The sequence below is a fragment of the Nitrospira sp. genome (assembly GCA_015709715.1).
Lineage (GTDB): Bacteria > Nitrospirota > Nitrospiria > Nitrospirales > Nitrospiraceae > Nitrospira_A.
The window spans coordinates 2,856,028-2,968,682 of record CP054184.1; the positions used below are offsets into that span (position 1 = coordinate 2,856,028).

Sequence of the window (112,655 nt, forward strand, 5' to 3'; positions counted from 1 at the left end):
CATGTCGGTGCCGGTGGCGGACGAGCGCAACCGGTTCGTGGGCGTCGTGTCCCGGCGGGACGTCGTCAAGGCAGCGTTGAAGGCGGGGGCGGCGAAACGGGGCTCGCGCCCGTAACCAGTCCGGGCGCGGGCTCCTGAGCGGTCCTGGGGAGGAGGACACTTCATGCGACAGATCGACAACCTTACGCAGGCCTGCGACCCCAAGGGCCTGACAGTTGCTCAGCTCATGCAAGACGCGCCCTTCACCTGCACGGCGAAGACGGATGCCCTCACCATCGGGCGGCTCATGACGAAGCAGAATTTCGGCGGGCTCCCGGTGGTGGCGGAGGATGGGACGCTGGTCGGGTTGGTCACCGAATATGACCTACTTCAGGCCATGATCGAAGGGCGCGACCTCCGCAAGGTGTCGGCGGCGGACATCATGACTACTCAGCCCTTGGCGGTGCGGGAAACCATGACCTTGGAGGAAGTCGCGAACCTCTTCCAGGATCGCTACGTGACGCGCTTGCCCGTGGTGCGAGAGCGCAAACTCGTCGGCATCGTGGCGCGGCGTGACCTGCTGCATGGGTATATGAAGGCTTCGCAATATTGGTCCTAATCGCATGCGGCGTCTGAGCGGGCCGTCCGTGGCGGCCCTTGGTTTCTGGGCCTTGTGGTGCCTGCATGGCGCGGAGCGGCCCGTTCTCGCGGCGGACCGTATCTCTCCCTGCGCCATCCACTACCCGAGCGACCGGCGGATTGCTTGGCAATGTCGTCGACTCCAACGGGGGGAGACGCTCGAATCGCTGTTCGGCTCGCGATGGCAGGATGTCGCGCGCTTCAACCGTATCGATCGGCGCCACGTACAGCCGGGACGAGAGATCAAAGTGCCGCTGAGGCCCGAGGAGGTCGCGCAGTTTCATCCCCTTCCCTCGCGATATCCGCTCGGCGAGCAAGAGGACAAACTGATTCTCGTCGATTTGTCGGAGCAATTCCTGGGAGCCTACGAGCGAGGGATCTTGCGATTCGCCCTTCCCATCGCGACGGGCGGCCCGGACCATCCGACACCGATCGGAGACTTTCGCATCACGGCGGCCCACCGCACGCACCGCTCCTGCCTCTACACGGTGGAAGGGACGGATGTGCCCTATCCCATGCACTATGCGTTGCGGTTCCATGTCGACGGGCAGGGAAGTTACTGGATGCATGGCCGTGACCTCCCCGGCTATCCCGCTTCGCATGGCTGCATCGGCCTGTCGGACGAACAGATGCAACAGCGGTATTACGGCGCGCCGGCGCAGCCCGCGCTTGCCGATGCCAAGCGGCTATATGAGTGGGTGGTCGGCGAGCATGCGGAGGAAGAGGCGTGGAGGCCGATCCCGAACGGGCCGCGGGTCGTGATCTCCGGCCAGGCTCCGCGGGGGTATGTGAGCGGCGTGACTGGTTTCTAATGGGCAGGCCGACGGTCGGAGAGGGGAAAGAAGGTTGCCATGATCCAGTGCTGTTGCAGGGCGAGGACCACATCGGCGGCGATCAAGCCCATGAGCGATGAAGTTCATGGCGACCATGACGAGCGGAATGAAGGCGAGGGCAATGCCGCTCTGCTGGGCGCGCAACAGGAGAAAGGCTTCGCTGGATCGCGCCAGCGTGAAGACTGCGCCGATTCCCACCACCCACCAATAACCTGCCCCTAAGCGCGCGAGACTGTTCCAACTGAATCAGCCCGGTGGCCAAGAGGGGCCCGACAAGCGCGCCCACCGTATCCAGCGATTGTCACAACCCGAAGGCTGCGCCCCGCGGGGCCGGCGGAGCAATGCCCGCCACCAGCGCATCACGGGGCGCACCGCGGGTCCCTAAACAGCGAAAGCAGGCTAGTGGATCATCTCCGAAGAGACGTCCATCACTAGGCTGACAAAGCCCAGCATTCAGATGGCGGAAGGCATTCGCTGAGAGCCACGGTCCACACCAATGCTTACCAGGTCTTGAAGAACGTGAGTAAGTCTTCTCCCTGCCTCCAGTCGTAAGGCTCCGCGTGCGCCAATCGTCCTTCTCCCTCGCGATCCACGGCAACACCTCCCTTTTCCAGATAAGACGTTCGAGCGCCGGAAAGATACACTGTGGAAGGAGGGCGGGCTACTGGCGGTCTCTGACCTGATGTTGCGGGCAGGGGTTCGGCATCTGGAGTCCAGGAGGCAGTGTGGTCCGTTCGTCTACGCAGGCCACATCCAGTTGTGTCTGAACGAGGCCCAGCGCGCCGCTCAGGTTGGCGCCGCGTAAATCACTCTGGCGGAGGTCGGCGCTCTGCAGTTGCGCGCCGGTCAAATCCGATTCGCTGAGGTTGGCTTCGCGCAGATCGGCTTCCTGCAGGTTCGTCTGGATCAGCGTGGCGTGGCTCAGATCGGCGTGACTCAAATCCGCCGCCACCAGGTTGGCCGATTCCAGCGTCGCCTCCCGCAGCTTCGCGCGCGACAAACGGGCCCTGGGCGCATAGACCTCGGTGAGGTCGGCCTTCCGTAGATCGGCCTGGGTCAGGTGGGTGCCGATCAACACGGCCTGGTGGAGTCGTGCGCCGTGAAGATCGGCGTGAGACAGATTGGCCTTGTAGAAGACGGCCATGGTCAGGCCTGCGGAGTCCAGGCGGGCCTTGGTGAGGTTCGCACCCTCCAGGTTTGCGCTCTCGACATTTGCCCGCTGCAGCGTGGCACCCATGAGCTGCGCATATCGCAGATCGGCGCCACGGAGGCTGGCTTCGCGGAGATCGGTCTTCACGAGAGAAGCGCCGTCCAGATAGGCACTGTCCAACTCCGCCTCGGCCAGGGTCGCGCCGTCCAGGGAGGCGCTGTCCAGTAGGGCTCCTTGCAGATCGGCCCGACGCAGGTTTGCCTGTTGGATGTTGGCGCGGCGGAGGTCCGTCCCGGCCAAGTCGGCGTCGGCCAGGGTGGCTTTGAAGAGGTTGGCGCCGTAGAAGTAGCCGTCCGTGACGGTGGCGCTGCTCAGGTCGGCCAGCTGCAAATCGGCATCTTCGAAATGGGCCCGCTCCAAGACCGCCTCCCGCAAGATCGCCCCCTGGAGGGTAGCGCCGTAGAACGCCGCTTCCTCCGCGACTGTCCGGCTGAGCCGCGCCTTGACCAACAGCGCCTTGCGCAGGTCGGCTCCGACCAGTGTGGCATCTTCCAGCATGGCCTGGGACAGGTCGGCGCCTTTCAAGTGCGCCTGCACGAGGCTTGCGTTGCGCAGGTTGGCGCCCTTCAAGGACGCGCCTTCCAGGTCGATGCGTTCGAGGTTCGCGCCGACCAACCTCAATCCCCGCAGGTTGGTTTGGCATAGGGTGGCGCGCCGCCCGTCCGGCGACTCGCGGTTCTCCAACCATTGGGCATGGGCCTGCAAGATCGGCTCAAGGACTTTCGGCGCCGGCTGCTTCTGCTTGAGCGGGTGGTCGCAGATCTCGCTGCTCTGGGCCTTGGGGATGGGTTTGGGGCGGGACTTGGCGTCCGCCTGGGTGGTCAGCAGCGAGGTCGCGATCCAACCGATGACGATCGCGATCCAGAGGAAACGTGGGTTCATCGAAGGACCTCCTTGAGGATGACAGAGTCGTGCGTCATGTCTGCCGATCGACCCGTTGTGCCAGCTCGGTCAAGGCTGGGGTTACGCACACTTGATAGGATGCCGCGGTTTCCAATGTACGCCACGCATCAGGCAGTTGCGCGAGCGAGGCGGAGGCCTGCCGTCGGATCTCCTCCAGCGCCGGTGCGGTCACGAGACGGCGTCCCCCGCGCATCACGGGCAGCAACAGGGGCAGGCCCTCCTGTGCATCGCCCTCGACCGTGAGAATGTCGCCGGCCATCCGTCCGTCCGGGCCGATGGAGCGATAGACCTGCTTGCGTCCTGGCCAGGTGGCCTTGCCCTCGGAGCGTTTGCGGCAGGGGCGACCGGCATATTCCTGCAGCTTGTAGGCGCAATCGAGATAGGGCGCATCGGCGGAGGTGGTCATGGCGGTGCCGACGGCGAAACCGTCGATGGGCGCGCGGCTTGCGACCAAAGCCTGCAAGCGGTATTCGTCGAGATTGCCGCTGGCCAGGATCTCGGTGTCTGTGAGGCCGCCTCGGTCCAAGATGCTTCGCACCCGTCGCGCATGGTCGGCGAGGTCGCCGCTGTCCAGCCGCACGCCGTGGATGGTGATCTTGCGCGCCTTGAGCCGCCCCGCCAAGGCCACCACCTTCTCTGCGGCCGCTTCGGTGTCGTAGGTATCGATCAGCAGCACGACATGGCCGGGCTGCGCCATGGCGATGTGTTCGAAGGCCTCGGCTTCGTCGCGATGGGCTTGAATGAAGGAATGGGCGATCGTGCCGTAGGTCGGGATGCCGAAGCGGGCGCCCGCCAAGACATTCGAGGTGCCGGCGAAGCCTGCGAGGTAGGAGGCGCGCGCGGCCAGCAACCCCGCCTCCGCCCCATGCGCACGACGCAACCCGAAGTCGATCAAGGGGGCGCCCCCGGCCGCCAGGACGGACCGGCAGGCCTTGGAGGCAACCATGGTTTGGAAGTTCAGCAGGTTCATGATGCGGGTCTCGACAAGCTGGGCTTGGGGGAGCGGCGCGGTGATGCGCAGGATCGGCTCGTTCGCAAAAAAGATGCTCCCTTCCGGCAGGGCATGGACGTCCCCCGTGAATCTCATCGTCCGGAGGCCGTCCAGAAAGGCAGGGGTAAACCCGCCTCTGCCTGCGAGCCACTCCAAGTCGCTCTCCGTGAAGTGAAACTCTTCCAGATAGGTCAGGACCTGCTCCAGCCCCGCCGCCAGGAAGAAGTTCCGACAGGGCGGCAGCTTACGGACGAAGAACTCGAAGACCGCCTCGTCGGTCATGCCTTGGGCCACGTAGGCCTGCGCCATGGTGAGTTCGTAGAGGTCCGTGAGGAGGGCATCCGAGACATCACTCATGCGACAAGTTGCTCCACCCGGAGGGGGACTGCGCCGGCCAGGACCATGGTTTCTTCGGCTTGCCGGCCGTCGTCGGGCCGAACGTTCACCGCCTGGATGGCGTCGATCAAGAGATACACGGCATAACCCAGTTGCCGGGCGTCGCGGACGGTTTCCAACACACAGTAGTCCGTGGCCAGGCCGCCGACGTACAGACGGGTGACGCCGCAGGACTGAAGCCGGTCGTGGAGCAGCGTATCTTGAAAGCCGGAATAGGCCTCACGATTGGGATCGGTGCCTTTGGAGATGACGATGGCGTGAGTCGGCAGTTGAAGGGCCTCAGGGAACCCTGCGCCGGGGCTATAGGCGAGACAGTGCGGAGGCCAGGGACCGCCTTGGGGGCGGAAGGAACAATGGTTGGGTGGATGCCAATCCCGCGTGGCAAACACCGGCAGGGCGTGCTCAACAAAAAGGAGCACATATTGTCGCAACACGGGCACGATCCCGTCGCTCCCCGGCACGGCCAACGCTCCGCCGGGCAGGAAATCATTCTGCATGTCCACCAAGAGCAGGCCGTCACCTCGCGTCAGTTGTTTCACGAAAGGTCCTTCGCGCCTGGCCGCCCGGTTGTCACTTGCCCTGTTGCACGAGCAGCCGGATGTACGCCAATGCGTCCTGCATTTCTGTTTCCGTCAATTGCCCCAGCCAGGAGTGCATCGGGCTGAAGACGACCCCATGTTCGATGGTGCGAAGCAATTCTTCGTCGGACTTGAGAAAGGATTTGAAACGATGGAAGTTCGCCGGCGGAACCCGTAACTCCGCCGCGCCGGGGCCGTCCCCCCATCCGCCGGTGCCGTGGCAGGTGAGACAGTGTCGTTCGTAGACACCTTTGCCGCGGGTGACATCGGCAGGAAAGTCTTGCGCCGAGGCGGGGGACGCGGCCAGGCTTACGAACCACAGGGCGGAAACGACCAACAGACTGTCGGTCCGACAGGAGCGCGAAGCGTGCGGCATGGCCAATCGTCCTCAACTCTTCTTCGTCGTGTGGGCGATGAAGGGCGAAAAGTGCTGTTGTAGTTTGGTGCTGCCGCATTTCGGGCATTGCACCTCGCCCTTTTCATGTTGTTTGAGCGTGACGACGATCAACGACTCTTTGCCGCAATCCAAACAGGTATAGTCGTACATGGGCATGGGGTCTCGCGCCTCCTACCGGTTGACCTTCTCCGTATCCCCTTCACCCTCTCCCCAGCAGGCGACGATTTGGGCCATCTCCGCGAGCCGCGCCGCCGTCCGGCCGTAGACACTGTCGTGCGGATACAGGCCGTCGGGGCCTCGTTCGCCGGCGGGGACGCCGGTCAGGAGTTCGAGGGCATCTTCGATGGTATCCACCGCGTAGACGGTGAACAGGCCGGCCTCCACCGCCTCCACGACCTTCCGATTCAGGGCCAGGTGTTTGATGTTGCGAGAGGGGATGATCACTCCCTGCGAGCCCGTCAACCCGCGGCGCCGGCAGGATTCGAAAAAGCCCTCGATCTTTTCGTTCACGCCGCCGATGGGTTGGATTTCTCCCAGCTGGTTGACCGAGCCCGTGACGGCCAGCGCTTGGCGGATGGGAAGATTCGCCAGGCTGGAGAGCACGGCGGTCAGCTCCGCGACGGCGGCGCTGTCGCCTTCGACCTCGGAATAAGTCTGTTCGAACGTCAGGGTCGCACTCAACGCGAAGGGCTGAGTCCCGGCGAACTTCCCTGCCAGGAATCCCGCCAGCGTCATGACCCCCTTACTGTGGATCTCTCCGGCCAACTCGACTTCACGTTGAATGTCGATGAGGCCCTTCGTGCCGACATAGGTGCGCGCCGTGATTCTGGTGGGGCGGCCGAACGCATAGTCGCCCAGTTGATAGACGGAAAGCCCGTTGACCTGGCCGACCACTTCGCCCTGCAGGTCGACCATCAGGGTGCCCTCGCGGATTTCGTCCTGGATCCACTGTTCCGGCAGATCGGCTCGATGGCGCTGGTGGTCCAAGGCCGATTCGACATCCGCGCGTGTCACGAAGGAATGGCCGTCCTTCTTGGCCCAATAGCCGGCTTCGCGGATCAAGTCGCTGACCAGGCTGAAGCGCAGGGACAGCCGGTCGTGGCGGTCGGCAAAGCGGAACCCTTGCCGGATGACTTCCGCCACCGCGTCGGCGCCGAAATGCGGGAGCGACTCCTCCCGGCACAGTTTGGCGATGAAGCGGGCATATTGTCGCTCCTGCCGCTCGTCATGCGGCACCTCGACGTCGAAATCGGCCTTCACCTTGAAGAGTTTCGAAAAGTCTTCCTCGTAGGCCTGCAGGAGGTGGTAGATCATCGACGTGCCCACCAGAATCACCTTGACCGACACCGGGATCGGTTCCGGCCTAAGCCCTGCCGTGGCGAAGCCGTAGAACTCGCCGGGGTCCTCGATCGTGACGGCGCCGGTTTTGATGACCCGCTTCAATGCATCCCAGGTAAAGGGTTGACGCAACACGTCGAGGGCCTGCAGGATCAGGTACCCGCCGTTGGCCTGCAGCATGGCGCCGGCCTTGATCTCGGTGAAGTCCGTATACATGACCCCCAAGTGCGCCCGCCGCTCGATCTTGCCGATGAGATTGCCGTAGGTCGGGTGGGGTTCTTCTACCACCGGCGCGCCGGCCGTCGCATCATGAGACACGATGAGATTCACGGCGAAGCGCGTCATGTCGGGGCGACGCACCTGTTCCAACCCTGGGATCGGAAGGATCGGGCCGCTGTGGGGGAGGAAGTCTTTGTATTGGTGAATGATGTCGTGGTGGACCCGCTGCAAGTGCGTGGTGACGGGTTTGAGCGCTTGATAGGTTCGCTGCAACGTCTCGTAGGCCCCTTGCATGACGTTGGCCACGATTTGGCGATCCAGGTGATGCAGGCCCTGTTCGGCCTCGCGTTCCAGCGCGTGCATGCGCACGTGAAACTCGCGCAGGTCGCTCTCCAGCGACTTCCGGCGTTCGGTCAGGCTCTCCTGCGCTTGCTCGGACAGCTCCTCCATGTCCTTTTCGCTCATGGGCCGATCGTTCTTCAGGGGCACGAGCCCGAAGCCGACCGGCGTTTCCTCGAACCCGAAGCCGCGTTCGCGACAGAGCTTGGTCAGCTCATGAAACAGGGCCTTCTTTCGGCCTTCGGTCTCTTCGATGATCTTGGCCTTGGCATCCAGATACTTCTTGCCTTCGAACGCGGCGGGAATGTCGTGCCGGAGGCCCTCGATGAAGGTGCCCATTTCGCGTTTGAACGCGGCGCCCTGTCCGGCGGGGAAGGCCAGGCAGATGGGCCGTGACGCGTCCTGAAAGTTGTGGACGTAGCAGAGGTCCGACGGCGGCGGCGCGGACTGCGCCATCCGCTTGACCATCTGCCGCACGAGCGTTCCCTTCCCCGTGCCGACCGGGCCGGACACGAAGATATTGAAGCCGACGCTCTTCATCTGCAGGCCGAACTCCAGCGCCTCGACCGCCCGCTCCTGTCCGATGGTTTCATCGAGCGGTTCGATCTCGCTGGTGTCCTCGAAACCCAACCGGCCTGGGTCGATGGTGGGGGCCAGCAGGCTGGCGGGGAGCTTGTGTTTGTCCGACATCACGTCTGGTCCTACAGTTTCAGCGTCGGGGGTGGTTGAACGATTGTGGCATGCAGGCCCTTTTCACCTGGTTCCTCTTCAAAGACCACCTCTTGACCATCTTCCAGCTTCTCGAACGAGAGGCCCTTGAGGGAGTTTTTGTGAAAATACACTTCTCCGCCGCCGTCCTTCAGGATGAAGCCGTAGCCCTCATCCGGGAAGAGTTTGCTCACCACGCCATGCAGTGGCGGCAGGGGTTCCGTGCGAACGACTTTGTTGGCGCGCTTCTCACGGAATTTGCGCAATTCGATCGCCACCGCGTCGAAGGCGGCCCGAATGGCTTCCTCGAAGGTCTTGTCTTCCTTGCGGGCGGTCATGGTGTGGCGGGTCGGGACCGTGACCAGCACCAAGGCTTCCGCGACATTGTCCAGCTTCTTGTGGTGGCGGTTCTTGGTGAGGGTGACGCGTCCATGGATGATATCGTCATGGCCTCGTTGCAGGTCGGCCATGCGGGCTTCGATTTCGGTTTTCCATCGGGGGGTCATGGCGACATTGCGGCTCTCGATTTCTAGGTTCATTCTGCCTCCTCTCTGCAGGGTGGTACGGGACCCACTCCCGGACTCAGCAAGGCACATGCCTTTCCCTGGCCGGACCGGGTTGCTCCTCGCGATGACCGAATCGGCTAAAAGTGAAGCATTTGCCGGTCCTGCCGATCGGACGGATCGGTTCGACGGGAAAGCACTGGCGCATTATTCCTCAGTACAGGATCGGTCGCTGAAGCCCAATGCACCAGCGGCAGCGGAGAATCGTGCTAAATGGCCGCCCTCTGCGGGAATGTGTCTTGCGTAAGGGGCAGGTATGGCGGTGCTGAAGAAGTCTGCGCTGGAACGCTACCTTCGGGACCGGTTCGGTCCTTCCACGGAGGTGCTGGCTTATGGTCCGATCGGGAAAGAAACCAGCGGCGCCCAATACAAACAATATGGCTATGGCGCGCCGGTCCGCCTGACCTTTCGGGTGGAGGGGCAGGTGCGACAGGCCGTCTTGGGGACGATGAGTCCGGGCCCCTTCGGCCACGAACATCCGGCCGACCGGGCACAGGCAATGCTCTGGGACTATGCCTGTTATAGCCGCCTGCCGAAACACATCGCAGCGCTGGATGTCGGGGCCTTTACCGCCCGCAACGACTTGATGTCGGTGGCGGCGGCAAAGGAATTTTTCCTGCTCACCCAGTGGTCGGAAGGGGAGACCTACAACAAGGATCTCGAACGGTTGGCGCAGGCGGCCAAGCCGACCGCCATGGATCGGAAGCGAGTGACGGCGCTCGCCGACTATCTGGCCACGATTCACCGGGTGAAACATCGTGACCCGCAGCTCTACCGGCGGCGGCTGCGGGAATTGCTCGGTCACGGCGAATGCATCATGGGCCTGACCGACAGTTACCCCGACCGGTTTGCGTTCATTTCCCAAGAGCTGCTCGAATCGATCGAAACCGCCTGCAACCGCTGGCGCTGGCGATTGCGGGCGAAACATGCGCGTCTCTCGCAAGTGCACGGTGACTTCCATCCCTGGAACGTGCTCTTTCGGCGCGGCACCGATTTCTCGGTGCTCGACCGTTCGCGTGGCGAATGGGGTGAACCAGCCGACGACGTCACCTCGATGTCGATCAACTATCTGTTTTTCTCGCTCTGCCGCCATGGCACGTTGACAGGGTCGCTGGAAACGCTTTTTCAGAGCTTCTGGGAGCGGTACTTGACCCAGAGCGGTGACCGCGCCGTGCTGGAGACCACCGCGCCGTTCTTTGCCTTTCGCGGCCTCGTGCTCGCCAGCCCGCTCTGGTATCCGAAACTCTCGGTCGGCATCCGGCGGAAGATCTTCCGCTTCATCGAAAACGTTTTGGCAGCGGACCGGTTCGATCCGGCCGATGTGAAGCGGTATTACGCGTGAGCAGCCCATGAAGCCATCGCCCTTCGCGCTCTGGCTCACGGGCCTTCCGGCCTCGGGCAAGAGTTCGATCGTCGCGAGTCTGACACCGAGACTGCAGGCCTTGGGGCTGGACGCCGAGGTGTTGGAGTCGGACGAACTCCGCCGGATCCTGACGCCGACGGCCAGTTACTCTCAGGAGGAGCGCGATGTGTTTTATCGCGCCATGACCTTCATGGGGTCGCGGTTGTTGGCGCATGGGGTGAACGTGATCTTCGATGCCACCGCCAGCCGCCAGGTCTATCGGGACTTTGCCCGGTCGTTGATTCCGCAGCTGCTGGAGGTGTCGATCGATTGTCCGCTGGAGGTGTGCATGGCCCGTGACAAAAAAGGCACCTACCAGCGAGGCCTCGCGGGCGAATCGTCCACCGTGCCGGGTCTGCAGGTGCCCTATGAAAAGCCAGCCAAGCCGGATCTCACGATCGATACGACGGTGCTCTCGTCCGACGGGGCCGCGGAGCAGATCCTGGCGTTGATTCAAGCTCGTCGTCCTGCTTGAGGAGGATGTCGATCCATGCCTGCCTCACTCAACCACATCCATGCTGATACGCCGATGGGGGCGAACCTCGTGGCCGACGGGGCCACCTTCCGGGTCTGGGCACCGCAGGCCAAGGCGGTCTACGTCCTGGGAGACTTCAATCGACGCCGGCGCAACGACGCCTCGCTGCTGACGCGCGACGGACAGGGCCATTGGCGGGGGTTCGTCCGAGGCGTCAAGGATCGGCAGCGCTACATGTTCTACGTCGTGGGCGAAGGAGGCGAGGGGCTGAAGCGCGACCCCTATGCCCGTGAGTTGGAATCACCCTTCCCCGCCGAATGCATCATCCGCCGGACGGATTTCCCGTGGCATGAGAGCGGCTACGTCACCCCGCCGTTCCATGAATTCGTCATCTACCAACTCCATGTCGGCACCTTCTTCACGCCGAACCTGCCGCGCAAGGGCGGCACGTTTCTCGACGTGGCGCGCAAGGTACCGTATCTGGCCGAGTTGGGCGTGACGGCGTTGCAACTCATGCCCATCCAGGAATTTCAGACCAGCTTCAGCCTCGGTTACAACGGCACTGATTACTTTTCGCCGGAGATGGACTTTGCCGTTCCTGATGCGGAGCTGACGCCCTACGTCACGGCGTTGAATCGCCTGCTGACGGCACGGGGCCTGCGCCGCTACCAGGCCAAAGATTTACGCGGCGAAATGAATCAGCTGAAGGCGCTGGTCGATCTCTGTCATCTACACGGGTTGGCGGTGCTGCTCGACGTGGTCTACAACCATGCGGGCGGCGACTTCGGCGACCAGAGCCTCTATTTCTTCGATCGTCAGCCCGTCGAGGGTGGGCAGCGGCACTCCCTGTATTTCACCGAGAAGGGCCATGCGGGTGGGCTGGTCTTCGATTTCGAAAAACCGGAGGTACGGGACTTTCTGATCCAAAACGCCAAGTTCTTCCTCCGCGAATATCGCGTGGACGGCTTCCGCTACGACCAGGTCAGCGTGATCGACCACGACGGTGCGCCGCAGGGCTGGCGGTTTTGCCAAGACCTCACCGATACGCTCCATGCGCAGCGGCCGCAGGCCCTGAACCTGGCGGAGTATTGGAATGTGAATCCCTATGTCGTGAAACCGACCCCGGAGGGCGCCGGATTCGACACGACCCTGACCGACGGGTTGCGCTTAGCCATTCGGGATGTCATCGGTAACGCCGCTGCGCCAGACGAACGTCCGCTGAACATGAGCGGCCTGGCCCGCAGCCTCTGGCCGGAGGGCTTCACGGAGCCCTGGCGGTTCGTTCAGGGGCCGGAGAACCACGACATCGTGTATCGTGGCCGGGAGTTGCGCATTGCGCGACTTGGCGATCCGGACCATCCGCGCTCGTGGTTCGCCCGCAGCCGGGCGCGTGTCGCCACGGGACTGAGCCTCACCGCGCCCGGCATTCCGATGCTCTTTATGGGGCAGGAATTCTTGGAGGACAAGCAATGGGCGGACGACTTCGTCGCCCACGCCGACCTCCTGCTCTATTGGGAAGGGCTCGACCGAGGCGACAAGCAGATGCAGGACCATCTACGGTTCACCCGCGAGTTGCTGGCCTTGCGGCGCCGCTTGCCGGCTCTGCGAGGCGGCGGCGTCCGCGTGCTGCACGTACATGATGCCAATCGCGTCCTGGCCTTTCACCGGTGGGTGGAAGGGGAAGGGCGGGATGTGATCGTGGCGGTGAGTCTCGCCAATTTTACCCGCGTCGGGTACCGCATCGGATTTCCCGTCGGCGGCCCCTGGCGCGAGGTCTTCAACAGCGACGTCTACGAAGGGTGGGTCAACGCCGGCGTGATGGGTAACGGTGGATTGGTGACGGCCGAGCCGCAACCGCTGCATGGCTACGGTTTTTCCGCCGCCGTCGTGCTCCCCGCCAACAGCCTCATGGTCTTTGCGCGGTAGGCCGCGAGCAAGTCGAGCAGGGCGTGAAGCGGATCAGCGGGGCCGCGCGATCCGCAGCAGGCTTTCTCCCGCCGCGAGCCGCGCGAATTGCCGCTTCATGGTGTTGACGCGGTCGAGGTAGCCACGGACGTCATGGGCGCCGCAACGTTGGTGCGGTGCCGGCCTGAGGCCGCGCGCGACGTAGGCCTGTCCGGCGCCGAGCCCGCAGAGATGGATGATCGCGGCCAAGTCTTGCTTCTGCCTGAGGCTCACCGGTCGATGGCGCGCGAGGCTCTCGGTGATGCCACGGTCCAGCAGGGCGGAGGTCAGTTCGATGGCGTGGCTCGGCAGGATGCGGCTGTAGAGGCTGTTGAACCAGCAGGCGTTCACGTCCTGGAGCGCTCCCCGCTCCACCACGCGATGGTTGTGGACGCAATAGCGTTTCGCCTGTTCGAAGGTCGCGTCGGTGATTTGAAACATGCCCACCGCGCTCGACGCCGGTCGGTACAGTTCGAGCGGATTCCAACTCGGCTGCCAGCGCCAATAGGTGCGCGCTACGGGATTACCCGCGCCTTCCACCTGGGCCAGCGCCGCCAACAGCTCCGGCGTGATGACGGCGGTGGCATGTTTGCGGAACAGCGGGCCGTACTCCCGCCAGGTTTCAAAGGGGCGTTTGTCCAGCGCCTCGTCCAACGCAAAGAACACTTCGGTCGGCTTGTGGGCCGCATGGTAGGCCCAGTTCACCCCCGCGCCGAACACGACGAGCAAGGCCGCGACGACTCCGAGCCGGATCGTCAAGGGCAGGGTCCGCAACGCGGCTCGCAAGAACGTCCCCCAGCCCCGCCGCGATTTCGAACGGCGGCCCCGCCGGTGGCGACCCTGCGATTCGCTGGACGAAAAATCCGACGCCATGGGGGTACTATAACGCAAAGCTCGCCTCTTGTTTAGCACTAACCTCGTCCGTATCCTACTGAGTCCTTCCTTGTTGGTCTGATTTCTGGCCCTCACGAAATACGTGTATTTGCCTGAGTGTTTCGTTCGACAGTAGTAGCCGGTAGACGTAGGATCCCGCCAACCGACTCTTGTGGCAGCGCGCATGGCTGTCGTCAATGGAAACCTGTACTGGTCCTTGATCATGAATCCTGATCGTGCAGGAGGGAGCAATGTATTGGAATAGGTTTGCAGACATCGAAGTCCTCCCGGATGGTGATAAGGACTACCTGAGCGTAATCCAACATCTCAATGTTCAGTACAGGCTCGGACTGGCGGAGGAGCTTGCGCAACCCTCAGGCCAGTCAAAGGACGAGCAGTCAAAGAAACCCGTTCGCCACATAAAGAAGAAGCCGTTAGGATTTTACAAGAACGCTAGTGAGCCCCCACTCCTGTTTGAGGTCGACCTAGATCTCGGCGCGATCGACGAACGGTATGGTGACAAGTCCCTGACGAACTACGAATGGACGCGGGTGTATCTGGTCAGGGTGTGTGCTGACAAGGCCGACAAAAAGCCCGAACAGTCTACGGACGAGTATGAGTGGTATTTGCTCGACGGAGAGAGCGGTGTTCTGCATGCGTTGAACGCAAAATTCGGCGGGATCAATATTAATGACTCTTCATACGCAAGTGAGTATCTCGATTTCTTCTGTTCGTTCTTGAGCGCGAAAGAGGGGGTCTTTGCACTCATCCAGCAAGAAGCGGATCTGAACCAGCTCGAAGATCAGGGGGAACGATTCGAGGCTGAACTTGACGAACGTCGTCGATACGCAGTGTTTGATGAAAAGAAAAAATACATCAACAAGATGTCATGGGGCAAGGTAGAGGAGAAGCTTAAACAGAAGCTCGAGGAACTGAAGGAACGGAATGGGCAACAGCGTGATTCTTCTGGCCAAGGTGCTAGCGCTGGGCCTGGGGATTCTGCTGCAACGGATTCTCGCACTGAGAACAAGAAGGTGCTGTATGGGTTGGTCTTGTACGGCAAGGAGGTTCGGGAATCCAGTTTTGAACTGACTGAATCCGGGATGGTCACTATGAGGGGGGATCAGGAGTGCCTGCGTGATCTGCCAGTTAGACGTCACACGACATGGCGCCACAAGAGATCCGGTCTCATTCGGTTTACCAAGAGCGCTTCCAGGAAGCGCATCCCTGCTGCTGAGTTTAAAAACTTGGTAGTGAGGGCAGTGGGAGTTGCGAGTTTTTATTTTGTGTTGATAGAGGAGAATGTGAAATTTGATCCGACCGATAAAGTGAGTGCACTTGAATGCCTGGATGTGCACTTTTTGGGTGAGGTGACTTTCGACCACTGCGATGTGACGGCGGTGTTTCGATTTGAGGATTGCAAGTTCCTCGGCGGTTTTCATGCTCCCGGCACAACCTTCAATTCCCAAGTCTCCTTCAAGAAGTCTGAAATCTTTTTTCTTTCTGAGACGTGGCTGGCCCAGTTATCTATGAAGAGGAAGAGGGGGGAGGGAGACTATCCGGTAGCGCTGACTTTGGACTATGCCAAGGTTAAGGGAAGCCTTAGTTTGGAATGGCTCACTTCCCATGGATCGGTGAGTGGCCGACATCTCACTGTCAAATCGGATGCCAGTTTTTCCGGGCTGCAGGTCCTACCGCTTGTGGGTAGAAGCAGCGAAGCTTGGACGGATAAGTCCAAGCCCGAGCCTAAGCCATACAAGGCTGCCCGTGGAAACGGCCCGGTGTTGTTGGATCTTCAGCGCAGTTCGTTCGCTGGATCCCTCAATCTAGGGATCTCCGTGGAAAAGGACGTGGGGCTGAAGCAAGGAACGCTGTTGCGGCGAACCCGCGTGACCGTGTGCGGTGATTGCCGGTTCGATACCATGTCGATCGGTAAGTCCCTCATCATTGAAGGGCTGGCAGTTGTGAGGCCGAGAACTGAGGAGGTTGACCTTAAGGACTTTCGATTTGGGGATTGTGACAGGACTCTTTCCATGTCCAATGTGACGGTCAATGGAAACATTCAATCCTGGGAGTACGATTCTTGGGACCTCTCCGGTCAAACGATCCCGCCTCCGCTCGTCGTCGATGGAACCATTGATCTGAGGTGGTCCAAGATAGGCGGTTATGTCGATCTCAGGATGTCGCAGGTGAGAAAAGATCTCGATTGCATCGGCATGCGCGCTGCCTGGCTTACGTTGGAGCCTTTCCGACCCGATGACGTTGCATCGAACGATGACCAGCGCCGGAAGGCAGACGAATTTGATTGGATACAGTATTCGGTTTTGGATCCATCCTCCCCTTCTCCACCGGTCGGGAATGCACCATCTGAATGGATGAAAGCCTTCGCATGGCGGATGTCGGCCATCGGGGGTGATCTAAAACTGGATAATGCGACCATTCCTGGCGGGGTGACGTTGACGGGTACGACGATTAAGGGAACGGTTGACGTACGTCTGGGTGCCCAACTGGGTCAGATCAAGGCCATGCCGGCGTTGGGAATTTGTACCGACATGACAGACGTACGCGCGAGTCGGAAGGTGGTCAAGCAAAGCGCCTTCCTGGGAGGGCTGTCAATTCGCGATAGTACCATCTCGGGTCCCGTATACCTTTGGGGTGCTCAGATTTGGGTGCACAGACGATAAGAGTCAAAAGGCCCCTAAGAGGCAAAATGCCTCACCTAAACCAGTCATTGATATCGCCACATCGAATCTCAAAGGTGGCCTGTACCTTCATGTGCGGTCACGCTGGGAGGGCCAAGAGACTGTTCGTGAATCCCTCGACGAAGGATGTAACTGGCAAGATGAGTCTGCGGTTGAAACGGAATGGAGTGACCATAGTGGGTACAAATGGATAGATCCTTGTGGATTGGTGGCAGACTTCCGGAACTTCGATGGCGGGCGAGACAGCTATTTCTGGAAAACCATCTCGGATGTGTTTCATACGACTGTGGATGGCAATGTGGACGTGTTGGCTTCCGACATTGGTGCCGATGTGGATCTGAGTAATACGCGAGTGTGTGGACGGGTCCGCCTGAACGATTCCCATGTCAAATGTGATGTCAGAGCGGTGGCATGTCTGCAGGAGTTTGGACACAAGTTCACGGCAGTTCCTTCTGTCGAGCAGAAAGAGGCATTATGTGCCGAACTGCAGACCCAATGCTTTCACTTTGAATTTCAGTCTCTGCGATGTGATGGGGATCTGATGTTGGCGGGTCTTGCTGTGGCCGGGGACATCGATGGCAGGAATGCAGGGGTGCGAGGGCATGTGGAATTTGTTTGCGACGAGAGAGTTAAGGCCCTCCCAAAACCAGGATCAGGACAACGAAACGCAAGCGGGCGCGCGTCCATAGGAGGGGATTTAGATCTCTGTGGATCCGAAATCGGTCTCTTGAGAATCGATGGACAGAGCGTTCAGACCACTGCGAAGAAGATCAATTTAGCCCGAGTCACAGTTTCCACGCTCGAAATCGTCGAGTCCCTGCCGAAGAAGATTAATTTGCAGAGCATTAAAGTCGGGACGTGGAGAGTCGAAGACCCCAAAGCCTTGCTGACGAAGGCAGACCCCTATGATTCATGGGCCTATAAGAGCGTGGAAAATTGGCTCGCTTCAACGGGTCAGGATGATAAGGCCGACGACATGCATATGGAGAGGAATAGGAAAGAGCTAGATCTAGAGGAAGGGAAGTATTTTCAGACTGATAAGACTGTCGGCTGGATCAGTGCGATTATTATGGGTTTTGCGGCAGTCGCTGTACCAATCTGGCCCTGGTCGGCCTGCATCTTATGCTTGGTTGGCATCATCATTCTCTACCGTTATTGGGATCAAACCGTTGCCCACCTGGATCGCCCTCTCTCCTGGATCAGACTGAAAGTTTGGAATCGGTTCATCCTCGAAAAGATAATGGGATTCGGAACCCGGTTGGGCCCAGCGTTCTGCATTTGGCTCGTACTGGCGATTAGCCTAGGCCTGGTGTTGAGCCATCCTCGTAACGTCCAGCCCACTTTTGCCGCGGTCAATGCCGGGCTTCCCAAGCACGATCTCAAAATCCAAGAAATCAGACAAATCAGAAAGGATCTTCAAAAACTAACCCCGGAAGCGCAGGAGTGGGGATTTTGGAACCATGCGCTGTGGCTGGCGCTCGACATTACCGTGCCGTTGATACCGTTCAACCTCCATGACGAATGGGAACCAAGAGAAACAACCGAGGGAACAGCTTTTCCTTGTTGCTCGCAGAGCGAAATGCTGATTGCTCCGAAAACCCTGGCAAATATCTTCACGCCGCTATCCTGGATTATTTGGTCACTGATCGCCACAGGAATGGCAGGCGTGATACGGACAAGGAACTGATGGCTAGGTGCGACTGTTACGCGTGTGCTCCAGTTCCCTCTCCATCTTTCGGTGCGGGATGCCGGCATCGAGAAACAGGTCGCCGATGGGACGGAAGCCGGCCCGTTCGTAGAAGCCGATCGCGTGGGTCTGGGCCGAAAGGCTGACGCGCGCGAGGCCTCGTTGCGCCGCCAGGTCCAGTAATGCGCCGAGCAGGGCGCTGCCGACGCCGCGCCCGCGCCAGCCCTTGAGCACCGCCATGCGGCCGATGGTGCCGTTCGGTTGCATGCGGGCCGTGGCGATCACCTCTCCCGCTTCATCCCAGGCCGCCACGTGAGTGCAGGCCGGATCGAGGCCGTCCCACTCCAGCTCCACCGGCACGCCCTGTTCGCGGATGAAGACGGCGGTGCGGATCGCCTTCAAGGCCGGTTCCATTGCGTTCCATTCCACCGTGGTGAGGGTCATCGCGCTTCCTCTCTGGTCGGTGTGTCACCGGCCGGGCCTTCCTTCCCGCCTCGATGTAACTGTTCCAACCACTCGCTCACCTGCCCCTGTGCCGTCGGTGGGGCCGTCTCCCCGCGGCGTAACCGATCTTCCAAGGCTTGTGACCGATCCGGAATGGTCTGTTGGCCCGGTCGATTCGGCTGCTTCAGGCCGCGCATCGGGCCGTTGGGTCTGGCGCGTTCCGATCTGGGTGTGAGGGTGGGGCTGCCGGACGACTGTGATTGCGCAGGACGCGGGTCGAACGTCAGGAGGCCGGCAAGGATGGAGACAACGATGGCCCATCGAGCGTTGGTGGTGCTGTGCATAGGCTCTCTCACCTTGTGACTCTTCTCACAGTACTCCTCTCGTTTTCCCATGGTCAATCCGCTGTATCGTCGCCGGACAGCATCGGAGGTTGGTATCGCACGACTACGTATTCACCGTCGGACGCCCATGCAAGAAACCGCTTTCCGTTTTGGCGCTCGCCGAGCCGGTGATAGGCTCCTCTCTATTCGCAAGGTTCAGCCGATCAACCTGAGAGGAGCCACTGTGGAAACTCGACGCGCAAGACAATCCGTTGCCGCTCAACGAGGCGGGTGGTCGCGCCTGTGGTGTTGTGTCTGTCTGGCTGGGGGCGAGAGCGAGCCATCACGGCGGGTGGCGCAGCGGGGGGTGGGATGGACCCTGCTGCAGTCACTGTGGGCGTTGCTGCGCCGGGTGGCGGGGCTCGGGCCGTCGCGGGAGAGGGATCTGCGATCCTCCTGGAGTCGCCAGGCCGTCGGGCGCCGCCGCGCCCCCGCCATCTATAGCCATCTCCTCTAGCCCATCGTGCTGCTGCAGCTGGCTACCTATTTCAACGTGCCCCTTCGCCGCCCGCAGGCCATGCGTCCCACTCGTCGCTTCCGATTGGATCCCGAGCCGCTTCGGTTCCTGACGGCCTTCGCCGTCTGCTTTTTCGCCGTGGGGCTGCCCTATTGGTGGATTCCCGTTCGTCGCCTCACCTTGCCCGATGCGCTGACAGGGCCGGGCCTGTTCGTGGTGGGGGCGGCCGCCTTGATTTTGGGGTGGAGTCTGCTCTCACGGCTCTGGGTCATTGCGCTTGTTCCGGCTGCTGCGGTCCCGGCCGCGGTATGGGCGCGTATTCTCGTGGATGGCTGGAACAACCCTGCCGTCCATCATGTCTGGGCACTCGAACTCTCCATTACGGCGGCGGCCGGCCTCTTCTGCGCAGGGCTCGGCGCGCTGCTGGGGCGTCTGCTGCGCCGCCTGAGTCGTTCGCGGCGACCGTAGCCGATCTTCCCACTCCTCCCACTCCCTATTGACCTCGCGAGCCGTTGCGGCGAAGATGCGGCGGCGTTGTGGCGCGAGACCTGCACAGCCGGTGAGTCGGCGGCGGAACCAGAGGAGTGTGACCATGAAGGTGTTGATTGCGACGGATGGCTCCAAGTACGGGAAATGGGCGACGGAATGGGTGGTGCACGTACCGTTTCAAGAGAAGCCGGATGTCACGCTGGTGCATGTGACGGATGTGGAGGCCTTGCGTTCGCCGGTGATGTTTCAGCCGGTAGTGATCGGCAACGAACCGTTCATTCAGGAAGAGATCAAACGCATTGAAGCCCAGAGCAAGCGAACGATGGTGGAGGCCAAGGCGCAGGTGGCGTCGTTGCGTCTCAAGGCCAAGCTGTCGTCGGAGCGTGGGCCGGTGGGGCAAACCATCTTGAAGCTGGCCCCGCAACGGGACGGGCTCGTGGTGCTGGGGAGCCGGGGGCTGGATGCGCTGGATCGTTTCATGCTGGGAAGCGTGTCCACCCAGGTGACGCTCCATGCGCCCTGTTCGGTCCTCATTGTGAAGGAGGAGCCGCGGCCTGTGCGCCGCATCCTGCTGGCCACCGACGGCTCCAAGGCTTCGGAGAAAGCGGTGAAGTTCGTGCTGACGAAGTGGCGACCGGATGCGCGGGAGGGGGCGGAGCCGCTGGAGGTGGTGGTCACCCATGTGATGCCCTATCTCAACTATCCCGAGCTGAAGGAGGCCGGCGCTCGGCTGGTCGAACAATGCGCAGACAAACTCCTGAAGGCCGGGTTTACGGTCGACGAAGTCGTGCGGTTGGGCAAACCAGCCGACGAGATTCTGAAGGTCGCCTCGAAGAAAAAGGTGGATCTCATCGTGACCGGCGCCAAGGGCATGGGCGCGATCGCGCGGTTCCTGCTCGGCAGCATCTCCACGAAGGTGGTGCAGCACAGCCGCTGTTCGGTGCTCGTCGTTCGCTGACGTGACGGCCTGTTCATCCCATGCGCCGGCCGGTCCGGCTGTGGCATTTCACCCCGTTCCTGCCCTGCAGGCCGTAGCAAAAGGCTGCTACGGCCTGTCCGTTCCCTTCGAAATCACCTGTCCGGCCGGGCACGTTCCCTGCTGATTCCATGAGTCACGACCTGGGGCGAGCCGGTGATCGGAGCATGACACCAACCGTGATAGGTGTGAGTCGGGGTTCGGTGCGATGGGTATGGCCGTCGGTTTCGTTGCGTCGCCTCAGGCCGGTCCCCCTGTTGGTCTGGGTCCTGCTCCTCGCGGCCCAGGGATGCGACCGCGATCCTTCCCCGAACCCTGCCGCTCATCCGGCGAACCGGTCGGTCGAGGGCATCGTTCGATTGACCCAACAGGAGATGGCCCGGGCGGGGATCGACGTGCTGCGGGTCAAAGCGGAGCCGTTCACCGTCCATCGGGAGTTTCCCGCCACCGTGCAGGCCAACGCCAACGAACTGGCGGAGGTGACGACCCTGATCCGTGGCCGGGTCGTGGAGGTGTCGGTGGATGTCGGCAAGGATGTGAAGAAGGGAGAGCGGCTCGCCCTGCTCGACAGCGCCGACTTGGGCTTGGCCGAGGGGGCCTACCTCAAGGCGTCGGCCCGCCAGCATGAGGCCCAGTTGGCCTATGAACGGGCCGCCAATCTCCACGAACATCGCGCGATCAGCCTGGCGGAACTTCAGCGGCGGGAAGCCGAGATGAAAACGGCGCGAGCGGACGCGCGGGAAGCCGCCCATCGCCTGACGTTGCTCGGCGTGGCATCGCAGGAGCTGCAGCGGCTGGACCGCGAGCAGACCATCCGCTCGGATGTGGCGATCCGTGCGCCCTTCGCCGGCCGAGTGATCGTCCGTAATATCACGCGCGGCGAGGTCATCGAGACCGCGCAGAAATGTTTCGTGATCGCCGACTTGTCCGACGTGTGGGTGATCGGCAACGTGCCGGAAAAGGATGTCCGGTTCATTCGTCCGGATGAGTCGGTCAAGGTCGTCGTGCCGGCCTATCCGCATGCGCTCTTCTCCGGCACCATCACCCACATCAGCGACGTGCTTGATCCGGAAACCAGGACCATGCGCCTGCGCGTCACGGTGCCGAACCCCGATCGCTTGCTCAAGCCTGAAATGTTTGCCATGGTCCAGGTCTATACGGCGACGGTGCAGGAGGCCCTGCGGGTGCCCCTGGCGGCGGTGCAAGAGATCGATGGGGGGAAGATGATCTTCGTGAAACGGGCGGACGACCGCTTCGAGCCGCGTCGCGTGGTGCTGGGCGACGAGCAGAGCGAGCACGTGATGGTGCTGGAAGGACTGCGGGAGGGTGAAGAGGTGGTGGTGAAGGGGGCGTTCGCACTCAAATCGGAGGTCGAAATCCACAGGGTCGAACCCACGCCATGATCGCATCGCTCCTCGAATTCTCGCTGCGCCAGCGCATCCTGATCCTGGGACTGCTCTCGTTGCTGGCCGGAGCGGGACTGATTGCCTTCCAGTCGATTCCCATCGACGCCTATCCCGACGTGACCAACGTCCAAGTGCAGGTACTGACGGAAGCGCCGGGCCTCTCGCCGGTCGAGGTGGAGCGGTTCATCACCTATCCCATCGAACTCCAGATGACCGGCCTGCCGGGGCTGAGCGAGATCCGCTCGCTTTCCAAGTTCGCGCTCTCCCAGTTGACGGTGGTGTTCGATGACGAAGTCGACGTCTACTTCGCGCGCCAATTGGTCATGGAGCGGCTGATGACGGTGAAGGAGCGGCTGCCGCCGGGCATCGACTCCGTGATGGCGCCGGTGACGACCGGCCTGGGTGAGATTTATCAGTACTATCTCGACGGTCCCCCGGCGGCGACGGATGCGGCCTCGAAGGAACTGGAATTGACGTCTCAACGCACGCTGCAGGATTGGGTGCTCCGTCCGGTGCTCAAGGGTGTGCCGGGTGTCATCGACGTGAACGGGTTGGGCGGGTTTGTGAAGCAGTACCAGGTGCTGGTGGACCCCGCCAAGTTGCGCAAGTACGACCTCACGTTGCATGAGGTATTCGACGCCGTGGGGAAGAACAATGCCAATGCGGGCGGCAACGTGCTGGAGCGCCATGCGGAGCGGGCCATCGTGCGCGGGGTGGGCCTGATCAAGGCCATTCCCGATATCGAGAGCATCATCGTCAAGGAGGTCGGCGGGACTCCCGTCTTCGTCCGCGACGTGGCCGAGGTCCGTATCGGGCATGCGGTTCGGCATGGGGCGGCCGTGTTGAACGGCGAGCGAGAGGTGGTGGCGGGCACGGTGTTGATGCTGCGCGGCGGCAATGCGCGGGAAGTGGTCGGCGCGGTGAAGGAGCGGGTGGCGCGGATCCAGCGCGACGGGCTCCTTCCCGACGGCCTAGAGCTGGTGCCCTTTTATGACCGCATCGAGCTGGTGACCGCCGCCATCAATACCGTGCGCGACGCCCTGATCGAAGGGATCGTCCTGGTCACGCTCGTGTTCTTTCTGTTTCTCGGCCATGTGCGGAGCGCAATCGTGGTGACGGCTTCCTTGCTGGTGACGCCCCTCATGACATTTCTGGTGATGCAGCGGGCGGGGCTCTCCGCCAACCTCATGACCTTGGGCGGGTTGGCCATCGGGATCGGGGAGATTGCCGACGGGTCGCTGGTGGTGGTGGAAAACGTCTATCGCCACCTGTCTGAGAATCGCCACAGCGAACGCTCGCGGCTCGAAGTCATTCTGCGGGCCACCAACGAAGTGGGGCGGCCGATTCTGTTCGGGATCCTGGTCATCAGCGTCGTGTTCCTGCCCTTGATGACGCTGCACGGCATGGAAGGAAAGATGTTTGCGCCGTTGGCCTATGCGCTGGTGATCTCGTTGCTGGCGTCGGTCGTCGTCACCCTCACCCTCTCGCCCGTGCTCGCGTCCTTGGTGCTGCGCGGCGACCATCCGGAGGAGACCCGACTGACGCGCTGGATGAAAGCGCGCTACCAACCGGTCTTGCGCTGGACGTTGGCCCACCGTGGAGCGGTGTTGGCGGGCGCGACGGCGGTCGTGCTGGCGAGCCTGACGCTGGTTCCCTTCGTGGGACGAGAATTCATTCCCATTTTGGAGGAGGGGGCGCTGACGCCGCAGATCGTGCGGCTGCCGAGCGTCTCCCTGCCGGAGTCGATCGAGATCGAGAAACAGGCGCATCGCGCCATGCTGGAATTCCCCGAGGTGCGGATGGCGGTCAGCAAGATCGGGCGGCCGGACATCGCGGTGGGCCCGGAAGAACCGAATGAAAGTGATCCGGTCATACAACTGCAGCCGCGCGGGTCATGGACGAGCGCCAAAACGCAGTCCGCACTGGTGGATGCGATTCGGATCAGGTTGGCGGAAATTCCCGGCATCTCCGTGTTGATGAGTCAGCCGATTCAAGAACGAGTGGACGAATTGATTTCCGGGATTCGCACCGCCTGCGCGATCAAGTTGTTCGGCGATGATCTGGAGGTGTTGTACCGACAAGCCGAGTCGATCGCGGACCTGCTGCGGACGATCGAGGGCGTGAAAGACGTGAAGGTAGAGCAGGTGGCGGGGCAGCCGTACCTGACGCTCGATATCGACCGGCAGAAGATCGCGCGTTATGGGATCAACGTGTCCGACGTGCAGGACATCATCACCACCGCGGTCGGCGGCAAACCCGCCACGCAGGTGTATGAAGGAGAGCGCCGGTTTCAACTGATCCTGCGGTTTCCCGCCCAGTACCGCAACAGCATCGCGGCCATCGGAGATATTCGGGTTCGGTCCGCTTCCGGGGCGCCGATTCCCCTCAGCGAACTGGCCACCATCGAAATGCGGGAAGGCCCGGCGCGCATCAGCCGCGAGCAGGTCAAGCGCCGGATCTACATCGGCTTTAATGTGGTGGGGCGTGACATCGGCGGGGTGGTCGATGAGGGGCGCAGGAAGTTGGCGGAACGGATTCGCCTGCCGCAGGGGTACACAGTGACCTGGGGCGGGGCGTTTGAAAACATGGAGCGGGCGAACGCGCGGCTGCTGGTGGTCGTGCCCATCACACTCGGGCTCGTGTTTTTTCTGTTGTTCTGGGCCTTCCATTCGCTTCGGTATGCGACGTTAATCATCCTGAATCTGCCGTTCGCCTTGATCGGGGGCTTGGTGTCGCTCTGGTTGAGCGGTCAGTACCTGAGCGTACCGGCGTCCATCGGTTTCATCGAACTGTTCGGCTTGGCGGTGGGCAACGGGATCGTGCTGGTGTCCTACATCAATCAACTTCGCAATGAAGGTCAGCCGATGGATGCGGCGATCATGGCGGGCTGCGTGCTGCGGCTGCGCCCCGTGATCATGACCATGATGACGACGTTGCTGGGGTTGCTGCCGCTCGCCCTCGCGCAGGGTATCGGCGCGGAGGTCCAGCGGCCGCTGGCGACCGTCGTGGTGGGGGGCTTGGTCACGTCGACGCTCTTGACGCTGGTGGTCTTGCCGGCGCTCTACCGGGCCTTTGCCGATCCCGAACTCACGCGCGAGCAGGCGCCGGAGTGGGTGTAGGACGAATTTCCAATCGACGATCTCCTTGACTGTGCGAGATGATGTAGTACAACCAGAACGAGGATTCATACCGTCGCTTCGTTCAATCCAGCATGACCAGAGGATATTCCATGGTTGGTTCCACTCCCCCGTCCGGTCGCCCGCTGTACGATCCGCACGCGCTGCTCGACTCGCAACCGGTGAGCGTGACCGTGATCGATCCCGCCGACCATACGATTCAGTTTCAAAACCAGACGTCCGTGAAGACCTTCGGTCCTATCGCAGGCGGGCGGTGCTTTCAGAAGATTGTCGGGCAGGCCGGTCCTTGCGCGTTTTGTCGCATGCCGGATGCCTTGATCCATGATGGAATTCTTTCCGAAGAGGTGGCGCTGCCGGACGGCCGGCCCCTGTTGATCCATTGGGCCAAGGCCGCCACGACTGACGGGCGGACCCACGTGATTGAAACCATCATTGATCTGACGGCGCGTCGGCAGGATGAACAGAGCCTGCGGCAGTCGCAGAAAATGGAGGCGCTCGGGCGGCTGGCGGCGGGCATCGCGCACGACTTCAACAACCTCCTGATGGTCGTGACGGGGCATGCGCAGCGCGTGATGCAGCAACTGGGCTCGCATCCCTGTCGGCATGAGGTGGAGTTGATCGGCCAGGCCGGCGCGCGGGCGGCCGCCTTGACGAAGAAGCTGTTGACCTTCAGCCGCAGGCAGGTGTTGGAGCAACGCGACGTGCCGCTCAACACCTTGGTCCGCGACATGGAAGATATTCTGCGCCGCCTGATCGGTGAGCAGATCCAGACGGTGATTGTGCTCGATCCGCAAGCCGGGCATGTGCTCGGCGATTCCGTGCAGATCGAACAGGTCCTGCTTAATTTGGCGCTCAACGGGCGCGACGCGATGGCTGAGGGCGGCATCCTCACGATCGAGACCGGCAATGCCGATTTGGACGAAACCTATGTGCGGGCGCATCCCGGCGCGGTTCCCGGTCCCTACGTCAAAATGGTCGTCGAGGATACGGGCTCCGGCATCGACCCCGAGACCTTGGCGCATATCTTCGAGCCGTTTTTCAGCACCAAGGAGGCGGGCCGGGGAACCGGCCTCGGGTTGGCGACGGTATACGGCATCGTCAAGGAAAGTCGCGGCTACATCGAGGTGGTGAGCCAACCGGGACGAGGCACGCGATTTACCGTGATGTGGCCGCGGGTGCTCAAGCCGACGGCAGAGGTCGAAGCGACAGCGCCGGCTCCGGCGCGTCCGGCTACCTGTGCGACGGTGTTGCTGGTGGAGGACGACGAAGGGATTCGAGGCCTCATGACGGCGGTACTGCGAGACCAGGGCTACGAAGTCTTGGCGGCGGGGGATGGCGTGGAAGCCCTGCAGATGCTGCAGCTGCGCAAAGGCGGCTGCGACCTGCTGATCACCGACGTGATCCTGCCGCGAATGAAAGCTGCCGTGTTGGTGCAAGGAGCGAAGGCGATGTTTCCCCGGCTCAAGGTCCTGTTCATCTCGGGATATGCCGGAGATATGTTGACCTCGCACGGGGTGGATGCCCAGGCGGCCTACCTGCAGAAGCCCTTCCTACCGCAGACCCTCATCGACAAGGTGGCGGACATGCTCCTGCCCCAGTCCCCGCCCTGACGCAGTGTCTCCTGCCGTGATTGGATCGGCTTGACCTCGATGCAAGAGGCAGGCACACTCAGCACTCCGTTGAGCGAGACGCTTTCGAACTCCTCTCTACACGAACCCGCAATGATTGCCGCATGGGGACAACTCGTGGTCAGCGGCCTGCTGATCGTCGTCGCGGGCACCCGCCTGTCGGCCTATGGCGATCAACTCGCCGCCTTGACGGGGTTGGGGCGCGTTTGGATCGGGGTGGTGTTGATGGCCGCCGCGACCTCCTTACCGGAGGTCTTGACGACGGTCAGTGCCGTGCTGCTCGACGCACCGAACCTGGCTGCCGGCGATCTGTTCGGGGCGGGGCTCGCGAATATGTTGACGTTGGGGCTGCTGGACTTGCTTCACCGCGGCAAACGGGTGTGGGAACAGGCGGCCTTCGAGCATACATTGGTGGCTGCGTTGGCGATGATCCTGACCGGCTTGGCCGCGTTCCTTATCCTGTTCGCCCGCGAGGTCGGACCGGGCGGTGTGGGGATGGGAAGTGGTCTGCTCTTCCTGGTGTATGTCTTCGGCATGCGGGTCGTCTTTCGGCAGGAGGACGTCAAGCGGCGGCAGCGGGTGCAACAGGCCTTGGCAGAGGCGGCGGTTGATGGACCGTTGGAATGCGCGATCAGGCGGGACGGGGTGCGGCGCGCGACCATGGGGTTCCTTGGCTCGACCCTGGGGCTGCTGGTTGCAGCGCCGCTGCTCGCGCAGTCGGCAAAAACCATCGCGGACGGTTACGGAGTCGGCGCCACCTTTGTCGGGACCTCGTTGGTGGCCATCGTAACGACCATGCCCGAGTTGGTGACGTCGCTAGCCGCCGTGCGTTTGGGGGCGTTCGATTTGGCGGTTGGCAATCTCTTCGGCAGCAATGCGTTCAACATGGCCGCCTTTGTCTTTGCCGATCTGGCCTACCGTGGCGGGCCGCTGTTGGCTGTTATCGATTCGGCCCATGCCCTGACGGCCTTGTGGGCGATTCTCATGATGAATGTCGGCTTGATGGGCATCATGTACCGAGTGGAAAAACGGTACCTGCTGATCGAACCGGACAGCCTGGTGATGATTGTGGCGTATCTTGGCGGACTGTGGTTGCTCTTTCGGTGATCCCGTCCGTCATGAGAGGCGGAGCGAAATCACCCGGTCGTTCGTGTCGGCCGTTTGGGCGTCGAGCAACAGCTCATACACCGTTTCGAACCGTGCCCGGAGTTCCCGCGAGGGTTTGGGAAACCCAATGCCGAACTCGTGGGTTCCGACCCAACTCACGACGGCCTGCTTCAATTCGATCGGTTCCATGCGGTCCGGCAGCGAAAACCGCAGCGTCAGCCGCATGCCGCAGTGGACCTTGACCTCCGTCCGGCACACGCGAGCGCCGCTCGGAGAAAAATCACACAACGTGCCGTGGCTGATTCCATGTGGCCCCTGAATTTCAACTGGACGGGTGATGGCGACTCGGGCGGTTCTGCGTTTCGGCATGCGGTCGTCCCCTTTCTGACACGCGCCCTTGGACTCGCTCGGCGCTCGCCCACGCTCTCGGGCGAGGCCGCACTCCGGATTGTCGCGTGACGGCGAACTGGAAAGATGACTCCGTTGGCTGTAGTCTAGCGCCAAGCCCTGAGGCGCCAAAGGGAAAGGGCACCACGCATCCGTCTGGAAGAGAGGAACAAGGATGAACATATGGGGAGTGCACGTCGGTCACCATCGACGCTGCGGATGGATGCGAGCGAGGCTGGGCGTGTGGCTGGCGGGAGGCTGCTTGTGCCTGCTGATCGGACAGCCGGTTCATGCGGTCGTGCAGGTCTTGCCCGAGATGGTCCTGATCGGCGAGGGGCGCACCGTGACCGAGGCAAAGGTGATCCGCATGGATCCGACGGTGCAAGCTGTCCTGGCGGCCTTCAAGCAGGCGGAGCGGGCACTGCAGAAGCAGGACCTTACGTCGCTGATGGAGTTCTACGCGTCGGCGTACAACTACCATGGTCTTCATCTCGCCGAGGTGGAGCGGATTTGGCGCGAGGTGTTCGAGCACTATCGAGACCTGTCCTCGACGCATCTGTTCTCGGAGATGAGGATCATTCCCGGCGTTGATGGCCCGCGGGTCGAGCTGACCTGTACCGGCGGGTTGTACGGGATGGACCTGCAATCGAGCGAACGGATCACGCTGGATAGCTGGTTCAAAGAGGTGCACTATCTCGTCCACGAGAAAGGCGGTTGGCGGTTCTTGGGTAACAAGGGGGATGCGCCGCGCTCGGCGCCCTTCTCCTCTTCTCCGCACCATCCGCTGTTTTGAGGGTCGGGCCGCGCGCCGGGGTCAGGCTGCGGCTGCGAGCACCGCCGTGCTGAGCAGTTTTTTCACGCCGGCGTGGGCGAGGACCACATCGGGGGTGCGCTGCAGCGCTTCGTAATAGCTGCGCTCGAACCCATCGCCCTCCTCCGACGGACGCAACATGGCGCGTGCATCGGCGAGCAGCGTCTGGGCCGATTCGAGTGAAATGTCCTCGGGATCTTCCAACACCACGTCGATCCGCACGACCAGATGTGAGAGCGGGTGGAGCCAGGCGAACCAGGGGTCGTTCATGACGAGTTGCAGCAGTTGGCCCGAGGACGCGATGCGGCCGTAAATGCGTTCGTAGGTGATTTGCTCCGACACGATCAAGGCTTTATGCAGGTTCAGCAGCCCCTGGCGCAACTCCTTCAGGCTGTTGCGGAGGCTGTCGGGAATCGGTTTCGGGGCCGACCGGGAAGAGCCTAACATGACATCACCATGCGGACAGGGCGTCATACGCGAGCGACGGGTGTTCCCACTGCGGGAACGACGCTCCTATCAGGAGCCATGGCGCCGTCCTTCGTCGATACTCTATCGGCGCGAATTCGGTAGGGTTGAGCCCCGGGGGCGGCTGCTGGTCGATTTTTTCGGCACCGGCGTTTAGGCTCCCTCCCAGGGAGAGAAGGATTGGGGAAGGATGGACGACCAGCATTCCGCTGCCTCCGACCGATGGCATGCCTATCCGATCGATGATCTCGGTCAAGCATTCGACGTGTCCATCCGCGAAGGGCTCACGCAAGCCGAGGCCGGGCGACGACTGTCGCTCCATGGTCCCAACGAATTGCCCGAGGCCGCGCCCCTCTCTCCCTGGAAGATCTTCCTCGCGCAATTCACCAGTGTGATCGTATGGGTCCTCGTGGGCGCGGCCGTCGTGTCCGGACTCCTGGGCGAATGGATCGATACCGCCGCCATCATGGCGATCGTGGCGTTGAACGGCCTCTTAGGGTTTGTCCAGGAGTATCGGGCCGAGCGGTCGTTGGCCGCGCTCAAGACGCTCGCCGTCACCTATGCGCACGTCGTACGTGACGGCGTTCGACAGTCGCTGGCCTCTCGCGACGTGGTGCCGGGTGACCTGATCGAGGTGGAGGCCGGAGACCAGGTGCCGGCTGATGCGCGACTGGTCCAGTCGGTGGCCTTGCGGACGCAGGAGTCGGCCTTGACCGGAGAATCCACTCCGGTCGAAAAAGAATCGGCCACGCTGGGTCATGAGGATCTCCCGCTCGGCGATCGGCGGAACATGCTGTTCCTCGGCACGACGGTGACGGCCGGGAAGGGACGCGCGCTGGTCGTGGCCACCGGTGCGCGAACCGAGTTGGGGCGCATTGCGACCCTGATGACCGCCGTGCCGGTCGAACCGACGCCGTTGCAGCGGCGCTTGGAACAATTCGGTCACGTCCTGCTGCTGCTGTCGTTGGGCATCGTCGCCGTCGTCTTTCTGTTGGGACTGCTACGGGGCGAGCCGGCCTTCAACATGTTCTTGACGGCGGTGAGCCTGGCGGTGGCTGCGATTCCCGAAGGCCTGCCCGCCATCGTGACGACGACGCTGGCCCTGGGCGTCATGCGCATGGTCAAACGGCACGCGCTGATCAGGCGATTGCCTGCGGTGGAAACCTTGGGCGCGGCGACGGTGATTTGCACCGACAAGACCGGGACCCTCACCAAAAATGAGATGACGGTCACGCATCTCTATGCGGAGGGACGGGTGTACGGAGTGACCGGCGAAGGGTATGACCCGGCAGGAGCCATCCTCGACGGGGATTCGTCGTGCGGCGGGCTGCAGGACCTCTTGACCGATGCGATCCTCTGTAACGGCGCTTCTCTCAAGGAAGCCGATGGAAGTTGGACGGTGCTGGGTGATCCGACCGAAGGCGCGTTGCTCGTTGCGGGCGCCAAGGCGAGGTTGCGAAAGGACGAATTGGAGCGACGGCATCCGTTGGTGCAAGAGATTCCCTTCGACTCCGATCGAAAGATGATGTCGATGGTGCGGCGATCGGGGGATGGTCTCGTGGCCTACGTGAAGGGCGCGCCGGATGTCTTGCTCAGTCGATGCTGCGAGGTGGTCGCTCTCGACGGTACGGTCACGCCGTTGACCGACGAGATTCGCGAGGAGATCGGGACGGCCAATCGACGGTTTGCCCAGCAGGCCTTGCGTGTGGTGGGGTTCGCGCGGCGGGTGCTAGATTCGGACGCGACCCAGTTTTCACCCGAGCATGTGGAAACGCAGCTCACGTTTCTGGGGTTGGCGGCCATGAAAGACCCGTTGCGCCCCGAAGCCAAGACCGCCGTGGAGCTGTGCCGCTCGGCCGGCATCACGACGGTGATGATCACCGGGGATCACAAGGAGACGGCGTTGGCCATCGCGCGTGAAGCGGGATTTTCCAGCGGTCCCCAGCAGGCCCTGTCTGGGATCGAGTTGAATGCGTTGACGGACGAAGAGTTGGCGGACCGTGTCCGGACCTTCTCCGTCTATGCGCGGGTCTCGGCGGAGCATAAGCTCCGCATCGTCAAGGCGTGGCGTGCCAGGGGAGCGGTCGTGGCCATGACCGGCGACGGCGTGAACGATGCTCCCGCCGTGCGTGAAGCCGACATCGGCATCGCGATGGGCATGACGGGCACGGATGTGACGAAGGAAGCCTCGGATATGGTGGTGACCGACGACAATTTTGCGTCGATTGCGGCGGCTGTGGAGGAAGGCCGCGGCATCTACGACAACATTCGGAAGGCCGTCCACTATCTGCTGTCCTGCAACCTGAGCGAAGTGCTGGTGATGCTGGGCAGTACGCTGGTGGGTTGGCCGTTGCCGCTGCTGCCCATCCAGATTCTGTGGATCAATCTGGTGACCGACGGGTTTCCCGCTTTGGCTCTGGCGGTGGATCCCGGCGATCCCGATGTGATGAAACGTCCGCCCCGCGATCCTCAAGCCCGGCTGCTGGACCGTGCTCGGTTTCTCGCCATCTGCGCGCAAGGAGGCTTGATGGCGGCGGCCACGTTGGTGGTCTTCGGCGTTACCCTCTCGTGGTGGCATGAAGATGTCGACTCCGCAAGGACCATGACGTTCACCACACTGGTGTTGGTGCAACTGTTCCATGCGTTCAGTTCCCGCCATGACCGGTACTCGCTGTTTCAACTGGGGGTCTTCGGGAATCCGGCCCTGGTGGCGGCGGTCCTGCTGTCGGCTCTTCTGCAGGTCGGGATTCTCCTGAGCCCCTGGGGGCAGGAGATCTTCAAGGTCGTGTCGCTGCGGGGAAACGACTGGTGGTTGATGCTGGGATTCGGCGTGCTGCCGTTCCTGGCGCTGGAACTTTGGAAGATGTGGTGTCGGTGGAGGAAACCGTGAGGCCTACCGCCGCGGTTCAGCCCAGATGCTGGTGAGGGGGCGTGCCTTGGCGCCGAGTCCGACCGGCTCGGCGCCGTACAGGTCCGTGAGCGTGCGCAGCAGCCCATAATGATCGGTCCGTTCATCGAATCGCCCCTGTTTGACCATGGGGCCGACGAGAATCGTCGGAATACGGTTGTCGGACTTGCCGTTATCTTCGTCGAACGTGACGATCAGCAGGCTGTTGTGGGTGGCGGCCCATTCCACATAGCGGTCGAGGTAGAAGCGGAGCCATTCGTCGCCTCGCTCGATCCGTCCCGGGTCCCAGCCGTCGTGCATGTCATTGGCCTGATTGGGAATCACGATACTGACGGTCGGCAGCTGAGAGAAGTCGGTGGGGAAATCGGCGAACGGGCGATTTTCCTCGGCCGGGACCTGGTAGGTGGGCGCGCCTTGCCAGTTCACCCATGGATTGTGTTTGCGTACGTAGCCGCCGGCGACACAGTCCGCCGCGCCGACGGAGGGTAGGTCTTCGGCGTACCCGGTGAAGGTTTTACCGACCGCCGCGAGCGAGCTGCGGAGATTGGGTGTCGAGAGCTGGTGGGGACAGGTGTTTTTGACGATCCCCTCGATGAACCCGCCAAACAATGCGATGTAGTTGGGTTGGCTGGGATGGGTGGCGCCATAGGATTGGGTGAGGAGGGCGCCCCGTTTGATCAGGTCGTTCAGGTAGGGCGCTGCCGGAGAATCGACGATCTGATCGAAGGCATGGTTTTCCTCGATGACGATGACGATGTGATCCGGTTGCGGCAGGGGGCTCTGCGCGATCGCCCCACCGGGCAGCATCCAGGTCGCCAGGAGTAGGACGAAGACTGCGAGCTGCGTCATGGACCCTCCTTGGGTCAGGCCGGTAATTCGCTCAGGCGTAGCGTATAGAGGTAATGATAGAGCCCTTGCCGCTCCAAGAGGGAGGCATGGGTGCCTTCTTCGACGAGCTGGCCCTTGTTGAGCACCAGAATCCGATCGGCGCGTTGGATGGTACTGAGGCGGTGCGCCACGACGAAGGTCGTGCGGTTGACCATGAGCCGTTCCAAGGCCTGTTGCACCAGCCGTTCCGATTCCGTATCGAGCGCCGAAGTGGCTTCGTCCAGCAGGAGAATGCGGGGATTTTTCAGGATCGCCCGTGCGATGGCCACCCGCTGGCGTTGCCCTCCCGAGAGGTTGATGCCCTTTTCCCCTACAATGGTGTCGTAGCCGTCCGGGAATCCGATGATGAATTCGTGCGCGTGAGCAGCCTGGCTGGCGGCGATGATGTCGGCTTCGGGCGCATCCTCGCGTCCATACCGAATGTTGTCGCGGATGGATCCGCCGAACAGAATCGTTTCTTGGGGCACCAGGGCGATCTGGCGGTAGAGACTCTCCAGGCGCACACCCCTGAGATCGTGCCCGTCGATCATGAGACGTCCCGCCGTCGGGTCGTAGAAACGGTGCAGCAGATTGATGATCGTTGTCTTGCCCGATCCTGTCGGCCCCACGATCGCGATGAGTTCGCCGGGCTTGGCTTCAAAGGACACGTCCGAGAGGACCGGCTGGCGGGCGTCGTACGCGAACCTGAGGTGCTCGGCGCGGACATGGCCTTGCACAGCCGGGAGATCGACCGCGTCCGGCGCGTCGGCAATCTCGGCATGGGTGTCGAGAATCTCAAACACTCGCTGCATGGCGCCCTGGGCTTCCTTGATCTGTGCGAAGACCCTGGCGGCCGATCCGAACGGGCCGATCAGGATGCCGGCGAACAGGACGAAGGCGAACAGGTCGCCGGGCGAGACGGTGCCCTCGATGACCTGCCGTCCTCCGAACCACAACACGGCGGCGGCGGCGGCAAAGGTCACGAACGTGATCGTCGGCACGAACACCGCCATGATGGCGGCACGGCGCAAGGCCAGTTCGAGCGCTGCCTGTACCTGGGTGACGAACCGTTGTTCCTCCCGTTTGCCCTGGACGAACGATTTCACCACCCGGATGCCGGCGATGACCTCCTCCACCAGCGTGCTGACCGAGGCGGTCTGATCCTGAATGGTCGTGGAGAGCGCTCGCAACCGCCGACCGAAGAGCTTGGCGACGACGACGAGCAGCGGGAGCAGTACCAGAATAAGCAGGCACAGCCGCCAGTTCATGGCAAACAGGAAGCCGGCGCCGCCGACAAAGGTCACGATCTGCTTGGCCGCATCGATCGGGGTATCCGTTACGACGTTCTGGATGACCGTGACATCGCTCATCAGACGGGACATCAGCTCCCCGGTCCGCCGCTTGGAGAAGAAATTGACGGACAGGGTGTGGAGGTGGGCGAAGAGATGGGTGCGGAAATCCGCGACCACCCGCTGTGACACCCACGCGGTCAAGTAACTGTGGCCCATCAAGCAGAAGCCCTGCAGCAGAACCAGGCCCAAGAACAAGAGGATCATCTGGGTCATGTGGGCTTCGTCGCGCTGGACGGTGATGACATCCCACAGCGATCCCGCGAGGCGGAGCAGCGCCAGGTTGACGGCGGCGACCGCCATCACCATGATCGCGGCCGCAATCATGCGGGGAAAATAGGGCTTCAGGAAGGGCAGGAACCGTTTGAAGGAGGACATGGCGCTAGGACGATTGTATCAAGGCAGTGTGGAGGGCGAACACGCGGCTGTGGGCGGCGCGTGGACAGGCTCCGGCCTTCATGACGGGGTTGCGTTAGAGTTGAGCGATGGACTCGATCAGGTTCTTGTTGATCGCCACGAAGTCGGACCGGTCCTTCTCGTTGATCAACACGTCAGTCAGGCTGATGAACAGCCGCTGCTCTTCGTTGATCGCGTCGGACACGCGGTTGCGCATGGGTGGGATGAGAAAATCCCCGACATAGGTACAGTTCACCGTTCGAACGCGGATGCGAACCTTTTTTCCTTCGGGCACGGATCCCTCCGTCCGTTATGTCGTGATGATCTCAGCTCTTGCGACGCAAGAATTTCTGACGCCGGCGCAATTTCTTGTACTTGTGTTTGCGCATCTTCTTCCGGCGTTTCTTGAGGACACTCGCCATACGTTCAATCTCCAGCTACTAGGCGCGCGAGTCTAGTGGGTTTCATACCAAAATGCAAGCCGTCAATGCATCGACGGAGCGTTCGAGTGGGGTGCGCTCCGCTCGTGCTGCTCTGGCGAGGCCTTCCCTTGAGGGCTTGCCTTGACCTCTTTCCGCGGAGCTTCCTATACTGCGCCATGTTCGGTCTTCACACGTTGGTCGCAGGTGTTGCGCTCCGAGGGCTCGTTCTGCTGCTGTTGGTCCTGGCAGTGGGCTGCGCCGGGAAAACGATGCAGTATCCTGAGGACCACGATCGTATTCTCCGCATCGACAAGGCGGTGGAGTCGCTACGGAAGGCCTATGTGGATCGGGACCTGAGCGGAGTTGAAGCGCTCCTGCTCCCGTCAGGATCGTTGGAACAAATCCAGCGAGATGTGCAGAGCGACTTTGAGACCTTCCGGGATATTCAACTCGAGTTCGCCATCGAACGCATCCTGATCGAGGGAGAGAACATCGATGTGTTCGTGCATTGGCAGGGACAGTGGAAACGGCAGCCGACGGAGGCCGGCACTCGCCAGCGTGGCCATGCCCGTCTCGCGTGGACGGGGACACAATCCATTCTGCTTCGAGAGGCCCAGGGGGATTTGCCGTTCGGGATGGGAACGCGTGTGAGTGAGCCCGCCACGAGGGGGCAGGCGAAGCCCTAGCTCGAAGAAACCTTGTCTGTACGAGTCTCCTCCCATAAGCTTGAAACGGATTTTCTCGTCGTCGGCGGCGGGGTTGCCGGCTTGCGCGCGGCGATCGAACTGAGTCGAGCCGGGCGTGTTCTGATGCTGACCAAGGGCCATCCCTACGAGAGTAATTCGATGTTCGCGCAGGGGGGCGTGGCGGTGGCGCTGAGCGAGGAAGACGACGTCGGCAGCCATCTGACCGATACCTTGAAGGCGGGACATGGACTCTGCCGCCGCGAAGCCGTCCGCGTGCTGGTCGAGGAGGGGCCGGATCGCATCCAGGAACTGATCGCCTGGGGTGCCAAGTTCGACAAGATCGGGAAGCGGTTTGCCTATACCCGCGAGGCCGCTCACAGTCGGAGCCGCATCCTCCGCGCCCGCGGTGATGCGACGGGCAATGAAATGGTGCGGGCGCTCATGGCCCATGCGGCGCGGCAACGCCGCATCCACCGACTCGACCGGCGGTTTACCGTGGACCTGCTGGTGTTGGAGGGGCGCTGTTGCGGGGCCATCGTGCTGAACGAATTGACAGGGGAACGTTCCCTCCTGGCGGCCGGTGCGGTCGTGCTGTCCACCGGAGGGGCCGGGCAGGTTTATGCGCGGACCACCAATCCCGGCAATGCCACCGGCGACGGCATGGCGATGGCGCTTCGAGCCGGGGCGGTGCTCACGGACATGGAGTTCGTGCAGTTCCACCCCACGTCGCTCTACTTGCCGTCCAGTCCGCCTTTTCTGCTCTCGGAAGCCATCCGGGGGGAAGGCGGCCGACTGCGCAACATCAAGGGCGAGTTGTTCATGCACCGGTATCATCCTGACGGGGCGTTGGCGCCTCGGGATGTCGTGTCGCGGGCCATCTGGTCGGAGATGGCGGCCACGCGGGCGCGCCACGTGTATTTGGACGTGACGCATCTGGGGGCGGCCTTCGTGAAGCGGCGGTTTCCGACCATCTATGCCACCTGTCTTCGGTACGACATCGATATGACCGAGGAGTGGATTCCGGTTTCTCCCAGCGCACATTACATGATGGGGGGCGTCTGGACCGATGTGGACGGCGCCACCACGCTGCCGGGACTGTATGCCGCGGGAGAGGTGGCCTGTAGCGGAGTCCATGGGGCCAATCGTCTGGCCAGCAATTCCTTGCTTGAAGGTCTGGTGTTCGGGATGCGGGCTGCTCGGGCTGCCGTTGCCCATGCAGGGCGCTCCTCCCTGCCCACCACGCTACCCACCGTCGAGGAGTTGGAGGAGGGGCGACCGATTGAGTTGGATGATCCGGAGAAACTTCGAAGCTCACTCCGGCGTGTGATGTGGGGGAAGGTCGGAGTCGTGCGTTCGCGGGATTCCCTGATCGCCGCCTCGGCACAATTGGTGCGGTGGATGCGGCTGTTGGACCATCCCTTCACGTCGCGGGCGGCCTTGGAGGTCAAGAATATGGTGCAGGTCGCTCGTTGTGTCACGGAGGCGGCGTTGTGGCGGGAGAATAGTGTGGGGGCTCATTACCGGTCCGATTTTGCCGAGGCCAACCTGCCCGGGTGGCGGGCGCACAGTCGCCTCTGCTTGGGCTCCGACGAGGTTACCGGGGTTGGGGCGAAGGCGAGAGACCTCGTGCTCGTATCGCAGGAGGCGCCGAATGGGAAGGGTGGGAAACGGAAATCCGGTCGTTCATAAGGAAGGCGCGGTAATAACGCAGCACTTTTTTCACGTACTCTCGGGTCTCTTCGATGGGCGGCAAGCCTCGGTATCGGTCTACAGTATGCTCTCCGGCATTGTAGGCAGCGAGGGCGAGGGGGAGATTGCCCTGAAATCGATCCAGAAGCTGCCGTAGATATTTCGTCCCTCCGCCGATGTTGTCATCCGGGTTATAGGAATCCCTCACGTCGAGGCGCAGGGCTGTCTGTGGCATCAACTGCATGAGCCCCACGGCCCCCGCCCGGGACACCGCCATCGGGTCGAAGTCGGACTCGGTCTTGATGATGGCACGAATGAGGGCCGGGTGAAGTCGGTGGGCTCGGGAGTGACGAGCGATGACGGGCGCCAATTCACCGTCGGAGATGACGCTTCGCGGATGGGGAAGACTCGAACTGACGCGTCGGTAGCGGGGATCATTCGGCACATTCGTCAGAGAGATGGTTCCGTTCGCATCGACGTACTGGTAGACATCGGCTAGGGCCGTTCCTGCCGTCAGCAGGATGGTGGCCGATGCCCATAACAGTGGTGGAATTGCCGATCGAGAGGCCATCTGAGTGGAAGCTCCGATGTGCGAGCACGGATGAAGTGTGATGCATCAACCGTAGCAGCTGTCCCTGGGCCTGTCAAAAACCCTCCTGCCGGATAAACCGCGCAACTGGTTGATAATCCGCGTGATGCGGCCTGGCGCTTAGGCGGATGGTTCGAGGAATCGCGTGCGGCCAGCGACAAATCGCGCCTGAAGGAGGCGGGTGACGGGCCCTGGTTTGCCACCACCGATGGTCAGTGAATCGAGATGGCCGACGGGCATGATCTCCATGCTGGTGTTGGTCAGGAAACACTCTGCCGCCTGTTGCAAGTCCTGTAGCCGATAGTGACCCTCTTGCACCGCGAGGCCCTCTTCCTGCGCCAGTTGAATCACGATGCCCCTGGTGATGCCGTCCAGGATGCCGCAGTCGAGCGCCGGCGTCCGTAATGCGCCCTCGGAGAGAAAGAAAAGATTACTGATGGTGCATTCAGTCAATTCGTCCCGCCAATTCAGCAGCAGGCTGTCGAAGGTTCCTGCCGCGATCGATTCACGTTTCGCCAGAATGTTATTGAGGAAATTGGTGGCCTTGATCTGGGGCGAGAGCGCTTCCGGGAGATTGCGTCTGGTCCGGGCCACGGTGAGGGCGACACCCTCTTCAAACAGCCTTGCCGGCAACGGTTGCAACGGCTTGGTCATGATCACCACCGTGGGCTTGGGACAGAGACTTGGGTCGAGTCCAATCTCTCCTTCGCCGCGGGAAATTGTGATCCGCAGATAGGCGTCGTGCCGGTCATTGCCGACGTCGTTGCGGCGCATGGCCTCATGGAGCAGCGTCGGCCAATCTCCTTCCGGAATGGGAATGGTCAATCCGATGGCTTCGGCTGATCGCCGAAGCCTGGCGAGGTGCTGATCACGCATGAAAATTCTGGAACCATAGGAGCGAATGGTTTCATAGACGCCGTCCCCGTACAGGAACCCATGGTCAAAGACCGAGACGAGCGCCTCTTCCTTGCGTACAAACCGATCATTCAAAAACACCCACATCAGCGGCTGCCCTCCAGAAGGTGAAAAAATGCGCCCGCCTTGGCGAGCGTTTCCTCATATTCGCGATCGGGATCGGAGTCGGCCACGATGCCGGCGCCTACTTGGAGGTACCCCTGCCGCCCGGTCAGCACGAGGGTCCGGATCAAAATGTTCAGATCCAAGTCTCCGCTCCAACTGAAATATCCCAGCGCTCCGGTGTAGAGGCCCCGCCGGACGGGCTCCAATTCCTCGATGATATGCATGCATCGCAGTTTGGGCACGCCTGTGATAGTGCCGCCTGGAAACAGTGCCTTGACCAGGTCCAGGGGTGAACGGTGAGGAGCCAGAACGCCTGTGACCGACGAGACGAGGTGGTTGACGTGCGAGTACGGCTCGACGGTCATGAACTCATCGACGTGCACCGACCCGTAGCGACAGACCTTGCCGAGATCGTTCCGCTCCAGGTCGACCAGCATGACATGCTCGGCCCGTTCCTTCGCATTGACGACTAGCTCCGCCTGTAAGCGGCGATCCTCTTCGAGGGTGGCGCCTCGTCGCCTGGTACCGGCGATGGGACGAGTGTTGGCCACGGATCCCGTCAGCTGCACCAACCGTTCAGGGGAACAACTGACCAGACTCAGGTGATCGAGGTGCGCGAGTCCGGAGAAGGGTGAGGGATTCACCTGCCGGAGCCGGTGATAGAGGGTGGCGGCATATATTTCCCTGTCCGCGCGTCCCCCCTGGCCGTCCCTATGCAGCATGAAGCGATGGGAAAGGTTGGCCTGATAAATATCGCCGGCTGCGATGTACTCCTTACATTGCCGGACGCGGGCTTTGTAATCCTCCGCCGTTTGTCCCGGCTCGAAGCTCATGCCTCCCGACCAAGGCAAGCGGTCGAGAGGGGGCAGGGGAGTCGTCAGGCGCGCTTCGAATTCCGCGAGGCGGTCGCATCCCTCCCGGTAGAGTTTCTCCCGCGGTTCGGACAGAAAGCGAGCCAAGGGAGGGCAATACATCAGGTAGAGCAGGCCGGTCCGGTGATCGACGGCTGCCACCAGATCGAGCAAGACCATGTGGAGGTCCGGCAGCCGCAGATCGTCGACAGCCAACGAGGGAAGGGATTCGAAGGAACGGATAAGGTCGTAGCTGAGATAGCCAGCTGCGCCGCCATAAAACGGGGGTAATCCCGGCGGTCTGGCGATCGCCGAGTCATGCAGTAGCTCCTGGAGTACCTCGACCGCCGATCCGATGCCCCGTTGTTGTTGCCCTTCGCTCTGAATGGTGTACTCGGCGCCCCGGCCGGTCAGGGTCAGATAGGGCTCGCTACAGATGAAGGAATAGCGCGCGACCGGCCCCGCGGCATTGGCGCTGTCCAGTAGGAGGGAGGGCCGGCCTGGCTTCGTCACACGTCGGTACAGTTCGAACACATCGGCCGTCGGCTGCGGGCGGACGACGACCAAGGGTTGTGGGGCACCCTTGAGGAAGGCTGTGTCCGGTGACAGGGTCATGAGGTGTGCGAGCAGGTGGCAGCACAGAAAATGAAACTATACCGCATCCGCGAGCCCCGGCATAGGTGCCGACTTCTTGACAAGTCCCCAACGAATTTGCTTGAATGGCGCGCCCGCCACGGGTGCACCCTCCGACTGTGCGGAAGTGTGCTGCACGCGAGTACGCGATGCCCCCCTCTCAAGACCCGTTATATGCGGGGCTCGGACAGGCTGTCCGGATTGGGACGGAACTGCTCGCTGCGTTGATCGTCGGGGGAGGGATCGGTTGGGTCGTCGATACGTACCTCTTCGGTTCCAATCCCTGGGGATTGGTCGTGGGGTTGGGCCTGGGAGCGGCTGCGGGTGTGCGCAATGCCTATCGGGCGGCGCAACGCTGGCAAGGTTGAGGGTATCACCGACAGAAAAAGGATCATCGTGGAAGAAAGCCCCTTACATGCATTCGAGTTGTATGATCTGATTCCCCTGGCCCCGGCCGGTATCGATATTTCCGTCAACAAAGCGGTGATCCTCATGTGGGTCATCGTCGGGCTCGTGGCGTTCTTGATGATCTCCGCCGCCGCGTCTCGGAAGTTGGTCCCAGGGAAGCTGCAAAACTTGGCCGAACTGATCGTCGAGTTCATTCGTGGGATCATCTTGGACACGATGGGTGAAGCCGGGATGAAATACTTCCCGCTGGTCGCCACCTTGTTTTTGTTCATCCTCTTTGCGAACCTCTTGGGCCTGATTCCAGGTTCCTACACGGTTACCAGTCAGATCATTGTCACGGCGGTGTTTGCACTCGGGATCTACGGCTTGAGCATCGTGTTGGGCTTTTCCCTCCACGGCGCCAAGTTCCTCGGGATTCTCGTACCGCCCGGTACACCGGGATGGCTCCTACCGCTGATGATCCCGATTGAATTGATCAGTCAATTGGCGCGTCCCATCTCGTTGGCGGTGCGGTTGTTTGCGAACATGACTGCCGGACATGTCATTCTGGGCGTCTTGTTCGGTCTGGCAATCAGCGGAGGGTTGTTGATCGGCTGGTTGCCGTTCGCGTTCACCATTGCGATGAACGGCCTCGAGGTCGGCATTGCCTTCATTCAAGCCTATATTTTTACCGTGCTGAGCTGTGTGTATCTGGGGGATGCGGTTACCCTGCACGGTCATAGCGAGCACGCACACTAAGTCGCGTTGTCTACATAAGGGAGGAAAGACAAACAATGGATGCAGCAGCAGCAGCGTTGGTGGGCATGGGATTGGCGGCGGCGGGTTTTGCCGGAGCCGGCGTGGGTATCGGATACATCTTCGGCAAAATGATCGAGGCCGTGGCCCGGCAACCGGAAGCGGAAGGCCGCGTCGGCAAGTACATGTGGATCGGGTTCGCGTTGGTCGAAGCGATCGCGCTGTACGGGCTGGTCATTGCGTTCATCATCATGGGCTTGCGGAAGTAGGCCTTCGACGGACGAGCCCGGGCCCTCTGGCCGGTGAGTCGGCTCGCCACCCTCAACTCATGTGGGTAACAGACTATGCCTCAATTTGAATCGCATTTCTTCTCATCGTTGATCTTCTGGGAGATCCTGTCCTTCGGGATCCTGTTCTTCCTCCTTTACAAGTACGCGTTCCCGAGCCTGCTGAGCATGCTCGAAGAGCGGGAGAAGAAGATCAAGGACAGTCTCGATCAGGCCGAGCGCCACCGCACGGAAGCCGAACGGATCCTCAAGGAATACGAAGCCAAGTTGGCGGCCTCGGCGAAAGAGGCGGAAGCGCTTCTGGCACAGGCCAAGGAGCGGGCCCAGCGGTTGATGGAAGAGAACGAACAGCGCATGACGGTGGATGCCGAGCGTATCAAGGGTGACGCCACACGTGAGATCGAACACGAGCGTCGGAAGGCCGTTCAGGATATTCGTTCCCAGACAACCGACCTGGCCCTGATGGTGGCGGAGAAAGTCGTGGGGCGTGCGTTGACTGATGCGGATCACCGCCGCCTGGCAGATGAAGCCTTGGATGCCTTGGCCAAGACCTACCAGAGCCGAAACTAGTCTGATCTGCCGGGGGGCAGGCTCACGCCCCCCTGGCGATATCCTTCCAAATCCAACGTAATGAACTGATAGCCCAGCTGCTTCAGGGCTGCGGCGACTCGTTCTCGCCGTCCGCCTTCGAGGCAGCGTGCCAGCTCGTCTGCGCCGAGCTCGATGCGAGCCATGTCTTCGTGGTCGCGCACACGATAGTGGCGAAATCCTTCTCGGGCCAGGGCGGCTTCGGCCCGTTCGATGCGTGAAAGGATGCTTCGGGTGATGGTGATGCCGCGTGGCACGCGAGATGAGAGACAGGCTGCCGCCGGTTTGTTCCAGTTCGAGAGTCCCAATTCCCGCGCCGCCTCGCGAATGTCGGCTTTCGAAAACTCCGCTTCCAGCAACGGGCTGCGGACTCCCCACTCCCGGGCGGCCTTCAATCCGGGTCGGTCATCTCCCAGGTCATCCGTGTTCGTGCCGTCGACGATGTAGTGGGTCGCATGCTGCTCACGGAGCGCCCGCAGTAACGAGTAGAGATCAGTTTTGCAGTGGTAGCAGCGGGCGGCATCGTTACGAATGAATTCCGGGATGTCCAATTGATCGGTGGTGACGATGCGATGGCTGGCCCCGATTTCAGTCGCCGTCTGTCTGGCTACATCGAGTTCGCTGGCCGGGAAGGTCGGGGAGACGGCCGTGATGCCGACGGCCTGCGAGCCCAATTCGTCATGCGCTAGCTTCAGCACGAGCGAACTGTCGATTCCCCCCGAAAAGGCCACGATGACCGACTGCATGTCTCGAAGGATACGTCGGGCGCGGGCAATTTTTGCGGTAAGCGACGTGGGGGAGCTCATGGTACGACAAGATATCGACGGTCGGCTGGGGCAGCCGGTCGTGCTATTGCTTGACCTTGGCCTTGGCGATCGAGCCGACCACCACCAAGGCGTAATGTTGAGGATCGAGGTACTGTTTGGCCACGCGCTGGACGTCGTCTTTCGTGACCTTTTCGATCGCCTTTGGATATTGCGTAAAGTAATCCAATCCCAAATTATAGAATTCCACCTGGGCCAGCACCTTTGCCAGTTTTGCGCTCGAATCGACCCGGAGCGGGAAACTGCCGATGGTGAAGGACTTGGCTTCGCTGAGTTCCTGATCGGTCACCGCCGCATCGCGGATTCCCTTGAGCTCCGTCAACACGCCGGTGATCGCCTGGTTGGTGAACTCCGTCCTCGTCTGGAGATTGATGAGAAACGCACCGGGCATGAGCCTGGTATCGAATTGGCTCATGATGCCGTAGGCCAGCCCCTGTTTGTCGCGGATCGAATCCATGAGCCGGGACGAGAACCCGCCGGCGCCCAGAATGTAGTTCATGACCGTGACGGCATAATAGTCGGGGTTGGAGCGGCTGATCCCGGTATGGCCGAGCACAATCGTCGATTGCGTCAAATCTTTCTCGATGAGTTGCACCATTTTGCGATCGAGCGGGGCTGGCCGCTTGACGCCGTACAGGGTCGAAGGACCGCGTTTCCATGATCCGAAATGGGTCTGCACCAGCGCCGTCGCCTGCTCTTGCGTCAAGTCACCGACGACGACGAGGATCGTTTGGTTCGGCACATACTCTTTGGCGTGGAATTGCTGCACATCGGCGACCGTGATTTTGTTCAGCGTGTCTTCGGTGCCGTGGGTGGGCCAGCTGTAGGGGTGGCCGTGAAAGATCAATTGATGGAACGCCTTCATCGCGACATTGCCGGGATCGTCATCGTCGCTCACAATTTCGCCGAGGATCTGGGCCCGCACCCGCTCGAATTCCTGCTTGTGGAAGGCCGGATGTTGGAGCATGTCGGCCAAGAGGGTAAAGCCGAGGTCGGCATCCTTCTTGAGAACCCGAGCCGAGGCGGTGGTGAAGTCTTCGGTGGCGTTGGCTCCGATGGACCCTCCGACGAAATCGATCTGTTCGGCCATTTGCCGAGACGTTCGAGTCGTTGTGCCTTCATCCAATAGGCTTGCGGTCAGATTGGCCAGCCCCGCCTTGTCCGGCGGATCTTGGGCCGAACCCACCTTGATCAGGGCATGGATCTCCACGGTCGGAAGGAAGTGTTGCTCCAAAAACAGCACGGTCATGCCGTTGGCGGTGACGGTCCTGGTGGGGATGATCTCCGTCGCGTGAGCCTGATTCAGGGAGGCGATGGCGAGGGGTGCGAGGAACAGCCCGAGAAGGAGTCTGAGAGCCGGAAGTGGTCGTATCATGCGTCCTACTCGTTACTGGGCTTGGGCCGATGACGCGGCCTGCGGCTGTGGGGGGTGGGGAAGCAAGATACCAGTGGTACGGGCGTCGGCCGTCAGGTACTGGGTGGCGACCCGCTGAATGTCCTGCGCTGTCACTGCCCGCGTCCGTTCGACGAATTGCCCTACCTTGCGCCAGCCCGCTCCGACGGTCTCTGCCTCTCCCAGCAACATGGCTTGCCGGAAATTGGAATCCTGTTCGAAGATATGGGCCGCTTCGATTTGATTCTTGGCACGCTGGAGCTCCAGGTCGGTCGGCGGTTCGGTCTGTAGCCGACGAATTTCCTTCAAGAGCCCCTCTTCGACCGCCTCTACCTTTTCCCCGGGCTTCACCACGGCATAAAAATAGAATAACCCCGGGTCTGCCTGCATGAGGCCGTAGTCGGCGCCCACGGCCAACGCGGTTTTCTGCTCGTAGACCAGATTCTGGTAAAGCCGGGAACTCTTCCCGTGCGAGAGGATGGCCTCCAACACATTCAGGGCATAGGAGTCGTCGCTGGAATAGTTGGGCACCCGGTACCCCATCATGACGAAGGGGACTTGCGCCTCGCGCCTCAAAAAAAACCGCCGCTCGCCGCGTTGCGGTCCCTCTGTTGCGGTGAGGGGTTTGGGAGAGGGGCCCTTGGGGATCGGCTCGAACAGCTTCGTGATCGTGGGGAGCAGCGTCTCTGCTTTGATGTCGCCGACCACGAGTAATGTCGCATTATTGGGGGAGTAATAAGTGTCGTAATGGCGCTGGAGATCGTCCAGGTTCATGGCGTCCAGGTCCGAAAACCATCCGATCACCGGCCAGTGGTAGGGATGGCTCATGAAGGCCTGGGCAAACAGGGCCTCAACGAGGGCACCCTGAGGGTCATCTTCGTTCCGGAGCCGTCGTTCTTCCTTCACCACTTCGCGTTCCGTCTTAAACTCGTTGGCGTCCAGGATCAGTCCCTGCATCCGATCAGCTTCTAACTCCAGCGCCAGACTGACGCGATCGGCGGCCAGGTTTTCAAAATAGGCGGTGAAGTCTTGGCTGGTGAACGCGTTGTCCATGCCCCCATTCTTGCGCACCAGCCTGGAAAACGTTCCTTTTGGGTACTTGGCGGTGCCCTTGAACATCATATGTTCCAGCATGTGGGACAGGCCCGCGCGACCCATGACTTCGTTGCGCGATCCCACTTTGTACCAGACCTGGACCGTGGCCACCGGTGCTTTGGGCACTTCGACGAGGATCACCTTCATGTCGTTCGACAGGGTGAATTCTTTCGGTTCGACGGCCTGGGCCGCCAAGGGCTGAGTAAGCGTCACGGTCGCGGCAAGCGCGGAAACGACAAGCACCGACAGAGCGGTACGCACGGAAGAGCAGGCTGGACGCTGTCTACGCATGTTCACCGAGCATGCTAACAACGGCTTTCAATCTGTGTCAAGGCGACCGTCGGCTCGAAGGAGCCGAGACGGCCTAGTTGCCCGCAGGCTCCGAGGACATCGCGGCCTCGACTGCGGCGAAGATACGCGTCCACGTGCGCGTCGCGAAGGGTCTGCTGAAAGCGGGCGATCGCTTGCTCGGTCGGACGTCGATAGGGACTGCCGGGGAAGGGATTGAAGGGAATCAGATTGACCTTGGCGCGGAGACCGCGGAGCAGGTTGATCAGTCGCGCCGCGTCTTCCGGTCGGTCGTTGACCTCAGCCAGCAGGACGTATTCGAAGGTAAGGCGGTCACGTTCCGCCAATGGATAGTTCCGGCAGGCTGTTAGAAGCGCGTCGAGCGGATGGAGTCGGTTTGCGGCCGGCATGACCTCGCGGCGCAGGTCGTCGGTGGGAGCGTTCAAGGAAATGGCGAGGTTGACCTTGAGGGCGGCCACGTCCCTGAGTCGAGAGGCGAGTCCTGCGGTTGAAATGGTGATCCGCCGCGGGGAAAAGCCTAGTCCCCAGGTGCTGTCGGTAAGGCGCTCAATGGCCTCGCTCACCGCGTCGAGATTGGCCAGTGGTTCGCCCATGCCCATGAAGACCAGGTTCGTGATCCGTTGTTCTGCCGTCAAATGGTCCTGTGCCAGGAGGACCTGGTCGACGATCTCGTGGGGGCGCAGATTGCGGGTGAGACCCAACGTTCCGGTCAGACAAAACCCACAATCGAGTGTGCAGCCGACCTGGCTGGAGAGGCAGAGGGTCAGTCGTTCGTCGTCGGGGATGAGGACGCATTCAATGTTCGTGTGATCGGCAAGGGTCAGGACGAATTTGGTGGTGCCGTCCTGAGAGGCGAAGGTCTGAACGGTTCGAGTGCGCCCAATGATGCAGGAGGCGGCCAGGTGTTCTCGATCCTTCTGTGCCAGGTTGGTCATCTCCGCAAAGGACCGGACCCGACCCTGGTACAACCAGCGCAGAATTTGGGCGGCGCGATAGGTCGGCCAGCCCCGTTCTCGGACGAACTCGACCATGGCCCCTTCGGACAAGGCTAAGAGATCGGTGGGGGGGGGAGGGAATGGAAGCATGAAGAGAGCCTAACACGGCGAAAAAACTCCTGACAAGCAAGGCGATCGAGGTCGCGTTTCTCGCGCATTTCGTTATAATGAGGCCTGCGACCCTTCATTCCCAGTCACTTCGACATGATCGTGACCGCACCTCCCCGACGTTTCATCGTGACGGCCTTCGCGGCGGGTATCCTGGTGTCCGGCCTGTTCGTCCTGGCCGTAGCAGAGCCTCCTGACCCGCGACCCCCGACGATTACTCCCTGTGTGTCGGCTGAAGATTGTTTCCGGTCGGCCGCCGCGCTGAATGAACGGACCGGAGGAGCCGCACAACGTGAACAAATGTTCGTGCAGAAGCGTGATCAGCTGCGACGAGTGGTGGACTTGTATCCTTCGACCGTCTGGGCGAAACGTGCCGGACTCTTGCTCGGTGTGCTGCAGGTAGAGCGGGATCCGGCCGAAGCCTTGAAGTGGCTTCGCGCCGCGCAACCGGAAATACCACTCCTTGATGACTACCTGCGCTTTTGGATTGCGGATTCCCTGATCAAGACGAATGAGCTTGTCCAAGCTGCTGAGTTGCTGGAAACCATCCCGAAGGCTGTCCCGAACTCGAATCTGATTGCCAAGGTCGCCTACCGTACGGGAGAGGCGTGGTATGGCGCAAACGTGTGTCCCCGCGCGGTGGAATGGTTGGAGCGTGGGGTAACTCTTGCCGAGAAGGATGCGGCGGCTCCCTTGGCCTGGTGGCACCAGGCCGACTGCCATGCACGAGGCAATCGATGGCTCGAAGCCCGCCACGCGCTGAAACAGTTGTGGCTTCGATACCCCCAGTCACCCGAAGCGCGCGAAGCCAAAGGACGACTCGATGCAGGCGTCGGTGGGGAATACTGGGTGCCGACGGCAGAGGATCATTACGTCCGCGCCCAGGTCTTTCTGGGGTTGGCGATGCAAGCGGAGGCTGTGGACGAATTGCGCCGGTTCATGGCCTTGGCCCCCTCCCACCCGCGCCGCTCCGAAGCCAAGCTGAAGATGGGTATCGCGCACGTTCGCCTCAAACAGTACGATCAGGCACGAGAGACTTTTCGTGGATTGGTGGCCGATCGCGTGCAGGAATCTGCCGAGGCGACGGTGTGGCTGGCGCGCGTGTACTTGCGGCAGAACCAAGGCGACAAGCTCCTCGAATTGACACGCACGGCTGCGCAGGGTGCGCTGGGAGGGGATCAGCGCGCCCTGGTCCATTTGTTTGCCGGCGTCTGGCTGGAGGATCAGGCTCGATTTGATGATGCGATTGCCATGTTCCGCCAGGTCGCCAAACTTGGGGATTCGGCGAGCCAGCGGGCCGAAGGGCTCTGGCGCGTGGGATGGACGCAATATCGGACTGCGCGGTACCGGGAGGCGGCTGATACGTTCAAAAGCCTGGTCGACCTCCACGTCAACGGCTTCGAGCCCCAAGCCATGTATTGGGCCGCACGGGCTGAGGAACGCGACAAACGCGTGCCGTTGACCGAGTCCTATGCGCGCATTTGCCAACAGCATACCTACAGTTATTACTGCCAATTGGCCGCCGGCCGCACGGGGCCCCTGTCGGCCATCCCTGCCACCGTGTCCGTCGAGCAACGGCCAAATGGGGAAGGAGACCGGTTGCCGGACCTACGGCGCGCGGAGATCGAACGGCACCCCCTGTATCAGCGTGGCATGGAGCTAAAATTATTGGGTTTGTCGGATGATGCGGCCCGTGAACTCGGGGCTTTGACAGAACATTACAGTCGGGACCCTGACGTCTTGCTGGCCTTCTCGAGCCTGCTGTACGAAGTCGGGGCCTATTATCCGGCCCTACGCGTGGCCAAGGTGCATTTCCGGGAGAAGCTGGAACGGAGCGGATTGCCGACCACGCCTGCGCTCTGGGCGGTGGCCTATCCGACCGGGTTGCTCCCCACGATCGTTGCGCAAGGCATTAAGGTGGTGGATCCCTTCCTGGCGGCCGCCATCATTCGTGAAGAGAGCCAGTACGATGACAAGGCGGTGTCGGTCGTGGGGGCGATCGGTTTGATGCAACTGATGCCCGTTACTGCGAACGCGGTGGCGCAACGATATGGGTTGTCGGCGGTCGGTCGGGACGACTTGTTCGACCAAGAGACGAATATTCGGCTGGGGGTGCGATATCTTGGCCAATTGGTTGAGCAGTATGGGGGCAATCTGGCCTATGCGGTTGCGGCGTACAATGCCGGGCCGATGGCCGTGAATGCTTGGGCTGCGGTCCATCGCGGGCGAGACCAAGACGAATTTGTCGAACTCATCCCCTATCAAGAGACGCGCCTCTATGTAAAGCGCGTGTTGCGCAGTTATGGCGAGTATCGACGCCTGTACGGTGGAACGCCTGCACCGGCGCCGGTTTCTTGACAAGGCGGAGTGAACTTCCTATATTTCGCCCCCGATACCCGGTGTACGCCACTACCATTCTGACATGAGGAAATACCATGACTTTAGACCGTCTTGATGCTCTTGAAGTTCGGATTCGGGATTTGGTGAAGCTTGTTCAGGATCTCAAGCGCAAGAATGCCTCACTGGAAGACGACCTACGTTTGGCACGGGAACGGGTTGCCATTCGTGACGATGAGAATCGACGGTGGGAACAGGAACGGCTGGACATCCGCGCGCGGATTGAAAAAGTCATCGGGGAGATCGACTTGTTGGAATGCCTGGATGAACCCAAGGAGGTGGCGCTTGACTAAGACCATTGACGTGGAGATCTATGGCCAGCGGTATACCATCAACGGCGATGCGGATGAAGCCTATGTGAAACAGCTGGCCGAAGTCGTGGACCGGCAGATGAAGCATGTCGCCGTCGGGATGCGCTCGGCCACTCCCGCCAAACTTGCGGTCTTGGCAGCCCTGAACATCGCCCATGAGTGGATGGAGTCGGAACGTAAATATAAGCAGGGAGAGGCGGACGTCGATCGGCGTATGGCGTCCCTGATGGAATCAATTGATCAGCAGATGCCGTCTATGTTGTCACGCTGAGTTTCACCTTGCTTTCACCGCACTCCTTTGTTATCGTTTCGCATGTCGTTTTGACCTGAGGGTCAACGCCAAGCTAGGAGAGGAAGGGAAGTTTCGAGACAAAGGGACAGAATATCTGAAGACGGTATTTGAGCGCTAACCATATGGAATCGTTCTCGTTTGTCGTGCTTTTTACGGTGGTTGTGGTCGGATGGGTCCTGCAAAGCGCCCGCAGGGGCGTGGCTCCGTCGCGCAATAGCGCAGGCGGGGCGGTGACGTGCTTCGAACGGGTATTTGTACGGGCAGGTCGCCCTGTTCCATGCCTTGTGCGTCAGGCTATTCCTCATCGGCGAATGCAGTCGTATCGTCTATACAGGAATAGAGGTTTAGATTCAGATCGAGGGCGGCCACCCCTCTATTTGAATTAGCATCTGGCGATTCCAATCGTTTTTCTGCCTGCTCAAATTGTCGGGCTTCCTTCCGTCTCGTCTTTCCTCTCATCCCTGCGCTCCTCGACCCTCTGTCTTTTCGATACGTGCATCCATTCGTGCGGTCATGGCTTGATGGCCGACCGCCTTCAGGGAGGTGTTTCCCATTACTCTCAACATTGTCGTGAGCATCATCATCGCGTTGGTGGGAGCGGGCCTCGGAGTGGGGCTGTACGAAGTCTTGCGTCGACGCTCAGTCTTGGCGCGTCACAGTCAGGCGGAGGATCAATCGGCTCAGATCCTTCAATCGGCTCAGCGAGAGGCTGAGACGGTCCTGAAGGAAGCTAGGCTGGAGGCCAAGGATTTGCTCTTTCAAGCCAAGACGGAACTGGAGAAGGAGCAGAAGGCGAAACTGGCCGAGGTTGCGAACATCGAGCGGCGTCTGTCGCAGCGGGAAGAAAGTCTGGATAAGAAGATCACGACATTCGAAAAACGCGACCAGGAGGTCTTGAGGCGCGAACAGGAATTGCTGAAGCGTGAAGAAGGGCTGACGCACAAGGAAGCAGCCTGCGCGCAGGTCCTCCGGCAACATCGGGAGGCACTTGAGCAAGTAGCCAGCTTGACGGCGGAGGAGGCGAAGCGTCAACTGATCCAGGAAATGGAGAGCCAAGCCCGGTTGGATGCGGCGGGGCTTGCAAAGCGTCTCTTGGAAGAAGCGAAAGAGAATGCCGAGCGCGAGGCCCGGGAAATCATTGCGTGCTCTATCCAACGGGTGACGCGTGACTATGTGAATGAGGCGACGATTTCAGTCGTGCCGATTCCCAATGACGCCATGAAAGGGCGGATCATCGGGCGGGAAGGTCGAAACATTCGCGCGCTCGAAGCTGCGACCGGCATTGATCTCATCATCGACGAAACTCCGGAGGCCGTCATTATTTCGGGGTTCGACCCCTTGCGTCGCGAGATTGCCAAGGTATCGTTGGAAAGGCTGATGCATGACGGTCGAATCCATCCGACTCGGATCGAGGAGATCGTCGAAAAGGTCAAGACGGACATCGAGAAGTTGATGATCGAGGAGGCCGAGAAGGTGATCTTCGAAGTCGGCCTGTCCGATTTCCATCCGGAGTTGGTCAAGGTGCTTGGGCGGCTGAAATATCGCACGAGTTATGGTCAAAACAATCTCTATCATGCGCGAGAGGCCGCCTATATCTGCGGTATCATGGCGTCCGAATTGAAGTTGGACGTCAAGTTGGCCAAGCGAGGCGCGCTCCTGCACGATATCGGCAAGGCCGTCAGTCACGAGGAAGAAGGCCCGCATGCCATGTTGGGCGCGGAAATCGCCAAGAAGTACGGCGAACATCCGAAGGTGGTCAACGCTATTGCGGCGCACCATGAACAGGTCGAGGCGATTTGTCCCGAAACCGTGCTGGTCGCGGCTGCGGAGGCCTTATCCGCCGCGCGTCCCGGCGCCCGTCGCGAGGCCCTGGAGTCCTACGTCAAACGCCTGGAGAAGTTGGAGTCGTTGGCTACCGTTCATAAGGGTGTACAGAAAGCCTACGCCATTCAAGCGGGACGGGAGATTCGCGTCATCGTCAAGCAGGAGGATTTGAGCGATCCTGAGTGTTTTCAGCTCTCCAGGGAGTTGGCGAAGAAGATCGAGCAGGAGCTCACGTATCCAGGCCAAATCAAGGTGACGGTGATTCGGGAGAGTCGATTCGTCGACTTTGCAAAATGAGCGTGTGGCGATGAAAGTCTTGATGATCGGCGACATCATGGGAGAGCCTGGGCGACGGGCTGTCGCTCGTCTTCTGCCGAGGCTGGTGGCCAGGCACGAAGTCGATGTGGTGGTCGGGAATGGAGAAAATGTTGCAGGAGGATTCGGCATCACGCCTGACCTGGTCGACGATCTCTTCGAGTTGGGCGTGTCGGTCATCACGACCGGGAATCATGCGTGGGATAAAAAAGAAATTCTCGATGTCTTTCCGCGCGAACCGCGGCTCCTGCGCCCAGCCAACTATCCGGCCGGTGTTCCCGGGAAGGGCAGTTATGTATTCACCACCCCAGGTGGTCAATCGGTGGCCGTTTTGCATTTGATGGGGCGTGCCTTCATGCCCACGATTGATTGTCCCTTTCAGGTGGGCAAGCGAGAAGTCGAACGACTCAAGGCCGAGGTGCCCACTATCGTGGTGGACATGCATGCCGAGGCAACCTCTGAGAAGATGGCGATGGGCCATTACCTGGATGGATTGGTGACGGCTGTGGTCGGGACTCACACCCATGTCCAGACTGCGGACGAGCAGATCCTTCCGAAAGGGACGGCCTATATCACCGATATCGGAATGACCGGTCCGCTTCATTCTGTGATCGGTATTAAGAAAGAATTGGCGATCGAAAAATTTCTCACGGGCATGCCGCGTCGTTTCGAAGTGGCAGGGGGCCCCACGGTATTCTGTGCCGTCCTCCTCGATTTGGATGCTGTCGTGGGAAAGGCGCTGTCGATCGAGCGCATTCGCGTGATCGACTGAGTGCGACCACACTCATTCTCTCAGCGTACTGAGGCATGACCGGTCACCACGCATTACTCCATCCCATTCTTTCCGTTTCAAGCCTCACGCGACTGATTCGAGATTCGCTCGAACGGCAGTTTCCTGACGTGTGGGTAGAGGCGGAAATCTCGAATCTTCGGGTTCCCTCATCCGGGCACGTGTATTTCACCCTGAAAGACGATCAGAGCCAGTTGCGTGGCGTCTTATTCCGCACGACGGCCCAGCGACTGCGATTCGCGTTGCAGGAGGGGATGGCCGTCATTGCAAGGGGGCGTATCACCCTGTACGAACCGCGTGGAGAATATCAGCTCGTGGTCGAAGCGGTCGAACCAAAGGGGATTGGGGCTCTCCAACTCGCCTACGAACAACTGAAAGCACGTCTTGCGGCTGAGGGTCTATTTGATGAGGCGCGCAAGCGTCCCTTGCCGGCATTCCCGACTACGGTCGGTGTGGTCACCTCTCTGGCCGGTGCTGCGATTCGCGACATTGTCGCGGTGCTTCGTCGTCGCAACCCGCTCACCAATGTGTTAATCGCGCCCGTTCCGGTGCAGGGAGACGGCGCGGCCGAACTGATTGCGGAAGCGATTGCCTCTCTGAGTGCCTTGCCTCAGGTTGACGTGTTGATCGTCGGGCGAGGCGGCGGCTCGTGGGAAGATTTGTGGGCGTTCAACGAGGAGGTGGTGGTGCGTGCGATCGTACAGTCGCCCGTGCCGGTCGTCTCCGCCGTCGGCCACGAGATCGATGTTACGCTTTCGGACTTTGCGGCCGATTACCGGGCACCGACTCCCTCTGCCGCCGCGGAGGCAGTTGTGCCAGTCTTGCAAGAGATTGTGGATCGGTTGGGCGATGCGACCGTGCGCCTCCGCCGGGTCATGCACACCGCCTTGATGATGCAACGACATCGGTGGGAACGGTCGATCGGCGTGCTGCGAGAGACGAGGTTTCGAATGCAAGGCCTAGCCCAGCGAGTGGATGATGTGAGTGAGCGATTGGTGCATTCGTTTCGAGAGCGCCTGATGCTGCTTCATCGCAGCGGAATGGCCGGACACCACGCTTTGTTGACAAACAGTCCGCAACGCAGGATTCAGACAGCCCTGGTGCTGGTTCCTCAGCTTTGTCGGCGATTGGAGCAGGAAACTCGTCGAATCCTTCTGCACCGGAAGCAGGTTGTGATGGCGCAGATGGGCGCGCTCGATGCGTTGAGCCCTCTGGCCATCCTGAAAAGAGGGTACAGTATCGTGCGCAAGGTTTCGGACGGACGGGTCGTGCGCAGGACTTCCGAAGTCGAGCAGGGAGAAGTCCTCCAGGCGCATTTGGCCGAAGGACAGCTTGTCTGCGTGGTTCACGAAGTCTTGCGGTAGTGGGTGGCTTGACCTCTCCATGGGGGCAGGCAATAATGCGCGGTCTCATAACTGCGCAGGAGACACAGCGTGGCTGCGATCAAATTTGAATATGCGATGGCGCGATTGGAAACGATCGTCGCTGAATTGGAGAAGGGGGACCTGCCCCTGGACGACTCGTTGAAAATTTTTGAGGAAGGCATTCGACTATCCAAAACGTGTCTCAAAATGTTGGAGGATGCCGAACGCAAAGTAGAGATTTTGGTGCAGGAGAAGGACGGGAAACGGCGTATTCAGGCTATTTCCCTCAGTGAAGACGAAGCGGAGCCGTCTACGTAAACGCAGCTCAGACCGTGCATCGACCTTCCGTTGAGACCCTTCCTGGTTTCGTACTGTGCATTCCATGAAGTCCAGACTTTCTCATGAGCGAGAACGGTTAGACCGTGCCTTAGTCGTTCGCGGCCTCGTGACGAGCAGGGAGGATGCAGCGCGATTGATCCTGGCCGGATTGGTAAGGGTCGATGGAGTCATGGTCGATAAGGCGGCCAAGCCGATTCCCTCGCACGCCGAGGTGGAGATCATAGGGCGAGCTTCTCCCTATGTCGGTCGCGGCGGCGAGAAACTCGCTGCGGGATTGAATGAGTTTCAGATCGATCCGAGGGGAAAAATCTGCCTGGATGTGGGGTGTTCGACAGGAGGGTTTACCGACTGCCTTTTGCAAAGGGCGGCGGCCCGGGTGTATGCCGTGGATGTTGGATATGGACAGTTTGATTGGCGTTTGCGGCAGGATGCACGTGTGGTTCTTTTCGAGCGCACTAACATTCGCCACCTTGCCCCAGGCGTGCTACCAGAGCCCTTCGATGTGGTCGTCATCGACGTGTCTTTCATTTCTTTGTCTCTGGTCATGCCGTGCATCGTTCCGCTTTTGGCTCCATCCGGGATCGTGCTCTCCCTTATTAAGCCACAGTTCGAGGTGGGGAAAGGGCAAGTCGGGCGGGGCGGTATTGTGCGAGATGAGGCTCTTCGAGAGGCGGCCGTCCAGAAAGTGATTGCCTGCGCAGGGGGCCTGGGCCTTGCGGTGGCGGGCCGTATGGACTGTCCGATCGAAGGGCGCAAAGGGAACCGGGAGATCTTGGCTTGGTTTCGACGCGCCTTTGATGGATAGCTGACTCAGGCAGGGAGCTTGAGCAAGCTCGCGAGCCACGGGCAGCGGCGACCTGGGCAAGACGAAAACACTTTGCGGGCGCTCTCAGAAGGTGTACTCTGAGTGACGCTGACTGGAAGATGGCTTGCCAGGATCTTCGATAACGGAAGGGTACGAACACGTATGAAAGTCTTGGTCACCGGAGGGGCTGGGTTTATCGGATCGCATGTGGTGGATCGGTTACTGCAAGAGGGGCACGATGTTGTGGTGGTAGATAACCTGGTCACGGGAAAGCGAAAAAATGTTCCTAAGGTGGCCCAGTTCTACAAGCTCGATATCGAAAGCCCTAAGCTGGAACGGGTGTTTCGCAACGAACGGCCGGCGGTGGTCTTCCATTTGGCGGCCCAGATGAACGTCCGCCGCTCTGTCGATGACCCAATGTTTGATGCCCAGGTCAATGTGCTGGGCACGTTAAACGTCCTTGATCAGGTATCCAAGCATGGTGCGCGAAAGATCGTGTTCTCCTCATCGGGGGGAGCAATCTATGGGGAACAGCAGGTGTTCCCGGCGCCTGAGACGCATGCGACCCAGCCCTTGTCTCCATACGGCATCAGCAAGTTGTGCGGCGAGCATTACTTGTTTTATTACAATCGGCTCAGCGGGATGCAGGTGGTGAGTCTCCGATACGCGAATGTGTATGGGCCTCGGCAGGACCCGGAGGGAGAAGCAGGGGTCGTGGCGATCTTCATTCAAAAGATGTTGCGGGGGGAGCAGGCGGTGGTCAATGGGAACGGCCGCCAGACGAGAGACTTTGTCTTCGTGGAGGATGTCGTTGAAGCCAACATGGCGGCAATGGCGCCGGAAGTTAGCGGAGTCTATAACGTGGGAACCGGTGTCGAGACCTCTGTCAACGACTTGTTCCGCATGGTGGTTGATCTTATGAAGGTCGATTTCAAGGAAGTGCACGGGCCTGCGAAGAAAGGGGAACAAGCGAGAAGTGTGATCGATTCGACGAAGCTTCGCCATGAGCTTGGTTGGGAGCCCAAGGTGGACCTGCGAGAGGGACTGAGGCGGACAGTCGAATATTTCCGTGAGCGCGTCTGATACAAAACCTAATACCGAGGAATCGTTGGGTCGACTTGAATCGACCACGCATCGATGCCGCCGATTAGGTTCTTGACGTTTCCAAAGCCCTGCTGGAGTAGAAATCCCGTCGCATCGGCACTTCTCATGCCGTGATGGCAGTAGGCAATAATTTCTGTATCGGGATCAAGCTTGCCCAACGCTTGCGGAAGGGTAGCCAATGGGACCAGAACGGAACCTTCCAGCTTGGCAATGGCGTACTCCCATGGTTCACGGACATCCACTAGTACAAGTTTTTCGCCTTTATCGAGTCTCGCCTTCAGCTCTGTAGGCGTGATCGTGAAGCTCATTTGCATACCTCCATCTGAATGCCGGGATCATAAGGGACCCTGGAAAGGGGTGTCAACTGGAGGTGGCTCTGGCCGAGGGATGGAGGGGGTTGGTGAGAAGCGCAATGCCGCGCGAGGCCGATCAGCACCGGACGGTGTGAAAGCACCGTCGTCTGGGCGAGTGGTCATTTTTCCCCAGCGGTGTGCAATCTTGCTCAGCGCTCACTTCATCTAACGAAGAACTGACGTGGAAAAGGCGCCATGGTGCCGTGTACGAAGGGTTCGTCGGTCAGGCGCGAGGCTTAATCTCATGGTACGGAGTTTGCTTTGCCAAGCGGGGATGCTGTGGAGGTAGCTCAATCGCCGATAATTGTTTTTGTGACCGCTTCCTCAGCGGAGGAGGCGGAAAGGATCGGGAGGTTACTCGTAGAGTCTCGGCTCGCCGCCTGTGCGAATATTCTTTCTGGGGTTCAATCTATTTTTTGGTGGGAAGCTAAGCTTTCCGCCGCCAATGAGTGGTTGATTGTTTTCAAAACGACCCTGGATCTGTTTCCGCAGTTGGAGACAATGGTCAGACAACATCATAGCTACACAGTTCCAGAGATTATTGGCCTACCGATCGTGGTAGGATCGGCGGCCTATCTGGATTGGATTCGAAAAGAAACTTTTAAGTAGTTGGTTTTCCTGGCTGCAGTTCGATAAACAAAGGGTTGACCACTAAAGCTGAGATCAGTACACTGCCCAAGCGACCCTAAACTGCGATTCCGTGAAGGGGAGAGTGCGTGATGAGCCAGCAAACGTCCGAAACCAGTGATGCCTATACCGTCGTAGTCTTTCGAGGATCGTCTTCGAAGCCGCTTCGGTTTAGCTTTCCTCGGAAGTTCGTACGCAAGTTATTGATTTTGGCTGCTATTTTAATTGTGGCCGATTTGCTTGTTATTTCTCACTATGTGATTCGCACCGGCGAGGTGTGGCAGTTATCTGCTTTCCGAGCCGAAGCCATGAGCGCCAGAGAGCAGACAGCCGCGTTTTCTTCCGCGATTGAAGATCTTAAAAAGCGGTTGTCAACGATGGGGGAAGTCAATCAACGCCTTCGCGTCATGCTCGGCATTGACTCTACCCAGCCTACCGGTGACCTTGCAAATGGGCGAGGAGGAGATGAGGGCCCCATACCAGATACCAAGGATGGTGGGGCCAAGACGAGCGCGGCTACCTCGGCAGGCGATCAACGTCAGGCACCCCCCGACCCTCGTGAAGTCAGCAAGGTTGAACCGGAATTTGTCATGGAAAACCTGGAAGAAGTGGCACAGCAGGTTCGAGAAGGTCTTGATGCGCTTGCGCGTGAAGCTAAACAGCAAGAGGAAGCGCTCGAGAGCCTCACTCAGATTGCCGAACAGCGATCGGCTCAGTGGGCTTCAACCCCGTCCATTTGGCCTGTCCGTGGATGGGTCACATCTGGGTTTGGACCCCGAGTGTCGCCTTTTACTGAAAAACCGGCTTGGCATGACGGCTTGGATATCGGTGCTTCCCCGAATGCCCCCGTACAGGCTCCAGCGCTGGGGCGAGTGGTTACCGTGGCATTTGATTCCAAGATGGGTAATATGGTCAAACTTGACCATGGGTATGGGATTGAGACCGTGTATGGGCATTTGGCGAAAGCTTTGGTGAAGGAGGGGCAGCGCGTGAAGCGCGGGGATGTTGTTGCGCTCGTTGGAAGCACCGGACTTTCAACCGGGCCCCATCTGCATTACATGGTGAAGAAAAACGGTCAAGCACTAGATCCCACTAAATTCATTCTAGACTAGTTCTAGACTAGCCTCGCTGCATCCAATTCTTTAACACTCCAAGCTGCTCTCCATTCACGATCAACGTTTCCTCCCTTGTCATCAGTTGAATGATTGAGTCTCGCCTGTGCCATGGGTAGCCTGTGAGACCAGGCGCCTTGTCAGGCCTGTGGTATACTCCCCGCTTTGACCAAACTCCTGGACCGCATGGGAGAAAGCACAATGACTGATTTGGAAATCGCTCGCTCCATCAAGGCCAAGCATGTTTTCGAGGTGGCGCAGACACTTGGGATTCCTTCAGAGGACCTCATTCCATTTGGGCGGTATAAGGCGAAAGTGTCCTTAGGATTGAGTGCCCGGCTGCAGCGTCAACCGATAGGACGATATATTCTGGTTACGGCTATCAACCCGACTCCGCTCGGCGAAGGTAAAACCACCACCTCGATCGGCTTGAGCATGGGACTCTGTCGGTTGGGATACCGATCGGTTGTGACCCTCAGGCAGCCTTCCTTGGGACCGGTCTTCGGAATCAAGGGAGGTGGGACGGGAGGTGGAAGGGCTCAAGTGTTCCCCATGGAGGATATCAATCTGCACTTCACGGGTGACGCCCATGCGGTATCGGCCAGCCATAACCTCCTTGCGGCGTTTGTGGACAATCACCTGTACCACGGAAATGGTCTTCGCGTGAATCCTTCAGGGATTCGATGGCCTAGGACGCTCGGGGTTAGTGATCGCGCGCTGCGAGACGTATGGCTAGGGGATGCAAAGAGAAAGCGATCCGGCCAGTTTGTCATCACGGAAGCTTCTGAAGTTATGGCGGTACTGGCTTTGGCCGCCGATTATGAGGATCTTCGTCAACGTCTCGGTAGGATCCTAATCGGGCTGAACGAAGACGGACAATGCATCCATGCGGAGGACTTTAGTTGTGCCGGCTCAATGGCTGTATTGCTGAAGGATGCCCTGCTACCCAACTTGGTCCAAACCTTGGAGGGCACCCCGGCGTTTGTCCATGCTGGGCCGTTTGGGAATATCGCTCACGGCAATTGTTCGATCGTTTCGGACCAATTGGCGTTACGCTGTTCTGACTACGTGGTTACGGAGGCAGGTTTCGGAAGCGACCTTGGGGCGGAGAAATTCTTTAACATCAAGTGCCGCGTATCCGGACTTCACCCGGACGTGGGGGTGGTCGTGGCGACGCTTCGGGCCCTCAAACTCCACGGAGGGGGCGGCACGGTGAAATCGGGGGTTCCCTTGCCACCGGGCTTAACGGGGCCCAATCAGGAGGCATTGGAACGGGGTTTCGCCAACCTTGAGCAACATATCGCCAACGTGCGGGCGCATGGTGTCCCTGTCGTCGTGGCCGTCAACGCCTTTAAGGACGACCCTCCCGAAGAACTACGTTGGGTATGCGAACGGACCAAGTCGGCGGGTGCCGAGGCGGCGGCGATCTCGACCCATTGGGCGAATGGAGGTCGAGGATCAGAGGAATTGGCGCGGGCCGTCGTTGAGGTGGCACGGCAAGGCAGCAAGTTTGCCCCGCTTTACGATGTGGCGTGGCCCATCAAGAAGAAAATCGAAACTATCGTGACCAGGATGTATGGTGCGTCCGGGGTTTCGTTTCTCCCTCAGGCGGAGCGGGATATCGAACTTGCAACTCGATTGGGGTTTGCGCAGCTTCCCATTTGTATGGCGAAAACGCCGCTTTCCCTCTCTCATGATCCGGCGCTCAAGGGGCGCCCGACGGGTTTTACCGTCCCCATTCAAGAAGTTCGAATCCTGGCCGGCGCGGGTTTTTTGACGGCGGTCTGTTCGGGAATCCAGCTGATGCCGGGGTTGCCTAAGAAGCCGGTTGGGGAACGGATCGACTTCGACCCGCGCTCGGGGGAAATCACGGGGCTGGCCTGATCGAACTAGCGCTGCTTGAGGTACCGTAAGAACTCCGAGTCTGGGCTGACCACTAGGGTGGTTCGATCCTTGAGGGTCTTTCGGTAGGCTTCCATCGTTCGGGTGAACTCGAAGAAGTGCGGATCCTGGCGGTAGGCTTCCGCATAGATTCGAAAGGCTTTGGCATCGCCTCCCCCGCGAATCTCCTCCGCCTCTCGGTAGGCCTCGGCGAGAATGATCTCGCGGTCCTTTTCAGCTTCGGACTTGATCTTTTGAGACTCCTCCGCACCCTCGGCACGGTATTGCTTGGCCTGCCGCTCACGTTCTGCCTGCATGCGGGCGAACACCGCCTTCTCATTCTGCTCCGGGAGGTCGGCGCGTTTGATGCGGACATCTTGGATCTCGATCCCATAGGCCGAGGCCTTCTCGTTAGCCCGCTGAGTGACGACGGCCATCAGCTGTGCCCGAGCGGAGGAGACGATCTCCGCAAGGTCATGCCGCCCCAATTCCACTCGCAGCTCCGAATAGATGATGTCGTGCAGGCGTTGGAGTGCGCCGCGTTGACTCTGAAATGCCTGATACACCTTGAGCGGATCGGTGATTCGCCACTTGGCGAAATTATCAAGGAGAAGGGTCTTCTTGTCCTGTGTAATGACATCCTGGGCGTTGGAATCGTAGTCCAGCAGGCGCTTGTCGAAGTAGGTCACCTCCTCGATGAAGGGCATTTTTAGATACAGACCGGCTTCGGTCACGTTTCGGACTGGTTTACCCAATTGAACGACGATGGCGTTCTGCGTCACGTCGACGACATAAAACGGAGAGGCGCCCAAGACGAAGAGACCGACGACAATGCCGATCAGTGCCACCATGATTCCTTGTTTGCTCATGGAGTCGGCTCCTGCGCAGGGGTGGAGTGGGCGGGCTTCGAAAAACGGTCGAGCGGCAAATAGGGCAGCACACGTTCGCCTCCCTTGCCGTCCATGATCACCTTGTCGATCGTGGGTAGGATCTCCTCCAGCGTTTCGATATAGATGCGCTTGCTGATGATGTCCTTGGCCTGGTGATATTCCTTGAGTGTCGCCTGGAATCGATTGGCTTCGCCTTGGGCTCGATTGAGGCGGGCCTGCGCATAGCCCTTTGACTGATTGACGAGCTGAGCCGCTTCGCCTTTGGCTTTGGGGATGATGTCGTTGCGATAGCCCTGCGCCTGGTTGATCAGCTTTTCGCGGTCCTCTTTAGCGTTGGTCACATCCTTGAACGCTGCGGCCACGGCCTCTGGGGGATCCACGTCCTGCAGTTGGACCGCAGCGACCTGCAGGCCGGTTTTATACTCGTCCAAGATACGCTGAAGCAGTTCCTGTGTGTCCTGTTGAATCTGCGCTTTACCGGTGGTGAGGGCTTCGTCGATCTTGCTCTTGCCGATCACTTCCCGCATCGAGGCCTCGGCTGCTTTCCCGATCGTGTCATGAATGTCGGCGACGTTGAAGAGGTATTCACGGGAGCTTTTGATTTTATATTGGACGATGAACTCTATGGCCAAGATGTTCATGTCACCGGTCAGCATCAAGGCTTCCTGCGGGATCATCTGCTGGCGACCCTGTCGATCGGTGCGAAAGCCGACTTCCACTCGATGGAGTTTAGCCACCTTCGGCTGCAAGACGGTTTCGAGCACTGGAATCTTGAGGTGGGGTCCCGGATCGACGACACGGACCGGGACGCCGAATCGTTTGACGACTCCTTCTTCATCCGGCGCCACGATGAAGGCGCTCTGCCAGATCAGGAAGATCGTCAGGGCGACAATCAGCAGATTGCGGAATCCGCCGGATGGCAATAAGTTGCGTAGTTGGCCCTTGGCCTGTTGGAAGGCCTCGTCCAAATCGTCGCCCTTCTTGCTCCACGGATCTTTCGGGTCCCAGACCATATCTCGACTCACTTCCAAGTCATCGTGAGGGCATCAGTGTTCCACCTTAGCAAAGTGGGATGCGGCGAGCAACACTTATCAATGGCCGTATTTGACATATCAATAAATATTGATATATGATGGCAACTGTGATGAGAGGGACGGCAATGAAAAATCCGGCGCGAGCGGCGGCGTTGTTTCACGCGCTTGCCGACCAGACTCGCCTCGACATCCTCGACGAATTGCGCGGTGGGGAGTGCTGTGTGTGCGAACTGACGGATCATCTGCAGGCCGGACAATCCAGGCTGTCGTTTCACCTGAAGGTTCTCAAGGACGCGGGCGTCATTGTGGATCGTCGTGACGGGCGGTGGATGTACTACAGTCTGAACACCGATGTGATCGAGGAATTGAGCGGGCTAGTCGAGTCATTTAGGCTGCAGAAACGGTCTCGTCGTGCCGCAAGCTGCGGCTGATTTTTTTTGATGCGATGTATCAATAAAACTTGATTGATGCAAGGGAGGTTCGACCATGGATGCCGAAACCATTCGAAAACTCGTGAAGGAAAAATACGGGGCGGCGGCCGAACGGGCGACCAGCGGCGGCAGTGCCTGTTGTGGGGCGTCGCCGGCGTTGACGAAGATCGATCCTATACCTCCAACCTGTATTCGGAGGAGGAACGCGGAGGGGTGCCGGCTGATGCGGTAGCTGCTTCGTTGGGCTGTGGTAACCCGACGGCCTTGGCCCGCCGAGGCGTTTCGCGTTTTGCGTCCCGGCGGGAGGCTAGCGCTGTCCGACATCGTGGTGAAGGGAGCGGTGCCGAGTGAGATTCGCCGGAACCTTGAATTGTGGGCAGGGTGTGTCGCCGGGGCACTGGAGGAGTCGGAATATCGCGAGCTGCTCCGTCAAACCGGCTTTATGGAGGTCGGGGTTGAGCCGACCCGTATCTACCATGCCGATGATGTGAAGGCGTCCCTCGTCGGCACGGAGCTGACCAGTGACCTCTTGATTGCCCAAGTCGAGGGGAAATTCATGAGCGCCTTTATCCGAGCCAAGAAGCCGATGGTTGCGGCTGGGAGCCACCCGGCGGTTGTTCAACCATAAGGAGAGGCACTGTGTCATTCTTTGAGCGCTACCTGACCCTCTGGGTTGCTGTGTGTATGGTGGTGGGTGTCTTGCTTGGGCAGGCCGCGCCCGGTGTCGTTGCCGGCCTCAGGGATGCTGAGGTTTGGGAGGGAAGCCATATCAATCTCCCCATTGCGCTCCTGATTTGGCTCATGATCGTGCCGATGATGATGAGGGTCGAGTTTGGGGCGATCCGTGATGTGGGACAACGTCCCGCTGGGCTGTTCATCACGTTGTTCGTGAATTGGCTGGTCAAACCCTTTTCCATGGCGTTCTTGGCCTGGCTGTTCTTCCGATACGTCTTTGCAGTCTGGATCACCCCGTCGGAGGCCGATCAATACATCGCTGGAACGATTATTTTGGCGGCTGCTCCCTGTACTGCGATGGTGTTTGTCTGGAGTTACCTGACGGACGGTGATCCTGCCTATACGCTCGTCCAGGTGGCCGTCAACGATCTCATCATGCTGGTGTTGTTTGCGCCCATCGTCGGGCTGCTGGTCAGCGGCGCGTCGTCCTTGGCCGTTCCGTTCGATGTGCTGGTCTACTCGGTCGTCACGTTCATCGTGATTCCCTTGGCGATCGGCTCGGCGCTTCGAGCGCGGCTGGTGCGGCAACATGGTCGACGATGGCTGGAGGAAGTCTGTTTGCCGCGGTTCGCACCGGTGACAATTGCGGCGCTGCTGCTGACATTGGTACTGATTTTTGCTTTCCAAGCGCAGAACATCCTGAACAAGACCGGTCATGTGTTGCTGATCGCGGTGCCCATTCTGTTGCAGGTGTACCTGAATGCGGGGTTGGCCTATGGTCTGATGCATCGGTGGCGAGTTCCTCATACCGTCGCGGCCCCCGGCGCGTTGATCGGCGCGAGTAATTTTTTTGAGTTGGCGGTCGCCACGGCCATTGCCCTGTTCGGTCTGGAGTCGGGTGCGGCCTTGGCGACGGTGGTGGGGGTGCTGGTCGAGGTGCCGGTGATGTTGTCGGTCTGTAGTCTGTGCAATAGCACCAGGTCTTGGTTTGCGCAGGAGGTTGCAGGATGAAGCAGCGGGTGTTGTTTCTCTGCACAGGAAATTCCGCCAGGAGCCAAATGGCTGAAGGATGGCTGCGGCGTCTGGCAGGGGACCGGTTCGAGGTGTTCAGCGCAGGCACGCAACCGGTCGGGCTGAATCCGGGAGCGGTCGCGGCAATGGCCGAGGTGGGAATCGATGTCTCACAGCAGCGCTCGAAGCATGTATCGGAATTCAGGTCGCAGACGTTCGACCATGTGATTACGGTGTGTGACCGTGCGAAGGAGTCCTGCCCGGTGTGGCCTGGGACGACGCATGTGCTCCACTGGAGTTTCGACGATCCGGCTGCGAGCACGGACTCGCCCGAATCCAGCCGAGCCCTCTTTCGGCGAGTACGCGATGAAATCGGCGACCGGATCAAGCGGTTTCTGGACACATCGGAGGCCGAAGAGTAACGGCGGCTCAGGAGGGCCGGTCCTCAGGGGTATGCGGCTTTAGGAGGTGACTGCCCCACCGCAGGAGGACCCGCTCCCTGCCGTGCAGCCGTAGCAGTGATTGTTGGTGACGATAGGACGGTGCTGCAAGCGATCCGGGTCAAAGTCCCGAATATGCCGTGGCGCCTGCAGCGAGACCGGCAAGTCCAACATTTGGTTGAAGTCGCAGTCGTAGAGTGTGCCGTCCCATCCCACCGAGAGTGTGTAACGACACATGACGCCGGCCGCCGCGGCGGGATTGAAGGCCGCCGCCAACCGTTCCATGTAGCCCTCGAAGTTGCCGCTGTCGACCAGAAACTCCAAGAAGCGACTGATGGGCATGTTCGTGATCGTATAGAGCCGCGTAAAACTGATGCCGTGACGAGTGGTCAGCTCTTTGCGGAACTGGGCCTCGATCGCCTCCTGTTTGGGCGGAAGGAACGCTCCAACCGGATTGTAGACCAAATCCAGGATGAGGCCCGTCCCTTCTCGGCCGTATCCCACCTGATTCAGTCGCCGCAGGGCCTCCATCGATTTGTCGAAGATGCCCTCGCCACGTTGTGCGTCCGTCTGCGAAGCCCGGTAGGAGGGCAGAGAGGCAACGACCTCTACGCGATGCTGCGCCAGGAACTCCGCCAAGTCCGCCTGAGACGGCACGAGCAGCACGGACAAATTGCAGCGATCCATCACATGGCGGCCCAGCGATCGTGCCTGTCCCACCAGCCAGCGAAAGTGTGGATTCAGCTCGGGAGCGCCTCCCGTAATGTCGAGCGTGGGAATCTCGGTCTGGGCCAAGGCGCGCAAGCAGAGGTCCATGGTCTCCCTCGTCATGACCTCGGTGCGGTCAGGCCCCGCGTCGACATGGCAGTGTCGGCAGGTTTGGTTGCAGAGCTTCCCGACATTGACCTGTAACGTCGTAAGGCCCGTGACGTGGAGCGGAAAGAGACCTGCGCGATCAAGCGCCTGGTCAAAGGAAGGGCAGACCTGGTTTTCGGTTAACAGGCGTAACTGCTCAGAAGGCGCTGCCAGGGGATCCCGCCGCGCAAGAAGGCTCAGGCCGGCCATGTTCAGCAGCAGCCCCCCGTCGCGCTACAGGTGATGGCCGTTCCTTCGACTCCGGTCGACGATCGATTGTAGATGATGAAGTGAGGGCGATATTCCTCTGTCGAGAGTACTTTTCGGGTCTTGGAGCAAATCTCCAGCGGGACGCCGCGATAGTAGTGGTGGTGGTCGTCGTCCTCCGCATGGATGACCGCCCCGCCGAGAACGGCATAGTCGCCTTGCCACACGCAGGGAGCCTCCTCCGGCAGAATGGCGCACCAGCGAGGATCCGCAGCATCGAGGGGAACGGGTGAGGAGCCGATCACGAAGAGCGAACGGAACGGCTCCGTATCGAGTAGCTGGGCTTGAGCGGCGTCGATCACCTGCGGGATGCCACGTTGGTACCGCTGTCCCCACTCATCGGTGACGGCCGAGAAGGGGCCGCGGAGGGTGGCATAGAGAGAGGCGCTGCTCGCGGAAGGGACGGGGAGTTTGTACCCGGTCAGCGTGACCGACAGAAAATGAATGCCGTCGATCGATTGCCAGGGCATGGCCTTGACCTGGTGGATCCCGCGGAACCCGGCATCGACCATGCCGCCGATATAATCCTGCACCTGTAAGGCACCAGACAGGCAATCGCCCCATTTGGCGCTGTCATGCACCAGGTATTGCGGCACGACTTGATCGGAGACGATGTCCGAAATGGTGAAACGCCCGCCGGGCTTGATCACGCGATACATCTCGCGGAAGACCTTGTGTTTATCGGGAGCCAGATTGATGACACAATTAGAAATGATCAGATCCACGCTCGCATCGGCGATCGGCATCGCGTCGGCCATGCCCTTCCGAAACTCCACGTTCGAGGCCCCATAGCCCAAATTGGCTGCGACCAGGGGCGCATTGCGACGGGCGATTTCCAGCATGGTGTCGGTCATGTCGATGCCGATGACTCGGCCGCTCGGTCCGACACGGCGGGCCGCCTCAAAACAGTCGATCCCTCCGCCTGAGCCGATATCCAGCACCGTCTCGCCGGTCCGCACGTTGTCCAGGCCCGCCGGCGTGCCGCACCCATAGGAAATCTTTAGCACCTCGTCGGGAATGAAGGAACGCAGGTCTTCAAAGTTGTACCCGGTCGGGCAACACATCTGTTCCCCTGAGCCGGCGGCGCGGGCATACCGGTCGCTGACTTTCTGGGTGATATCGTCGATAGACATGGGATGTACTCCTTCGAAGACGTGGCAGGTCATATTGTAGTAACAACTCTCCTCATCGGGAGTCAATGTCGGCCTCACGCGGGCGAGGTAGGCCGTGCAGGAGACTTGCCCCGGCAGGAGGTCCGATGAGACCTCCTGCCGGGGCATCAGTCAGTTAGAACGATAGGGCGGCCCATTCCTGTCCGTCCATCGCGGCGTACCGTGTACTCCAATCACTGTTACTCGGCTGCGTGGCGGTGGGCTTTTCGACGATATCGCTTTTCATCGGGCCCAAGGCGCCCAGTAACTCGTTCTTCTCGCGCTCCGGGACCTTAGATCGCTCGTTGGATTGCCGCAGATGAAAAAAGTCGCGTTGCGAGGAAGAAGCCGGTGATAGAGTTTCTGAAGGGTTTTGTGCGAGGAATGAGCGAATGGCTGAACCGGCGAGAACAGAGGGGCATCATTCGCCGCCGTCGAGTGCGGACGAACCTGTTCTGCTCGATGGGCCGCTTCTTGCGCCTCCTCCTGCTCTCAGGGAGCGGTTGATGGCGCAAATCGCCGCGGAGCCGCAGGAGTCGGACAAGGCGGACGCCAGTGAGTCGGTTGCCTGATCACGTCGGGCCGTCGCCCTGATGCCTATCGATCCGATCTTGTGCCGGGGGGCGGCGAGCTTCATTCACCTTCTTCGCCAGACTTTCCCATAGATCAGCGCGTTGATCAGTACCACGCCCGCGCCCAGCAGCACTTGAACCTCGCGAGTGAGCGCCGAAGGGTACAGCAAAGGAGCCAAGTATTGATCGATGAAATCGGTCTCATACCCTGAGGCGCCGCCGAGAACCCGCAGTGACGACTCGAGTGGGGTCAGCGGGCAGACCCACCCGGTGAATTCCACCAAGGCTCCCCAGAGTGCGGCCGGCACATGCAGCCATGCCAGGCGCGGCCACTTCAGAACCAGGAATCCTCCCGCGACGACGAACAGGACGAATGCCAGATGGAGTAGCAGCACGAGATCGGCCGCGAGACGGTAGGCCATGGCCGGGCAGTCTGCCGCAACATACGAGAGAACGCAACGAAGTACCTGGGTTAGAACAGCCGCGGTGCTGAGTCCGGCTCAGCCGTTGCCGGATAGAGGAGCCGCTCCCCCTGCACCACGGCAAACGCCGGGAGCTGGTGCGGCAGGACCTGATTGCCCCCCATGATGTGGAGCACTTCCCAGCCGCGGACCAGGAGAGCATCGGCGATCAGTGAGCGGTGGCAGCGCCAAGGTACGGCTTCCGCGCACATGACGGCTGCAGGCGTTTCTCTGCCGAGGGCTGCCAGCCGGTCGAGGGCTCGCTGAAACGCGTCCGTCTCCATGTAGTCGGCATAACCGCGAAAGCTCGCATTTCTCCAACCGAGGTTCATCGAGTCGGCACGAGCTGGCCGTCGGCCGCCTAAGGCCGGCAGATGCTCGTACGACAATCCCGCCCTGGTCAGCCGTTCGGCCAATTGATCGGCATAAAAATGCGGAAACCGTCGTGAGCCTGGATAGCGGCGAACGTCGACGAGGAGCCGGATGCCATGGGTCGTGAGGAGCTGGAGGAACCCATCGGCCGAGCGGGTGGAATGGCCGATGGTCCAGAGGTGCGGCGCCGCCAGGAAAGGTTTCTTCATGGACATGGGTTTAGGCGGACGGCGTGAACGGTAATGCCAGCTGTGCCGTGGGCAGCGTCACCGCCTGGGTGGCCCAGCAGGTGAGTTGCTCGCGATCTTCCACGACCTCCACCGGGACTTCGAGATACCGTTTCAACGTCTGTCTGGGATGTGGGCGAAACGGTTGCATCCCGCGCGCAAGGTACGCCCGGCGGGTCACGTCGTTGGTTCGAAAAAACAGCCGCCCCTTGTGGATGATGCCGAAGAAGGTGGTCCCATAGTAAAGGCCATACCCGCCGAACATGGCGCGGCAGGTCACGAGGCGATCGGCGCACAGCTGCTCCAACACGAACGTCATGAAACTATCGACGCTGGTTCGACGCGCCGGGCTCATCCGTGTCACCGCCTTGCCGCCGATGGCAGGCTGATGGTTTCGTGCGGGAACCTCACGGCCTGGATGGATTCAACGTCCGGCAGGTGGCGGGCTAGGCAGCTCCATTGGTTTCCGCCGGTGCGGCTGCCCCACACCTCTCCGCTCGTCGTGCCGAGATACAGCCCGAGCGGCTCGTAGTCGTCACAGGTCAGCGCCTGCCTCTTCACCGTCTACCAGGCCTGTGCGGTTGGAAATCCCTTGGCCTGTCTCGCCCAGCTTTTGCCGCCATCGCGGGTGACATAGAGGGCCGGTTTGCCTCCCGGGCTTACCCTGGACCACAACGCCCCTCCATCCATCGAACAGATCCAGACCGTATCGGGATCGCGGGGATGCAACAGGATCGGGAAGCCCACATCCCCGACCTCCGCCGGCACGGTTTCGCCGATGCGGACCCATCGGCCGTCGGAGCGATCCATGCGGTACACGCCGCAGTGATTCTGTTGATACAGGCGATCGGGCATCAAGGGGTGGAGTTGTACGCAGTGGGGGTCATGGCCGAACGCCGGGTCGGCGACGGGCAGGAAGTCGGCGCGACAGCCCTGGTTGAGCGGGGACCAGGAGACGCCGCAGTCGAAACTTTCGAAGACCCCGCCGCAGGACAGCCCGATGTAGAGGTGCGTCCGATCTCTCGGGTCGACCAGAATGGAGTGCAGGGTCGCACCCGGTCGGTCTCCTCCGGTCCATTCGATACGGAGGGGGTGCTCGTTGAACCCGTTGACGCCCGACCAACTGACGCCACCGTCTTCCGAGCGGAAGAGGCCCTGCGGAGAAGTACCGGCGTACCAGACACCCGGTTCACGGGGGTGGCCGGGCGATAGCCAGCAGACATGGTCGATCGTCAACTCCGGCAGGCTGCGCAGGGAGTTGGAGAAGATCGGCGGGGCCGACGCCTCGGTCCAGCTCATTCCCCGGTCGACGGAGCGGAAGACCGTGGGGCCAAGGCCCGGTGCGCGACAGGCCATCAGTAAAGTGTGGTCGTCCCGCGGGTCCATCACCAGATGGTGGACGCGATGACCGAGAAAGATCGGGTCGGACAGGGCCCAGCGCCGTCGTGCCTCGTCTCCCTGCAAGATGAACGCACCCTTGCGGGTCCCAATGAGGAGTGCCGGCAGTCCGCGGGGAGCGGGTCTGCCGGCCTGAGAGCCGATACGCGGCATGGGGACCGTTCCTTGGTTGCGGCCTCCCCTGCGTGACGGGCGAGGGGGAGAGGGCCGCTTCCGGTCATTTCAATTTCTGCAAGGTCTCGCGCAGTTCGCGCACTTCCGTGGCGAACAGCTCAAGGTGTTGGCTCCGCTGTGGCTGCTCGTCCTTGAACTTCCACGTCCGTTTGAAGATGGCCCAGAGCTCCTTGTTGTGGGTCACCGCAAGCGCAAAGGCAGGTGTCTCGCGCCTGGTCTTGTCCACCGCGCAGAGCGAGTCGTCAAAGGCATGGAACTGGTTGTGCAGATCGCGCAGGCCCTGGTCATGGCCCGATCCGCTTTGCGCGGCCTTGGCGCTGGACTCCATCATCGCCGTCAGGTTGAGCAGGGTCTCGACGTTGTCGGCGCCCTTGGCCCGTTCGGCGAACTCCTTGGCCTGGGGGTAAAACAAGTAACTGCACCCACCGGAACTCAACAGCAACACGCCGATGACGCCGGCATAGAGGATCTGTCGCATGAACGGCCTCCTTCCTGTTGGGAGCTTGCCCTACGTATGGGACGAGAGGCAAGCTTGGTCAATTCGCACGATGAATTCAAGGACGATTTCGCCTGGGGGCGGGTCGGCTTGCAACTAGGGATTTGACCAGTTCGGGCCGGTGCTCCACAGGAGTAGAACCGTACCAGCAGTTCACCACTTACAGTCGGAGGGGCCATGCGTACAGTCATCACCGCAGCAATCGTGCCGATCTGCATGTTGTCGGGATTCGTGCTCAATGCCGGGGCGGGTGAGGTAAAGGCCCAGATCGAAAAGGGGAAGGGGGAGGCGAAGGCCGAGTTCGAAGAGATGAAGGGCGAGGCAAAGGCGCTGAAGGAAGAGATGAAGGGCAATGACGCCAAGGCCGAATTGGAACGGGCCAAGGGCAAGGTCAAGGGCGCGGGTGAGCGCGCCAAGGGCAAAGTGAACGAGCTGAAAGAAAAAATGAAGGACTAACCGGCCTTGCGCCCGCCGACCAACCGGACGGCTATGGGGAGCACGATGCCCTGCAGCCGTCGGTGGTCGTTCACGGCAGAGATGATCCCCTGTTCCGCCTGCGTCCGTTGATCCGGCGTCAGCTTCGCGAACAAGTTTTGAATCGGCGCGGCAACATCCATCAAACTCCGGAGGAATTCTTCCGCCGTGGCGAACGTCACCTCGGCGGTAAATTCTTCCTCACACACTCCCGTCAGACCGGCCCGCCCATACATGCCGGCCAGGTCGCCGGGGCGAGCGAGCCGAAAGATACCGGGCGCCTCAGGGTCGGGAGGCGGCAAGGGAATGATGGTCTTGATGATATCCATGGGAATCCGAAGATAGGGATTCTTATCCGGTCCGGCCCACACAGCCGCCGACACATAGCCTCCCGGTTTCAACACCCGCACGATCTCCGCAATCGCCTTGGGGATCTCCGGTAAAAACATCAAACAGAATCGGCTGATGACGGCGTCGAACGACCCGCCTTCAAACGGTAAGGCCGTCACATCGCCGGTGCGGAAGGTCACGTGGGTGAGCCCCCGCTCCTTCGCCTTCCGTCGCGCCACCTCCAACATGGAGTCGGCGAGATCGATCCCGACGAGGCTGCCCTCTGGTCCCACGACCTCACCGGCCAGCAGGGCCGGGTATCCCGTCCCCGACCCCAGATCCAAGACCCGCAACCCAGGCCGCAGCCGCGCATCGGCCACCAGACGGTGGTTGATGAAGGTCATGTTACGATTGAAAAACTGATCCCACTTGTCCCACCCGGCGGCGACGCGATTCCAGTCCTGACGTTGCGAGTCGATCACTTCCTGCGGAGTTGGTGACGGCATGGGGTACTCCTGTGAGGGTCGGCGGTCCGTGAAGACCTTACTTCACGCGCTCGAAGGTATAGGTTTTCGGCACGTCCTTCCCGGCCTTGCTCAAGATCCAGGTTTGGGTGAAATGGTCGTGGTCTTTGATCTCGATGGTCAACTGATGCATGTGCACGTCGCTCGGGTTCTTGAGGTTGGTGGCGTCCAGGAAGGTGAACACCAACGGGCGCTCCTTGTCCGTCTCCTTCGGCCAGTTCGTGCGCAGGCGCGGCTGATTGTTGAGAGAGCAGTAGTGGGTCAACATCAGTTGCTCGCCGTCGCCGTAATACATGGTCGTCATGGGGGGGGTGTCCGGCGGAACGAAGGTCTCCGTCAGACTGGTGCCGCCCGAGCTGTAGGCATAGGTAACCCTATAGACTTTGCCTTCGCTGTCGGTCCCCTTCCACTCTCCCACGAGGGATTTCAGGGGGGCGAGAACGGTGTCCGGGATGTCGGCGGCGTGAGAAGGAAGTGAGAGGAGCAGGACGGCGAGGACCCAGAAACCACGAACCATTCCATGCGGCATGCAAACCCTCCATCCAACCAAGCGAGAACACTGTCGTGCCAGTCAAGCATGTCTCGAATGGTCATATCAAGCCCTTTTGCGGCCTTGTGTCACGACTGAACAGGGGGCCGTTGGCAAGATCGACGTATTTTGGTACAAGCGGAGTCATGGATCGGATGGGCAGTCGGATTTCGGTGGGAGGAATGGAAGATGGGGAATTCTGCAGGGCAGGAGTGGAAGCAGATCCTTCAGGACCTGCTGAGCCACGAGTCCGAGTTTCGGGCCTTCGTCCGCCGGCGTCTGTCGGACGAAGCCTTGGCCGAAGATATCCTGCAGCAAAGCCTCTTGCGGGCCGTCGAGCGGCAACATGCCCGCCCACAGACGGAGCACGTCGTCGCCTGGTTCTATCGCATCCTCCGCAATGCCATTATCGATACCTATCGGTCTCGGGCCGCGGAGAACAGAAAAACCGATGCCCTCTTGCAGGAACTCGTCACCGCCGGTGAGGACCGGACCCCGGCCCTGGATGAGTTGCGTCCGACGATCTGCGCCTGCCTCCAGCGCCTCCTCCCGTCCTTGCGTCCCGCCTATGCCGACCTAATCCGGCGGATCGATCTCGACGGTCAACCACCTGCGGCCGTGGCAGATGAGTTGGCGGTGACGGTCAACAATCTCACCGTGCGCCTCCATCGTGCGCGGCAAGCCCTGCGGACCGCCCTGGAGCGATCCTGCGGTGTCTGCACTCGGCATGGCTGCTTGAATTGCACCTGCGAGTAACAGCCGTTCCCCTCGCATCGGCCCATTTCGCACCTCGAAAATCGGCACTGTAAGATTCCGTCTTCCGCTCCGTCTGTAGGGCTGCAAGGACATGATCAACCACTGGCAGGGAGGGGATGATGGTTACACACGAAGCAAGCACAGCGATCCTCGCGAACGAAGCCACTCACCATGAGGTTCCTCATCAGCATTGCCACCGAGCGAGCGGAGATGGCGGTGCGTCCCTCAACCGCACGGCCCTCATAGCGACCCTCCATTGCTTGACCGGTTGCACGATCGGGGAAGTGCTGGGCATGGTCCTGGGGACCGCTCTGGGATGGGGCAATTGGCCGACGGTCGGGCTGGCCGTCTTCCTGGCCTTCGTCTTTGGGTACGCCATGACGCTGTGGCCTCTGCGCCGGTCCGGCATGGCCTGGGGAACGGCGCTCTCACTGGCCCTGGCATCGGACACCCTGTCCATGGCGACGATGGAGTTGGCGGACAATGCCATAATGATGGTGATTCCCGGCGCGATGGAAGCGGGGCTGGGCGATCCCCTGTTTTGGGGGAGCTTGGGCGTCGCGTTGCTCCTCGCTGGAGTCGTGGCACTTCCGGTGAACCGTTGGTTGATCGCGAGGGGCAAGGGGCATGCGCTCGTCCATGCCCACCACCATGGCTGAGGAGGCGTACGGTCGCCCATGCGGATCATGATCCTCATCGTGACGGCGGTCACCGCCGTCACGCTCGCCGCCTGTACCCAGTTCGAACCCCGCGATAAACGATTCTACTATCGCGCGCTCTGGAATTTCGCATTGCGGGAGGACCTTGCCGAACTCGACAGCGAGTTCAACGGCGTGGACTTCGGCCATTCCAATCTCTACGAGAATTTGTTGCTGACGGGTGGGTCGGACGTGCCTGCGATCGAGGAGCGCGCGCGCAAGGAAACCCTGGCGTTCATCGCCACGAAACCTCGGTTGAATCCCAACGAGGAAGCCATTGCGCCGACCTACATGAAGCTGGCGTGGCGGGCGCAAAACACGTTCGACGAAGCGCATGCCCTGCATCGGGCGACGTATGACATTGTCGTGTCCGACGAGCCGGACAAAGACCGAGCGATCCGCGACGTACTGGCCTATTACCGACGCAGCGCCTACGCGATCACCTCGAAGCGTCTGGACCACCGTCGGCTGGATCAGTTCCCCTATTCGCGCGCGTTCAGGCAGCGGTTTCCCCTCTTTAATGCGACCATCTGGTCCTATCACTATCTGCAGGTGGCCGTGTATGACCCCTTGCAGGCCGCTCCCGATCTCGCAGCGAAAACGCAGGCGGTGAGGCCGATCCTCGTCACGTATCGCGGCTACCTCGCGCGTCCGCCGGTGCACTGGACCTTCATGCCGCTGACGGCGGACTACAGCCAGGCCTTTGCCGCTCGGTATCCGGAGTTGGCCAACATCTTCGACAATCTGCACATGCTGCACGACAACATCAGTGACATTCTCACCAGCGAACGGCTGCCGACGTGGGAGGCGAAGCGCGCCGAGATCTATCGAGTACTCAACAACTACTACCTCGCGAGCGCCGATGCGACGAATCCGATGATCGAGCGCGCCGCATCCGGCGAGGAGCATCACCATTGAAACCGGCGCTCACAATAATTCTGATTCGCATGCTGGCCTGTGCGGCGGTCTTGACAGGGGCGTCGGCAGCGGCGTTGGACCATGACAACCTCGATCCCAACCGGCCGATCGGAATGGAAGACGCGTACCCAGTGCCGAAGGGCGAGATCGGGCTAGAGGGCGGCGTGCGCTTCAACGACCGTCGAACGGGGCGGACCAGCGTCACGTTTCAACCGCAGATCATCTACGGCGCCTTCGACAATACGCAGATCGAGATTCAAGGCGACCTGTTCACCGATCCCCGTTCGATCGTCGGTGCCAACAAGTCGGGCGATCTCCACCTGGGCGTGCTGTATAACTTCAATACGGAGACGATTATGCTCCCGGCGCTGGCCCTACGCGTGGAGGCGGACCTGCCGACCGGCGTCAATTCGAAGGGGGTGGATACCCAGGTCACCGGCATCCTCACACGCTCGTTCGGACATCTCCGGGCGCACCTCAATGCCGGGTATACCGTGATCGGTTCGCCGCAGGGACAGGAGCGGCCCGGCGCCTATCGTGCTGTCGCGGCAGTGAGTTACCCCCTTGGGTATCCGAACAGTTTTCGTGACACGTTGATCGTCAGCATCTACACCCGTCAGTCCGATCTCCAGGGCCTGCGCAACCACACCGGCGTCGAGGTCGGAATTCGCCACCAATTGACCTCGCGCATGGTGCTCGACGGCGGCATCGGCACGGAGTTCGTCGGCCCATCCGATCGAACCGCCCTGCAGGGAACGGTGGGCCTGTCCGTCGGGTTTTAAGCGGGGTGACTGTCGCATGGTCGAAACAGTTTCACGCGCCAAAGAGCGCCAACGATCGAAACGGATCTATTCCGGCTTGCCTGGTTGCACCGCCCGCTTTCGTCTGTTAAGAACATAGAGTCGTTCTTTCCTAATCCCAGATACCGGTCCCACTTCCCTCACAGCGACTCCATTTGGCATTGCAGCCACCAGACTGCATGACGGGCCGGTATTTTTTTAGCGGCGGTATTGTTTCAGCAGGGCGCTCGTACCTATGGATCACGCACAACTCCATCGTTCTCACCGCGCGCAGACCCATGGTCCCCCGCATGCCGCGCAGGATTGCGGGGAGCTGCGCCGGCCGTCCGGGTGCGGGCGCACCGCAGACCCGTGGGAATGGGATCGTCGAGATTGGCTGGTGGCGGGACTCCTGGCGGTGGTGGTGAGCGTGGGTTGTCTCGCGATTGTGAGCAGGATTCCGCCGTTTCTCCTGCAGTCCATGGACCTTTGGTTCGAGGCGGACACACTCCGCGAAGTGTCGAATATGACCCGCGTGCAGGACGATCACTACCGCACCTCGGTCCACCCCCTGTTCTCGCTCATCACCTTCGTGCCCGTGTATCTGCTCAAGCAGGGGCTGGGTCTCGATCCTCTGCAGGCCGCCGTCTTGCTCAGCGCGCTCGTGGCCGGCCTGTGGGCGGGGGCCCTGTATGCCCTCGTTCGCCTGATCGGCTGTCGCAGGCTCGATGCCTTCATTTTCACCCTGCTGGGCCTTGCCAGTGCCTCGTCCCTCTTCTGGCTTCCGATTCCCAATTCCTATACCTGGGGCTCCTTGTCGATCATGCTGACGCTCCTGCTCGTCCTCTACACCGAGCGCCGTCCGCTCGGAGCGGCGGCCTATGTCGTGGCCAGCGCCTTCAGCCTGAGCGTCACGGTCACCAACTGGATGGCCGGCCTGTTGATGACGCTCGCACGCTGGCCGTGGAAGCAGGCGGTACAACTGTCCGTCAATGCCCTCTGTGTGGTGGTGCTGCTGTGGGGAGTGCAAAAAATCATCTTTCCGACGGCGGAGTTTTTCATCGGCGCACGCGGCGAGGAGTCGTTCATCAACCATCCGCAAGCCGGGGGACCGTTGAAGGTACTCTCCTCGTTCTTCTTTCATAGCGTCGTGGCACCCCATGTGGGACTCATGGAGGACGACGCCTACGTCAAGGCCACGGACGATTCGTTTCGGCTGCCCGAACGCCTCACCTTCCAGTTTTCCAGGCCTGGGTCGGCCGGGCTCTTGAGCCTGTTCGCCGTCGGCCTTTGGTCGGCCCTGTTCCTCATCGGCGGGTGGCGCCTGGTGACATCGGGGCGCCAGCTCAGATTCCGGCAGGTGTTGGGCGGCCTGCTGGCGTTCGAATTGGTGCTGCACCTGCTCTACGGCGAAGAGACCTTTACGTACAGTCTGAATTTCGTTCCTCTCCTCTTGGCGGTGGGGGCGCTGGGCACGCTCGGATCGGGCCGTCGTGTGGTCGTGGCGCTGACGGGACTGCTCGCCGTCTCTGTCGCGGTGAACAATTGGCAGCAGTTTCAAACGGCCAGAGACCAGGCCATGCAATTCACGCCGCAACGCCACCTGATGACCGACATGATGCGCCAGGATCCCGATCGCTTGTGGCCGCGATCGGTCGGGCATGTGCCGCTTGCGGTACCCGGCGCTCCGGAAGGCGGGACGGCTTACCATGAGCCCGGCGGAGACTTTAGCCCGCAGCTATCCAGTTTTGGCGTGTCGCTCTGGCTCTGTGATGACAAGGGCAATCCCGTGGTGACCAGCAAGACGATCCCCTTGCATGAGATCCACCAGGAGTTCGTGCCGTCCGCTCACCCGCAGGTGCCGGCCATCGCCACGCAGACACCCTATTACGAGGCCACCTGGTCCAGGCTCGATGCGACGCACTGGGAACTGCGCTTCACGAATCGCACGCATCACGTGCCCGCCGTGGTCATCAGGAGCGTGGGACCTGCCGGCGGCCCCGTGACGTCGCTGGAATGGGAGCGCGGGTTGGTAGGCATCAACCATCGTTGGTCGGTGCGCGCGAGCCCTTCGCCCGAGAGGGTGGCCTTGGGAGACGAGAATGCCACGGGGTGGATGACCACGGCGTCGTCCGGCCGCTCCTGGAGCGGGGAGTCTGGTTGGGGCTATGCCCGCCTGACCTTCTCCGACAAGGCGGCAAAGATCGGAGAAGAAATCCGGGTGGTCGTATCCGACAGGCTGGCGCCCGTAGAGCGAAAGGCCTTCTACGGCCCGGCGCCTCAGCCGCTTCAGCTGACACTACCGGAGCCGCGCTTCCACGCCTCCATGCAGGCGCAGACTGCCCATCTCATGATGAGTCTGGTCGACGATGAAACCAGGCCGGGAGACCCGGTGTTGTTTTATCGCGCCTGGCATCGCCCGGGGGCCTACATTGCCAGCGCTCTGGCGCGGGCTGGAGATCCTCGTGTCAGCCGTGCCCTCTCCCAATTCCTGGGAACGCATGACTTCGGCGGCGGCGCGGGGCCTGAGGCGGATGCACCAGGCCTCACGATTTGGGCCCTCACCGAGGCGGCTGTCTATATTGCCGATCCCGTGCACGATCAATGGTTGTGGCCGCATATCGTGAGAAAGGCCGGGCGCATCGAGCGCATGCTGACGGCACAGGAGCCGGTCGTGGAAACCTACGCGGTCCCTTCTCCGCACAACTTCAAGCATGGGCAACGGACCAAGACCGCACTGGTCGCCCAACCGGCGAGAGCGGGGCTGATCGTGGGGCGCGTGGGCGAAGAATGGCCGACATGGTATGTGAATGCCGTCAGTTATCGCGGCCTCCTGGCCGCAGCGCAGTTTGCGGATCGTCTCGGTAAGGCTCGTCAGGCGGTCCGATGGCGGACCCAGGCTCAAGCTTTGCACGAGAGCTGGGAGCGGCAGCAACCAACGGAGTCGATTCATGCGGCCTTGGCCGAGATCCTGCCCATGGTGGCCTATCGGCCCCCTTCTGACTCGTCGACCATCGTCGGGCAGCTGGCCCGGGCTCACGAAGCGTTACGTTTGGAGCAGCCGGAGGCCGTCTGGGCCCTGTTGCGGCGGTTGTGGAATCGACAAGCCTCGCCCGGACTCTATACGTGGGACGCTCCGCGCTCGAATCGGCAGGAGATCGCGGACGGATGGCAATTCGCCAGGGGATGGCGCAATGAAGCGGTAGTCTCGCCGGACTATGAGGCGGCGGCCCTACTGCTGAAATTGCAGCAGGACATGCTGGCTTACGTGGAAGAGCAGGGGCCCGATTCCACGGTCGTGATCGGGGCCGGGATGGTTGCAGACTGGCGTTCAGAGCCCATGGCCGTGTCCGGTCTGGCCCTTCCGGGCGGCTCGATCGGTTGGGCCTGGGATGGCCGCCGGATGCGTGTCACCCTGCGGGGTCCGGCTCGGACCATCCGACTCGGCGCCGCATTTCCGAAGGATGCGGAAGTCTCCGTCCTGCACGAATCGCTGACCAGCTGAGCGGCGGCGTGAATCAGTGACCGATGCTTGCCTTGACGAGGTGCCAGAGATTTTCGGCGAGCCAGCGGGAGTCCTTGAAGAGGTGCGCCAGCTCGGAAGTCAAAATGAAAAACGCGGGATAGAATAGGTGCGGGCTGGAACGGCTCCACTGCAAGATGCCGTCGAGATACCCGTGTATCAACCCCCCCCGGCATTTCCACATCACCATCACAGCAGTCACCCCCAGGAGTGCCCCCGACAGGATATCGGTCGGAAAGTGGAGGCCGACATAGACGCGCGGAAACGACACCAGCAGCCCCGCGTGCAGAAACCCGAACAGGCCGAGCCGCGGAGAGACCAGCCACAGTCCGGTTGCGAGGGCGAAGAACAGGGAGGCATGGTCGCTGGGGAAAGAACTCCATCCTGCGAGAAAATCAGCCGGCATGGAGTAGGGAAGGGTGAACTGCAGGTCGGCGGTGTGGATCGGCCTGGCCCGATAGGGCAGGGTAAGTTGAAGAAGTCGAGCGCCCGCCACCGCCGACAGGGTGCCCGCGAGCGTGAGTAAGACCGTTCGTCGATCCTCCTCTTGCCGGGGCCCGCGAAAGCAGGCCCACCAGAGCAGCGGCAGGCTGAGATACCCCTTCAGCAGGTCGCTGTCGCTGATCGTCATGATCAGGCTGTCGATGGTCCAGGAGTATTGGGCGAACTGATTGAAGAAGCTGAGAATGGCCCGATCGAAACTGTTCATCCGCGCATCATAGCGGCCCGTGCCCAGTTGGTGAAGAAAAAGTACGTAATCAGCAAGATACGCGAGGCCCGGCCTGATTGTAAATGTTTGCGGGGAAGGTCGGACTGATTTACACGGTCACCGAGCCGGCCGAGCCGCCCTTGTTGGCCGCATACCACGAGTTGAAGCGAGCTTGGAGGTTATATGCCTGCTCCTCGTGTGGGCTGCTGCGCATGACGTTCAGCGGCTGTCCCGTTGCCCAGCGGTAGGCGATGGTCGCGCCACTCAAGCCGAAGTAGCTCTCCAGGAACGCGACTTTGCCGAGGATCGTGTACTGCAACACGTGCACGAGTTCGTGCACGAATGTGGAGAGGCTCAGATTGCCCGACACGAAGACGTCATCGTCGAGGGTCATGGCCGCCGCCCCCGGTTGCAGGGACATGATCCAGCCGCCACGCCAAAAGCTCGCGAGCCGTCCCAGTGCCGGGATCAGGATGGCGCCGTCAAGCGGGTTGGCGACGGCATACTCAAGCACGGTCGAGTGCCAGTTCCCCGGCACAGAGATCGCCGCGGCGACAGCGATGTTGCTGGTGACAACCCCGTCAAACACCGCGGTCAGGGGTTGCGCGAGGAAGTCGGTCGGATTCCTGAGGTTTTCGAAGGGCGTGGTGAGGGCCTCACCCACCGCACCGAGTACGTCTCGCTGCAAGACGGGACCACGGGCATCTTCGCCGGAATTGGACTGGCCGCCCTGCTGGATCGTGTGTGCGAGCTCGTGAGCGAGCAGGTGACGGCCGGCAGAGGAGTGCATCGGGGCTTGCTCCCCGAGCACGATGTGAGGGCCCACCGTGTACGCTCGGGCGCCGACTGCGTGGGCCGAATCCGCCGCGCGGTCATCGCTGTGGACACGCACGTTGGCGAAGGAGTGGCCGAAGCGGGGCTCCATGAAAGCTCGAGTCGCCGCGTCGAGAGGCTGTCCGGGACTAGCCAAAACTGCCTGCACGATGGACGGCGCGGCAAGCGGCTCCGTCTCGCCGGTTCGGACGCGCGCGGTCTGTAGGCGCTCCTGTGCTCGGCTTGGCTGCTGCGCCTTCGTCCCGGGCTTGCGCAGCACGTGGTCGGCTATGCGGTCCGCTTCCTGCTCGAATTCATCCCCCGGCTTGTTGATGACGAGTTTCCTCTGCATGCGTGCTGCGTTGAGGGGATCGACGGGGATCCGGCCAAAGTCGTGTCCGAAGCGATCTGATATCGGCCCGGTCGAAACGCTGTCGCGCTCGTTCGCAGGGTGCCGCAGCATCCGCGAGAGGGTGTAATTTCCCATCATGTGCTCAGGCCGCTCAGCCCGTTGAGTCGCCGTGGGTCTGTGTGCAAGCGTGCGCATGGCTAATCAGGCCTCCAGGTCCTGTGCGGGAAGGTTCGCAACCGGTCGAGTCAATATCCGAAGTCAGGTCTCGTTCTATGCATCGTTTGTGACCTGCCACTAAGTATCCGGCGGATCGTCGAAGAGTGCAAGCTCACGGCCCGAACTCATTACGGGCACACGTGATCGGTACCAAGTCGTGGGGTAAACAGTAGGTTGGAAATAAAAAGCGGTGCCAGCAACCATCTCTTGTGATGCGTCGCCAGTGACAAGCGTTCAGTGAACCGCAACAATCGACTGCCGGTCATAAGGGAGGTGCAACGATGAGCGTCGCTACGACCATAAAGGCCCAGCCGTTTATCTTGCCACCGATGGACGACGCTCCCGCGTTGAACGCGCACCATTTGTTTCGTTGGGTGCAGATCCTCAGATCCTTCGATCCCCTCTAGTCCAAGATCAAAAACGCCCCGATGAAGTACGGGCCGTTCGCGGCCTGCGCGCCTCTGATCCGCACCTCCGTCACGTCGTACACCCAGCCGCCCACCAACCAGGGATTGGGAGCGAGGTTCGACCAGTACCACCAACTTCTATCGTTCTTGCGGAACCAGAATTGGATCGGCTCGGTGCCCGCGACGCGGATGATCGGCATGTCGAACACCCTCGGTTGATGCGTGACCCGATCTTCCATCCAGATCTTGATCCAATGGTCCTTCGCGTGGGTGCCTAGGGTTCTCGGTTCATGGATCCAGTCTGCCGCCACGCAGCCGTTCCCCACAGGTCGCCCATACCCGGCTCCATACCCGTCGCCCGGATCTGAAAAGCACGGCGCGAGCAGACTGGGACTGTCGAAGACCAGATGGATATGGCCGTAGGTCATGTCTTCCACGTTGATGTAATTGTTGAAGCAGCGGTGGCGATAGGTCCAGCAGGCACTATGCGTGGATGGGTCGCACACCTCCAGATCGCCGGCTGCATTCATGCCGGTCGAAGAGCCGAAGTTTCCTCTCGCCTGGCCGTAGATGTAGGTCAGTGCGAACGAATGATCGAAATCGACCACGCAGTCGCCCAACCAATCGTGGGCCTCGACGGACCGTGCGGCAAGACAGAGTCCGGCCAATGCGAGGCACGCACCGAGCACCACCTGGGTTGTCTTGTGTCTGTATGTCATGGCCGCATCCTTTCTTCCGAGCGACAAGAGCTGCTCCTTGCACGTGCGCTTGGGCTACGCGACGATCACTGGCCGCCCCTTTGGCGGTCGATCGTCTCCCGCAATTGCTGAAACGCTTGATGGCGCGCTTCGACCGGCAGGAGGAGTGCCGCATGATGATAACGATCGATCAGCCGTTGCCTCTGTCTGAAATTGGCCGTCTCCTCGATGCGTCGCAGCAGTGGCGGCAAATCGAGGGGATCCGAAGTCGGTTGAAGCGCGCGCGACGATTCGGCCAACATCGCCCGCACCTCTTCCTCACCGGCTGGGCGGGGGGCCGGGAGAGTTTGACTCGCTTCGCCCATCGGTCCGCCCGGTACGAATTGATGGGGCGGCGGGGGGACACAGCCCGGCAAGGTCAGCATCATGAGCGGGAGTACCCATGTTACCGGGGGAAGGCTGAACCCAGAGCGATGGTCATGCGCATCCATGGGGACCTCCATGTTCTCTGTGGTCATCGTTGATGCGACCGGAGGAGGCAAACTCTGCGCCACAGCCCGCCCTGCTGTCGGGTTCTCTCAGATCAGGCAGATGCGCGTGCATTGACGGGAGAGGGAAGCCGAGCAATCGATAAAGCGGTATCGCATCGGATACAAACGCGTATCGCATCCGATACGGGCCGAGCCGAGCCCTTCACTCCTCGTTGTGCAGGGAGTTTGTGGAGACGGCCTCGTCGAGGTGGGCGGAGAGAAACCGTTCCATTTCTTGAAAGACTCGGATCCGACGGTGTGGCCAGATACCCATGCAGGACCCAACCGGATGGTCTGCATGATAATGAACTCCCACGACTTGAGTGTGCGCGGGCGAGAGCATGAGTTCGCCGTCGAGATCATAGGCAGGATGGGATGCGACGAGTTCGGGCGGCTGCTGAGGACGGATCTCGTATCGCCGGGGATTGTGCCGATGACTCCATCTTGGAGTTGCGGGAGATGGACCCTAGACAGCTGACGAAGGTCGCGTTCCGCCGCGATCAGGTTCGCCTTGAGGTCCGAAGTGGGAGATCGACGGTTCGTCAATCAAACCGGTGATTCGAGAGGGCGCGGAGCCGTCGAGCCTCACGGCCTCTTGCGCGTGCGCGGCAGGCGACGTTGTCCCACCCAATCGCGAATCAGCGTGCCGATGACCACGACCGGCAGGGCCAAGAGCCAGATATACCAACGGGCCCACAGTTCTGCGTCATGCATGGTGAGTTCCTCCTCCTTCCCACTACGTAGAGCAAGGGGCGTACCGAGGTTTGCTTTGTCTGGAGGCGGTCATCAGGGGCCGGTTGGAAGAAAATGGCGCCACTGGGAGGGCTGTCAGGCCTGAAACGCTGTCGCAAACCGCAGCAGGCAAATCTTGCCCGTCACAAAAACCTCACAGGCCGTGCCGAAGTTCACACAGTCTATCTCTCCAGGAACTGCGCGAGGTGAGGTAACCAGGGCAGGAGGATGACGCCAAGGCAGATCGACAGGGCCACGATGGACGTGACGAGGTCTTCGTCCAAACTCGTGTCTGTCGCGAAGATGACGGCGGTGATGGCGGAAGGCATCGCGGCAACCAACAGGACGATCGCCCGTTCGATCCCGCTAAGGCTCAACAGCCAGGCCGCTCCCAGTCCCAACAAGAATCCGCCTCCCATCCGCCAGGCGACACCCACCAAGGCCAAGGACAGAGTGCGCTGCAGGGCCGAAAAGCTGATCGCCAGACCCAGGACCAGGCTTGCCAGCGGCGTGGTCGTGAGGTGGAGCGGGGTCAAGGCCTGAAGGAGCCATGCCGGCAGGTGCCACCCGAGGAGGCTGAGCAGCAGGCTCACGGCAAGGGCCCACAGCGGCGGGGAGGACAGGAATCGCCTCAACGCCGGCTTCATGCTGCCCCCTGCGGCTCCGTACCACACCGCGAGACCGTAGATCACCGTGAGCGTCAAGGTGGTTTGCCCCAAGTCGAACAGGATGGCCTGTGCCAACCCTTGCTCGCCGAATGTGGCGAGGGCGACCGGATAGGCGAAGTACACCGAATTGATACAGCCGGTGGCGATGAGAAATCCGCCCTGGGTAGCGCGAGGCAAGCGCAACAAGCGGGACAACCACCAGGCGCTTAGCAACATGGGAAGCGTGACGAGGCAGGCAGCCAGCGGCAGTTTCCAGGCGGTGGGCGCAAAGGCGGTACGGTCGAGCGAAATCAGGATGGTCGCCGGGAGGCTGAAGGAAAACACGAACCACGCCAGCCGCTCGGCATGTGGTTTCCCAAGCACACCCGTTGAGCGGAGGGCTGCTCCGGCGACGAAGATGAGCAGAAAGGCTTGGAGCGGCACAGGCATGCCCGGAGAGTAGCAGAAACGAGCGGTGGCCGGCTTTTTCTATGCGCCGGATCGGCGAGCCTGTTACCATGGCCGGGCCCATGAGTTCGCCAGCGGTCGCAGGGCCGCCGCAGCGCGCGGCGGTCTTTTTCATTCTCGTTACGGTCGTGCTCGACATGTTGTCGTTCGGCATCATCATTCCGGTGTTGCCGAAGCTGGTCGAGGAGTTCCTGGGCGGCGACACGGCGATGGCGGCCTCGATCTACGGTCTCATGGGCACGGCTTGGGCCTTGATGCAGTTCGTCTGCTCCCCGATTCAGGGGGCGCTCTCCGACCGCTTCGGCCGCCGTCCGGTGGTCCTGCTCTCGAACCTGGGGCTCGGCCTCGATTTCATCTTGATGGCGCTGGCCCCCAACGTGGGGTGGCTGTTTGCGGGGCGAGTGATTTCCGGCATCGCCTCGTCGAGCTTCAGTACCGCCGGCGCCTATATCGCCGACGTGACGCCGCCGGACAAACGCGCCGCCGCATTCGGATTGATGGGCGCCTCGTTCGGGTTGGGGTTCATCCTCGGCCCTATCGTGGGGGGGCTGTTGGGGGCTGTGGATCCTCGTTGGCCCTTTTGGGGCGCGGCGGCTACGAGTTTGCTCAATGCGACCTATGGGTTCTTCGTGCTGCCGGAATCGTTGCCTCGCGACCGCCGGGCGCCGTTCAACTGGCGCAGGGCCAACCCGGTGGGGGCTTTGAATCTCCTGCGCTCGCACCACGAACTCTTCGGCCTCGCCACCGCCAACTTTTTAGTCAACCTGGCCCACGGCGTGTTGCCGAGCGTGGCAGTGCTGTATCTGGGCTATCGCTACGGCTGGGGGCCGTCGGCGGTCGGGTTTACGTTGGCGGCGGTCGGGGCCTGCGCGATGGTTGTGCAGGGAGCCTTGGTGAAACCGATCACGGCGCGATTGGGCGAGCGCCGCACCTTGATCACCGGCCTGCTGTGCGGGGCGATGGGCTTCGCCATCTATGGGCTGGCGCCCACTCCAGAACTCTATTGCCTGGGCATTCCGGTGATGGCCTTCTGGGGGCTGGCCGGCCCCTCGGCGCAGGTGTTCATGACCAGGCGGGTGCGTCCCACGGAACAGGGCCAGTTGCAGGGCGCGATTGCGAGCCTCACCGGCATTGCCGGTTTGATCGGCCCGACCCTCTTCACGCAAACCTTCGCCGCCTTCATCGGGCCGCAGGCCGATTGGCACCTTCCGGGCGCGCCCTATTTGCTGTCGAGCATGATGTTGCTGGTGGCGATGGCGGTGGCCTGGCGCGTGACCAGGTCGGTCGGCTGAGTCATCTGCCTCCATGCACGGAGAAGCTGCGGTTCCGATAGAGCGTGAGGGCGCGCTGTTCGGCTTCTTCGGCTTCGGGCCGATCCGCTCGGCGATAGAAGTCGTGCAGCAGGGACCAGGCGGCGGCTTCGGCCTCGACATCGTGCAGGGTTTGCGACAGCAGCAGCGCTCGTTTTCCCGACCGGATCCCATCCTCCAGCCGATCGTCGGCGGCGGCTGCGGCGGCGAGCCGGAATTGTAGCTTCGCTTCGAGAGCCACTCGGTGCTCCGCTTCCGCTAGGGCGAGGCCTGCGTCATAGGCCGCAACTGCCTCTTGCGGACGATCGCCCAGCGCATGGGCGTCGCCCAGCGCCAGCCAGGTTGCCAACTGCTGGTCGATGTCCTTGCGGCTCCGGGCATCCTGCTGCGCCTGCTGGAGCAAGACCAAGCCCCGTTCCATCGAACCCTCGCCGATGTCCAGGAGTCCCAGGTGGATCAGCGTCTCATTGCGGCCCGCCGGCTGCTTGATTCGGCGGTAGAGGTCCTGGGCCTGCAAGAGTGAGGAGCGCGCCTCCTCGCCGTACCCGAGCCGAGCCGACATGCGGCCTAATGCGAGCAGTGCACGGGCCTGACCTGCTCGATCCTTTGTGCGTCCATACAAGGGCACGGCTTCCCGGAGCAGATCGTACGCGTCTCGAATCTTGCCCTGGCGTTCGTTCACCGCGGCGATTTTCACCAGCGATGTGGCGATGCCCTGCGGCTGCTGTTGGGCGCGGAACGTCGAGAGGGCGAGGCGGTAGTAGGTGAGCGTTTCCTGCCAATGTTGTTGCACATCGTGGATCTCGCCGATCTTCAGCAGTTCCTGGCCCGAGAGGGTCGCCGTCTCCGACCGTTCGGCAGGCCATGCCGGGGCGTGAAGGGGACTCGCGATCGAGGAGGCGAGAAGGACAAGGATCGACAGAGTCCGGCGCTGCGCCGGAGTCCTAGTGGCCTGACTCTGCATGGCAGCAGCATGCGCCCTGCCGAGTAATTGGGTCAAGGCCCGGCCCCGAGGGCGGGCACCACCGTTCCAGCCTTGACGAATTTTCTTCTTGAGGCCGATAATGCCGCGCGTGCGGCGCGGCGGAGCGTCGACATGGATGGACTTTCCGGTGAAAGGAGCGAGGTGTGGCGACTCGTCACGTGACTCCAGCGAAAATCATGCAACTGGGTACGGCGTTCATGGGGTCGAAGACACTGCTCAGCGCCGTCGAACTGGGCCTCTTCACGGAACTGGCCAAGGGACCGATGGAGGCCGAAGCCTTGACCACCCGCTTGCAACTGCATCCCCGCAGTGCGCGGGACTTTTTCGATGCTCTGGTGGCGCTGGGCATGTTGAAGCGGACCGGCCGGCGTTATGCCAATACGCCGGAGGCTGCCAAGTTTTTGGACCGCAACAAACCGTCCTACGTGGGCGGCATCCTTGAAATGGCGAATGCGCGGCTCTACCGGTTTTGGGGCTCGCTGACCGAGGGACTGCAGACCGGGAAGGCGCAGAACGAGGTCAAGACCGGCGAGGATTTCTTCGGCACCCTCTATGCCGACCCCGAACGGCTCGAAGGGTTTCTCAAGGCCATGACCGGTTTGAGCATTGGGGCGGCGCAGGTCATTGCCAAGAAATTTCCCTGGAAGAAGTACCGCTCCTTTACCGATGTCGGCTGCGCGCAGGGCGGAGTCGCGGTGGAGATCGCGCTGGCGCACAAACACCTCCGGGGTGGGGGGATGGATCTGCCGGTCGTGCGCCCGATCTTCGAGGCCTATGCGCAACAACGTGGCGTGGGGGCACGCCTGCGATTTCATACCGGAGATTTTTTCAAGGATCCGCTGCCCGAGAGCGATGTGATCATCATGGGGCACATCCTCCACGACTGGAATTTGGAGGAGAAAATCATGCTGATCCGCAAGGCCTACGAAGCCCTGCCGGCCAACGGCGCCCTCATCGTGCACGAGGCGCTGATCGACGATGCGCGCAGTCGCAACGCCTTCGGCTTGCTCATGAGCCTGAACATGTTGATCGAAACGCACGGCGGCTTCGACTTCACCGGCGCGGACTGCCGCCGCTGGATGCAGGATGTCGGATTCCGGCGCACCAAGGTCGAGCGATTGGCCGGACCGGACGGCATGGTGGTGGGTTTTAAATAGCGGGCCGGGAGGTCACCAAAGGGGGATTGCCGGCGACTGTTCGAACAAAGCCAGCTTCGCCGAACGGGGCAGTGCCTTGATGGCGGCTTCGCGTTGAAGGGCTGTGGGTCGGTCTGATGTAGATTCGGTGTAACGCACGGTAAGCGGCCCTCGCCCCCTCGTATATTTCGCCGCCGTCCCTGCGGCATGGTCACGCAGTCGGCGCTCCAGGTCGGTCGTGATGCCCGTATAGAGGGTCCCGTCGCGGCATTCCAGGATATAAACGACCCAACCCATGTACCGTGGTCCAAGGCGGTGCAGGTAGTATGTCCCGGCTGCTCCTCGCGGGTGATGGCTGCCGATCATAGTGGATGGGAGAGAGGAGCACAATGCGGGGGCGATGGGCCGCGTCCGGCTAGTGGATGTGGTAGATGTCGAACATCAAGCCGGAGAGCACCATCATCAAGATGATGGCAGACGTGACCGCCACGAACAGAAACTTCCGCTCCGTGCGTCTGACATTGTGAAAGCGATAGGGGCTGGAACCGGAGCGTCGGCGAAGCTTTCGTTCCACGGGACCGTTTCCTGGTGGTCGTTTCGCACCCCGCCTACTATGCTCTCGCAGGCTCTGGCGTGGAATCGGGAATTCCCTGACGGGGCGTCAGATTATTACCGAGTCGGAGGTACGCATCATCATGGTCATTTTGGTGATGGGCGTGTCGGGAGCAGGCAAGACGGTGGTGGGTCGCGCGCTGGCCGGTAACCTCGGCTGGACGTTTATCGATGGTGACGACCTGCACCCGCCGGGGAATATCGAAAAGATGCGGAGTGGGCAGGCCCTGACCGATGAGGATCGGCAGCCCTGGCTCGCTAAGCTGCATGCGGCCGTGGTCGACGTGCTGTCCAGGGGGCAATCGGCTGTCGTGGCCTGCTCGATCTTGACGCGAGACTACCGACGGACTGTGCGTCGGGGCGTCGAGGAGCAGGTGCGGGTGGTCTATCTCAGGGGCAGTGAGGTGCTCTTCCGTGATCGGCTGGACCGCCGGACCGCCCATTTCATGGGGCCCGACCTTCTCGCCAGTCAACTGGCATTGCTGGAAGAGCCGATCGATGCGCTGGTGGTCGATGCCGCATTGCCGCCCGAGCGCCTCATTCGCCTGATTCGTGCCAGTCTCGGCCTGTGAACGAGCGCTGGCGGGCAAACCCTCCCTAACTCCCTCGCTCAGCCAGCTCGATCGCTACTTCAGTTTCCAGCGCGAACCGGCCCCGCCCGCGCGGAACCAAGCGGATGTCGGGACACTTCTGTTCCAGGCGTTTGCGAAGGAGGATCAAGCGGCTCTCCAAGTTGTCCTTGAATTCCGGCAGGCCCAGCCAGGCGTCCATCCGCAGCTCGCGGTTGGTGAAGTCGCAGCGGCCCGCTTCTCGATGCTGGGTCAGGATACGCCAGAGGATGCGGGCCGGTGTGTTGCGAATCAGGTAGTCCCCATCCACGAAGATACAATCATCGGCACGGAAAAAGGAAAATTGCCTCGTGCGCGGGGCGGTCGCGCGCGGCTTGGTCGCGGATCGGACCGCCGGGCCTGGCGTAGGTTCTTCCACCTCTCGGCTCAATTGTTCGATGCCGGCGGCGAGTTGCCCGGCAACGATCATCAACAGCGTGTCTTCACGAGCCATGAAGGCCAGCGGTTCCGTGCATTCGACGGCCAGCACGCCGATCAGGCACTTGTGCGAGACCAGCGGCACGGCAAGTTGTCCCGAGGCGCCGGGCAGCCCGGGGAGAGGGATTTCCCGACAGACCGCCTCCGCTCCGTCCACGGCTTCGACGCGGCCCCGCACCGCGCGGGCGTACCGCAGGCTGTGGTCGATGGCCGACAGGCGGAGCGGACAACGGGCTCTGGCCACCATGCCGATGAGGCCCTCCCCGATCCCCACTTCGGAGCCGACCCCGTTGTCGGAGTAGCCATGGCTGGCAATGGTGATCAGCTTGGCGTTCGCCTCGTCCGCCAGCAAAATCATCGAATGGCGAAAGCCGAGCCGCTCGTCCAACAATCGGAGCGTGCTTTCCAACAGGTCTCCCAACAGTTCGCACCGGCCCATGCGCTCCGATAGGAGCCGTAAGCCTTCCAGATCCTGGTCCACCAACAGGCGTGAAGGTTGCTCCCCGGCAGGCGGTGTCGGGGTTCGGGTAAATCCGTCCATCCGTTCGATGCGTAAGACCTGATACACGTCGACGGCTTGGAGGCGGAACACGTCGGTCATGCCGGCATAAGACGCGATGGCTTGCAACTGGAGCGACATGGAATCGAAGAGCGGGCCTGATGATTCGGAGTGGTCGTAACGCAGATACAGCCGATAGCCCTGTAGGGTTCGCGGGTCGAGCACCATCGCGCAGGCCAGCGGATGCTCACGGACATTACGATGGGTCTTGTTGAAAAATTGGTGGGAGATCGCTACGTGGTCGGCATCGACATAGTAGATCTGGCTGACGAAGGTGATGTTCGGCACCCCGTCGCGCGAGCTGGTGCTCAAGGCGGCGGGGATCATGCCCTGCAGGCAGGGCCACAAGTCTGCCAGTAGGATCGTCGAGGGCTCCATCGTCTAGGCGCGCTCCCCCGCGCCGGGTCCGGGGGTTTGGTGAAAGACGTCCGTCACTTCGATGTCGGCGGCGAGGGCCGGTTCGGTGATCCAGGCTTCGCTCAACATGGGCGAAAAGCCGATGGCGAGCAGCTCCTGCGAGAATTCCCGATGCCAGCTCCGGCTGTCCTCTTGGTCCCGCGCCGTGGTCGGGCGTATCTGCCGCAGCCGTCCCTTGAGCTGGCAGGCGACATGGTCGGTCGGTCGCGTACAGCTGATCGCGATCAGTCCGTTGTCGCGGAGGTTTTCCAGCGTTTTACGGGAAATGGCTTCCGTGAGAAAAATCGTGACCGTCTTGTAATCCGGCGCGACCCGGATGCCCCAGGCCCTGGTCGATTCCGGCATGAGGCCGGCATCGCGGGTGCCGACAATGACCGACACTCCGGTGCGGAGAAGGTCGACGACCTGTGGCGGGATCTGCATCGGCTCCGGCGACGTCCTTAGGAAAAAATTAGGCGCACGATAGCATATTCTTAGGAACCGGCGCTTGGGGCTTCGTGGTAGGGTTCCGCCTGCCGAAGGAAATGGCCGCAGCGCTTTCGGTGATGTCTCGTTCAGGCGGCCTTGCCGAACCACAAGGAGGTTGCCATGTCACTCGTCTTGACTCGATCCCTCGCATGGTTGTTGGTCCTCCCCCTCGCCGGGGCGTTGGTGGGGGTGGACAGTCGTCTCTCTGTTGCCGCGTCCCCTCGCCCGGCGCCCGTGCGGTTTGTGGCGGACGACTACGGGTTTACCGGCCCCGATCACATTCCCGCCGGCCTGACCTCCATTCAGGTGGTCAACCGGGGACAAGATCTTCACCACGTGCAGCTGCTCAAGCTGTTGCAGGGAAAGACGGCAGGGGAGTTTCAGGCCGCGCTCAAGGCGAATCCCGGCCGCATGCCGTCATGGATTCAGTTCGTCGGCGGTCCCAATGCGGCGGAGCCGGGCGGTGAGGCCGTGGCGACGATGGACCTCGGCGAAGGCGAATACCTGCTGATCTGTCTGATCCCGAACCGGGCCGGCGTGCCGCACCTGGCGCTGGGGATGCAAAAGACGCTGTCGGTCAAGGGGGCCGATTCCGCGCCGCAAGCCGCGCCGCAGGCTGCAGTCACGATTACCCAAGCCGATTTTCAGTTCACGCTTTCGAAACCCGTGGCCTCCGGCTCGCATACGATCCGCGTGATGAACCACGGCACGCAGCCGCACGAAGCCGTGCTGGTGAAGTTGACACCGGGCGTTTCGGCGAAAGAGTTTGCCGTGGTGGCGGAGTCGGGGTCCGCACCGCCTCCCGGCCAGTTCATGGGTGGAGTCGTCGGCCTTGAAACCGGCGGGCAGGCCTACTTCACGGCGCAGTTCGAACCAGGCCATTACGGATTGATCTGCTTCTTTCCAGACCCGGCGACGGGCAAGCCCCATCTTGCCCAGGGGATGGTGACCGATTTTACGGTAGACTAACGATGCGGAGGGGAGGGCGATCGTCCCAGGGGTTCTCCTAGCTCTCCCCTCTCGGTCGAGGCGGTATACCGAAAGATCACCAAGGAGGCGCCGCTATGGATATCAATGCCACATATCACCCACAGCTTCGCAGCGATCATATCAAGGCGCAGCTCAACAAGCTTGAAGCCCTGGAACATCAGGCTCCGGTGACTCCGAGCTGCGACCAGTTCGACGCCGAGACGATCGAGTTGCTCACGGGTATCTACGGCGACACGCATCAGTACGTGGAGTCGTACAAGTACGCTACGTTGGGAGAAGCCGAGGCGATCGTCAACCTGCCGGAATCCGCACAGGAGCCGCAGACCAGGGACGTGCCGAAAAAGGGCCTTCAGCAGCGCCGTCAGCTGCTGCTGGGCATTCTCACGGACATTGAAGAACTGGAAGCGAGTGAGGCCGAGGTTCTTGCGGGTGAAGACCGAGAAGATCCGCCTGGGATGAGCTGACTGTCAGCGCGTCGCCTCGCGGAGGGTGCGCAAATAGGCGATGAGGTCGCGAATGTCCTCATCGCGGAGCAGGTTCTTAGGATACATCGCAGTGCCCGGATGGCCCAGCTTGATCGAGCGGTAACGATCCTCATCGTCCTGGGCCTTGAGTTTCGCCGGGTCACGCAGGTTGGCCGGCGGGACGGCGAGGCGGCTCAGTCGTTTAGAGAGATCGGCTGAGATCGGGGGCTTGCGGTTCAGATGGCCCTCGATGCCGTGGCAGACGGCGCAGCCGCCGATTTCGTGGTAGAGCGTCCGACCGCTCTTCGCGTCACCTTGCAGGCTGCTCCCGTCACCCGTTCCGCCCATCGGGGCGGCGGCCCGTGCAGTACCGCGAAGAGCGGCTAAGTAGGGCAACAGCGACAAAATTTCTTCATCGCTCAAGGATTCCTTCGACAGCGGGTACATCGCCGTCCGGAGATGGCCATGGCGGATGGCCTCGAAGCGCTGTTTGTCCGTGGTCAGTGTGAGGGTCTCGGCTCGCCTCAGGTCGGCCGGGGGAGGATCGAGGCGGCCGATGTTCTCGCGAATATTCGGACTGAGCTGCGGTGGGAGCCGATCGCGATATCCGTCGATGCCGTGACAGGTGGAGCAGAGCCCCTTGCCGTTAAAGAGGGTGCGGCCTTGCTCGGCGGCCGGCGGAAGGGGAGCCGATGGTTCGTGTGCGCCGGCGTCCGCCCCCTTCGCGGCTTGTCCGCTGAGCGCCGCCGTGAGGCAGAGCGCTCCCCTCAGTCCCGTCCTGCTCCACGCCCACACGGAATTCTTTTTCGCAGCCATTGAGTGGTGCCTACCGCTCTGCTCCGCAGATCTTGACCCCATTATAATCAACGGGACCAGCGACTGCCATGGATCGAAGCGTAGAGGGGAGGCCTATGCGGCCGCTTGGTATCGCAGGTATTCCCGCAGGAGGTCCCGCCAGGTGACGATACCTTCCAAGTGGCCGGCGGTTGTGAGGACCGGCAGGCAGGAGACGCGATTCTCAAGGAGGAGTTGGGATGCCGCCGTCACGCTGGTGTGGAGGGTGACGGTGACGAGCGTACGGCTCATGATCTGGTGGACCCGCTTCTGGAGCGTGGCGCGATCGCGGTCCGTTTCCGACATCGTCCCCACATAGGGGCTGACGGCCTTCAACAGGTCGCGATCGGAGATGATACCGACCAATTCCCGTCCTTCCACCACCAGCAGGTGGTGGAAGTGGAACTCGTTGAACAGTTCACGCGCCCGTGCAAGGGAATCATCCATCGCGACCGTCACCAGCCGCCGGGACATGATGGCTTGAACGGTCGGAGCCGGCTCGTCCTGTCGGGCGTCGGAGAGGACGGACGGGTGCTGATCTGATGGTTGGGAGCCGGGGGGCATGAATCGCTCCTGAGTTTGAGGGCTGTTGTTCCCGTATCGGCCCGAGTGCACGGCTTCTTGAGCCATGGCCCCTCCTACTTTCCTTAGACGGCAATATGTTATAAGCTACTGGTTTCTCCAGCCGGTCGCGCAATTCCACGACCAGCGTTCCATACCATTCATTCAAACCTTGCCGGATCGCACGATCGTCAGAGCGTGGGTGCCGAGAGGATTTACAGGGGGATGTCGAAGGATGAGTAAAAGGGAGATCGAAGTCTCGCAGCGGCTGATGAGTTACATGTTCAAGGCTCATCCTTGGCACGGCGTGTCCATCGGCGAACGGGCGCCTGAGATGGTGACGACCTATATTGAAATCGTTCCGACCGATACGGTGAAGTACGAGGTCGACAAGGCCAGCGGCTTCTTGAAAGTGGATCGTCCGCAACGGTTCTCGAACTTTTGCCCCGTCTATTACGGCTTAATTCCGCAGACCTATTGCGGCGAACAGGTCGCCAAGTTGTTCGGGGAGCGCGCCAACCGGCCCGGCATGATCGGCGACGGCGATCCGCTCGATATCTGCGTGCTCACGGAGAAGACGATTCCCCACAGCGACATTCTGCTCACGGCTTTGCCCATCGGCGGACTCAGCATGGCCGACGGGGGCGAAGCCGACGACAAGATCATCGCCGTCATGCGCGATGACGCCGTCTACGGCAACTTTACCGATTTGAAGGACTGCCCCATGACGCTCCTCGATCGGCTGCAACATTACTTCCTCACCTACAAACATGCGCCGGGGTCGACCCAGCACAAGGTGGAAATCACCGGCATGTATGGGCGGGATGAGGCCCTGCGGGTCATCCGGGCCAGCCATGAGGATTATCAGAAAAAATTTCCCGAGCTCGAATCGCTTTGGACCGCCGTCGGCAAGCGGAGCTAGCCGGCTCAAGAAAGGTCGATCCCCTCTCCATGAAACAGCACACGAACCATCCGCAGACCGAACCGGCGGCCAAGGGGTTTTCGCCGGGTTTTGCCGCCTTGGGGCTGGAAGCCTCGTTGCTCGCCGCGCTCGAAACGTTGGGCTACGAAGAGCCGACGCCTATTCAGAAGGGAGCCATTCCGCCGCTCCTCGAGGGCCGGGACCTCTTGGGGCAGGCGGCTACGGGCACGGGAAAGACCGCGGCCTTCGCCTTGCCCCTGTTGCAGCGGATCGCCCATGGCCCGCGCCATCGTCCCACGGCGCTCATTTTGGTGCCGACCAGGGAACTGGCCGTACAGGTCAGCGAGGCAGTCCAGCGGTACGGCAAGGAGATGCGGATCGGGGTCTTGGCGCTGTACGGGGGGCAGGCGATGGGACCGCAGCTGCAGGCGCTGCGGCGTGGCGTCGAGGTGATCGTGGCGACACCGGGACGGGCCTTGGACCATCTGCGGCGACAGACTCTGAAGCTGGCGGATCTCCAAATCGTCGTCCTCGACGAGGCGGACGAGATGCTCGACATGGGATTTGCCGACGATCTGGATGCGATCTTGGAGCAAACTCCGGCGACCAAGCAGACGGCGTTGTTCTCCGCCACCATGCCGCCCCGGATTGCCGCCATTGCCCGCCGCCACTTGAAGGATCCGGTCGATGTCACGATCGCGCGGGAACCGGTCAAGGCGGGGGCTGCTCCGCGGGTGCAACAGACCGCCTACGTCGTGTTGCGCCAGCACAAGGTCGCGGCGTTGGCGCGGGTGTTGGATATGGCCACGCCTAAATCCGCGCTCGTCTTTTGCCGGACGCGGTTGGAGGTCGATGAAGTGACCGCGGCCTTGCTCGGCCGGGGGTACCGTGTCGAGGCCATCCACGGCGGCATGAGCCAGGTACAGCGGGATCGAGTGATGCAGTCCTTTCGCTCGGGACAGACCGAACTGCTGGTCGCCACCGACGTGGCGGCTCGCGGCTTGGACATCCCCTCCGTCTCGCACGTCATCAATTACGATCTGCCTTCCTCGGTGGAGGTCTATGTCCATCGTATCGGTCGGACGGGACGGGCCGGACGCGAAGGGACGGCGATCACCATCGTCGAGCCCCGCGAGCAGCGACTCTTGCGGAGCGTCGAGCAGCACACGAAGGCGCGCATCACGATCGCCCCGGTGCCGTCCGTCGGCGACCTGTTGGCTAAACGTCTGGAGCGGACGAAGGGTTCGATCCAAGAGGCCTTAGACGCCGGTGAGTTGGACGATTTCCGTCGCGTCGTGCAGGCCTTGGCCGGCTCAGCCGACCTGATGGATATCGCGGCGGCGGCGGTCAAACTCGTCTACAAAGCTCATGGCGGCGACCGGGCCGAAGAGGACATTCCCGCCATGCCCGTGCGGGCTCCGGAGCCCTATCGGAGCGGGCGATCCTCCTACGGCCAAGCCGGTGGCTATGGCGACCGCGCGCGCGCGCCGCGTGGCGGCCCCGGTCGTGGTCGCGCGGCGGGGGCGGTGCGTGTGTATATCGGGGCCGGTCGTGCCATGGGAGTCAGGCCTGGCGATTTGGTCGGCGCCATTGCGAACGAAGCCGGCGTCCCCTCGCGCATGATCGGTGCGATCGAAGTGGAGGATCGGTTTTCCATCGTCGACGTGCAGGAAGAAGCCGCGCGTCAGGTGATCGACGCGCTGGGCCGGACGAGGATCAAGGGGCAGAAGGTGTCCGTGAGGTTGTTTCGGGATTGAGGCGAGCCTGGGCATCCCTGGATGCCCAGGCCCCGTCGTCACTTGGCCTGTACGTCGATGGTCACCGGAACCGGATTCGCAATCGTGTCGTGAATCGGTGAAAACTTCGCCAACTCCCGCAGCTGTTCGGGGCTTGCGTCCGACTGGACGGTGAATGTGACCCGAATGGCTTGATACCCGGGGCGCACCTGGTCGGACAGGCCGAGAAAACCCTGCAGATCCACATCCCCTTCCAACGTCGATTCCAACGACTCGATGTGAATGCCGCGCGCGGCTGCATGGTAGACCATGGACGTGGTGAGACAGGCGGCCAGCGCATGCAGCAGATACTCCGCCGGGTTCGCCCCATGGTCTTCGCCCAAAAGCACGGGCGGCTCATCCGCCTCGAGCACGAAGGGCTGGGTGCGGAGGCTGTCTTCCTGCCCCGCGCCGTAGAAACTCTTGATCGTCGAACGGTTGTGGCCGCCCCTCATCCACTGGTTCTTCGCGCGGAACCGAAAATTCGCCAGGGTCGGTTGTTGCTGCACCGCCTGTACGGTCGCCCCCATTCGTTCCACATCGACGCCGTTGATGGTGCCGGTCATCGTGGCTGGTGACATGAGATCCCTCCTTGGTTGTGAGTGCGTGATGATGGCCTGCCGAATCAACAGCCGGTCGGCATTCCGGCATATCGTTTCCCAGTTCATTGCGGTACCCGTTCGAGCGAGAGACGGCCGAAGATCGCTCCGCAGGGCGGCACCGCCGTCTGCGGCGAGAGGAACGTCCGGCGCAGGATCGCCCAGGTCAGCGGCTGCCGACGGTTCCAAGGCGCCAAAGACAGGGTGCGGGCCAGCAGGCAATACCCGACCAGCACCCGCGCCGTCGTGCCGACAAGCTGGATGATGTGGACCCACTGGAGCGGCGGCCACAGTCCCGCCGCAAGGAGGATCAGGTAAGCCACCCGGACCTGCAGTGGAAATGCCGTCACCTCGGGGACCAGGTGAAACACATGCGCGATCTGGATGAGGCAGAGCGCCATGGCCAACCAGATGCCGGGCGGCCATCCCGTCAGACCGCTTCCCAGCAGTGCGACCGTCGCCAGCCAGTACCACCAGCCTATGTCCTGTATCCTGTTCATCGTTTCCCCCTCGCTTCGTGGGTGCATCGTGATCGATGCCAGGCCTATCAGCAGGAGTGATGCCAGGGAGTTGTCGGATGGGTAACGTCGAAAAATCAGCTGATTGCGTGGAATGGCGTTGAGATGCCGGATGCGGGATTTCGCGCCTTGCGAAATGTCACGAGTCTCGGCGCGAGATCTCGCAAGCCACGAGGCAACGGTCAGTGAGGTTTGCGGATGCCCAAGGCCTTCATGCGGGAAGCCAAGGTGGAGGGATTGAGCCCAAGGTGTTTGGCCGCACCCTTCTCGCCGGCCACGACCCACCCGGTCTCATCCAGGGCGCGCAGGATGTTCGTTCGCTCCAGCGATTCGAGTTCCTGCGCCGTGAGAATTTTCGACGGCTCTTGCCCTGCCGTGGGTGCGCACGGTATCGCAGCGGGAGACACCTCGGGCAAGGCGCGATCCAGGTTCAGCTTGCCGTCGACGGCGGTGATGACTGCACGTTCCATCACGTTCTGCAGTTCACGCACATTGCCGGGCCAGCTGTACCGCCTGAGCCGTTCGGCGCAGTCGACGGTCAAGGGTGCGATGGTGCGGCCCATGGTGCGGGCACAACGTTGGGCGAAGGCCGAGGCGAGCCGCACGATGTCGTCGCCGCGCTCGCGCAAGGGCGGCAGGGCGAGGGGAAAGACGTTCAATCGATAATAGAGATCCTCGCGAAACTGTCCCTCCTTGATGGACTTTGAGAGGTCGCGATTGGTAGCGGCCAGGACCCGCACGTTTACCTTTTTGGTGTGAGAGCTCCCCACGGGATCGAATTCGCCCTCTTGCAAGACACGGAGTAACTTGGCTTGAAGGTCCAGCGGCAGTTCGCCGATCTCGTCGAGAAAGATCGTGCCTCGGTCCGCCAGGGCAAACCGGCCTTCCCGTTTCTTGGTCGCGCCGGTGAACGCGCCGGGCTCGTGGCCGAAGAATTCGCTTTCCATCAACGTGGCGGGTATCGCCGCGCAGTTGACGATGACCAACGGACGCTCGCGTCGATGGCTGGCTCGGTGAATCGCTCGCGCGACCAACTCCTTACCGGTGCCGGTTTCGCCGACGATCAGGACCGTGGCATCGGTCGGCGCGACCTGCGCGATGTCGTCCAGCACGCGTCGCAGGGCCGGGCTCTCGCCGATCAGTGTGCCAGGATGACGCGACTGGAGCTCCTCGCGCAGGAGTTCTGTTTCCACGGTGAGCGACCGAATCTTTTGTTCCGCCTCGATCCGGTCGCGCACGTTGCGCAGGATCACGGTCGTAGCGGTGCGGCGGTGCAACTCGAAGCGGGAGAGGGTGGCTTCGGCGGGAAAGGAGCCGCCTTCGGGACAACGGGCCGTGAGGCCGCCGGGAATCCAGAGGGAGCGTTGTCCTTCGGGGCGGGTATCCAGTTCGGTGATCAGGTCGGTCACGCGGCGGGCGTCCTCGTCGCTCATGAACCGTCTGAAATCCTGGCCGACCATCCGGGAGCCGCCACAACGAAACACCCGCTCGGTGGCCGGATTGACGCGGGTGATCCGCAGTTGGTCGTCCAGTTCGATGATGGCGTCCATCGCGCTTCCAAGGAGGCGCCCCACGGTTTCCTCCCGTTCCCGCACCTCGGCCTCGGCCCGCAACCGTCGGAGTTCCGCCGCCGCTCGCGCGGCGAAGATTTGGAAAATAGCATGGATGCGCGGTTCTTCAGGAATGGGGCGACGGTCGATGACGGCCATGTGGCCCAGGATGCCGCCGTCTTGATCCTTGAGCGGCACCCCCATGTAACTGACGGCCCCGGCCTGCCGCAACTCCTCCTCCTGCGGATAGATCTCCAGAACGCGGTCGGGGAAATGCACCAGGGTGGCCGTATCGATGACCCGCTCGCAGGGCGTCCCCGCGATGTCGACTTCGTAATCCTTGACCCACTGGCCGTCCATCCAGAAGGCCAGGGCGCGCAGGCGTCGGGATTCAGGAAAGTATTCCGTGACCCAGGCGCCATGGGTACCCAAGACGTCGGCGAGGTTGCGGACCAGGGCGGCAAAAAAGTCGTGGCCGGTCTCCGTCGCCGTGCCCTGCAGGATGGCGCGCAACACCGCATCGGCTTCCAAGGCATGGAGCGGTTGGGTGGCGTCTGTATGCTCGGTCGACATGGCGTGGTGCCGTGAGTATGCGACCACGAGGCCGGGGTTTCAAGGGTGCGCCGGCCTCTTGTTGCCCGTGAGGTTTTACGCTACCATCCCCCTGCTCATGGTCGTGTTCATCCCTGTCGTCACCGATCCATGGATGTCTCTCGGTGCACCGGCAGGGGCGTCGGTCATATCCCATTCCAATCCGGTCACAGTCAACCACCCCACGGCGATCATTCCGGCCTTTCGATCGTAGAGAGGCGCGATATGACGGAACGTGGTGAGGGGATCGGCATGGGTACCTTTCAATGGAGCAACAAAGTGAGGAGAGGGTAGTGACGCTGGTTCCCTGGAAAGCGCAGCTGCGTGATTGGCAGGCGCGTGCGGTGGCGGATGTCTTGGCCCGCCGCTGCGAAGACTATCTGGTCACCGCGACTCCTGCCGCCGGCAAGACCCGCTTTGCCTTGCGCATCGCCCATCAGTACCTGGCGGACCGTGCCGCCGCGCGGGTCCTGGTGATCTGTCCGACGAATCACCTGCGGACGCAATGGGCGTCCGCCGCCGGCCACGTGGGCATTCAGCTCGACCCGAATTTGTCGAACGAGCAGGCCTGTGAAGCGCGGGATTACCATGGCGCGGTCGTGACCTATCAGCAGGTTTGCCTCGCGCCGGACGTATTTCGGCGGGCCTGCCGCAACCGGAAGACGTTGCTCATTTTCGACGAGCTGCACCATGCGGGGGACGGGAAGGATTGGGGCATTGCGCTCCGCGAGGCGTTCGGCGAAGCGGTGTTCCGCCTGGCCTTGTCGGGGACACCCTTTCGCTCCGACAACAACCCGATTCCCTATGTCCGGTACGAGCAAGGCGAAAGTCAGGCGGATTTCACCTACGGCTATTCCCACGCGATCCGCGACGGCGTCTGCCGCCCCATTCTCTTTCCCAGCTACGAAGGCGAGTTGACGTGGTTATCGGACGGCCGCGAGCATCGAGCCACGTTCGAGGACGGATTGACGTTCGAGCGTCAGCGGGAACGGCTCAAGACCGCGTTGCTCCAGGAGAGCTGGCTGGGGCCGGTGTTGAGTGATGCCCATGCCGAGTTGCAGCGGCTCCGCAAGCAGGAGCAGCCGGATGCGGGCGGCCTCATCGTGACCATGAATCAGGACCATGCCCGGCAGGTGGCGGAGTTGGTGAAACGCATCACCGGGGGGCGGGCGCAGGTGGCCGTCTCCGACGATCCTTCCGCCTCCAAGACCATCGAAACCTTTGCGCATCATAAGAGCCAACAATGGCTGGTGGCGGTGAACATGGTCAGCGAAGGAGTGGACATCCCCCGGCTGCGGGTGGGGGTGTATGCCACCAACGTGTTGACGGAGATGTATTTCCGCCAGGTCGTGGGGCGTTTCGTGCGGATGCAGGAGAAGGTGCCCAGGCCGCAACGGGCCTGGCTCTACCTGCCGAAAGACGCAACCCTGGTGCATTATGCGAAACGCATCAAGGTCGAACGTGACCACGTGCTGGAAGACATCATGCCCGCCATGCAACGGACCCTGTTCGGCACGGCAGCCACGTCGCTGAAGGAGTATATTCCGCTGAACGGCGTGGCGCGCTTGGATGCCTTGATCGGCGCGGAGGAGAGCGAACCGTCGGGAGAGGGCAAGGGACAGGGGGAGCCGGCCGTTGCGCTTCACGATCAGAAACACAATTTGCGCGAGAAGCATCGCCTGCTGGTCGGCGCCGTCGCCCGGAAGACCGGCCTGGACCATCGACAACTCAATGCCGAGCTGATCAAACGGACCGGCGGCCGCGTGGATGAAGCGACCATTCCGCAACTCGAACGACGCATCGCCTTGTTGGAGAAGTGGCGGGATTCAGGGTTCGATCGCAGGCGGTAGAGTCACGTCGCGTCCGTTTCTTCGCCGGCTTCCAGACAGCGGTTGCATTGCTCCAAATCCGGCACGCCGTGGCTGCTGCAGAAATGCCGACGGCACAGACTGCAGAACATGTATGTCATGCGGATGCGGTCCTCGGCTTCGCAGTAATAACAGTTCTTCGCGCTCTTGGCCTTGGGCATGGGTGGTTCCTTGTGGCGCCTGCCACGGTTCGCTCGTCGGTTACGGTCCTGCCTGTTCCAGTTCTTCCCGTAAGACGAACTTGATGGATGGATTCGATTTGATGCAGTAGGCCAGGAGATGGTCCGTCATGAACAGCATGACGGGGCGACCCTGACGGTCGAGCAGGCGGATCGTGTCCGCCGGCCAATAGACCGCCGCAATGGCCGCGGGATCGCCCACGATCCAACGCGCGAGGGCATGCGGCAGGCGATCCACCGAGGTCTTGACCCCGTACTCATTCTCCAACCGTGAGATCACCACGTCGAACTGCAGCTCACCCACCGCAGCCAGCACCGGCTCGCGGCGGATCTGGTCGGGGGAGTGGAAGATCTGCATGACCCCCTCTTCTTCCAGTTGCTGCAGCCCCTTCTGAAACTGTTTGTGTTTGGAGATGTCTTGCGTGCGCAGCCGCCCGAAACATTCCGGCGGAAAGTGCGGGATGGGATCGAAACTGATCGAACTGTCCGAGCTGAGGGTGTCGCCGATGGTAAAAAGGCCGGGATTGACCAGGCCGACCACGTCGCCGGGATAGGCTTCGTCGATCGTCTCGCGATCGCGGCCGAACAGCCGATGGGGGCGGGTCATGCGGATTTTGCGGCCCAGCCTGGCGTGGTGGACCATCATGTCTTTCTCGAACCGGCCGGAGCAGATGCGAAGAAATGCCATACGGTCGCGATGCTGGGGGTCCATGTTCGCCTGGATCTTGAACACGAAGCCGGAAAACTGTTCATCCGTCGGCTCGATCGCCCCTCGACTGCTGTGGCGCGGGCCGGGTGGCGGCGCGAGCTGGGTGAAGGCGTCCAAGAAGGGGCCGACGCCGAAGTTGGTGAGCGCGCTGCCGAAGAACACCGGGGTCAATTCACCGGTGAGAAACCGAGTCCGGTCGAACGCCGTGCCGGCTCCTTTCAGCAGGCCGATTTCCTCCTGCAGCGGCCCGTAGGCGTCCCCCAACGTCTCGGCCAATCTGGCGTTGGGAAAACTGTCCACAGTCATCGGGGCGCGGCGTTGGTTGTGGGCCGTCCGCTCAAAAAACAACACGTGGTGGTTCTGGAAGTCGTACACCCCTTGAAAGCCGGACCCTTCGCCGATGGGCCAGTTGAAGGGCACGGCCGTCATGCCGAGCGTCCGCTCGATTTCATCGAGCAGGTCGAAGGGGTGGCGGCCCGGCTGGTCCATCTTGTTGATGAAGGTCAGGATCGGGATGCCGCGTTTGCGACAGACCGCAAAGAGTTTCTTGGTCTGAGGCTCGATCCCCTTGGCGCCGTCGAGCACCATGACGGCGCTGTCCACTGCCATGAGCGTCCGGTAGGTGTCCTCGCTGAAGTCCTGGTGGCCCGGTGTGTCCAGGAGGTTGATGCGCGCGCCTTGGTAGTCGAACTGGAGCATCGTGGAGGTGATGGAAATGCCGCGCGCCTGCTCCAACTCCATCCAATCGGATTTGGCTTGGCGTTGAGACGAACGAGCCTGCACGGCTCCCGCAAGGTGTACGGCTCCCGAGTAGAGCAGCAGTTTCTCCGTCAGCGTGGTTTTCCCGGCGTCGGGGTGAGAAATGATGGCGAAGGTGCGCCGCCGCGCCACTTCGCGTCGCAACTCGTCGGACGAGGACTTTTCAATCGACAGGGTCATAGACCTCTTTGGGGGGCTTCAAAGCGCCCGAATATGTCGGATGGAGAAGCCTTGTTGTATCAGTCGGAGCCGGGTCGCGGCAAGGAGGGGCCTCGCTTGTACAAGCCCAGACACCTCTGTACAACTGGATCATGCGTGATCACAACACGATCCAGCGGCTCGCGACCGCAGAGTTGCTGCTCCTTCTTTGGGGGTGGTGTGGAGTCGGCATCGAGCCGGATGCCATGGCTCAGACCCCACCGTCCCCGGCGGCGGAAGCGGCATTGCCCGATCTCCAGGCCCAGCGCGACAGTGCCGAACAGGCACTCTCGCGCCTGCCGGCCATGACGGCGCGATCAAAGGGCTCCTCCGCCGAGCAGGCCGATCCGGCCCTTGCCGAGCGGCGATCCTTGCTCCAGCAACTGGTCCAAGTCTCCGAGCAGCACCTCGATGCGGTTCGGACACTGAAGCCATTACGCCAACGTGTCCAGGATGCGGACCGTCAAAATCAAGAGTGGAACGGGTTCCCCACCCCGCCGCCCTATCCCGCCCTGAAAGTCGATGAACTGCGGGAGGCGGCCCGTGCCATGGCGCTGACGGTACAGAGTATCCAGACCAGGCTCCGGATGACCGAAACGCTCGCTGACCACGCGGAGGCTGAACTGAAGACGGTTCAAGGCCGTGTGCGGCAACTGTCTGAGCGGCTGGAAGGTCTCCAGGATAATGATAAACGTGACGGATTGGTTCAAGAGCGGGATCTCGCACAATTGCGCGAGCGGGTGGAGGGCGCGCGCGTCGCCATGTTGGACGCGGAACGACAGAAGGTTCAGGAGCAGTTGGCCGAGGCCAAGCAACGAGTCGCGTTGCTCATCCGTCAACGGGACCTGGCCCAGCGACAGGCCCACTTTCCGCAGGAGGATTTTGATCGAATCGCCAAACGGATTGAGGCGGATCGCCAAGCCATCGCGGCGGAGTTGGAGCGGGCCGTCGACGAGCAGTCGCTGCAGCGTCAGGCCGTGGCTGCCGAGGAGGCAAAATTGGCCGCGGCCAACGCGGCGTCCTCGGTATCCAAGGCAAAGGTGCGGGAACAGGCAGACCGGTTGGCGCGGCTGAACGGTGTGGTCGAAGGGCTACGTCTTCGGTTCGACAATGCCAATCTGCACGTGGACCTAGCGCGGCAGTTGCTGGACGACCTCGATCGGGAGGGGCAGATCTGGGACCTCAGATTCGCCACGACTCATGGGAAGTTGTCGTTGACGGAGGAGCGTGATGCGGCCGCGAAGTTGGCCAACGCTGCCAAGCAGATTCGCGGGCGGAAAGAGTACGGCCTGCAGCAACTCATGATGGTTGGCAGCCGGATCAGCGAAATCGAGAACCGGCTGGCAGAGGCTGCTTCCTCGGGGCCGCCACAGCATGTGCAGGAGCTATTGTATGCTGCTCGTCACCGGGAGGATCTGCATCGGCGCCTGTTGCAGCGCACCGATGCGTTGTTAGAAGTGATCGAGAACTGGGAAGCGGAGTTCTCCAAGCGGGAGCAGTCACGATCGCTGATCGCCCGCCTACGGGAGATGTGGCGCAACCTATTGGCCGTGGTTGGCAACACCTGGCAGGTGGAACTGTTCACCGCGGAAGATTCGATCGAGGTCGAGGGCAAGGTGATCACCGGCCATCGGAGCATCACGGTGGGCAAGGCGGTGACGGCCTTGGCGATTTTGATTGTGGGGTATTGGGGCGCGGGGCTGCTGGCGCGATTCGCCGAGCGCCAAGCCATCACGCGCTTCCAACTCGATCCCAACGTCGCCAATATCATTCGGCAATGGGCGATGGCCTGTTTCTTCTTGGTCCTCGTCCTCATCGCGTTGATGTCGGTCAAAATCCCGATCACGGCCTTTGCCTTTCTCGGCGGAGCGCTGGCCATTGGGGTAGGATTCGGAACTCAGAATCTGTTGAAGAACGTCATCAGCGGCTTGCTGTTGCTCGTCGAACGTCCCTTGCGTGTTGGTGACGTGATTGAGGTCGATGGCATCAGGGGCATGGTCACGACGATCGGTCTGCGTTCCTCCACGATCCGCGATATGAATGGGGTGGAAACGTTGATTCCGAACAGTCACCTGCTCGAGCGGAACCTCACCAATTGGACCTATTCCAGTTACAGCAAACGCTATGCGTTGCGGATTGCCGTCGCCGCGATATCCGATGCCCAACGGGTCAGGGACCTGTTGGGCGAATGGGCGGCTCGCCACGAGGCGGTCCTCAAGGAGCCGGCTCCGTATGTGTTGCTCGAAGACTTCAACGAGCAGGCCCTGGTGTTCACGGTGCAGTACTGGACTGAAATCGGCCCCCGTATCGATCCCGCCATGGTAGCCAGCGACCTGCGGTTCGTTATCGAGCGGGGGTTGGCCCAAGCCGGTATCGCGAAAAAATAACCCTCATGGACTGAGGGATAGGCGCTCCCCTACAATCCTCCCTCGGTGGGTCATTCCATGGCTTCGAACGCGACGATTCTCAAAGCCGTCCTGCATATTGCCGATGTGGACCGGCAGTACTATGAGGACCATGTGCTCACGTTGGCGCGACACCCGTCCGAAACCGATGAACGGGTGATGGTCCGGCTGCTGGCGTTTGCGTTGCATGCGGACGGAGCCCTGTCCTTCGGCCGTGGGGTAGCTGCCGAGGATGAGGCCGCGCTGTGGAAGCGAGATTTAACGGGCCGCTTGGAACAGTGGATCGAGGTGGGATTGCCGGGGGAGAGGATCATTCGGCAGGCCTGCGGACGGGCCGAGCGAGTGAGCGTCTATGCCTACGGTGGGCGACCGGCGGATCAATGGTGGAAGGACCAGCGAGCGGAGTTGGAACGTTTTGACAACCTGACGGTGATGAATGTCCCCTGGACTGCGAGCCGGGATCTCACGCAGTTCGTCCAGCGCAGCATGGATTTGCACTGCACGATCCAGGAGGGCCAGATCCTGATCGGTGATGGCGCGCACGCGCTGCAACTGGAATTGGTGACCTGGAAGGAGCGCACGACTCCATGAAGGCAGGGGTGTTCATGGCGAGGGGTGGACATCGGAAAGGTGGCGGGATATGAAAGGCAAGAAGCGTATGCCCACGGACGGAGCACCGGTGGCCTGGAAGAGCCCGTTCGCGGTCTTGAAAGAGGTCGAGTTGCCGCCGACTCAGCAGCGCGACACGATCGATCGTCCCGCTGAGGCCTTGCGTGAGCAGGCGACCCGTCGTGGGCGAGTGGACATTCTCCGGCAGACCGCCCATCGCGGCGGGAAGACGGTGACGGTCATCACCGGGTTTGTCGGGATCTCGACGGCCGAACAGGACACCCTCGCCAAAGAGATGCAACAGGCCTGCGGGGTCGGCGGGACCGCCAAGGAAGGGCGCATCGAGATCCAAGGCGACAAGCGAACGGAGGTCGCCCGCATCTTGACCAAAGCGGGGTTCCGCCCGGTGATGGCAGGAGGGTAACCGCACGCATGGCCGAACCCTTGAAACACCAATTCGGGCCAGACGTGCCCCGTGCCATCGCGAAGATGGTGGCCGGAGTGTGGCCGACCTTTCCGCGGGCGGCGTTCGTCCGATCGGCGCTGGAGGGGTATGAAGCCCTCGAACTCATGCCGCGCGGCTGGAAGATCGCGCAGGTCCTCCGGCGCTACCTGCCGACCGACTATCCGAAGGCCGTCGAGATTCTCCTCGCCTCGCTCGACCAGCCCATCCGACGTCGTGTCGGCCAGGGCATGGCCTCGTTTCTGTTTCTGCCGCATGTGTTGTTCGTCGCGGAATATGGACTCGAGCACTTCGAGCCCTCCATGCACGCCCAGTATGTCTTGACCCAGCGATTCACGGCGGAGTTCAGCATCCGCCGGTATTTGGAGCGCCATCCACGCGCGACCTTGGCCCGGCTGGCGGAATGGGCGACCGATCCGAGCGAGGATGTGCGGCGCCTGGTGTCGGAAGGAACGCGTCCTCGGCTGCCCTGAGCTGCGCGGCTTCGCGCGTTTCAAGCCGATCCGCGCCCGGTGCTGGCGTTACTGGAGTGGCTCAAGGACGATCCCTCGCTGTATGTGCGAAGGAGTGTCGCCAACAATCTCAACGATATCGGCAAGGACCATCCGGCCTTGTTGATCGAGACGGCGCGCCGCTGGTTGGGTGAGGCGACCGAGGAGCGCCGATGGATCGTGCGTCACGCGCTCCGCTCGGCGGTGAAACGCGGTGATGCCGAGGCGCTGGCCCTATTGGGGTACGGCCGCGCCGGCTCGGTTGCGCTGCGCAGGATTGAGATCGCGCCGTCGCCGGTTTCCATCGGGTCGGTCGTCACCATCGCGTGTGACCTCGTCAACCATGCCACGGTGCCGCAGCGACTGTTGGCGGACTTGCGGGTGTCGTATGTGAAGGCGAACGGGACGGCGACGCCGAAAGTCTTCAAACTGAAAGCGGTCGAGTTGCCGGCGCGGGCGGCGGTGCGGTTGGGCAAGCGGTTGTCCCTGTCGCAGCTCACCACGCGCACACATTATCCCGGCCTTCACCGGGTGGAACTCCTCGTCAACGGGCGTCCAGATTCGTTGGGCACCTTCCATCTGATCGCAGCCGCAAGACGGCGCCCGACATCGGCGTGAACGCACGCCGTGCCGCCAGGTCTCTCGCCCGATTTCTTCCGTTGACAGCCTGTTCGTAAGGGGCTAGCCTAGGGCCGCCACTTTCCAGCTCGTTCGCATGTGTCCCTCGACCGAGGTGGTCCCATGCCGCACGCCTCCACTGAACTCATCCCCTGGTTTGATACCGACCTGACAAGCAGGAGGTCTTGCCATGTATACCGACTTCTATGGTCTCATCCGGGAACCCTTCGGCACCACGCCCGACGCCGACAACCTGTTCTTGAGTCCGAGTCATCGCGAGGCCCTCGGCTCGATTTTGTATGGGATCAAAGAACGGAAGGGCGTGATACTGGTCACGGGTGAGGTCGGCGTCGGGAAAACCACGATCTTGCGCCGTTACCTGCAGATTGCCGCGCCGCCGCAACAGCCGTCACCGCATCCACAACAGACCGTCCACCTCTACAATCCCAACCTGACGTTCGATCGGCTCTTAGCCACGATCCTTCAGCAATTGGGCGTGCACCCGGCCGGTGCGGAGCAGTCGGAGATGCTCACGCAATTGCATGAGGCAGCCCAGGCCGAACACGGAAGGGGCGGCACCATCGTCTTGGTCATCGACGAAGCCCAGTGCATGCCCATCGAGACGTTGGAAGGTATCCGAATGCTCACCAATCTGGAATCGGCGCACGACAAACTCATCCAGATCGTGCTCACCGGTCAGCCCGAATTGGAAGCGTTGCTGGAGCGGCACGAGGTGCGTCACGTTCGAGAGCGTATCGCGGTTCGAGCCAGGATCCTGCCGCTCACCGAGGCGGAGAGTTTGGCCTATATCCAACATCGGCTCGATCAAGCCAGCCGGGAACAGGTCTCGATTTTCTCGCCGGCGGCGCTCCGCGTGATTGTCCAGGCGGCGCGCGGCATTCCCCGGCGGCTCAATATTCTCTGCGACAACACGCTGATGGCGGGATTTCGCCGGAGGGAACCCATCATCTCGCGTCAGATCGCACAGCAGGTCGTGGCCGAGATCGATGACGTTCAGAGGGTCCCGCTCTGGAAGCGGCGCGAGGCTGCCGTACTGGTGGCGTTGCTGGCTCTCGTCTTTCCGGCTGGTCTCTATTTGGAATGGTTCCCGACCGGGCTTCAAGAAGGGCTTACGCCGCCGGTGGGTGAGAGGCCGACCAGGCAGCGGGATATGGGGCGCGAGCAGGCCGCGCCGGCGTTGCCACGCCCCGCGTCGCCGGCCCCGCCGCTGGAATCCTTATCGCCGCTTGCGACGGCCCACGCGGAACCCCCGATCGTCAAGCCGCCTGCGCCGCTGCCGCCTCCGCGCCCCGTGCCGGTCCTACCCGAGCTCGTGCGGGTGAGCGGGTCGCCTCCGGCGTCGCCGAAGAAGGAGGTTGCCCAGGCTCCCGAGGCCAGGGCCGTCCAGGTTGCCGTGGGCGGCGAGATGATTTCATCGGAGGATGCGGAATCCGGGGAGACGGCTCGACTGTTGGTGGTTCTGCTGGATGCGGGCCGTGTAGTGCTGGGAAAGGCGCAGGCGACGATCAACAACCCCCGCCTCGAAGACAAGGGGTTCTCCGGTGCGGTGTTTCACGCCCGGCTGCGCAAGGAGTTCCTGGCGAGGACCGGGCATGACCTGCAGGCCTTGAGTGCCGCCGCGATGCCGGAGCGGGCCAAGCCGCTGCTGAGCAAGCTGGCCGGCCTCATGCAGAAGGCCGTGCAAGAGGTGCAGGTGGACATCAACAAGAAGGGCATCGGGTTCAAGGGCTTCATTCCCGCGACGTTCGGGACACAGGTGGCTGCGACCTTTTCACGGGATACCGGGCTCAAGTTACGGCAGATCGGCCCGCCGGAGATCGAACCGAGGAACCCGGAGAATCGACCGGACGAGCAGGAAACCGAAGCGTTGCTCACCATCCAGAAGAGCCATCCCCGGGTGGGAGACCACGTTATTTCACAGCGGTTGCCAGACCACAGCCTGCGGGTCTTGCTGCCGCTGTTCTACACGAGGCCCTGCTTGAGCTGCCATGGCAAACCCAAGGGAGAGGTCGATATCTCCGGCTACGAGAAGGAAGGCTTCAAGGAAGGCGACCTCGGCGGGGCCATTTCGGTGATCCTTCCCGCTGCTGCCGAAACCGCCATGAGCCAACGAGAGGGCTGAGTCGAACGGGCTGGTGCCTGCCTAGGCGCCCCGCTGCCTGGGATCGATCGTTTGCCCCGTCATCGTGCCTTCGAGGCTCGCCAGATAGGAGTGCGCGACTTTGTCGGCAGGAATGCCGATGGAGGGGTCCATCCCTCTGGCGATCAGCGTTTCCGTCACCCAGGGCGGACTCACCACATTCACGCGAAGGCCGCGCGGCAGTTCCAGTGCGGCGGCGCGGACAAACCCTTCCAGGCCCGCATTCACCATGCTGATCGAGGCGCTGCCCTTCATCGGTTCCCGGCTGAGCACGCCGCTGGTCAAGGTGAACGACCCGTGGTTCGTGACGAAGGCCTTACCGATACGGACCAGATTCGCCTGCCCCATCAGTTTGTTCTTCAAGCCGACGAAGTAATCGTCGTAGGTCAGGTCATCGAAGCTGCCGAACTTGGCGCTGCCGGCCGTGCTGATGACTGCATCGCAGGTGCCGACCGCCTTGAACAGCGCCGTAATGGAGTCGGGCGAGGCCAAATCCACTTGGTGCATGCCCTTCCGGTGGCCCACGGTCACCACCTCGTGTCGGGCGGCTAACGCCGAAACGACCGCGCTGCCGATGGTGCCGGTTCCTCCGATGACAATCACTCGCATGCAGTATCTCCTTATGTTCACGTTTCGCGCATGGTAGTCAATCGGTGGTGACGGACGCAAGCGTACGGGTGTCGCTCACTCCGGGCAATCGATGACATACTGTGGTCTGGCCGATGGGTCGAGGGCGTGGTGAACGTAGCGGCAGGGAGGAATGTCCGCT

At 61.5% G+C, this 112,655-nt stretch carries 111 protein-coding genes and 3 pseudogenes (2 of these 114 only partly in view); 60 read left to right on the forward strand and 54 right to left on the reverse strand.

The genetic code is table 11. The features are described 5' to 3' along the window. The 3 genes in view from HRU82_13895 to HRU82_13905 are tightly spaced (at most 48 nt apart) and all read left to right on the forward strand, a layout consistent with a single transcriptional unit that may run on beyond the window. Window positions 1–115 carry the 3' portion of a CBS domain-containing protein gene (locus tag HRU82_13895; protein QOJ35971.1) on the forward strand. The gene continues 359 nt to the left of window position 1, outside the view, so the window shows 115 of its 474 coding nt (coding positions 360–474); its start codon lies off the left edge, out of view; its stop codon occupies window positions 113–115. Window positions 116–163: 48 nt separating this feature from the next. Further along, window positions 164–598 carry a CBS domain-containing protein gene (locus tag HRU82_13900; GenBank protein QOJ35972.1) on the forward strand — a complete coding sequence of 145 codons (435 nt, stop codon included), beginning with the start codon at window positions 164–166 and terminating at the stop codon, window positions 596–598. Between the two features lie 4 nt (window positions 599–602). Next, window positions 603–1,430, forward strand: a complete 828-nt coding sequence (locus tag HRU82_13905) for a L,D-transpeptidase family protein (GenBank protein QOJ35973.1) — start codon at window positions 603–605, stop codon at window positions 1,428–1,430. 682 nt (window positions 1,431–2,112) lie between these two features. On the opposite strand, the gene HRU82_13910 is transcribed toward HRU82_13905, so the two are convergent. The 7 genes from HRU82_13910 to HRU82_13940 all read right to left on the reverse strand — a co-directional run bounded on the left by HRU82_13910 (window position 2,113) and on the right by HRU82_13940 (window position 9,069). Beyond that, window positions 2,113–3,543, reverse strand: a complete 1,431-nt coding sequence (locus HRU82_13910; GenBank protein ID QOJ35974.1) for a pentapeptide repeat-containing protein — start codon at window positions 3,541–3,543, stop codon at window positions 2,113–2,115. A 34-nt stretch (window positions 3,544–3,577) separates the two neighbouring features. Further along, complete coding sequence (locus tag HRU82_13915) at window positions 3,578–4,912, reverse strand: nicotinate phosphoribosyltransferase (GenBank protein QOJ35975.1); 1,335 nt, start codon at window positions 4,910–4,912, stop codon at window positions 3,578–3,580. Beyond that, window positions 4,909–5,448, reverse strand: coding sequence for an isochorismatase family protein (locus HRU82_13920; protein QOJ37213.1), 540 nt, complete (start codon window positions 5,446–5,448; stop codon window positions 4,909–4,911). The genes HRU82_13915 and HRU82_13920 overlap by 4 nt, the downstream gene beginning before the upstream one ends. Before the next feature lie 73 nt (window positions 5,449–5,521). Next, window positions 5,522–5,905, reverse strand: a complete 384-nt coding sequence (locus HRU82_13925) for a cytochrome c (protein ID QOJ35976.1) — start codon at window positions 5,903–5,905, stop codon at window positions 5,522–5,524. A gap of 12 nt (window positions 5,906–5,917) precedes the next feature. Beyond that, window positions 5,918–6,082 carry a zinc ribbon domain-containing protein gene (locus tag HRU82_13930; GenBank protein QOJ35977.1) on the reverse strand — a complete coding sequence of 55 codons (165 nt, stop codon included), beginning with the start codon at window positions 6,080–6,082 and terminating at the stop codon, window positions 5,918–5,920. Window positions 6,083–6,097: 15 nt separating this feature from the next. Continuing rightward, complete coding sequence (locus HRU82_13935; protein QOJ35978.1) at window positions 6,098–8,512, reverse strand: AAA family ATPase; 2,415 nt, start codon at window positions 8,510–8,512, stop codon at window positions 6,098–6,100. Window positions 8,513–8,523: 11 nt separating this feature from the next. Then, complete coding sequence (locus HRU82_13940; protein ID QOJ35979.1) at window positions 8,524–9,069, reverse strand: HPF/RaiA family ribosome-associated protein; 546 nt, start codon at window positions 9,067–9,069, stop codon at window positions 8,524–8,526. A gap of 280 nt (window positions 9,070–9,349) precedes the next feature. Between HRU82_13940 and HRU82_13945 the strand changes: the two genes are divergently transcribed. The 3 genes from HRU82_13945 to HRU82_13955 are packed head-to-tail and all read left to right on the forward strand — an operon-like array spanning window position 9,350 to window position 12,896. Further along, the gene (locus tag HRU82_13945; GenBank protein ID QOJ35980.1) at window positions 9,350–10,435 is read left to right on the forward strand and encodes a phosphotransferase; all 1,086 of its coding nucleotides are present in this window, start codon (window positions 9,350–9,352) and stop codon (window positions 10,433–10,435) included. Between the two features lie 7 nt (window positions 10,436–10,442). Continuing rightward, window positions 10,443–10,970 (forward strand): adenylyl-sulfate kinase, encoded by a 528-nt coding sequence (locus HRU82_13950; GenBank protein ID QOJ35981.1) that lies wholly within the window; start codon window positions 10,443–10,445, stop codon window positions 10,968–10,970. A 15-nt stretch (window positions 10,971–10,985) separates the two neighbouring features. Beyond that, complete coding sequence (locus tag HRU82_13955; GenBank protein ID QOJ35982.1) at window positions 10,986–12,896, forward strand: alpha amylase C-terminal domain-containing protein; 1,911 nt, start codon at window positions 10,986–10,988, stop codon at window positions 12,894–12,896. Window positions 12,897–12,929: 33 nt separating this feature from the next. Here HRU82_13955 and HRU82_13960 read toward each other — a convergent pair whose 3' ends face one another. After that, window positions 12,930–13,787: a transglycosylase SLT domain-containing protein gene (locus HRU82_13960; GenBank protein ID QOJ35983.1), complete on the reverse strand. Its 858-nt coding sequence runs from the start codon at window positions 13,785–13,787 to the stop codon at window positions 12,930–12,932. 251 nt (window positions 13,788–14,038) lie between these two features. Between HRU82_13960 and HRU82_13965 the strand changes: the two genes are divergently transcribed. Beyond that, the gene (locus tag HRU82_13965; protein QOJ35984.1) at window positions 14,039–16,471 is read left to right on the forward strand and encodes a hypothetical protein; all 2,433 of its coding nucleotides are present in this window, start codon (window positions 14,039–14,041) and stop codon (window positions 16,469–16,471) included. Between the two features lie 226 nt (window positions 16,472–16,697). Beyond that, a complete protein-coding gene (locus HRU82_13970; GenBank protein QOJ35985.1) occupies window positions 16,698–18,176 on the forward strand; it encodes a hypothetical protein in 1,479 nt (492 codons plus the stop codon). Between the two features lie 3 nt (window positions 18,177–18,179). Here HRU82_13970 and HRU82_13975 read toward each other — a convergent pair whose 3' ends face one another. Together HRU82_13975 and HRU82_13980 are read right to left on the reverse strand one after the other, a co-directional pair. After that, window positions 18,180–18,620, reverse strand: coding sequence for a GNAT family N-acetyltransferase (locus tag HRU82_13975; GenBank protein QOJ35986.1), 441 nt, complete (start codon window positions 18,618–18,620; stop codon window positions 18,180–18,182). Beyond that, entirely contained in the window at window positions 18,617–18,964 is a 348-nt protein-coding gene (locus tag HRU82_13980) for a hypothetical protein (GenBank protein ID QOJ35987.1), read from the reverse strand. Before HRU82_13980 ends, HRU82_13975 begins: the two co-directional genes overlap by 4 nt. Before the next feature lie 223 nt (window positions 18,965–19,187). On the opposite strand from HRU82_13980, the gene HRU82_13985 reads away from it, so the two are divergent. The 7 genes from HRU82_13985 to HRU82_14015 all read left to right on the forward strand — a co-directional run bounded on the left by HRU82_13985 (window position 19,188) and on the right by HRU82_14015 (window position 28,203). Next, complete coding sequence (locus HRU82_13985; GenBank protein QOJ35988.1) at window positions 19,188–19,460, forward strand: hypothetical protein; 273 nt, start codon at window positions 19,188–19,190, stop codon at window positions 19,458–19,460. Window positions 19,461–19,466: 6 nt separating this feature from the next. Continuing rightward, window positions 19,467–19,928, forward strand: a complete 462-nt coding sequence (locus HRU82_13990) for a hypothetical protein (protein ID QOJ35989.1) — start codon at window positions 19,467–19,469, stop codon at window positions 19,926–19,928. Window positions 19,929–20,052: 124 nt separating this feature from the next. Continuing rightward, entirely contained in the window at window positions 20,053–20,907 is an 855-nt protein-coding gene (locus HRU82_13995) for a universal stress protein (GenBank protein QOJ35990.1), read from the forward strand. A gap of 149 nt (window positions 20,908–21,056) precedes the next feature. After that, the gene (locus HRU82_14000; GenBank protein QOJ35991.1) at window positions 21,057–22,328 is read left to right on the forward strand and encodes an efflux RND transporter periplasmic adaptor subunit; all 1,272 of its coding nucleotides are present in this window, start codon (window positions 21,057–21,059) and stop codon (window positions 22,326–22,328) included. Further along, the gene (locus tag HRU82_14005) at window positions 22,325–25,450 is read left to right on the forward strand and encodes an efflux RND transporter permease subunit (protein QOJ35992.1); all 3,126 of its coding nucleotides are present in this window, start codon (window positions 22,325–22,327) and stop codon (window positions 25,448–25,450) included. Before HRU82_14000 ends, HRU82_14005 begins: the two co-directional genes overlap by 4 nt. A 92-nt stretch (window positions 25,451–25,542) precedes the next feature. Continuing rightward, window positions 25,543–27,078 carry a response regulator gene (locus HRU82_14010; protein QOJ35993.1) on the forward strand — a complete coding sequence of 512 codons (1,536 nt, stop codon included), beginning with the start codon at window positions 25,543–25,545 and terminating at the stop codon, window positions 27,076–27,078. 111 nt (window positions 27,079–27,189) lie between these two features. Beyond that, on the forward strand, window positions 27,190–28,203 hold the full coding sequence (locus tag HRU82_14015) for a sodium:calcium antiporter (protein ID QOJ35994.1): 1,014 nt from the start codon (window positions 27,190–27,192) through the stop codon (window positions 28,201–28,203). 9 nt (window positions 28,204–28,212) lie between these two features. Here the strand turns inward: HRU82_14015 and HRU82_14020 are convergent, their stop codons facing one another. Further along, window positions 28,213–28,572: a PilZ domain-containing protein gene (locus tag HRU82_14020; protein ID QOJ35995.1), complete on the reverse strand. Its 360-nt coding sequence runs from the start codon at window positions 28,570–28,572 to the stop codon at window positions 28,213–28,215. A gap of 193 nt (window positions 28,573–28,765) precedes the next feature. On the opposite strand from HRU82_14020, the gene HRU82_14025 reads away from it, so the two are divergent. Beyond that, window positions 28,766–29,383, forward strand: coding sequence for a hypothetical protein (locus HRU82_14025; GenBank protein ID QOJ35996.1), 618 nt, complete (start codon window positions 28,766–28,768; stop codon window positions 29,381–29,383). Between the two features lie 21 nt (window positions 29,384–29,404). On the opposite strand, the gene HRU82_14030 is transcribed toward HRU82_14025, so the two are convergent. Continuing rightward, window positions 29,405–29,848: a hypothetical protein gene (locus HRU82_14030; protein ID QOJ35997.1), complete on the reverse strand. Its 444-nt coding sequence runs from the start codon at window positions 29,846–29,848 to the stop codon at window positions 29,405–29,407. 208 nt (window positions 29,849–30,056) lie between these two features. Here HRU82_14030 and HRU82_14035 point away from each other — a divergent pair, with 208 nt between their 5' ends. Further along, a complete protein-coding gene (locus HRU82_14035) occupies window positions 30,057–32,756 on the forward strand; it encodes a cation-translocating P-type ATPase (GenBank protein ID QOJ35998.1) in 2,700 nt (899 codons plus the stop codon). Window positions 32,757–32,759: 3 nt separating this feature from the next. Here the strand turns inward: HRU82_14035 and HRU82_14040 are convergent, their stop codons facing one another. The 4 genes from HRU82_14040 to HRU82_14055 form a co-directional block, all read right to left on the reverse strand. Next, window positions 32,760–33,623 (reverse strand): acid phosphatase, encoded by an 864-nt coding sequence (locus HRU82_14040; protein ID QOJ35999.1) that lies wholly within the window; start codon window positions 33,621–33,623, stop codon window positions 32,760–32,762. Between the two features lie 14 nt (window positions 33,624–33,637). Beyond that, on the reverse strand, window positions 33,638–35,368 hold the full coding sequence (locus HRU82_14045; protein QOJ36000.1) for an ABC transporter ATP-binding protein: 1,731 nt from the start codon (window positions 35,366–35,368) through the stop codon (window positions 33,638–33,640). A 94-nt stretch (window positions 35,369–35,462) separates the two neighbouring features. Continuing rightward, a complete protein-coding gene (locus HRU82_14050; protein ID QOJ36001.1) occupies window positions 35,463–35,681 on the reverse strand; it encodes a hypothetical protein in 219 nt (72 codons plus the stop codon). Between the two features lie 31 nt (window positions 35,682–35,712). Further along, window positions 35,713–35,808, reverse strand: a complete 96-nt coding sequence (locus HRU82_14055; protein QOJ36002.1) for an AURKAIP1/COX24 domain-containing protein — start codon at window positions 35,806–35,808, stop codon at window positions 35,713–35,715. Between the two features lie 176 nt (window positions 35,809–35,984). Here HRU82_14055 and HRU82_14060 point away from each other — a divergent pair, with 176 nt between their 5' ends. Both HRU82_14060 and nadB read left to right on the forward strand, forming a co-directional pair. Next, on the forward strand, window positions 35,985–36,494 hold the full coding sequence (locus HRU82_14060; GenBank protein QOJ36003.1) for a hypothetical protein: 510 nt from the start codon (window positions 35,985–35,987) through the stop codon (window positions 36,492–36,494). A 12-nt stretch (window positions 36,495–36,506) separates the two neighbouring features. Beyond that, the gene (gene nadB, locus HRU82_14065; GenBank protein QOJ36004.1) at window positions 36,507–38,183 is read left to right on the forward strand and encodes an L-aspartate oxidase; all 1,677 of its coding nucleotides are present in this window, start codon (window positions 36,507–36,509) and stop codon (window positions 38,181–38,183) included. Here the strand turns inward: nadB and HRU82_14070 are convergent. From HRU82_14070 to HRU82_14080, 3 genes are all read right to left on the reverse strand, one after another. Then, a complete protein-coding gene (locus HRU82_14070; GenBank protein ID QOJ36005.1) occupies window positions 38,089–38,754 on the reverse strand; it encodes a lytic transglycosylase domain-containing protein in 666 nt (221 codons plus the stop codon). The genes nadB and HRU82_14070 overlap by 95 nt on opposite strands. Before the next feature lie 138 nt (window positions 38,755–38,892). Then, the gene (locus HRU82_14075) at window positions 38,893–39,774 is read right to left on the reverse strand and encodes an aminotransferase class IV (GenBank protein QOJ36006.1); all 882 of its coding nucleotides are present in this window, start codon (window positions 39,772–39,774) and stop codon (window positions 38,893–38,895) included. After that, window positions 39,774–41,258 (reverse strand): anthranilate synthase component I family protein, encoded by a 1,485-nt coding sequence (locus HRU82_14080; protein ID QOJ36007.1) that lies wholly within the window; start codon window positions 41,256–41,258, stop codon window positions 39,774–39,776. The genes HRU82_14075 and HRU82_14080 overlap by 1 nt, the downstream gene beginning before the upstream one ends. Before the next feature lie 167 nt (window positions 41,259–41,425). Here HRU82_14080 and HRU82_14085 point away from each other — a divergent pair, with 167 nt between their 5' ends. The 4 genes from HRU82_14085 to atpF all read left to right on the forward strand — a co-directional run bounded on the left by HRU82_14085 (window position 41,426) and on the right by atpF (window position 43,276). After that, a complete protein-coding gene (locus HRU82_14085; protein QOJ36008.1) occupies window positions 41,426–41,644 on the forward strand; it encodes an AtpZ/AtpI family protein in 219 nt (72 codons plus the stop codon). A 28-nt stretch (window positions 41,645–41,672) separates the two neighbouring features. Next, the gene (locus HRU82_14090; GenBank protein ID QOJ36009.1) at window positions 41,673–42,422 is read left to right on the forward strand and encodes a F0F1 ATP synthase subunit A; all 750 of its coding nucleotides are present in this window, start codon (window positions 41,673–41,675) and stop codon (window positions 42,420–42,422) included. 35 nt (window positions 42,423–42,457) lie between these two features. After that, window positions 42,458–42,688 (forward strand): ATP synthase F0 subunit C, encoded by a 231-nt coding sequence (atpE, locus tag HRU82_14095; GenBank protein QOJ36010.1) that lies wholly within the window; start codon window positions 42,458–42,460, stop codon window positions 42,686–42,688. A gap of 75 nt (window positions 42,689–42,763) precedes the next feature. Further along, a complete protein-coding gene (atpF, locus tag HRU82_14100; protein ID QOJ36011.1) occupies window positions 42,764–43,276 on the forward strand; it encodes a F0F1 ATP synthase subunit B in 513 nt (170 codons plus the stop codon). On the opposite strand, the gene larE is transcribed toward atpF, so the two are convergent. The 4 genes from larE to rlmN form a co-directional block, all read right to left on the reverse strand. Further along, window positions 43,273–44,100, reverse strand: coding sequence for an ATP-dependent sacrificial sulfur transferase LarE (larE, locus tag HRU82_14105; GenBank protein ID QOJ36012.1), 828 nt, complete (start codon window positions 44,098–44,100; stop codon window positions 43,273–43,275). The genes atpF and larE overlap by 4 nt on opposite strands. A gap of 43 nt (window positions 44,101–44,143) precedes the next feature. Then, the gene (locus HRU82_14110) at window positions 44,144–45,493 is read right to left on the reverse strand and encodes an insulinase family protein (GenBank protein QOJ36013.1); all 1,350 of its coding nucleotides are present in this window, start codon (window positions 45,491–45,493) and stop codon (window positions 44,144–44,146) included. 12 nt (window positions 45,494–45,505) lie between these two features. Then, window positions 45,506–46,819, reverse strand: a complete 1,314-nt coding sequence (locus HRU82_14115) for an insulinase family protein (GenBank protein ID QOJ37214.1) — start codon at window positions 46,817–46,819, stop codon at window positions 45,506–45,508. A gap of 92 nt (window positions 46,820–46,911) precedes the next feature. Further along, complete coding sequence (gene rlmN, locus HRU82_14120) at window positions 46,912–48,000, reverse strand: 23S rRNA (adenine(2503)-C(2))-methyltransferase RlmN (GenBank protein ID QOJ36014.1); 1,089 nt, start codon at window positions 47,998–48,000, stop codon at window positions 46,912–46,914. Window positions 48,001–48,114: 114 nt separating this feature from the next. Here rlmN and HRU82_14125 point away from each other — a divergent pair, with 114 nt between their 5' ends. The 9 genes from HRU82_14125 to HRU82_14165 all read left to right on the forward strand — a co-directional run bounded on the left by HRU82_14125 (window position 48,115) and on the right by HRU82_14165 (window position 57,538). Further along, window positions 48,115–50,376 (forward strand): transglycosylase SLT domain-containing protein, encoded by a 2,262-nt coding sequence (locus HRU82_14125; protein ID QOJ36015.1) that lies wholly within the window; start codon window positions 48,115–48,117, stop codon window positions 50,374–50,376. Between the two features lie 77 nt (window positions 50,377–50,453). After that, the gene (gene zapB / locus HRU82_14130) at window positions 50,454–50,708 is read left to right on the forward strand and encodes a cell division protein ZapB (GenBank protein QOJ36016.1); all 255 of its coding nucleotides are present in this window, start codon (window positions 50,454–50,456) and stop codon (window positions 50,706–50,708) included. Beyond that, window positions 50,680–50,997, forward strand: coding sequence for a cell division protein ZapA (locus tag HRU82_14135; protein ID QOJ36017.1), 318 nt, complete (start codon window positions 50,680–50,682; stop codon window positions 50,995–50,997). Before zapB ends, HRU82_14135 begins: the two co-directional genes overlap by 29 nt. A 573-nt stretch (window positions 50,998–51,570) precedes the next feature. Continuing rightward, window positions 51,571–53,139: a ribonuclease Y gene (gene rny, locus HRU82_14140; protein ID QOJ37215.1), complete on the forward strand. Its 1,569-nt coding sequence runs from the start codon at window positions 51,571–51,573 to the stop codon at window positions 53,137–53,139. A 10-nt stretch (window positions 53,140–53,149) separates the two neighbouring features. Continuing rightward, a complete protein-coding gene (locus HRU82_14145) occupies window positions 53,150–53,929 on the forward strand; it encodes a TIGR00282 family metallophosphoesterase (GenBank protein ID QOJ36018.1) in 780 nt (259 codons plus the stop codon). Window positions 53,930–53,964: 35 nt separating this feature from the next. Beyond that, on the forward strand, window positions 53,965–55,311 hold the full coding sequence (locus HRU82_14150) for an exodeoxyribonuclease VII large subunit (protein ID QOJ36019.1): 1,347 nt from the start codon (window positions 53,965–53,967) through the stop codon (window positions 55,309–55,311). Window positions 55,312–55,380: 69 nt separating this feature from the next. Then, window positions 55,381–55,629: an exodeoxyribonuclease VII small subunit gene (xseB, locus tag HRU82_14155; GenBank protein ID QOJ36020.1), complete on the forward strand. Its 249-nt coding sequence runs from the start codon at window positions 55,381–55,383 to the stop codon at window positions 55,627–55,629. A gap of 64 nt (window positions 55,630–55,693) precedes the next feature. Then, complete coding sequence (locus HRU82_14160) at window positions 55,694–56,455, forward strand: TlyA family RNA methyltransferase (GenBank protein QOJ36021.1); 762 nt, start codon at window positions 55,694–55,696, stop codon at window positions 56,453–56,455. Window positions 56,456–56,617: 162 nt separating this feature from the next. Further along, window positions 56,618–57,538, forward strand: a complete 921-nt coding sequence (locus HRU82_14165; protein ID QOJ36022.1) for an SDR family oxidoreductase — start codon at window positions 56,618–56,620, stop codon at window positions 57,536–57,538. 8 nt (window positions 57,539–57,546) lie between these two features. On the opposite strand, the gene HRU82_14170 is transcribed toward HRU82_14165, so the two are convergent. Further along, a complete protein-coding gene (locus HRU82_14170; protein QOJ36023.1) occupies window positions 57,547–57,867 on the reverse strand; it encodes a rhodanese in 321 nt (106 codons plus the stop codon). Between the two features lie 324 nt (window positions 57,868–58,191). On the opposite strand from HRU82_14170, the gene HRU82_14175 reads away from it, so the two are divergent. From HRU82_14175 to HRU82_14185, 3 genes are all read left to right on the forward strand, one after another. After that, window positions 58,192–58,521, forward strand: a complete 330-nt coding sequence (locus HRU82_14175) for a divalent-cation tolerance protein CutA (GenBank protein ID QOJ37216.1) — start codon at window positions 58,192–58,194, stop codon at window positions 58,519–58,521. A 110-nt stretch (window positions 58,522–58,631) separates the two neighbouring features. After that, the gene (locus HRU82_14180) at window positions 58,632–59,651 is read left to right on the forward strand and encodes a peptidoglycan DD-metalloendopeptidase family protein (GenBank protein ID QOJ36024.1); all 1,020 of its coding nucleotides are present in this window, start codon (window positions 58,632–58,634) and stop codon (window positions 59,649–59,651) included. A 201-nt stretch (window positions 59,652–59,852) separates the two neighbouring features. Then, on the forward strand, window positions 59,853–61,535 hold the full coding sequence (locus HRU82_14185; protein QOJ37217.1) for a formate--tetrahydrofolate ligase: 1,683 nt from the start codon (window positions 59,853–59,855) through the stop codon (window positions 61,533–61,535). Window positions 61,536–61,540: 5 nt separating this feature from the next. On the opposite strand, the gene hflC is transcribed toward HRU82_14185, so the two are convergent. Continuing rightward, a complete protein-coding gene (hflC, locus tag HRU82_14190) occupies window positions 61,541–62,401 on the reverse strand; it encodes a protease modulator HflC (protein ID QOJ36025.1) in 861 nt (286 codons plus the stop codon). Next, complete coding sequence (hflK, locus tag HRU82_14195) at window positions 62,398–63,435, reverse strand: FtsH protease activity modulator HflK (protein ID QOJ36026.1); 1,038 nt, start codon at window positions 63,433–63,435, stop codon at window positions 62,398–62,400. Before hflK ends, hflC begins: the two co-directional genes overlap by 4 nt. 131 nt (window positions 63,436–63,566) lie before the next feature. On the opposite strand from hflK, the gene HRU82_14200 reads away from it, so the two are divergent. The 4 genes and pseudogenes from HRU82_14200 (at window position 63,567) to HRU82_14215 (ending at window position 65,995) form a co-directional block, all read left to right on the forward strand. Continuing rightward, window positions 63,567–63,887 carry a winged helix-turn-helix transcriptional regulator gene (locus HRU82_14200; protein ID QOJ36027.1) on the forward strand — a complete coding sequence of 107 codons (321 nt, stop codon included), beginning with the start codon at window positions 63,567–63,569 and terminating at the stop codon, window positions 63,885–63,887. Window positions 63,888–63,942: 55 nt separating this feature from the next. After that, a pseudogene (locus tag HRU82_14205) lies at window positions 63,943–64,515 on the forward strand (hypothetical protein). Beyond that, window positions 64,440–65,573, forward strand: coding sequence for an ACR3 family arsenite efflux transporter (gene arsB, locus HRU82_14210; protein QOJ37218.1), 1,134 nt, complete (start codon window positions 64,440–64,442; stop codon window positions 65,571–65,573). The pseudogene HRU82_14205 and the gene arsB overlap by 76 nt, the downstream one beginning before the upstream one ends. Beyond that, the gene (locus HRU82_14215) at window positions 65,570–65,995 is read left to right on the forward strand and encodes an arsenate reductase ArsC (protein ID QOJ36028.1); all 426 of its coding nucleotides are present in this window, start codon (window positions 65,570–65,572) and stop codon (window positions 65,993–65,995) included. The genes arsB and HRU82_14215 overlap by 4 nt, the downstream gene beginning before the upstream one ends. Window positions 65,996–66,034: 39 nt before the next feature. Here the strand turns inward: HRU82_14215 and arsS are convergent, their stop codons facing one another. Next, window positions 66,035–67,078 carry an arsenosugar biosynthesis radical SAM protein ArsS gene (arsS, locus tag HRU82_14220; GenBank protein ID QOJ36029.1) on the reverse strand — a complete coding sequence of 348 codons (1,044 nt, stop codon included), beginning with the start codon at window positions 67,076–67,078 and terminating at the stop codon, window positions 66,035–66,037. A gap of 2 nt (window positions 67,079–67,080) precedes the next feature. Next, window positions 67,081–68,268 (reverse strand): methyltransferase domain-containing protein, encoded by a 1,188-nt coding sequence (locus HRU82_14225; GenBank protein ID QOJ36030.1) that lies wholly within the window; start codon window positions 68,266–68,268, stop codon window positions 67,081–67,083. Between the two features lie 410 nt (window positions 68,269–68,678). Between HRU82_14225 and HRU82_14230 the strand changes: the two genes are divergently transcribed. Further along, window positions 68,679–68,858 (forward strand): hypothetical protein, encoded by a 180-nt coding sequence (locus tag HRU82_14230; GenBank protein ID QOJ36031.1) that lies wholly within the window; start codon window positions 68,679–68,681, stop codon window positions 68,856–68,858. A gap of 65 nt (window positions 68,859–68,923) precedes the next feature. On the opposite strand, the gene HRU82_14235 is transcribed toward HRU82_14230, so the two are convergent. From HRU82_14235 to HRU82_14255, 5 genes and pseudogenes are all read right to left on the reverse strand, one after another. Then, window positions 68,924–69,280, reverse strand: coding sequence for a DUF2784 domain-containing protein (locus HRU82_14235; GenBank protein QOJ36032.1), 357 nt, complete (start codon window positions 69,278–69,280; stop codon window positions 68,924–68,926). Window positions 69,281–69,330: 50 nt separating this feature from the next. After that, window positions 69,331–69,906: a DUF488 domain-containing protein gene (locus tag HRU82_14240; protein QOJ36033.1), complete on the reverse strand. Its 576-nt coding sequence runs from the start codon at window positions 69,904–69,906 to the stop codon at window positions 69,331–69,333. A 4-nt stretch (window positions 69,907–69,910) separates the two neighbouring features. Further along, window positions 69,911–70,273 carry a TfoX/Sxy family protein gene (locus HRU82_14245; GenBank protein QOJ36034.1) on the reverse strand — a complete coding sequence of 121 codons (363 nt, stop codon included), beginning with the start codon at window positions 70,271–70,273 and terminating at the stop codon, window positions 69,911–69,913. Window positions 70,274–70,278: 5 nt separating this feature from the next. After that, window positions 70,279–71,469: pseudogene (locus HRU82_14250) on the reverse strand (glycosyl hydrolase). Between the two features lie 64 nt (window positions 71,470–71,533). Next, the gene (locus tag HRU82_14255) at window positions 71,534–71,968 is read right to left on the reverse strand and encodes a hypothetical protein (GenBank protein ID QOJ36035.1); all 435 of its coding nucleotides are present in this window, start codon (window positions 71,966–71,968) and stop codon (window positions 71,534–71,536) included. Between the two features lie 195 nt (window positions 71,969–72,163). On the opposite strand from HRU82_14255, the gene HRU82_14260 reads away from it, so the two are divergent. Next, a complete protein-coding gene (locus HRU82_14260; protein QOJ36036.1) occupies window positions 72,164–72,442 on the forward strand; it encodes a hypothetical protein in 279 nt (92 codons plus the stop codon). Here HRU82_14260 and HRU82_14265 read toward each other — a convergent pair. Together HRU82_14265 and HRU82_14270 are read right to left on the reverse strand one after the other, a co-directional pair. Further along, a complete protein-coding gene (locus HRU82_14265; GenBank protein ID QOJ36037.1) occupies window positions 72,439–73,296 on the reverse strand; it encodes a methyltransferase domain-containing protein in 858 nt (285 codons plus the stop codon). The two genes, HRU82_14260 and HRU82_14265, sit on opposite strands and share 4 nt — an antisense overlap. 37 nt (window positions 73,297–73,333) lie before the next feature. Further along, on the reverse strand, window positions 73,334–73,843 hold the full coding sequence (locus HRU82_14270) for a hypothetical protein (GenBank protein QOJ36038.1): 510 nt from the start codon (window positions 73,841–73,843) through the stop codon (window positions 73,334–73,336). Between the two features lie 189 nt (window positions 73,844–74,032). Between HRU82_14270 and HRU82_14275 the strand changes: the two genes are divergently transcribed. The 5 genes from HRU82_14275 (at window position 74,033) to HRU82_14295 (ending at window position 80,499) form a co-directional block, all read left to right on the forward strand. Next, on the forward strand, window positions 74,033–74,599 hold the full coding sequence (locus HRU82_14275; GenBank protein ID QOJ36039.1) for a sigma-70 family RNA polymerase sigma factor: 567 nt from the start codon (window positions 74,033–74,035) through the stop codon (window positions 74,597–74,599). A 119-nt stretch (window positions 74,600–74,718) separates the two neighbouring features. Beyond that, on the forward strand, window positions 74,719–75,258 hold the full coding sequence (locus HRU82_14280; GenBank protein ID QOJ37219.1) for a DUF4396 domain-containing protein: 540 nt from the start codon (window positions 74,719–74,721) through the stop codon (window positions 75,256–75,258). A gap of 18 nt (window positions 75,259–75,276) precedes the next feature. Further along, window positions 75,277–76,215, forward strand: a complete 939-nt coding sequence (locus HRU82_14285) for a hypothetical protein (GenBank protein ID QOJ36040.1) — start codon at window positions 75,277–75,279, stop codon at window positions 76,213–76,215. After that, a complete protein-coding gene (locus tag HRU82_14290) occupies window positions 76,212–76,997 on the forward strand; it encodes a transporter (protein QOJ36041.1) in 786 nt (261 codons plus the stop codon). The genes HRU82_14285 and HRU82_14290 overlap by 4 nt, the downstream gene beginning before the upstream one ends. A 331-nt stretch (window positions 76,998–77,328) precedes the next feature. Then, window positions 77,329–80,499, forward strand: a complete 3,171-nt coding sequence (locus HRU82_14295) for a hypothetical protein (GenBank protein QOJ37220.1) — start codon at window positions 77,329–77,331, stop codon at window positions 80,497–80,499. 13 nt (window positions 80,500–80,512) lie between these two features. Here HRU82_14295 and HRU82_14300 read toward each other — a convergent pair whose 3' ends face one another. The 5 genes from HRU82_14300 to HRU82_14320 form a co-directional block, all read right to left on the reverse strand. Continuing rightward, entirely contained in the window at window positions 80,513–81,226 is a 714-nt protein-coding gene (locus HRU82_14300; GenBank protein QOJ36042.1) for a phosphatase PAP2 family protein, read from the reverse strand. A gap of 109 nt (window positions 81,227–81,335) precedes the next feature. Further along, entirely contained in the window at window positions 81,336–82,391 is a 1,056-nt protein-coding gene (locus HRU82_14305; protein ID QOJ37221.1) for a DUF4157 domain-containing protein, read from the reverse strand. A 619-nt stretch (window positions 82,392–83,010) separates the two neighbouring features. Further along, window positions 83,011–83,733: a hypothetical protein gene (locus tag HRU82_14310; protein ID QOJ36043.1), complete on the reverse strand. Its 723-nt coding sequence runs from the start codon at window positions 83,731–83,733 to the stop codon at window positions 83,011–83,013. Window positions 83,734–83,798: 65 nt separating this feature from the next. Beyond that, window positions 83,799–84,230 (reverse strand): hypothetical protein, encoded by a 432-nt coding sequence (locus tag HRU82_14315; GenBank protein ID QOJ36044.1) that lies wholly within the window; start codon window positions 84,228–84,230, stop codon window positions 83,799–83,801. A gap of 926 nt (window positions 84,231–85,156) precedes the next feature. After that, the gene (locus tag HRU82_14320) at window positions 85,157–86,071 is read right to left on the reverse strand and encodes an AEC family transporter (protein QOJ36045.1); all 915 of its coding nucleotides are present in this window, start codon (window positions 86,069–86,071) and stop codon (window positions 85,157–85,159) included. Between the two features lie 80 nt (window positions 86,072–86,151). On the opposite strand from HRU82_14320, the gene HRU82_14325 reads away from it, so the two are divergent. Further along, window positions 86,152–87,381 carry a TCR/Tet family MFS transporter gene (locus tag HRU82_14325; protein ID QOJ36046.1) on the forward strand — a complete coding sequence of 410 codons (1,230 nt, stop codon included), beginning with the start codon at window positions 86,152–86,154 and terminating at the stop codon, window positions 87,379–87,381. Between the two features lies 1 nt (window position 87,382). Here HRU82_14325 and HRU82_14330 read toward each other — a convergent pair whose 3' ends face one another. Next, the gene (locus HRU82_14330) at window positions 87,383–88,363 is read right to left on the reverse strand and encodes a tetratricopeptide repeat protein (protein ID QOJ36047.1); all 981 of its coding nucleotides are present in this window, start codon (window positions 88,361–88,363) and stop codon (window positions 87,383–87,385) included. A gap of 197 nt (window positions 88,364–88,560) precedes the next feature. Between HRU82_14330 and HRU82_14335 the strand changes: the two genes are divergently transcribed. Then, complete coding sequence (locus HRU82_14335; GenBank protein QOJ37222.1) at window positions 88,561–89,541, forward strand: methyltransferase; 981 nt, start codon at window positions 88,561–88,563, stop codon at window positions 89,539–89,541. A gap of 12 nt (window positions 89,542–89,553) precedes the next feature. On the opposite strand, the gene HRU82_14340 is transcribed toward HRU82_14335, so the two are convergent. Then, window positions 89,554–89,817: a GIY-YIG nuclease family protein gene (locus HRU82_14340; GenBank protein ID QOJ36048.1), complete on the reverse strand. Its 264-nt coding sequence runs from the start codon at window positions 89,815–89,817 to the stop codon at window positions 89,554–89,556. 118 nt (window positions 89,818–89,935) lie between these two features. Continuing rightward, window positions 89,936–90,094, reverse strand: coding sequence for a hypothetical protein (locus tag HRU82_14345; protein QOJ36049.1), 159 nt, complete (start codon window positions 90,092–90,094; stop codon window positions 89,936–89,938). 121 nt (window positions 90,095–90,215) lie between these two features. Here HRU82_14345 and HRU82_14350 point away from each other — a divergent pair, with 121 nt between their 5' ends. Continuing rightward, a complete protein-coding gene (locus HRU82_14350) occupies window positions 90,216–90,704 on the forward strand; it encodes an AAA family ATPase (protein ID QOJ36050.1) in 489 nt (162 codons plus the stop codon). A gap of 25 nt (window positions 90,705–90,729) precedes the next feature. On the opposite strand, the gene HRU82_14355 is transcribed toward HRU82_14350, so the two are convergent. Together HRU82_14355 and HRU82_14360 are read right to left on the reverse strand one after the other, a co-directional pair. Continuing rightward, a complete protein-coding gene (locus HRU82_14355) occupies window positions 90,730–92,115 on the reverse strand; it encodes a GAF domain-containing protein (GenBank protein ID QOJ36051.1) in 1,386 nt (461 codons plus the stop codon). Between the two features lie 3 nt (window positions 92,116–92,118). Continuing rightward, a complete protein-coding gene (locus HRU82_14360; GenBank protein QOJ36052.1) occupies window positions 92,119–92,577 on the reverse strand; it encodes a hypothetical protein in 459 nt (152 codons plus the stop codon). Window positions 92,578–92,742: 165 nt separating this feature from the next. Between HRU82_14360 and HRU82_14365 the strand changes: the two genes are divergently transcribed. Then, the gene (locus HRU82_14365) at window positions 92,743–93,591 is read left to right on the forward strand and encodes a hypothetical protein (GenBank protein ID QOJ36053.1); all 849 of its coding nucleotides are present in this window, start codon (window positions 92,743–92,745) and stop codon (window positions 93,589–93,591) included. Window positions 93,592–93,686: 95 nt separating this feature from the next. Further along, a complete protein-coding gene (locus HRU82_14370; GenBank protein QOJ36054.1) occupies window positions 93,687–94,076 on the forward strand; it encodes a hypothetical protein in 390 nt (129 codons plus the stop codon). A gap of 3 nt (window positions 94,077–94,079) precedes the next feature. Here HRU82_14370 and HRU82_14375 read toward each other — a convergent pair whose 3' ends face one another. Both HRU82_14375 and HRU82_14380 read right to left on the reverse strand, forming a co-directional pair. Then, window positions 94,080–94,892 carry a cytochrome c gene (locus tag HRU82_14375; protein QOJ36055.1) on the reverse strand — a complete coding sequence of 271 codons (813 nt, stop codon included), beginning with the start codon at window positions 94,890–94,892 and terminating at the stop codon, window positions 94,080–94,082. A 93-nt stretch (window positions 94,893–94,985) separates the two neighbouring features. After that, window positions 94,986–95,474, reverse strand: a complete 489-nt coding sequence (locus tag HRU82_14380; GenBank protein ID QOJ37223.1) for a CBS domain-containing protein — start codon at window positions 95,472–95,474, stop codon at window positions 94,986–94,988. Window positions 95,475–95,706: 232 nt separating this feature from the next. On the opposite strand from HRU82_14380, the gene HRU82_14385 reads away from it, so the two are divergent. Beyond that, window positions 95,707–96,393 (forward strand): inorganic pyrophosphatase, encoded by a 687-nt coding sequence (locus tag HRU82_14385; protein QOJ36056.1) that lies wholly within the window; start codon window positions 95,707–95,709, stop codon window positions 96,391–96,393. A gap of 29 nt (window positions 96,394–96,422) precedes the next feature. Then, entirely contained in the window at window positions 96,423–98,150 is a 1,728-nt protein-coding gene (locus HRU82_14390) for a DEAD/DEAH box helicase (protein QOJ36057.1), read from the forward strand. 38 nt (window positions 98,151–98,188) lie between these two features. Here the strand turns inward: HRU82_14390 and HRU82_14395 are convergent, their stop codons facing one another. The 3 genes from HRU82_14395 to HRU82_14405 all read right to left on the reverse strand — a co-directional run bounded on the left by HRU82_14395 (window position 98,189) and on the right by HRU82_14405 (window position 101,408). Beyond that, window positions 98,189–98,749, reverse strand: coding sequence for an OsmC family protein (locus HRU82_14395; protein ID QOJ36058.1), 561 nt, complete (start codon window positions 98,747–98,749; stop codon window positions 98,189–98,191). Between the two features lie 83 nt (window positions 98,750–98,832). Continuing rightward, window positions 98,833–99,267 carry a hypothetical protein gene (locus HRU82_14400; protein ID QOJ36059.1) on the reverse strand — a complete coding sequence of 145 codons (435 nt, stop codon included), beginning with the start codon at window positions 99,265–99,267 and terminating at the stop codon, window positions 98,833–98,835. Between the two features lie 200 nt (window positions 99,268–99,467). Next, the gene (locus tag HRU82_14405; GenBank protein QOJ36060.1) at window positions 99,468–101,408 is read right to left on the reverse strand and encodes a sigma 54-interacting transcriptional regulator; all 1,941 of its coding nucleotides are present in this window, start codon (window positions 101,406–101,408) and stop codon (window positions 99,468–99,470) included. Between HRU82_14405 and HRU82_14410 the strand changes: the two genes are divergently transcribed. Further along, entirely contained in the window at window positions 101,407–101,640 is a 234-nt protein-coding gene (locus tag HRU82_14410) for a hypothetical protein (GenBank protein ID QOJ36061.1), read from the forward strand. The two genes, HRU82_14405 and HRU82_14410, sit on opposite strands and share 2 nt — an antisense overlap. A 79-nt stretch (window positions 101,641–101,719) precedes the next feature. Further along, the gene (locus HRU82_14415; GenBank protein QOJ36062.1) at window positions 101,720–103,276 is read left to right on the forward strand and encodes a DEAD/DEAH box helicase family protein; all 1,557 of its coding nucleotides are present in this window, start codon (window positions 101,720–101,722) and stop codon (window positions 103,274–103,276) included. 2 nt (window positions 103,277–103,278) lie between these two features. Here HRU82_14415 and HRU82_14420 read toward each other — a convergent pair whose 3' ends face one another. Then, a complete protein-coding gene (locus HRU82_14420) occupies window positions 103,279–103,455 on the reverse strand; it encodes a hypothetical protein (protein QOJ36063.1) in 177 nt (58 codons plus the stop codon). Window positions 103,456–103,495: 40 nt separating this feature from the next. Beyond that, window positions 103,496–105,121 carry a peptide chain release factor 3 gene (locus HRU82_14425; protein QOJ36064.1) on the reverse strand — a complete coding sequence of 542 codons (1,626 nt, stop codon included), beginning with the start codon at window positions 105,119–105,121 and terminating at the stop codon, window positions 103,496–103,498. Window positions 105,122–105,252: 131 nt separating this feature from the next. Here HRU82_14425 and HRU82_14430 point away from each other — a divergent pair, with 131 nt between their 5' ends. The 5 genes and pseudogenes from HRU82_14430 (at window position 105,253) to HRU82_14450 (ending at window position 111,868) form a co-directional block, all read left to right on the forward strand. Beyond that, the gene (locus tag HRU82_14430) at window positions 105,253–107,526 is read left to right on the forward strand and encodes a mechanosensitive ion channel (protein QOJ36065.1); all 2,274 of its coding nucleotides are present in this window, start codon (window positions 105,253–105,255) and stop codon (window positions 107,524–107,526) included. Window positions 107,527–107,583: 57 nt separating this feature from the next. Further along, window positions 107,584–108,135 (forward strand): YaeQ family protein, encoded by a 552-nt coding sequence (locus HRU82_14435; GenBank protein QOJ36066.1) that lies wholly within the window; start codon window positions 107,584–107,586, stop codon window positions 108,133–108,135. A 49-nt stretch (window positions 108,136–108,184) separates the two neighbouring features. After that, window positions 108,185–108,577 (forward strand): translation initiation factor, encoded by a 393-nt coding sequence (locus tag HRU82_14440; GenBank protein ID QOJ36067.1) that lies wholly within the window; start codon window positions 108,185–108,187, stop codon window positions 108,575–108,577. Between the two features lie 8 nt (window positions 108,578–108,585). Then, a pseudogene (locus tag HRU82_14445) lies at window positions 108,586–109,725 on the forward strand (DNA alkylation repair protein). Between the two features lie 190 nt (window positions 109,726–109,915). Then, complete coding sequence (locus HRU82_14450) at window positions 109,916–111,868, forward strand: AAA family ATPase (protein QOJ36068.1); 1,953 nt, start codon at window positions 109,916–109,918, stop codon at window positions 111,866–111,868. Between the two features lie 21 nt (window positions 111,869–111,889). Here the strand turns inward: HRU82_14450 and HRU82_14455 are convergent, their stop codons facing one another. Both HRU82_14455 and HRU82_14460 read right to left on the reverse strand, forming a co-directional pair. Then, complete coding sequence (locus HRU82_14455; GenBank protein ID QOJ36069.1) at window positions 111,890–112,495, reverse strand: short chain dehydrogenase; 606 nt, start codon at window positions 112,493–112,495, stop codon at window positions 111,890–111,892. A 75-nt stretch (window positions 112,496–112,570) separates the two neighbouring features. After that, window positions 112,571–112,655, reverse strand: the 3' portion of a protein-coding gene (locus tag HRU82_14460) for a hypothetical protein (protein QOJ36070.1). Its footprint extends 230 nt past the window's final position; the window shows 85 of its 315 coding nt (coding positions 231–315); the start codon falls outside the window, past its right edge — the gene reads right to left on this strand; its stop codon occupies window positions 112,571–112,573.

Coding starts and splice junctions, on each gene's coding strand:
- HRU82_13900 (QOJ35972.1), top strand. CDS start 164: ATGCGACAGATCGACAACCTTACGCAGGCCTGCGACCCCAAGGGCCTG.
- HRU82_13905 (QOJ35973.1), top strand. CDS start 603: ATGCGGCGTCTGAGCGGGCCGTCCGTGGCGGCCCTTGGTTTCTGGGCC.
- HRU82_13910 (QOJ35974.1), bottom strand. CDS start 3,543: ATGAACCCACGTTTCCTCTGGATCGCGATCGTCATCGGTTGGATCGCG.
- HRU82_13915 (QOJ35975.1), bottom strand. CDS start 4,912: ATGAGTGATGTCTCGGATGCCCTCCTCACGGACCTCTACGAACTCACC.
- HRU82_13920 (QOJ37213.1), bottom strand. CDS start 5,448: ATGCAGAATGATTTCCTGCCCGGCGGAGCGTTGGCCGTGCCGGGGAGC.
- HRU82_13925 (QOJ35976.1), bottom strand. CDS start 5,905: ATGCCGCACGCTTCGCGCTCCTGTCGGACCGACAGTCTGTTGGTCGTT.
- HRU82_13930 (QOJ35977.1), bottom strand. CDS start 6,082: ATGCCCATGTACGACTATACCTGTTTGGATTGCGGCAAAGAGTCGTTG.
- HRU82_13935 (QOJ35978.1), bottom strand. CDS start 8,512: ATGTCGGACAAACACAAGCTCCCCGCCAGCCTGCTGGCCCCCACCATC.
- HRU82_13940 (QOJ35979.1), bottom strand. CDS start 9,069: ATGAACCTAGAAATCGAGAGCCGCAATGTCGCCATGACCCCCCGATGG.
- HRU82_13945 (QOJ35980.1), top strand. CDS start 9,350: ATGGCGGTGCTGAAGAAGTCTGCGCTGGAACGCTACCTTCGGGACCGG.
- HRU82_13950 (QOJ35981.1), top strand. CDS start 10,443: ATGAAGCCATCGCCCTTCGCGCTCTGGCTCACGGGCCTTCCGGCCTCG.
- HRU82_13955 (QOJ35982.1), top strand. CDS start 10,986: ATGCCTGCCTCACTCAACCACATCCATGCTGATACGCCGATGGGGGCG.
- HRU82_13960 (QOJ35983.1), bottom strand. CDS start 13,787: ATGGCGTCGGATTTTTCGTCCAGCGAATCGCAGGGTCGCCACCGGCGG.
- HRU82_13965 (QOJ35984.1), top strand. CDS start 14,039: ATGTATTGGAATAGGTTTGCAGACATCGAAGTCCTCCCGGATGGTGAT.
- HRU82_13975 (QOJ35986.1), bottom strand. CDS start 18,620: ATGACCCTCACCACGGTGGAATGGAACGCAATGGAACCGGCCTTGAAG.
- HRU82_13980 (QOJ35987.1), bottom strand. CDS start 18,964: ATGCACAGCACCACCAACGCTCGATGGGCCATCGTTGTCTCCATCCTT.
- HRU82_13995 (QOJ35990.1), top strand. CDS start 20,053: ATGAAGGTGTTGATTGCGACGGATGGCTCCAAGTACGGGAAATGGGCG.
- HRU82_14000 (QOJ35991.1), top strand. CDS start 21,057: ATGAGTCACGACCTGGGGCGAGCCGGTGATCGGAGCATGACACCAACC.
- HRU82_14005 (QOJ35992.1), top strand. CDS start 22,325: ATGATCGCATCGCTCCTCGAATTCTCGCTGCGCCAGCGCATCCTGATC.
- HRU82_14010 (QOJ35993.1), top strand. CDS start 25,543: ATGACCAGAGGATATTCCATGGTTGGTTCCACTCCCCCGTCCGGTCGC.
- HRU82_14015 (QOJ35994.1), top strand. CDS start 27,190: ATGATTGCCGCATGGGGACAACTCGTGGTCAGCGGCCTGCTGATCGTC.
- HRU82_14020 (QOJ35995.1), bottom strand. CDS start 28,572: ATGCCGAAACGCAGAACCGCCCGAGTCGCCATCACCCGTCCAGTTGAA.
- HRU82_14025 (QOJ35996.1), top strand. CDS start 28,766: ATGAACATATGGGGAGTGCACGTCGGTCACCATCGACGCTGCGGATGG.
- HRU82_14030 (QOJ35997.1), bottom strand. CDS start 29,848: ATGTTAGGCTCTTCCCGGTCGGCCCCGAAACCGATTCCCGACAGCCTC.
- HRU82_14035 (QOJ35998.1), top strand. CDS start 30,057: ATGGACGACCAGCATTCCGCTGCCTCCGACCGATGGCATGCCTATCCG.
- HRU82_14040 (QOJ35999.1), bottom strand. CDS start 33,623: ATGACGCAGCTCGCAGTCTTCGTCCTACTCCTGGCGACCTGGATGCTG.
- HRU82_14045 (QOJ36000.1), bottom strand. CDS start 35,368: ATGTCCTCCTTCAAACGGTTCCTGCCCTTCCTGAAGCCCTATTTTCCC.
- HRU82_14055 (QOJ36002.1), bottom strand. CDS start 35,808: ATGGCGAGTGTCCTCAAGAAACGCCGGAAGAAGATGCGCAAACACAAG.
- HRU82_14060 (QOJ36003.1), top strand. CDS start 35,985: ATGTTCGGTCTTCACACGTTGGTCGCAGGTGTTGCGCTCCGAGGGCTC.
- HRU82_14070 (QOJ36005.1), bottom strand. CDS start 38,754: ATGGCCTCTCGATCGGCAATTCCACCACTGTTATGGGCATCGGCCACC.
- HRU82_14075 (QOJ36006.1), bottom strand. CDS start 39,774: ATGTGGGTGTTTTTGAATGATCGGTTTGTACGCAAGGAAGAGGCGCTC.
- HRU82_14080 (QOJ36007.1), bottom strand. CDS start 41,258: ATGACCCTGTCACCGGACACAGCCTTCCTCAAGGGTGCCCCACAACCC.
- HRU82_14085 (QOJ36008.1), top strand. CDS start 41,426: ATGCCCCCCTCTCAAGACCCGTTATATGCGGGGCTCGGACAGGCTGTC.
- atpE (QOJ36010.1), top strand. CDS start 42,458: ATGGATGCAGCAGCAGCAGCGTTGGTGGGCATGGGATTGGCGGCGGCG.
- atpF (QOJ36011.1), top strand. CDS start 42,764: ATGCCTCAATTTGAATCGCATTTCTTCTCATCGTTGATCTTCTGGGAG.
- larE (QOJ36012.1), bottom strand. CDS start 44,100: ATGAGCTCCCCCACGTCGCTTACCGCAAAAATTGCCCGCGCCCGACGT.
- HRU82_14110 (QOJ36013.1), bottom strand. CDS start 45,493: ATGATACGACCACTTCCGGCTCTCAGACTCCTTCTCGGGCTGTTCCTC.
- rlmN (QOJ36014.1), bottom strand. CDS start 48,000: ATGCTTCCATTCCCTCCCCCCCCCACCGATCTCTTAGCCTTGTCCGAA.
- HRU82_14125 (QOJ36015.1), top strand. CDS start 48,115: ATGATCGTGACCGCACCTCCCCGACGTTTCATCGTGACGGCCTTCGCG.
- zapB (QOJ36016.1), top strand. CDS start 50,454: ATGACTTTAGACCGTCTTGATGCTCTTGAAGTTCGGATTCGGGATTTG.
- HRU82_14135 (QOJ36017.1), top strand. CDS start 50,680: ATGAACCCAAGGAGGTGGCGCTTGACTAAGACCATTGACGTGGAGATC.
- HRU82_14145 (QOJ36018.1), top strand. CDS start 53,150: ATGAAAGTCTTGATGATCGGCGACATCATGGGAGAGCCTGGGCGACGG.
- HRU82_14150 (QOJ36019.1), top strand. CDS start 53,965: ATGACCGGTCACCACGCATTACTCCATCCCATTCTTTCCGTTTCAAGC.
- HRU82_14160 (QOJ36021.1), top strand. CDS start 55,694: ATGAAGTCCAGACTTTCTCATGAGCGAGAACGGTTAGACCGTGCCTTA.
- HRU82_14165 (QOJ36022.1), top strand. CDS start 56,618: ATGAAAGTCTTGGTCACCGGAGGGGCTGGGTTTATCGGATCGCATGTG.
- HRU82_14170 (QOJ36023.1), bottom strand. CDS start 57,867: ATGAGCTTCACGATCACGCCTACAGAGCTGAAGGCGAGACTCGATAAA.
- HRU82_14180 (QOJ36024.1), top strand. CDS start 58,632: ATGAGCCAGCAAACGTCCGAAACCAGTGATGCCTATACCGTCGTAGTC.
- HRU82_14185 (QOJ37217.1), top strand. CDS start 59,853: ATGACTGATTTGGAAATCGCTCGCTCCATCAAGGCCAAGCATGTTTTC.
- hflC (QOJ36025.1), bottom strand. CDS start 62,401: ATGAGCAAACAAGGAATCATGGTGGCACTGATCGGCATTGTCGTCGGT.
- hflK (QOJ36026.1), bottom strand. CDS start 63,435: ATGGTCTGGGACCCGAAAGATCCGTGGAGCAAGAAGGGCGACGATTTG.
- HRU82_14200 (QOJ36027.1), top strand. CDS start 63,567: ATGAGAGGGACGGCAATGAAAAATCCGGCGCGAGCGGCGGCGTTGTTT.
- HRU82_14215 (QOJ36028.1), top strand. CDS start 65,570: ATGAAGCAGCGGGTGTTGTTTCTCTGCACAGGAAATTCCGCCAGGAGC.
- arsS (QOJ36029.1), bottom strand. CDS start 67,078: ATGGCCGGCCTGAGCCTTCTTGCGCGGCGGGATCCCCTGGCAGCGCCT.
- HRU82_14225 (QOJ36030.1), bottom strand. CDS start 68,268: ATGTCTATCGACGATATCACCCAGAAAGTCAGCGACCGGTATGCCCGC.
- HRU82_14230 (QOJ36031.1), top strand. CDS start 68,679: ATGGCTGAACCGGCGAGAACAGAGGGGCATCATTCGCCGCCGTCGAGT.
- HRU82_14235 (QOJ36032.1), bottom strand. CDS start 69,280: ATGGCCTACCGTCTCGCGGCCGATCTCGTGCTGCTACTCCATCTGGCA.
- HRU82_14240 (QOJ36033.1), bottom strand. CDS start 69,906: ATGTCCATGAAGAAACCTTTCCTGGCGGCGCCGCACCTCTGGACCATC.
- HRU82_14245 (QOJ36034.1), bottom strand. CDS start 70,273: ATGAGCCCGGCGCGTCGAACCAGCGTCGATAGTTTCATGACGTTCGTG.
- HRU82_14255 (QOJ36035.1), bottom strand. CDS start 71,968: ATGCGACAGATCCTCTATGCCGGCGTCATCGGCGTGTTGCTGTTGAGT.
- HRU82_14260 (QOJ36036.1), top strand. CDS start 72,164: ATGCGTACAGTCATCACCGCAGCAATCGTGCCGATCTGCATGTTGTCG.
- HRU82_14265 (QOJ36037.1), bottom strand. CDS start 73,296: ATGCCGTCACCAACTCCGCAGGAAGTGATCGACTCGCAACGTCAGGAC.
- HRU82_14270 (QOJ36038.1), bottom strand. CDS start 73,843: ATGCCGCATGGAATGGTTCGTGGTTTCTGGGTCCTCGCCGTCCTGCTC.
- HRU82_14275 (QOJ36039.1), top strand. CDS start 74,033: ATGGGGAATTCTGCAGGGCAGGAGTGGAAGCAGATCCTTCAGGACCTG.
- HRU82_14280 (QOJ37219.1), top strand. CDS start 74,719: ATGGTTACACACGAAGCAAGCACAGCGATCCTCGCGAACGAAGCCACT.
- HRU82_14285 (QOJ36040.1), top strand. CDS start 75,277: ATGCGGATCATGATCCTCATCGTGACGGCGGTCACCGCCGTCACGCTC.
- HRU82_14300 (QOJ36042.1), bottom strand. CDS start 81,226: ATGAACAGTTTCGATCGGGCCATTCTCAGCTTCTTCAATCAGTTCGCC.
- HRU82_14305 (QOJ37221.1), bottom strand. CDS start 82,391: ATGCAGAGGAAACTCGTCATCAACAAGCCGGGGGATGAATTCGAGCAG.
- HRU82_14310 (QOJ36043.1), bottom strand. CDS start 83,733: ATGACATACAGACACAAGACAACCCAGGTGGTGCTCGGTGCGTGCCTC.
- HRU82_14315 (QOJ36044.1), bottom strand. CDS start 84,230: ATGACCACAGAGAACATGGAGGTCCCCATGGATGCGCATGACCATCGC.
- HRU82_14320 (QOJ36045.1), bottom strand. CDS start 86,071: ATGCCTGTGCCGCTCCAAGCCTTTCTGCTCATCTTCGTCGCCGGAGCA.
- HRU82_14325 (QOJ36046.1), top strand. CDS start 86,152: ATGAGTTCGCCAGCGGTCGCAGGGCCGCCGCAGCGCGCGGCGGTCTTT.
- HRU82_14330 (QOJ36047.1), bottom strand. CDS start 88,363: ATGCAGAGTCAGGCCACTAGGACTCCGGCGCAGCGCCGGACTCTGTCG.
- HRU82_14335 (QOJ37222.1), top strand. CDS start 88,561: ATGCAACTGGGTACGGCGTTCATGGGGTCGAAGACACTGCTCAGCGCC.
- HRU82_14340 (QOJ36048.1), bottom strand. CDS start 89,817: ATGGGTTGGGTCGTTTATATCCTGGAATGCCGCGACGGGACCCTCTAT.
- HRU82_14350 (QOJ36050.1), top strand. CDS start 90,216: ATGGTCATTTTGGTGATGGGCGTGTCGGGAGCAGGCAAGACGGTGGTG.
- HRU82_14355 (QOJ36051.1), bottom strand. CDS start 92,115: ATGGAGCCCTCGACGATCCTACTGGCAGACTTGTGGCCCTGCCTGCAG.
- HRU82_14360 (QOJ36052.1), bottom strand. CDS start 92,577: ATGCAGATCCCGCCACAGGTCGTCGACCTTCTCCGCACCGGAGTGTCG.
- HRU82_14365 (QOJ36053.1), top strand. CDS start 92,743: ATGTCACTCGTCTTGACTCGATCCCTCGCATGGTTGTTGGTCCTCCCC.
- HRU82_14370 (QOJ36054.1), top strand. CDS start 93,687: ATGGATATCAATGCCACATATCACCCACAGCTTCGCAGCGATCATATC.
- HRU82_14375 (QOJ36055.1), bottom strand. CDS start 94,892: ATGGCTGCGAAAAAGAATTCCGTGTGGGCGTGGAGCAGGACGGGACTG.
- HRU82_14380 (QOJ37223.1), bottom strand. CDS start 95,474: ATGCCCCCCGGCTCCCAACCATCAGATCAGCACCCGTCCGTCCTCTCC.
- HRU82_14385 (QOJ36056.1), top strand. CDS start 95,707: ATGAGTAAAAGGGAGATCGAAGTCTCGCAGCGGCTGATGAGTTACATG.
- HRU82_14390 (QOJ36057.1), top strand. CDS start 96,423: ATGAAACAGCACACGAACCATCCGCAGACCGAACCGGCGGCCAAGGGG.
- HRU82_14395 (QOJ36058.1), bottom strand. CDS start 98,749: ATGTCACCAGCCACGATGACCGGCACCATCAACGGCGTCGATGTGGAA.
- HRU82_14400 (QOJ36059.1), bottom strand. CDS start 99,267: ATGAACAGGATACAGGACATAGGCTGGTGGTACTGGCTGGCGACGGTC.
- HRU82_14410 (QOJ36061.1), top strand. CDS start 101,407: ATGGCGTGGTGCCGTGAGTATGCGACCACGAGGCCGGGGTTTCAAGGG.
- HRU82_14405 (QOJ36060.1), bottom strand. CDS start 101,408: ATGTCGACCGAGCATACAGACGCCACCCAACCGCTCCATGCCTTGGAA.
- HRU82_14420 (QOJ36063.1), bottom strand. CDS start 103,455: ATGCCCAAGGCCAAGAGCGCGAAGAACTGTTATTACTGCGAAGCCGAG.
- HRU82_14425 (QOJ36064.1), bottom strand. CDS start 105,121: ATGACCCTGTCGATTGAAAAGTCCTCGTCCGACGAGTTGCGACGCGAA.
- HRU82_14430 (QOJ36065.1), top strand. CDS start 105,253: ATGCGTGATCACAACACGATCCAGCGGCTCGCGACCGCAGAGTTGCTG.
- HRU82_14435 (QOJ36066.1), top strand. CDS start 107,584: ATGGCTTCGAACGCGACGATTCTCAAAGCCGTCCTGCATATTGCCGAT.
- HRU82_14440 (QOJ36067.1), top strand. CDS start 108,185: ATGAAAGGCAAGAAGCGTATGCCCACGGACGGAGCACCGGTGGCCTGG.
- HRU82_14450 (QOJ36068.1), top strand. CDS start 109,916: ATGTATACCGACTTCTATGGTCTCATCCGGGAACCCTTCGGCACCACG.
- HRU82_14455 (QOJ36069.1), bottom strand. CDS start 112,495: ATGCGAGTGATTGTCATCGGAGGAACCGGCACCATCGGCAGCGCGGTC.